This is a genomic window from Brachybacterium sp. J153, assembly GCF_036311905.1.
Taxonomy (GTDB): Bacteria; Actinomycetota; Actinomycetes; order Actinomycetales; family Dermabacteraceae; genus Brachybacterium.
Map to the genome: position 1 here is coordinate 1 of NZ_JAZDCH010000012.1, position 112,933 is coordinate 112,933.

Consider the following 112,933-nt stretch of genomic DNA (forward strand, 5'->3'; position numbering starts at 1 on the left):
TGTTTAAGCGGCCCCTTTTGACGGACGGGTGGGCTTTCGCCCCACTTGCTGGCCGGAGCCCCCGCCCCGCCCGGCGTCGGCATCAGCGGCGAGGCGAACGCCCGTCGAGCGGGGCCGACGGCAGGTTGCCCACGAGCGCCGGCACCGTCCGGCGCGGGGGAGGGGCCGGCGGTCTGCGATGTCGTCCGGCCCTACTTCACCGCGCCTTGGGTCAGGCCCGAGATCACCCACTTCTGCGTGAGGATGTACACCACGATCGCGGGTGCCATCGCCATCAGGTATGACGCGAACGCGATGTTGTAGTTGTTGCTGAACTGCGACTGGAACATCTGCTGGAGCACCGGCAGGGTCTGCAGCTCGGGGTTGGTCGTGATCAGGCTCGGCATCATGAAGTCGTTCCACGAGCCGAGGAAGGCGAAGATCCCCACCGTCGCCGACATCGGGGCCAGCAACGGGAAGATCAACCGGACGAAGACCTGCCATGTGGTCGCGCCGTCCACCCGCATCGACTCCTCCAGCGAGATCGGGATCGACCGCAGGAACGCGGTGAACAGCAGCGTGTTGAACGCCAGGGCGAACACGATGTGCAGGATCGCGACGCCGGCCGGGTTGTCGAGCCCGACGATGCCGGTGAGCTTCACCTGCGGCAGCGCGACCACCGGGAACGGGATGAACATCGCCGCCAGCAGGTAGTAGAACGACCAGCGGAACAGGCGACGATCCCAGTTCCGGACGATCGCGTACGCCGCGAGCGAGGAGACCACGATCTCTCCCGCCACGGCGACCGCCGTGATCAGGGCCGAGATGGCGAGGCCGCGCGGGAAGTTGGTCAGCTGCCATGCCTCGAGGTACCCGGAGATCGAGAACGGATCCGGCAGGGTGAAGGCCTGGCCGTCGACCGCCTGGGCCGTCGTCTTGAGGGACATGTTGATCGTGACCAGCAGCGGCACCAGGACGGCGAGCGAGCACACGATCAGCGTGATCGTGAGCGGCCAGCTCGGCCGGTCCGAGCCGATGCCGGTGCGGGTGCGGGAACCGCCGGAGGACCTGTCGGTCGAGGTGGCGGTCGGGGTCTGAGTCGCGGGGGACTGCCCGATGGTGCTCATGCTCCGAAGCTCGCTTTCCCGGCAGTGAGCCGCAGTTGGAACGCCGCGATGATCACGGTGATGACGAAGAAGACGGCGGCGTTGGCCATCTGGTACCCGTAGTCCCCGCCGTTGAAGCCCTTGAAGATCGTCATCGCGATCGAGCGGGTCGCCGTTCCGGGGCCGCCGTCGGTCAGGCCGACGATGATGTCGTAGGCGTTCAGGTACCCCTTGAAGCCGAGGATCGTGTTGATGAGGATGAAGCCGGAGACCATCGGCAGGGTGATCCGCAGCAGGCGCTGCCGGGCGGAGGCTCCGTCGATCGCCGCCGCCTCGTACAGCTCGCCGGGGATCGTCACGAGACCTGCGATGTAGATCAGCATCGTCCCGGGGATCGTCGACCAGGCCGTGACCAGCACGATCCCGAGCCAGGCGAGGTTCTCGTTCGCAAGGATCGACTCCGAGAGCCAGCCGATGCCCAGCGCCTGCCCGAGGGCCGGGACCGAGTTCGACAGCAGGAACTTGAAGACGAAGGCGATGATGATGCCGGAGATCACCATCGGGATCACGAAGATCGTGCGCAGCGCCGTGCGGAAGCGGATGCGGGAGGTCAGCCCGACCGCGAGCGCGAAGGCGATCACGTTCACCACGACCACCGTCACCAGTGCGAAGCCGAGCGTGAACAGGTACGAACTGAGGATGTTCGGGTCCTGGAAGAGGGCGATGTAGTTGCGCAGGCCGATGAACTCCCAGTCGCCGAAGCCGACCGAGTTCGTGAAGCTGTACACGAAGCCGATGACGGCGGGGAGCGTGATCGCGAGCGTGAAGATGATCAGCGCGGGGAAGAGGAACAGGTAGTAGGTCGGGTCCACCCGACGGCGGCCTGCCGCGCGGGGGCGGGTCGCCGCGTCGGGGCGGGATCCCTCCTGCGGGCGGGAGGCCACCCGCGGTCGTGGTGATGGATCGGAGTGTGTCGTCGTTGACATGTCACGTCCTCGGGATCGGGAACAGGGGAGTAGAGGCAGGGCAGCGGGAGCAGGGGGCAGGTGAGCGGCGAGGGAGAGCAGCGAGAGCGCGGCAGAAGCAGGTCAGCCCGCCGTCAGGCGCGATACGCGAGCCGCGACCACTCCGCGTCCACCCGGGCCAGGATCGGCTCGGGGTCCGCGCCCAGCACCATCTCCTGGAGGTAGTTGCCGAAGGGGATCGTCGGCGGGATGAACTGGGAGGCGCCCATGTAGAAGCGTCCGTCGTCGTAGTAGGGCTGCATCTCCGCGATCCGCGGATCGGTGACCGCGGGGCCGTCCTCGGTGGTGTTGAACGCGAGCGCCAGCTCGTTGTAGGGGTACTGGATCTCCGGGAGCATCAGGTGCTGCAGGAAGGCCCGCGCCCCGTCGGGCTGGTCCGCCTGCTCCGGCACCCACAGCGACAGGTCCACGTTCACCCGGATCATCCGGTCGTCCGGATCGTCGGTGACGGGCAGCGGGAAGGAGCCCAGCTCGATGTCGGTCTCGCCCTTCTCGATCTCGACCAGCGCCCACGGCCCCTGCAGGTACATCGCGGCGCGGCCCTGGGCGAAGGCGGTGTTCCCGTCGCCGTAGGTGCGGCTCGCGGCGTCCTCGTTGTGGAAGGGCAACAGCTCGAGCATCTGCCGGACAGGCTCGAGCAGGGTCCCCTGGAAGGAGACCTCCGAGTCCGGGCCGACCTCCTCGCCCAGCTCGCCGAGCCGGGTGAAGAAGTCCCGCACGTCCACGAGGCCGCCGATCGTGTAGTCGAACAGCCCCTGCGAGAGCGTCCACAGATCCGGGAACGTGCCGTAGATCGGGGTGACGCCCGCCCCGAGGAACGTCTCGCAGGCGGCGATCAGCTCGTCCCAGGTGGTGGGGACCTCGACGCCGTGCTCCTCGAAGAGGCGCTTGTTGTAGATGACGGAGGCCGCCGCCACCGAGTACGGGATGACGCTCGTGCGGTCCTCGTACCCGGGATACCAGTCGACCAGGTCGAGGACGTCCGCGCGGATCATGCCCGCCTCCGGGAGGTCGGAAAGGTCCGAGAGCGCGCCGCGCTCCATGAAGCGGGCCATCTCGAGGTTGTAGTTCAGCAGGGCGAGGTCCGGAGGGCTCGAGCGCACGAAGCCCGCCTGCAGGTTCGTGGCCATGTCGTGCACATAGGTGAACGCCGACTGCTCGGAGTTGTACGCGCTCACGAGCTCGCGGAAGTGGGGGACCACCTCGCGTTTAGCCTGGTGGAAGGTCACCTTCGGCCGACCGGAGCTGGAGCAGCCGGCGAGTCCTCCGGCGCTCAGCGCACCGACGGCGCCGAGGGCTCCGGCAGTGAGCAGGGAGCGCCGCGTGGGACGGGCGGCGGGGGTTCTGAGTGACATCTATGTCTCCTCGACGGCCTCGCGACTGATAAATTCAGTTGCTAGATCTAATGCGTGTCGAAAGTATGGTGCTCATCACAGGCCGCGTCAAGGAGGTGTGGATGGCCGTGCCGATGGGTCCCCAGCGTCGGCTCAGCGCCGACGAGCTGCTGCGCGTCGCCCTGGACGCCGAGAGCTTCACCGCCGCCGAGGCGATGGACGCCACCGGTCTGACCCGCGCGACCATCCTCGGCCTGTGCGATGAGCTCGCCGCCGCCGGCTGGCTCGAGGAGCTCGAGGACAGCCGACGCGCGGGGCAGAGCCGTCGCGGTCGGCCCGCCCGCCGGCTGCGGCTCCATCGCGGTGCCGGGGTGCTGGTCGGCGTCGACGCCGGCCGGCGCGGATACCGCGCGCGAGCCGTCGACCTCCGCGGCAGGGAACTCGCCGTGGCCGCGCGCGAGGTGGACCCGACCGACACCGCCCCGGACGACGCCGGTCGCAGCCGTCGGCGGGCGATCGTCCGCGAGATCGTCGACCAGGTGCTCCGTGCGGCCGCCGCCGAGATCGCCCCGACGTCCACCGAGCCCCTCGTCCCGCTGCTCACCGTGATCGGCATCCCCGCCCCGGTCGATCCGCACGGGGCCTCGCCGACGGGGACCAGCCCCTTCTGGTGGCTCATGAACGCGGACTTCCCCGAGCACCTGCCGGGCCGGGTCGTCGTGGAGAACGACGCGAACCTCGCCGCGCTCGCCGAGCATGCCCGGCACCCGACCGACAACCTCGTCACCCTGCTGCTCAGCGAGCGGATCGGCGCCGGGATCATCATCGACGGCCGCCTTCTGCACGGACGTCGCGGCGGCGCCGGCGAGATGCGCTTCCTCGACGCGGTGCTCCAGGACGACGTCGGCGCCGAGGGCGTCGCGCAGCTCGCGCGGCGCTGGGCCCTCGAGGCGCTGGACGCCGGCGACGGTCGGGACGCCGCCGCCGCGCGGGTCGCCGCCGACGGTCATGACGCCGCCGGCACGTCCGCCGACCCGGCCGCGGACGGGTCGACCCGGCCGTCCCCGCTCGCCGCGATCCCGCGTGACCGGCTCAGCGCCCCCGACGTCTTCGGCGCCGCGGCCGTCGGCGATCCGCTCGCCCGCGCGGTGCTCGAGCGGATCGGCGAGCGGATCGCGCGCCTCTCGACCATCCTCCTCAGCCTCCTCGACGTCGACCGGATCGTCGTCGCGGGCGGCGTCTCCGCGGCGATGGGCCCGGTCCTCGAGCATGCCCGCTCGCGGCTGCCGCACCTCGTCCGCGCCCCGTTCCCCGAGCTCGCCGCGTCCGAGCTCGGCAGCGACGTCGTCCTCAGCGGCGCCGTCGAGCACGCCCGGGCGCTGCTCCGGGCCTCCCCCCTGGACCTCCTCGACCCGTCGCCGCGACGGGGCGGGACGCACGACCCCCTCACGGAAGGACCACCATGACCCCTGACCCCACCGCCACCGCCGCCCCCGGACCCGCGTCGGCCGCGGCCCCGTCGGACACCTCGATCACCGCGCCCCGCCTGCGCGCCGGCGTGATCGGGCTCGGCTGGGCCGGGCAGCAGCACGTCGCCGCCTACGCCGCCCACCCCGATGTCGACCTCGTCGCCCTCTCCGCGATGGAGGAGCACCTGCTCACCCGCTTCGGCGACGAGCACGGCGTGGAGCTGCGCTACCCCGACTGGCGGCAGATGCTCGCCGAGGCCGAGCTCGACGTCGTCTCCATCGCGACCCCCACCTTCCTGCACTCCACCATGGCGATCGCCGCGCTCGAGGCCGGGATCCACGTCCTCACCGAGAAGCCGATGGCGGAGAATGCCGCGAACGCCGAAGCGATGGTCGAGGCCTCCCGGCGCGCCGGTCGCGTGCTCGACGTGTCCTTCAACCACCGCCGTCGCGGCGATGTCACCGCGCTCGCCGGCGTCGTCGCCTCCGGGGTGCTCGGCGACATCTACTACGCGAAGACCGGCTGGATCCGTCGCCAGGGCATCCCCGGGCTCGGCACCTGGTTCACCAAGGCCGAGTCCTCCGGCGGCGGCGCCCTCGTCGACATCGGCGTGCACATGCTCGACATGACCCTGCACCTCCTCGGCGAGCCCGAGGTGCTCACCGCCACCGCCTCGACCCACGCCGCCTTCGGCCCGCGCGGCCGCGGCGGCAGCGGCTTCGGCGTCTCCCAGCAGGAGGAGGGAGCGCCCTTCGAGGTCGAGGACCTCGCCACCGCCTTCCTCCGCCTCGAGGGCGGCTCGACGCTGCTCCTCGAGTCCAGCTGGGCGCAGTGGATCCCGCACGACCTCTGCTACGTCACCCTCTACGGCTCCGAGGGCGGCGCGACCCTCGAATGGGGCGGCGGCGAGGACCGCCTGATCATCCACACCGAGGTCGAGGGCATGCCCGCCGAGATCCGCCCGGCGATCGGGGCCGACGGGGGCCACGCCGCCGCGGTGGCGTCCTTCGTGGCCGACGTCCGCTCCGGCGACTGGGCCGGTCACGACGGCTCGCTCGCCCTGCGCCGGGCACAGGTGCTCGAGGCCTGCTACGCCTCCGCCCGCATGAGCGCCGAGGTGACGCTCCCCGCCTGACCGGCCGGGGTCTGATGGATCGGCCGACGCCACGGCGGGGCGGGGCGCTCACCCCGAGAGGTGCTCGCCCCGCCCCGCCGTGCGCGGTGCCCCGCCGTGCTCTGTGCAGAGCGTCGGGCTCGGCCCGCCTGGATCAGCCCGCCGGGTCCTCCCGCGGGCCGTTGTTCCCGACGAGCAGGCCGCGGTCGTTGTCGACGAAGTCGCCGGGCAGCACGCTGAGCGACCAGGCGCCGCCGTCGGTGGTCCGCGCCGTGCATTCGACCTGCTCGAACCGGGAGAAGTCCATCGAGTCGTCGCACTCGACCGACTCCCAGTCGGCGACGTCGACCCACGGCACGTACGCGTTGTCGGCCGTGATCACCTGGAAGGTGGTGTCGGCGAGGTCCTCGGCGGAGATCTCCTCCTGGCCGAAGCCGCTGCCCATCCCGAGCCCCGTCACGTTCGAGCGCAGGACCTGCAGCGCCCCCTCCGAGGGCGGCTCGTCCGTCTGCAGGAACATCAGCCCCCACGTCGTCCCGGACTCATAGCCCTCGGGGCTCATCACCGCAACGCCGACGGCGATCCAGGTCGCCGTCTCATCGCCCTCGAGGGCGGCAGGGGCCTCGCAGGTCTGCGTCTCGCCGCTCGTCAGGTCGAGGGAGCCGTCGCAAGCCGCGGTTGCGCCGAAGATCGCGCCGAGCTCGGTCGCGAGGTCGGCCTGGGAGATCTCGTCGGCGGTCGGCCCCGCGGGGTCCGGCGTGAACTGCACCCGCGGCGTCGCACCCGCGGTGCCCGTGCCCCCGCCCGACTCGTCGTCGGAGCCCGACTCGTCATCGCTGCCGGATCCGTCGTCGGAGCCCGATGCGCCGTCCGACGACTCCTCGTCGGTGGTCTCGCCACCGCCGTCGGAGGTGCCGGACTCGGCCGCGGGCGGGGCCGCGCCGGTGTCCTCCTCACCTCCCGCACTCCCGCCGCAGCCGGCGAGCAGAGCCGCCCCCGCGGCGAGCGCGAACAGGGTCCGAAGTCGTCTCATGGTGCATTCCCCCTGGTCAGGGTGCCGCCCCCTGCGGCGCCGCATCTCCACCGTCGCAGATCGTAGGACGCGCCACAACCCCGGCCTCAGCCGCGCGGCTCCTCCGGGGAGCCGTCCGCCGGGGGTGACGACGGGGCCTCCGCCGGCCCGTCGGCGCTGCCGTGGAGCTGGTCCTGGTAGGCGTCCTCGATCTCCTCCTCGCTGGGCCCGCCGCGGCGGCCGCGGAGGCCGAGCACCACGCCGAGCGCGATCCCGACCGCGAAGCCGATGCCGGCGCCCAGCAGCAGGTCGTCGACGATCATCAGGCCGAATCCCATCCCGACCACGAAGCCGATCATCATCCCGAAGGGAAGCCAGGTGGCGTCGAAGCGGCGGCGGGGCGAGGACTCCATGGGCCAGGAGCCTAGCCGTCCGAGCGGGGAGCTCCCCACCCTAGACTGCGGCCCATGGACTCCCCGGTGCGCCTGCACTCCGCCCTCGAGGACGCCGATGAGGTGCTACGGGAGCGCGTCGGCGAGCTGCTGGGCGTCCCGGCCGATGCGGTGCGGGTCGGGCGGCTGTGCCCGCTGTGCGGCTCATCCCGGCACGGACGGCCCTGGGCGCGCGCCGCGGGGCACGCCGACGACGTCGCCGTCAGCCTCTCCCGCAGCGGCGAGCACCTGGCCAGCGCCGTCGCCCGCGGCGGAGCGATCGGCGTCGACCTGGAGCAGATCGCGGCCGTCGAGCGCGGCTGGGACGCGGAGCTCGTGCTCCATCCCGACGAGACCGACCCCCGGGACCCCGCCCGGCGCGCCGCCGTCTGGGCCGCGAAGGAGGCGGTGCTGAAGCTGCTCGGCACCGGGCTCACCGTCCCGATGCCCCGCGTCCGCCTCGCCGACCACGACCTCCGCGAGCTGCCCGCCCCGCCGGGGAACATGCTGGTGCTGGCGCGGCGCGTCGGCTGAACCGCCCCGGCTGCCCGGCGGAACGGCGCCGTGTGCGCACGGCCGTGCCGGCCACACCGCCTCAGCGACGGCACACCCCGGGGATCCCGCCCCGCGCCGGCCCCGGCAGGGGCGGCAGCGGCAGCTCGTCGAGCCACGCCGTGAACAGCTCGGTGAGATCCTCGCCGCTGACCTGCTCGGCGTGGGCGATGAACATCTCCGTCGTCACCGAGCCGCCCGTGTGCGCCGCGACCCAGCTGCGGAGGATCTCGAAGAACGCGTCGTCGCCCACCCGGACCCGCAGCGCGTGCGCCGTCAGAGCGCCTCGCTTGTAGATCCGGTCGTCGAACATCAGCTTCGCGCCCGGATCCGACAGCAGCAGGTCCTGCGGCAGGCGCGACAGCTTGCCGTGGTGGTGCCGGGCCCACTGCTGCGCCGAGCGGGCCCCGCAGTGCTCCGACCACAACCACTCCGCGTAGCAGGCGAAGCCCTCGTGCAGCCAGATGTCCTTCCAGCTCGACGCCGTCACCGCGTTGCCGAACCACTGGTGCGCGAGCTCGTGCGCGACGAGCCGCACCGCGTCCCAGTCGGTGTCCACGAAGTTCGCACCGAACGTCGACAGGCCCTGCGACTCGAGCGGGATCTCGAGGTCGTCCTCGGTGATCACGGCCGTGTACGAGGAGAACGGGTACGGCCCGAACAGCTCCGCGAAGACGTCGACCATCTCCGCCTGCCGGCCGAAGCCCGCCGCGAAGTCCCGCGCGTTCCGCCGCGGCGGGGCGACCGTGCGCACCGGCACCGGGGCGCCGGGATGCTCGGTGACCGCGTAGCGTCCGATCTGCACCGTCGCGAGATAGGTCGCCATCGGCACCGTCTGCTCGTAGGTCCAGGTGGTGGTGGATCCGGAATGCCGCAGATCGGTGAGCTCCCCGGACGCGGCCACGTGGTAGTCCGAGCCGGTCGTGAGGACCATCGTGTAGGTGGCCTTGTCGTCGGGCCGGTCGTTGCACGGGAACCAGCTCGGCGCCCCGTGGGGCTGTGCCGCGACGATCACGCCGTCGGTCAGCTCCTCCCACCCGGCCGAGCCCAGCGTCTTCGAGGGCACCGGCCGCGGGGTGCCGTCGTAGCGGATCCGGACCGTCACCTCCTCGCCAGCGCGCAGCGGGCGGCGCACCGTGAGCCTCGAGCCGTTGTGGCTGAAGCGCGCCGACTCGTCGTCGACGACCACCTTCTTCGCGCGCAGCGCATGGAGGTCCAGGCCGAGGCTCGGCACGTCGGCGAGCGCGCGGCAGGTGAGCGTCGCCTCGCCGTCGAGCCGGTTGGAGACCATCCGGTACGTCAGGCGGAGGTCGTAGTGGAGGACCGCGAAACCGCGATCCCCGTGTCCGGGTACATAGGGATCGGTACCAGGTCTCATACGTCGTCGTCCTCCCACGGGCCGATCGGGTTCCCGATCCAGCGCGTGCGCGACGGTACACCCTCTCCCCGCATCACCAGCGACGCGGGGCCGACGGTGGAATGGTCGCCGATCGTCGCCGCGGGCAGGATCACGCCGTTCGGGCCGAGGGTCGCGCCCTCGCCGATCTCGACCGCGTCGATCGACAGCACCCGGTCGTGGAACAGGTGGGTCTGGACCACGCAGCCGCGGTTCACGGTCGCGCCGGCACCGAGGCGCACGAGGTCCGTCTCCGGAAGCCAGTAGCTCTCGACCCAGGCGCCGCGGCCGATCCGCGCCCCGAGCGCGCGCAGCCACCACACGAGCGCCGGGCTGCCGGTGGTCACGCCGGCGAACCAGGGCGCGGCGAGCACCTCGGTGAACGTGTCGGCCAGCTCGTTGCGCCACACGAAGGACGTCCACAGGGCGTGCTCGCCCTCGCGGTGCCGCCCCACGATCAGCCACTTCGCGAGCACGGCCACGAGCGCGGCCGCGATCGACCCGGCGAGCAGCACGGGGCCGCCGAGCAGCAGCGCGAGCACCAGGTCCCGCTCGAGCAGGGACCACAGCGCCGCGGCGACCGCGACGAGCAGCACGATAAGCGCCAGCATCGACACGACGCGGCCCGTCTCCACGATCCCGCGCAGCACCTGCAGGCGCCGGGGCGGATCGTAGGTGCGCGAGGCGTCCTGCTCGTCGGCCGTGCGGCGCAGGCTGCGCGGCGGGCTGCCCAGCCACGAGCCGCCGGCCTTCGCCCGCTTGCGCCGCGGCGCCGCCGACAGCACCGCGACGAGCGACCGCTTCGGCACCTTGCGGCCCGGGGCGAGCATGCCGGAGTTGCCGACGAACGCGCGCTTGCCGACCTTCACCCGCTCGACGCGGATCCAGCCGCCGCCCAGCTCGTACGGGCCGACGAGGGTGTCGTCGGCGAGGAAAGCGTGATCGCCGATGGTCACCAGGGAGGGGATCAGCAGCACCGTCGAGGCCTCCACGCCCGTCCCGACCTTCGCGCCCAGCAGGCGTAGCCAGAGCGGGGTCAGCGCCCCCGAGTACAGCGGGAACAGCCAAGTGCGGGCCTCGTCGAGAACCCGCAGCGTGCCCCAGATCCGCAGGCCCGCGGCGGAGCGCACCGGCACGTGCCCGGGACGCAGCCCGAGGCTTAGCAGCCGCACCAGGGCGAGCACGAGCAGCAGCAGCGCGAGATACCCGACGCCGGCCGCGAGCGGCAGCCACGGAAGGGCCGCGCGCAGCGCCTCCTGCGCCGACCCGGTGCCGCGCAGCGCGGGCAGCAGCACGCTCGCGCCGATCGCCGCGGCCACGGCCGGGAAGGCGGCGATCACCACGCCCAGCAGGCCGTAGAGCGGCAGCCAGAGCGGTGAGCGGCGCGGGGCGCCGTCCTCCCACGGACCGCGGGCCTCACCCTGCGGCGCCGCGGGGGATCCGGACCAGAACTCGGCCGCGCCCACCGGGCCGGAGACCGCGGAGCCGGGGGCCAGCTCCGCCTCGCGGCCGATCGAGGTGCCGGGGCCGAGGGTCGAGCGGGCGCCGATCCGGGCCTGCTTGCCGATCTTCACCGTGCCGATGATCAGCCGGTCCCCGTCGACCCAGTGCCCCGCGAGGTCCACCTCGGGCTCGATCGAGGCGCCCGCCCCGACGGTCAGCAGCCCGGTGACCGGCGGCAGCGAGTGCAGGTCCACGGACTTCCCGATCCGGGCGCCGAGCACGCGGGCGTACCAGATCATCCAGCCCGCGCCCGCGAGCGGGGTCGCCCGCAGCTCGTCCTGGCTGCGCTCGGCGAGCCACAGCCGCAGATGGGTGAAGCCGCCGCGCCGGTGCGTGCCGGGCCCGACGCCGAGCAGCAGCAGGCGTGCGAGCAGCGCCGCGAGGGTCATCCGCACGGGCGGGACGAGCAGCACCACCGCGGCGGGCAGCAGTACCGGCAGCGGAAAGGAGATCAGCCAGGGCAGGCCGGTGAGGGCCGCGCCGAGCGTCGAGCCGAGCATCAACCAGGTCAGCCAGCGCAGCGCGGCGAGGGCGCGCAGCGGCACGAGGGCGACCAGCTGCGCGAGCTGGAAGAGGGCCCCGACGGGGCGGACCGTGCGGTCGGTGTGCACGGTCCCGCCCTCGAGGGAGTCCAGCAGCTCGGCGAGCTCGCCGAGGGTGGGATGCGTGTAGACGTCGCCGACGGCGAGCTCCGGATGCTCGGTGCGCAGGCGCGAGACCACCTGCGCGGCGGTGAGGGAGCCGCCGCCGAGGTCGAAGAAGTCGTCCTGGGGCCGGGTCGCCGCGGCGCCGAGCACCTCCGCCCAGATCTCCGCGATCCAGGCGGCGGTGCCGGACAGCTCCGAGGCGCCGCCCGCCGCCGTGGGCAGCGGCCAGGGCAGGGCGTCGCGGTCGACCTTGCCGGAGGTGCGGGTGGGCAGTTCCTCGACCACGGCGAGGCGGGGCACGAGCGCTGCCGGCATCCGTTCGCGCAGCAGGGCGCGGGCGGCGTCGGCGTCGAAGCGCTCGTCGACCGTGAGGTAGCCGACGAGGAGCTTGTTGCCGGAGTCGGTGGAGCGGACCGCGGCCGCGGCGGAGACCACACCCGTCAGCCGCAGCAACTGGTCGTCGATCTCGCCGAGCTCGATGCGGCGCCCGCCGAGCTTGATCTGGTCGTCGGCCCGGCCGCCGAACAGCAGCCCGTCGGGATCGTTGACCACCCGGTCGCCGGAGCGATAGGCGCGCTCCCAGCCGAGGGACGGCATCGGGGCGTACTTCTCGGCGTCCTTGGCGGGATCGAGATAGCGGGCCAGGCCCACGCCGCCGATGATCAGCTCGCCCGTCTCGCCGACGCCGACGGGCCGGCCGGACTCGTCGACCACGGCGAGATCCCAGCCGTCCAGCGGGAGGCCGATCCGCACCGGGTCGGTGCCGTCGAGCAGCGCACCGCAGGCGACGACGGTCGCCTCGGTGGGGCCGTAGGTGTTCCACACCTCGCGGCCGGGGGCCTGGAGGCGGGCGGCGAGCTCGGGCGGGCACGCCTCGCCGCCCATGATCAGCAGGCGCACGTCCACGAGCGACGCGAGCGGCCACAGCGCGACGAGGGTGGGGACGGTCGAGACGATGGTGATCCCGTTGCTCAGCAGCCACGGGCCGACGTCGATCCCCGAGCGCACCAGGGAGCGCGGCGCCGGGACCAGGCACGCGCCGTACGCCCAGGCCAGCCACATCTCCTCGCAGCTCGCGTCGAAGGCGACCGAGAGGCCCGCCATCACCCGGTCGCCGGGTCCGATGGGGGCGTCCTGCAGGAACATCCGCGACTCGGCGTCGACGAAGGCCGCGGCGCTGCGGTGGCTGACGGCGACGCCCTTCGGGGTGCCGGTCGAGCCGGAGGTGAAGATGATCCACGCGTCGTCGGTCGGCTCGACCTCGCGCAGCGGGGGCAGCTCGCCGGTGCGGGCCGCGGCGGTGGGCGTGATCGCGAGGCCGTCGCCGAGGATCGCGACCGCTGCGGATTCGGAGAAGACCACGCGGGCCCGCTCGTCGGGGTCATCGGCGTCGACGGGGACGTAGGCGGCTCCCGCGTAGAGGATGCCGATGATCGCGACGTACAGGTCGACGGTCCCGGAGGCGATGCGTACGCCGACGGTGTCGCCGGGGCGCACGCCCGCGGCCGCGAGGCGGTCGGCCAGCTCGGTCGCGGCCTCGTCGAGCTCCGTGTAGGTGAGGGTGTCGCGGCCGCTGTCGACGGCGGGGGAGTCCCCGGCGCGCTCGACGGTCTCCCGCAGGATGTCCACGAGGGTGCGGGGAGCGGGGGCGCGCTCACCACCGAGCAGCGGGGGCAGGAGGGCGGGAGGCGAATCGTGCATCGGAGGATTCTCGTCCCCTTTTCTGGTTTACGCGACAAAAAGAGGTCTCTGTGTACCCGACTTCTCAGGGGTATCGGTCTCTGAGCAGGGCAGGAGTCTCCAGGAGGCGCCCCGGATTGGTCGCGACCCTACTCCGCGCGGGGGTCCGTGAGAGGGATGCCGGGCGGCGCCGAGGTGAACAGCGGGGACCGGGCGACCAGCGGCGGTCCCGAAATGCCCCGGCCTCTGATCGCGGCCGCGACGGGAACGCGGCTCACCAGAAGATCGCCTCGTCGGCGCTCGGACCGCCGAGCACGTGCTGCGCGCAGAAGGCGAGCACCGCCCGGTTCCACAGCATGGCGTTCGACGGGGTGAGCACCCAGTGGTTCTCGCTGGTGAGCTGCAGGAAACGGTGAGGCATGTGCTCCGGCTCGCCGTCCCAGCCGGAGACCAGGTCCCACCACAGACGTAGCGCCTCGGAGACCGGCACCCGGTAGTCGCGGTTGCCGTGGGTGACGAGCATCGGGGTAGTGATCGCCGCGGCCGCACGATGCGGGGAGGAGGCCGCGTACCACTCCGGGTCCTCGTCCTCGTGGCGGTGCACGCGCATCTTGGAGGCCGCGGCGTCGGTGGTGCGGTGCTGCTGCGGCAGCGCCCACAGCCCGGCATGGGAGACGATCGCGCCGAAGCGGTCGCTGTGCCCGGCGATCCAGTTCGCGAGGAACCCGCCGAAAGAGGCGCCGAGCATCGCCGTGCGCGTCCCGTCGAGCACCTCGCGCTCGAGCACCGCGTCGAGCAGCGCCTCGCACTCGCCGAAGACCACCTCGGGCCGGCGCGGCCAGCCCCGGTTCAGACCCGCGTCGCCGTAGCCGGTGGACATCGCCGGATCCGGCATCAGCACCGCCCAGCCGTGCGCTACCGCGATCCACGGGCACCAGCGCCAGCTCCAGGAGTTGTACGACGCGTGCGGGCCTCCATGGATCCACAGCATCACCGGGGCCGGATCCGCGGCGCTCGCACCCGTCGGCACGCACAGCCAGCCCGTCACCGTGACCCCGTCGACCTCGGTCTCGACCTGCTCGAGCGTTCCCGGCAGGACGTCGATCCCGCCCGGGGCCGGCAGCTCGGTCACCGCGCCGTCGGCCGCGATCCGCACGGGGCGCGGCGGGGTCGCCACGTCGCTGCGCAGGGCGAGGACCGCGCCGTCCTCGGCGACGGAGAGCGAGGAGAAGACCCCGCCGTCCGCGAAAGTCCGCACGGTGCCCGTCGCGGCGTCGACGGCGAGGATCGCGCCGGAGGAGTGCAGGTCCCCGGCGACCAAGAGCGTGCGGGGTCCCGCCCACGCGAGATCGGTGGGCGTGAGATCACCGAGATGGACGGGCACCACGACGGCCACGTCCTCGCCCTCGCCGCCGGTGCCGCGGATCTCGAGGCGGGGGAGGGATGTGGAGGCCGGGGTCGAGTGCGTCCAGCGGAGCACGGCGAGGCGGGTGCCGTCGGGCGAGAACAGCGCGGAGGAGACCTGCGACTCCTCGTCCGCCGCGAGGAGGGTGCGACGCTCGCCGGTGGCCACCTGGAGCAGCACCAGGTCGCTGCGGGTCTCCCCGCCCGGTACCCGCCGGGTCCAGGTGGTCGCGACGGTGCGCGCATCGGGGGAGAGGTCCGCGGAGGCCGAGGTGAGGGCGACGGTGCCGACGCCCGGCGTGAGGTCCGTGATCTCGCCACCCGGGGAGACGAGCAGCAGGTGCCGCTCCTGGTCGCCGATCTCGTGGTCCCACTGGCGGATCGGCATGCCCGTGTGCCAGATGGTGGTGCGCTTCGCGTCCTTCCGGGCGGTGCGGCGCTCGGCGTCGTCCTCGAGGGTGCCGCCGGGCAGCACCGAGGTCGCGGCGAGCATGGTGCCGTCGTCCGCGACGGCGAGGAGCTCGAGCCCGCCGGGCGCCGACGCGACCAGCCTCGCCTCGCCCGCGACCGGCAGGCGCCAGATCGCGGCCCCGTCCTCCACCGAGCCGCCCTCCGGATCGGGACGGGCGGAGGTGAACAGCACCGAGCCGTCCGGGGCGGGCCGCGGCCCGCCCTCGCCCTTCTCCGACGCGGTGAGGCGGCGGGCGGGCGCCTCCCCCGCGGGGTCCAGCTCCCACAGGGCCGACGGGGTCCGCGCGCCGTGCTCGTCGGCCTGCTGGATCGCCGCGATCACGCGGCCGCCCGGGACGGCGGTCACCGCTGCGAGGCGCGGCAGGCGCAGCACGGACTCGGGGTCGGCGAACTCGGGGGAGGGGACGTCGGGGTCGGGCGCGATGTCAGCATCGGTGTCGGTCACCCCCGCCACGCTACCGCCCGGTCACGGTACGGGGGACCGGACGGGCGATCGGATCGTGCCTCGTCCCGCTCCGCCAGCTCCCGCAGCGTGAGCAGCTGGCGCCGCATCATGAGCACGTCGCCCTAGGCCAACAGGTGGCGGTGCAGCCCTCCGGGCGGACCGCCCGGGCACGGCCACCACAGGCTCGCCCGGAGCGGCCGTCGTCCACCAGCCGTCTCGAGGACGTCGTACCGCAGGGCCAGCGCGCCGAAGAGCAGCGTCGGCAGCCCCGGCGCCATGCGCATGGTGAGCGAGCGGTCGGGTGTGAAGGCCGCGGGCGCGAAGATCGTCATCACCGCCTGGCCGCGCGCGAGCCGCAGCATCCGCGGGTCGGCCTCGCGGGGGCTGCGTCTGTCGAGGTTGTCGAGCAGGTCGTAGCTGTACGGCGCCCGACGCAGCTGGCACAGCCACAGGAACAGCGTCTCGACCGACGCGGTCGTCGTGCCGGCCCGCAGGGCGAGGCGCGCCCCGGCAGGCGCAGGGCCGTCCGCGGGCTCGGGAAAATCGAGGAGCACGGGCGCGACCCAGCGCCAGGGTCCGGCGCTCGGACGAGCGTTCGGCGTCCTGGTCACCTCATCGGGGTCGGTCTCGGACGCCGCCACCGTCATCGGGATCAAGCGACGGCGGCAGTGCCCGCGGAGCGCGGCTCGGCTGCCGTGCGGGGCGCCGACGGGGAGTCGTCGACCGGTGGTGTCGACCCCTCGGGCCGACGCCGGCGCAGGAGCCGCATCGCATTGGCGATCACCAGCAGCACCGAGGCCTCGTGCACGAGCATCCCGATCGCCATCGTCACCCCGCCCGCGAACACCCCCGCGAGCAGCAGCGCCACGGTCGCGACCGCGAGGACGATGTTCTGGCGCATCACCCGCACGGTGCGGCGGGCGAGTCCGAGGGCCTCGGGCAGCCTCAGCAGGTCGTCCTGCATGAGGGCGATGTCCGCGGTCTCGATCGCGACGCCGCTGCCGGCCGCGCCCATCGCCACGCCGATGTCGGCCGTCGCGAGCGCCGGGGCGTCGTTCACGCCGTCGCCGACCATCGCGACCGTGCGGCCCTCGCGCTGCAGAGCCGTGATCGCCGCGAGCTTGTCCTCGGGCAGGAGCCCCGCGCGGACCTCGTCGATGCCGACCTGCGCCGCGACCGCCCGGGCCACGCGCGGATCGTCGCCGGTGAGCATCAGGACGCGGTCCACGCCCTCGCGGTGGAGGCGGGTGATCAGGTCGGCCGCCTCGGGCCGCAGCCGGTCCGCGACGGCGAGCACGCCGATCACCGTGCCGTCGAGCGCGACGGCCATCGGGGTGCGGCCGAGCGCGGCCAGGCGCGCGACCTCCTCATGCACCCCCGCGGGGAGGAGGATCCCCTCGCGCTCCAGCAGCGGCAGGTTCCCGACGGCGACGCGCCGCCCTTCGATCGTGGCGACGATGCCCTGGCCGGGCACCGGCTCGGTGTGCTCGGGCAGGCTGCCGGGGACGACGCCCTCCGTCGCCGCGCCCTCGAGCACGGGACGGGCCAGCGGGTGCTCGGACCCAGCCTCCGCGCGGGCCGCCCAGCGCAGCACCGCGGTGCGGTCCAAGTCGGGGTCGAACACGGTGACGTCGGTGAGATGCGGCCGGCCCTCGGTGAGGGTGCCGGTCTTGTCCAGGGCGACGGCGTCGACCCGCGCACTGGCCTCGAGGAACTCGCCGCCCTTGATGAGCAGGCCGTCCTTCGCGCCGCGGCCGATGCCGGCGACGATCGCGACGGGGATCGAGATGACCAGCGCGCCGGGGCAGCCGATCACCAGCAGGGTCAGGGCGAGCACGACGTCCCCGGTGGCCAGACCCGCGACCAGGGCCAGCACCATGACGCCCGGGGTGTACCAGGTGGAGAAGCGCTCCAGGAATGTCTGGGTGCGGGCCTTCGCGTCCTGCGCCTCCTCGACGCGGTGGATGATCCGGGCGAGGGTTGTGTCGGCGCCGACGCCGGTGGCGCGCACCTGCAGGAACCCGCCGGCGGAGACGGTGCCGGCGAACACGGCATCCTCCTTCCCCTTCGCGGAGGGGATCGACTCGCCCGTGATCGCGGCCTCGTCGATCGCGCCGGTGCCGGCCAGCACCGTCCCGTCGACCGGGACCTTCGCGCCGTTCTTCACGAGCACCGTCTCGCCGAGGCGCACCTCGGCCGCCGGGACCTCCACCTGCTGCCCGTCGCGCAGCACCACGGCGATGTCCGGGGCGGCGGCGACGAGCTCGGCGAGCGCCGAGCGGGTGCGGTTCATGGTGCCCGCCTCGAGCGCGTGCCCGATCGCGAACAGGAAGGTCACCGCGGCGGCCTCCCAGTACTCGCCGATCACCAGCGCGCCGACGGCGGCTATCGTGACCAGCAGGTCGATGCCGATGTTCCGCACCTGGAGGGCGCGCACGGCGGCGATCAGGATCGGAGCGCCCGCGACGAGCGCGGCGAGCACCATCAGGGCGTCGGAGGCGAGGAGGAGGAGCGGGCGGTCGAGGTGCAGGCCGAGCTCGCCGTGCCCGGCGCCGAAGGGGTTCTCCCCGGCGCCGAGCGACAGCAGGGCGGACAGCACGATCAGCGCCCCGGCGAGCAGCGGCGTGCTCCACGGGCCGCGCCACCAGTGCTGCAGGGCGGTCATGACAGGTCCTCTCTGTGGGGTGGGTCGGGATCAGAACGCCGACGGCGCGGCCGTGTAGCCGGCCTTCGCGATCGCGGCGACGATCTGCTCGGTGGTGGCGACGGCGGGGTCGTGGTCGACCTCGACGCGGCTGGACGCGAACTTCACGGAGACGTCCTGGACGCCTGGGAGGCGGCCGACCTGCTTCTCGATCTTGGTGACGCACGAGGGGCAGCTGAAGCCCTCGGCGCGGAACACGGTGCGGGTGGTGGAACCGGTGGTGGCAGACATCGTGGGCGGTCCTTCCTGGGGTGGGGCGAGGGTCTCTCCTTCGCCGTCACCTCGACCGTAGGAAGGGATCCGCGACCCCACCATGACGCCGATCAATCAACCGGTAGAGGTTTCTGACCAGGACCGATGTCCCGTCGGACCGTGCTGCGGCGGGCTATCCTCGCACCATGACCACCCCCGACGGGCGGCGCACCATCCCGCTCGCGGGGGTGACGCTGCCGCACACCTGTCCGGCCCCCGTGCGCCTCGGCGTCCTCGCCCGCTCCGCCTACTTCCACGGCCTGAGCGAGGCCGCGCTCGAGCGGATCGACCGCCGCATGCGCACCCTCACGCTCCCGGCCGACGCGCCCGCCTTCCGCGCGGGCGAGCCCGCGGAGGCGCTGTACGTCGTCGCCGAGGGGCGCTTGCGGATCGCGGAGCCGACGCCGTCTGGCGCGCTCGCGGTCACCGACATCCTCGGGCCCGGCCAGATGTTCGGGGCGATGAGCAGCCTCGGCGAGCCGTTCCACCGCCGCACCGCGACCGCGCTCGTGGGCACCTGTCTGATGCGCATCGGGCAGGAAGCCTTCCGGGAGGTGATGGTCGAGAACCCCGTCGTGGGCCTGCGGGTGGTCGATGATCTCGCCGCGCGTCTCTCCCGTGCGCAGACCGACCTGGGGACGCAGAGCACCGACACCGTCGAGCAGCGCGTCGCCCGCGCCCTGCTGCGCCTCGCCGACTCCCTCGGCGAGGACCGCGGCGCGCAGGGCCTGCTGCTCGAGGTCCCGCTCTCCCGCGCCGACCTCGCCGGGCTGGCGCGCTCCACGCCCGAGTCGGTCTCCCGCGTGATGAGCGCGCTGCGCCGCGAGGGGATCATCGACTCCGGAAGGCGCTGGACCTCGATCCTGGACCGGGACGCTCTCGAGGTGCGGGCCGCGGACGGCGGAGGGGAGAGGTGATGGTGCCCCCGGCAGGATTCGAATCTGTGACACTCGGCTGAATATTGATTAGTCAGGCAGATTGGATGTTGGAACCGTGGTGAAGCTAGATTCTTGATCGCATTTTCGACGCTGGCATTCACGAGGAGCTATACTTTCGATCCGCTCCAACTCCCAGGCGGCACCGGGGTGTTCGATATCAACTACGCATTGTAGTTGTCAATCGGATCAAGATTAAAAATTCATTTGATGTGACGCTCGCCGAGCTATTTACATTCTGTCAAGCCTGGCGGACGCTCCTCGTAGTACCGTTTCTACGGTCGCTCGACTTGCGCGGGAACCATGATGTATCGCACTAATGGGTCGCCTAAAATATGACGTCATCGAGTGGGCGAGGCAATAGAGTGATTCATTCGTCATATCGGTAGCGGGTGTGCTCGATCGCAATCGAGTGACGACCCACGCCTACTATTTGAGGTCTTTCCACGTGTTCATGATCGTGATCGCGTCGGTAATTTTCGTTAGTCCTTCCCGGGCCGGACGGAGAGCCTTCCGTATTGCCGCAGACACTGATTCGGCGATGAGGAACGAGTCAAGAAGTCCATTAAGTTGACCCTTTACAGTTTCCAAGCCCGATAGCTTGTCGGTTATGTCCGAAATGTCATTCCCGCCGCTTGCAAGGGCAGGGACGTTGGCGTATATGCGTGCAAGGTGGCGAACCTCGATATCAAATTCTCTTGCAAGTTCGAGAACTGTGGTTCCAATTTCTCCGATCCTATTCGACGGCCCCTTGAAGCCCTCGGCTGCGCGGACGATCCACGCCTGAGCTTGCTTTGGATTCTCGGGCTTGTTGCCCGTGAAGTTGGTTGCTACCTCACCAAGCTTGCGAATCGACGGGTCCATGTCCGATAGTTCTGCCGTCATTCGAATTGATATACTCGAAATTGATTGTTGGATATCGAAGAGGCCCGGTTCTTCCGAGTCGTCGTCATCTTCCTCGGTAGAAGGAGTTGCAATCTCTACCTCTTGGCTTTGGGCGGCAAGTTGAGATTCGGCCTGTTGGTAGGCCGAAATGAACTTCTCTGATGTGTCCCATATTGCGGTTCGCCACTCGCGTGACCCAATGCCGGCGCGAAGACCATCTTTGATGGAAATGTGATTAATTCCCGCGCAAATTGCAGCGATTGAATCGGTGGATTCCGTACTGAAAAAGCCTTGCCCGCCAAAAAGCATTACGGGCATTATGAGTTCAGTCACGCCGAGAGACTTGGCACCTTGATAAAATTGTGTAAATTCCTTACGGCAATTGGGCCGCCGGAGATAGTTGGCACTCAGGAATGGCATGAAGATACTGGCCGCCTGCAGTCCTTCCTCAATCTTTCTGGGCCAATTATCCCCCCAATTCAAGTTGTGAACGTCTAGGAATATATCGAGATGGAAGTCGTCGGTCGATGAATTCACGAGGTATTTCAACTGCTTGGAAAAGTCTTCAATGAACTCGAGGTGTTCATCGTCGACCCTGGCGTAACTCAGGAATACTTTGACGGCGGCACCATTGGCCGGCATGTCGCTCGAAGTTGTGGTCAGGTGTTGGCTGTCATTATCGTCGTTCGACGCTTTGCCGGGCTTGTCGACAATATCTGACATTAGAGTGCCTCCTTGTGTGACTACGGCGATAATCGCTTGCGCGATGTGGCGGTAGTTCGATGTCGAGCGGCCGATCGGGCGGGACTGGTTACACGAGGTTAACTCGGCCGGCTGACGGTCGAGCGCCATCGTGTGACGGGGGCCAGGTGTCAACTGTGGAGCCCGTTGAATGTGGTGGTGCCCCCGGCAGGATTCGAACCTGCGACACCCGCTTTAGGAGAGCGGTGCTCTATCCCCTGAGCTACGGAGGCGCTGCGGTCGCGTCGCGGGATGTCGTCCCGTGACCGAAGGCCGCGGTCATCGTAGCGCTCCGTGACAGGATCGCCCCATGTCGAGCCGCGCACACGTGCCCACCGCCACCGTGATCCTCGCGGGCGGTGCGTCCGCCCGTCACGGCGGGGTCGACAAGACCCGCGCCGAGGTGGGCGGGGCGAGCACCCTCGAGCGGGTGCTGCGGGCCGCGCCCGTCGGCTCCCGGATCGTCGTCGGTCCCGAGCAGGCCGACGGGGCCCGCCTCGCCGAGCGCTTCGGCGCCCGCTTCGTGCGGGAGGATCCCGCCGGTTCCGGCCCGCTCGCCGCCCTCGCCCGCGGCGCCGCGGAGACGGGCGACGAGCACGTGGTTCTCGTCCTCGGCGGGGACCTGCCGCTGCTGCGCGCCGAGACCCTCGACCGGCTCGTCGCTGCCGCTGCCCGCACCGGCCGCGTCCACTGCCTCGATCTGCTGATCGCGGCCTGGCCCGTCGCCCGGCTCCGGGCGGCCCTCGAGGAGGTGCGGGGCGCCGACGGCACCTGGACGGACCTGCCCCTGCGCCGCCTCTATGCCGCGCTCGACGAGACCGAGCTCGTGCGCGAGGAGCCCGTCGGCGCCGAGGGGGAGGACATCGACACCCCCGCCGAGCTGGACCGGGCCCGGGCCGCCGCCGGGCCGCGGATCGCACTCGCCCAGATCATCGTCCACGATGACCCGGAGCGGACCCTCACGGGCGTGCGCTCCGCCGTCGGCCGCGCCGCCGAGGCGGGCGCCGACCTGGTGCTCCTGCCCGAGGCGACGCTCACCCCCTTCGGCACCGACCTGCGCGCGGCGGCCCTCGCCCGTCACGAGGAGTTCGAGGACGAGATCCGCCGCCTCGCCGCCGCGCATCGCCTCGTGGTCGTCGCCGGTTCTTTCACCCCCACCGCGGACGGTCGCGTCCACAACACGCTCATCGCCCGCGGCGACGGCGTGGACGTCGACTACCGCAAGATCCACCTCTACGACGCCTTCGGTGCCCGCGAGTCCGAGACCGTCGCCCCCGGCGACCAGCTCGTCACCCTCGAGCTGCGCGGCACCCTGCTGGGCCTCGCCACCTGCTACGACGTCCGCTTCCCCGAACAGTTCACCGCCCTCGCCCGGCGCGGCGCCCAGGCGATCCTGCTGCCGCTCGCCTGGGCCGAGGGGCCGGGGAAGGTCGAGCAGCTGCGCCTCCTGCTGCGCGCCCGGGCCCTCGACTCCACGAGTCTCCTGCTCGCCGCCGACCAGGCCCCCGACCCCGCCTACACCGGTCGGGCCGCTCGCGGGGTGGGGCACAGCGCCGTCATCAGCCCCCTCGGCGAGGTCCGCCAGGAGCTCGGCCGGGAGGAGGGGATGCTGGTCACAGACCTGGATCTGACCGAGGTCGCCGCAGCCCGGGCGGCCCTGCCGGTCCTGGAGCACAGCGGTAGCCTGCCGGGGTGAACACCGCCCTCCGTCGCCCCCGGGTCCTGTTGCCCCTGCTCATCGTGGTCCTGATCGCCGCGCTCTCGCTGCTGCCGGCTCCGGCCCGCGCCCACGACACGCTCATCTCCTCCGACCCGGCCGACGGCGCGGCGGTCGAGACCTCGCCCGAGCAGATCACCCTGACCTACTCGGCGGATCTGCTCGAGGTGAGTCCCGTGGTGCGGATCGTCGACGCCGACGGGGAGACGGTGCTCGAGGAGACGCCCACCATCGACGGCCCCACGGCCGTGCTCGATCTCGCCGAGCCGCTGCCCGCCGGGGAGTACGAGATCCAGTGGCGCGTGGTCTCCTCCGACGGCCATCCCATCGAGGGCACCCTCGCCCTCACCGTCGAGAACGACCCCGCCGCGGGCGACCTCGAGCCCGCCGGGGAAGAGACCGCCGGGGAGAAGACCACGGCTCCCGCCGCGAGCGATGCCGGATCCGATGCTCCGACCAGCGCGGAGACCACGTCCGAGGCGACCGCCGCGGAGGAGCAGCAGGGCTCCGGCGGCCTCCCGGCGCCGCTGCTGATCGGCATCGGCGTGGTCATCGTGATCGCGGCCGGCGTCGGCGTCGCCCTCGCCACCCGCAAGAAGTCCTGACCCGGCGCGGCACGACACCTCGATAGCTCGACACCCCGAGACCCCGAGACGGAGCGAGGGCCCCGACGCGTTCGCGTCGGGGCCCTCACGTGGTGCGGGTCCGGGGATCAGAGGCCGAACTTGTCCTTCGCGGCCTCCACGCCCTCGTCGACCTGACCGTCGACGTTGTCGGGAGTGCGCTCCTTGATCTGCTCGCCGGCAGCGTCGAGCGCCTGCTCGACCTGCTCCGGGTTCTCCTCGGCGAGACCCTTGGCCTTGTTCAGCGCGTCATCGAAACCCATGATGGACATCCTTTCGTTGAGCGGAAGCGCCCCGATTCGAGGCGACGCCGTCAACCTACGACGGCCCCGATCGTGACACAAACGAGACCCGGGAACTCGCCCTCTGAGTGATCGAACGTGCGCAACGGGCGGCGATCCGGGCGGAGTCCGCGCAATACTGACTGCGTGACCATGCGCAGCGCACCCGTCGGCAAAGACCGCTCCGCCCGCTGGGACCATGTCCTGGCCCGGCTCTCGGAGCTCAAGCGGCTCAGCGTCGCCGAGGTGGCGAGCGAGCTCGGCATCAGCGAGTCCACCGTGCGCCGCGACTTCGTGGAGATGGAGCGGGCCCAGCTCGCCCGCCGCACCCACGGCGGGATCGTCGCCGTGGACGTCGCCTACTCCCTCGCCACCGGTCCCCGGGCGACCGACACCTCCGGCGGTGACCGGGAGCGGATCGCGGAGCGGGCCGCGAGCCTCGTCGAGGCGGGGCAGACGATCGGCTTCAACGGTGGCCGCACCACCACCTCGACGGCGCGGCGCGTCGTCTCCCGGCCGGACATCGACTCCCGGGACGGCATGCCGGGCCTCACCGTCGTCTGCGCGGCGCTGAACATCGCGACCGAGGCGGTGCTGCGCCCGCACGTGCGCACCGTGGTCCTCGGCGGTGTCGCCGAGCCCTACTCCTTCGAGCTCACCGGTCCTCTCGCGACCGCCACCATGCGCGACCTGTGGCTGGACACCATGTTCGTCGGCACCATCGGACTGGACGTGCAGGCGGGGCTCACCTGCCACTCGGAGGCCGAGGCCGGTGTTACCCGGATCATGATCGGCCACTCCCGCCGCGTCGTGGGCCTCGCCACGGCCGACAAGATCGGTGAGCGCGCCCTCGCCGGGATCTGCCCCGTCTCCGTGCTGACCGACCTGGTCATCGCCGGGGAGGTCACCGAGGAGCTGCGCGAGCATCTCACCGAGCACTCGGTGCGGCTCCACGAGGTCTGAGCCGCGTCCCGGTAACCTCGGGACCCATGATGTGGAACCTCCTGCGCGGCAAGAAGCGCCTCCCCGACCCGGCCGCGGAGGTCGAGCAGCGCCCCGACCCGGAGCCCGCCGAGCGGGACGGCGCCGCCCGGGAGCAGGAGCCGGCGTCCCGGCCCGCCCCGCAGTCCCCGGCCTATGAGCTGGTCGTCGCCCGCCACCTCGAGGAGGTCGGCGCCGGCATCGCCCCCGAGCAGGACGAGGAGGACCTGCTCCAGCAGCGGCGCGAGCACCGCCCGCTGAGCCGGGAGGATCGCGTCGCCGACGCCCTGGACCGCTGGACCCAGGAGATCACCGGCGGCGGGACCGCCCCCTCCTTCCTCACCCAGATGCGGGCCGGGCCCACCGTCCTGGACCTCACCCACTCGCACCCCTCCGGCCTCGCCCAGCTCCTCGCCGGTCGCGGGCCGACGCGCCTGTCCTCCCTGGTGCGCGAGGTCGGCGCGCTCGCCGACGCCCGCGCCCACGCCCGCACGATCCGCGAGATCGCCGAGCGGCACGCGGAGGACGTGGGCCTGACCACCTGCCATCTCGGCATCGGCGAGGCGACCTGGCTGCCGGCCGACGGCTCGGCCCCGATCCATGCCCCCGTGCTGGTCCGCCCTCTCACGCTGCGCCTGCGCGGTAACGCCCGCGAGGACGTCGATCTCGAGGTCGACGCGACCGCGGACCTGAACCCCGTGCTGCTCCGCTCCCTGCGCGAGGCCGGGGTCGCGGTCGACGCCCGCGCGCTGCTCGCCACGACCGACGGCGCCCACGGTTTCGACCCGAACCCGGTCCTGGACGCCTTCCGCGCCCTCGGCCAGCCGCTGCCCGGTTTCCGCATCACCCACGCGCTCGTGGTCGGCAACCTCATGGACGCCGCCGGCTCCGTGGCCGAGGACCTCGCCGCGGATCGCACCGACTGGGCCGCCTCACCGCTGGTCGCCGCGCTCTCCGGCGACCTCGAGGCGCGGTCCGTCGTGCGCGGCGACGCGGAGAGCGACGTGCCCGCGGTCGACGAGCAGGAGCTCGTCGCCGCCGTCGACCCCGACCACCTCGCCGTCCTCGAGCGGGTCCTCGCCGGCCAGGACCTCGCGGTCGCTTCCCCGCCCGGCGCGGCCTCCCTCGACCTGGTCGTCGACCTCGCCGAGGAGCTCAACGCGCGCGGCCGCAGCGTGCTGATCGTCTCCGAACGTCGCCGCAACCTGACCCGCCTGCTCGAGCTCGCCCAGTCCCGGGGCCTCGAGGAGCTGGTCTTCGACCTCTCCCCGGACCCGTCCCTGCAGCGCAACGCCTCCGCGGCCCTGCTGCGCAGCCTGCGCCAGGCCGGCTCCCACGGCCTCGGCCCCGAGGCGGAGGCCCCCGCCGAGCTCGCCGAGACCCGCGAGATCCTCGCCGGGCACGTCGAGGCGATGCATCGCGTGCAGGAGCCGTGGCAGGCCTCCGCGCACGACGCGATCTCCGCCCTCGCCGCCCTCACCCGGCTGCGCCCCGCCCCCCGCACCGCGGTGCGGCTGCGCTCCGACGTCGCCGCGTCGATGGTCGGCGAGGAGCGGGAGCGGTTCACCACCCAGCTGCGCGAGGCCGCCGAGGTGGGCGTGCTCAGCACCGGGCCCGAGGAGACCGCCTGGTACGGGGCGCCGATCAGCTCCGACACCCAGGCGGAGCGGGCCCGCGAGCTGCTCGAGCAGTGGCGCGACGAGGTGCTGCCCCGGCTGCGCCGCGCGTGCGCCGCGTGCGGGGAGCAGCTGGGATTGCGCGAGCCGAGCACCCTCGAGCAGCTCCAGTCGCGCCTGGCCCTGCTGGACCGGGTGCGGGCCCTGCTGTCCGGCTTCCAGGCCGCCGTGTTCCGCGCACCGCTCGCCGATCTCGTCGCTGCGACCGCCGAGAAGTCCTGGCGGGTCGAGCACGGGGTGAGCATGGGCTTCGGCGTGCGCCGCCGCCTGCGCCGCGAGGCCGCGGCCCTGCAGCGCCCCGCCTCCGTGTCCCCGGACCTGCATCGCGACCTCGTCGAGGCGCGCGCCGTCGCCGATGCCTGGAGCCGTGACGCGCTGACCGGCAACGGCACCCCGGCCCTGCCCGCGGATCTCGACGCCGCCCATCGCGCCGCCCAGGACGCCCAGCGGGTGCTCGACGAGCTGGCCGTGCTCCTGGACGGCACGCCCGCGGGAGCGGACCTGCCGCGCGCCGACCTCGACGAGCTCGAGCGCCGCGCGGAGGCCCTGCACGCCGACCGCGGGGACCTCGAGTCGCTGCCGCGCCGCACCGAGCTGCTGCGCCGGCTGTCCTTCGACGGCCTCGGCGAGCTGGTCGAGGACCTCCGCGCCCGCCGCGTCCCAGCCGAGCAGGTCGGCGCCGAGCTGGAGCTCGCGTGGTGGCGCAGCGTCCTCGAGCTGATCGCCGGCGCCGAGCCCACCATCTCCCAGTACGACGGCACCTCGCTGTCGCAGGTCGCCGAGCGCTTCCGCCGCCTCGACGCCGCGTATCTGCGGGAGTCCGCCTCGCGCGTCCACGCCGCCGCCGATGAGGCGCGGGTGGCGACGATGAAGGCCTACCCGGACACCTCCCGGGCCGCGATCGCGGAGCTCGCCCGCTCCTCGACCGTCTCCATCCGGGACCTCGCCGCGAAGTACGAGGACATCCTCTTCCAGGCGCGTCCCGCCTGGCTCGCCTCGCCGTATCTCGTGCCGCAGGTGATCCCGCGCGGCCGCCACTTCGACGTGCTCATCGTCGCCGACGGCGGCCGGCTGCCGACCGCCGCTGCACTGCCCTCGATCGTCCGCGCCGAGCAGACCGTCGTGGTCGGCGACCCGCTCGAGTACGGCGAGGACTCCTCCTCGAGCCTGCTCGACGACATGCTGCGCATCGCCCCGCACGTCGAGCTGCGCCGCGATCCCCGGCCCGCCGCCGACGGGCTGCGCGCCTTCGCCCAGCGCCGCGCCCTGAGCGGCGAGGTGGTCGCCGTGCCGCGGCCGATCGCCCCCGAGCCCGACCGGCTGGTGCTGGTGGAGAACGGGCGCGGCCCGGTCACCGAGTCGATGGAGTACGTCGAGAGCACCGAGGCCGAGCTGCGCCGGGTCACCGATCTCGTCATCGAGCACGCCCGCACCCGTCCCGAGCGCTCCCTCGCCGTGCTCACCTTCACGGAGACCCATGCCCGCCGGCTCATGGAGCGGATCATGAACACCGTCTCGGTGATCCCGGCGCTGCGCGAGTACTTCGACCCGGGCGCCCGCGAGGTCTTCACGGTGCTGCCGGTCGCGCAGGCCACCTCGATCGTGCGCGACGACATCATCGTCTCCGTCGGCTTCGGCAAGACCCCGCACGGCCGTGTGCTGCACCGTTTCGGCCCGCTCTCGGAGCCCGGCGGCCGCAAGGCGCTCGCCACGGTGATCACCCGGGCCCGCGGCCGCACCACCGTCGTCTCCTCCCTCGACCTCGAGGACCTCGACCTCGGACGCCTGCGCAGTGACGGAGCGAGGGACCTCCGCGCCCTGCTCTGGGTGCTGCGCGGCGGGCCCGATGTGGAGGTGACCCCGCACGTCACCGCCCTGGCCGCCTCCGGTGAGGAGTCCGGCGCCGACGGGCAGGCGCGGGCCGACGGTCAGGCGCAGGCCACGGCGCTCTCGGCCGAGGACGACGACCTCGACGCCGCGATCGCCGCCGCCCTCGGGGAGGGGGCCGCCACGGCCGCCCCCGCAGGGGAGACCTCGCGCACGGCTGCGGGCGCGGGCAGCGGCCACGGTGCGGACCTGGCCGTCGCCGAGACGGAGCTCGACGACCCCGCGGCGGAGGCCGCAGTGCGCGGCTCCGATCCGATCGCGGACGCCGGTGCCACGACGGAACCCGGCGCCGCCACGGACCACGATCCGGCGCAGGCCCCGTCGGCCGGTGAGGGAGAGGACCCCGCGGAGTCGGCGTCGGCCGTCGAGGCGCCCGCTCCCGCGGAGCCCGCCGACGATGCGGAGCCCGCCGAGAAGCCCGCCGCCCCGAGGACCCTCGAGACCGACGCCCTGGTGCGGGATCTCGCCGACCGCCTGTGGCGTCTGGGTCTGCAGGTCGAGCGCGACTTCGGCCTCACCTCGGACCGGATCGAGCTGGCCCTCGGCCATCCCGACATGCCCGGCCGACTGCTGCTCGCCGTCGACACCGACGGCGCCCGCTATGTCGCCACCGAGGGACAGCGCGAGCGCGACCGGCTCCGCGCCGAGCGCCTCGAGGCCGCCGGCTGGGCGACCGAGCGGGTCTGGTCCTGGGCGCTGTTCATCGACCCCGACGGCGAGGCGGAGCGGATCCGCCGGGCCGTCGAGCGGGCGCTGCGCCACGTCCAGGAGGAGGAGCACACGGGGTCCCCGCAGGGTGTCGGCACGATCCGCCACCGTCTGCCGCGACCGCAGATCCCCGCCGGTCACCCGTTGTCCTTCTACTCGAGCGAGGACCTCGACGCGGTGGTCGAGTACATCTGCTCCGACGGCCGGGCCCGGCTCGAGGAGCACCTGGCCACCGAGGTGCGCAGCTTCCTCGGCTTCGAGCAGCGCTCGGTGCTGCTGGACGTCTCCGTCTCCAGCGCGATCCGCCGCTACCAGGAGCGGCAGTGAGCGGGAGGCGGGTCGTCATCTCCTCCGTGACCGGGAAGCCGATCGACTGGGAGGAGCAGAACGGACCCGCCCCCGCCGCCACGCGCGGCGAGGCACGGAAGATGCTGCCCGATCGCCTCGCCGAGGACGCCCCCGAACCCGGGGCCGACGAGTCCAACGACGCCCGTCTCGCGGGCGACGTGCCCCCGCACTGGGGCACCGGCGCCTGACCGTCCGCGGCGAGGCGCGGGTGGGCGCGCCCGCGAGGTCGACGCGCAGCCGGCGCGCTCTGCGGCCGGGACGCTCTGCAGCCGGGGAGTCCCGCGCCCGTACCCTGGACGGCATGACCGACCACAGCACCCCTTCCTCCACGTCCGACCTCTCTGCGGTCCGCGTCGCCCTCATCGGGGCCGGCAACATGGGCGGACCCGTCGGCCGCACCCTGCTCGACGCCGGAGTGCGCCCCGAGCACCTGCTGGTCGTGAACTCGAGCGCCGCGAGCAGCGAGCGCGCCGCCGAGGAGCTGGGCGCGACCCCCGCCGTCTCGCGCTCCGAGGCCGTGCGCGGGGCCGACGTCGTCGTGCTCGGCGTGAAGCCCTATCAGATCCTCGACCTCGTCGCCGAGCTGCGCGAGGACCTGCCGACGGGCGCGATCGTGCTCTCCCTCGCCGCGGGCGTGACCCTCGCGCAGATCGAGGAGGCACTCCCCGCCGGTGCCGCGGTGGTCCGCGCCATGCCGAACACCCCGATCTCGGTGGGGGAGGGGGCCGTGGGCCTCATGCGCGGCTGCGCCGTCACCGACGCGCAGCACGAGCTGCTCCATGCCCTGTTCTCCCGCGCCGGCGTCGCGGTCGACATCACGGAGGGCCAGGTTCACGCCTTCATCGGCGCGGCCGGTTCGCTGTCCGCCTTCGTCTTCGCGATCATCGAGGCGATGACCGACGAGGGCGTGCGCCTGGGCCTGAAGCGCGATCTCGCCGCCACCCTCGTGCAGCAGACGGTGCGCGGCGCCGCCACGATGCTGACGGAGAGCGGGATGCACCCGGCCGTCGCGAAGAACGGCGTCTCGAGCCCGGGCGGCACGACGGTGCAGGGCCTCGCCGCGCTCGAGCGGGAGGGCGTGCGTGCCGGGGTCGCGGCCGCGATGGCCGCCTCCGCCGAGGCCTCCCGGGCGATGACCGCCGGCTGAGTCCTGCGCGGCACCCCACACCCCACGCTCGCGTGGGTTACTGGCACGTCATGTGCGGCTGCGTTCCCTCGGTGGAACACAGCCGCACATGACGTAGCGGTCACCGCACGGGTGTGGGGGCATGGGGTCCGCGGGCACGGTCTGGGCACGCCAGCGTGCACGAGAGCGGGCCCGGGGCCGGAGCCGGGACGGACCCGAGGGCAGGACCCCGGGGGCGCCTCCCGTCAGCGTCCACCGGGCCACGACCCGTACCACCTAGGGCCGGTTGGAGAACCTCTCGATGAGGTGGGTGTCGCCCGAGACGATGATGACGTCGTGCGCGGCGACCATGGTCTCCGGCACCGCGTAGGTGAAGTCCTTGCCCGGGGACTTCACGCCCACCACGGTGACGCCGTGCTTGGCGCGGATGTCGGACTCGGCGAGGGTCATCCCCTGCACCTCGCGCGGGGGCCGCATCTTGACGATCGCGAAGCCGTCGTCGAACTCGATGAAGTCCATGAGCCGACCGTTGACGAGGTGGGCGACGCGCTTGCCGGCGTCGGCCTCGGGGTAGACCACGTGGTGCGCGCCGATGCGCTGCAGGATCCGACCGTGCGCGGCGGAGATCGCCTTCGCCCAGATCACGGGCTTGCCGAGGTCCACCAGGTTCGCGGCGATCAGGACGCTCGCCTCGATGGAGGTGCCCACCCCCACCACGGCGAGGGAGAAGTCGCCGGCACCCACTTGGTCGAGCACCTCGGGCTGGGTGGCGTCGGCGCGGACCACGTGCGTCAGCTGGCCGGAGTACTTCTGGACCAGCTCCTCGTTCTCGTCGATGGCGAGGACCTGCGTGCCGAGCTTCTCGAGGGTCAGCGCGATCGCGGCCCCGAAGCGTCCGAGCCCGATCACCAGGACGCCCTCGTCGCGGGCGGTGCGTGCCATGTCTCCTCCTCGATGCGGTGCTCGGTCCGCAGCGGACGGGACCGGGCGGGCACAGTCTAGGCCCGCTGCGGCGAGCACTGATCGGGCTCCGCCGACGCTGCGCCTCAGCCGACGATCGGGCGCTCGAGCGGGAGCTGCAGCATGCGGGTGCGGTGGCGCAGGGCGAGCGCCGCGCCGAGGGTCATCGGCCCGAGGCGTCCCACGTACATGCAGGCGATGATCACGACCTTGGCCTCGGTGGGCAGATGCGGGGTGATCCCCGTGGACAGGCCCACCGTGCCGAAGGCGGAGAGCGCCTCGAAGAGCGTCTGGTCGAGGGTGAAGGCCGTCATCCGCAGCAGCAGGAAGGTCGCGAGGAAGACCACCGCCGAGCTCATCACGAGCACGCCGATGGCCTGGCGGATGGTCTCCTGCGGGATGCGTCGGCCGAAGGCCTCGACGTCGGGGTTGCCGCGCACCTCCGCCCAGATCGACAGCACCAGCAGCGCGAAGGTGGTCACGCGGATGCCGCCCGCGGTCGATCCGGAGCCGCCGCCGATGAACATCAGCAGATCGGTGAGCAGGCGGGACTCGCCCGTCATCTGGCCCACGTCGATGTTCGCGAAACCGCCCGACCGAGGCATCACCGCGGTGAAGCCCGAGGCGAGGATCTTGGTGCCGATGCCGTGCGGGCCGAGCGTCGCCGGGTTCGCCCACTCGAGCGCGAGGTAGGCCGCCCAGGCGAGCACGAACAGCGCCGCGGTGGTGGTCAAGGTGAGCTTCGCGTGCAGGCTCCAGCGCCGCGGGGTTCGCAGCTTCTTGACCACCACCAGGATCACGGGGAAGCCGAGCGACCCCACGAGCACGGCGAGGCCGATCGGGATGGAGAAGAAGGGGTCGCCGAGGTACTGGGAGGTGCCTGCCGCCTCCGGCACGAAGCCGGCGTTGTTGAAGGCGCTGATCGCGTAGAACAGGCCGAGGAACAGCGACTCGCCGACCCCGTGCTCGGTGACGATCATGTACGGGGTCAGGGCGAGGAAGGTCGCGACCTCGAAGCTCGTCGAGGTGATGAGGATGACCCGGAGCACGCCGCCGACCTCGGCGAGACGCTCGGCGCGGGTCTCCTGCGCGGTGATCATCCGCTGTGCGAGCCCCAGGCGGTGCAGCACCGAGAGGCTCAGCAGGGACGCGAGGGTCAGCAGGCCGAGGCCGCCGAGCTTCACCGCGACCATGATCACGACGAGGCCGAAGCGCGACCAGTGCACGCCCGTGTCCACGGTGGTCAGGCCGGTCACGCAGATGGCGGAGACCGCCGTGAACAGGGCGTCGACGAAGGGGGTGCGGGTGCCGTCGGCCGTCGCGGCGGGCAGCGACAGCAGCACCGTGAACACCGCGATCATCAGCGTGAAGACGCCGAGCGCGATGCGCGCCGGGGTCGCCTTGGTGAGGGCCTGCAGGTAGACGCGCCACTTCGGGGTGGGGGCACGGCGGGACCAGTGCTTGTCCATCGTTCCCCTCCCTGCCCCGGCTCATCGTGTCCCCGGTCCTGTCCCCGGCTCGCGTCCGCGGCAGTCTACGACCCCGGCTACCCTTCGGGGCATGGTCGCCGACGCCGCCCACCCCGCCGCCCGCACCGGCATCGTGTGGTCCGAGGCGCTGCGCGAGTACGACTTCGGCCCCTACCACCCGATGTCCCCGATCCGTCTCGAGCTGACCCGGGAGCTGGCGCGCTGCGCGGGTCTGCTGGATCGTCCGGGCGTGATCGACCTGGACCCGCCCGTCGCGACCGATGCCCAGCTCACCGCCGTGCACGATCCCGAGTACGTCGCCGCGGTGCGCACCGCCTCCGAGCGCGATGGCCTCTCCGAGTTCACCGCAGAGGAGCTCGATGCGCTGATCGCCTTCGGGATCGGCGGGGACGACGTCCCGCCCTTCGCGGGCATGCACACCGCCTCCGCCCGCATCGCCGGCGGCTCCCTCGCCGCGATGGACGCGATCCTCACCGGCAGGGTGCGGCGCGCCGTGAACGTCGCGGGCGGTCTCCACCACGCCCGGCCCCGCAGCGCCTCCGGCTTCTGCGTCTACAACGACGCGGCGGTCGCGATCCGTCACGCTCTCGCCGCCGGCGCCGAGCGGGTCATGTACGTCGACCTCGACGTCCACCATGGCGACGGCGTGGAGCTCGCACTGTGGGACGAGCCGCGCGCGGTGACGCTCTCGGTGCACGAGACGGGGGAGCGGCTCTTCCCCGGCACCGGCTTCGTGCAGGACACGGGCGGTCCCGGGGCGGAGGGCTCCGCGATCAACGTCCCGCTCCCGCCGCGCACCACCGCCGACGGCTGGCTGCGCGCGATCCGCGCGACGGTCCCGGCGCTGGTGCGTGCGGTGCGGCCGACGGTGCTGGTCACCCAGCACGGCGCGGACACCCATCGGGCGGATCCGCTCGCCGACTTCTCCGTCACCCTCGAGGCGCACCGCGAGGCGATGCTGATCCTGCGCGAGCTGGCCGACGAGGTGTGCGACGGCCGCTGGCTCGCCTTCGGGGGCGGCGGGTACGCCGTGATCGACGTGGTGCCGCGCTCCTGGGCCCAGCTCATCGCGGTCGCGACGGGGGAGGCCCTCGACCCCGCCGAGTCCCTCCCGGCCTCCTACCTGACGACGGAGGGTCGGGCCCGCACGGCCCATGGCCTCTCCCCGGATCCCGTCATGTCCCGCTACGGCGACGGCCGGCCGCTCACGATCAAGGACTGGTCCGCCGGCTTCGACCCCGAGGACGACCTGGACCGGGCGGTGCAGGCCGCGCGACGCGTCGCCTTCCCCGAGTGGGGTCTGGATCCGTTCCTCGACTGACACACTGGGCCGCATGACCACCCCGCGTCCCGCCGCTCTCGAGGACCTCGCTGAGCACCTCCGCGCCCTCGAGCTGCCGTTGCCCCTCGAGGGCGCCGAGCAGGCCCGCGCCGAGGTCACCGCCGCCCTCACCCAGCTCGGCGACCACGTGGTCCCGCGCCTGGACTCCCTCGACGCCCCGCTGCTCGCCGTGATCGGCGGCTCGACCGGCGCGGGCAAGTCCACCCTGGTGAACTCCCTCGTCGGCGCCGTGGTGAGCCGCTCGGGCGCGATCCGCCCCACCACCCGTCGGCCGGTGCTGCTGCACCACCCGCAGGACCGCGCCTGGTTCACGGGCACCCGGATCCTGCCCGGCCTCGCCCGCGTCACCGGCGGGGAGGTCGAGTCCACGACCGGCGACCTCACCCCCTCCACCTCGCTCGAGCTGCGGGCCGAGGAGCGGATCCCCGCGGGCCTCGCGCTCCTGGACGCCCCTGACATCGACTCCGTCGCCGCCGGCAACCGGGAGCTCGCCCGGCAGCTGCTGCGCGCCGCGGACCTGTGGCTCTTCGTCACCACCGCCAACCGGTACGCGGACGCCGTGCCCTGGGAGGTGCTGCGCAGCGCCGCGGAACGCGATGTCACCGTGGACGTGGTGATGAACCGGATCCCCGACCGCCCCGGCGTCGCCGAGGAGCTCTCCGAGGATCTCCGCGCGATGCTCGAGCGGCAGGGTCTCGCCCCGGACCGCCTCTTCCTGGTCCCCGAGTCGGAGCTCGACGCGGACGGCCTGCTGGCCCCCGAGCGGATCGCCGAGCTGCGGGCGCACGTCCAGTCCCTCGCGGAGGACGGCGAGGCCCGCTCCCGCATTGCCCGCCGCACCCTCGCCGGCGCGATCACCTCCCTCGCCGGCTCCGCCCGCACCCTCGCCGAGCAGGCGCGCGCCCAGGACGCCGAGCGCCAGCGCCTGCGCGACGAGGCGATCGAGGCCTTCTCCGGCTCCCGGGAGCGGATCGACGCGGCCCTCGGCGACGGCTCCCTGCTCCGCGGCGAGGTGCTCGCCCGCTGGCAGGACGTGGTCGGCACCGGCGAACTGTTCCGCAGCCTGGAGAGCATGGTCTCCCGCGTGCGGGACCGCATCGGCCTCGCCCTCACCGGTCGTCCCGCCCCGGCGATCGCGGCCGAGCAGGCGCTCGGCACCGGGCTCGTGCACGTGGTGATCGACGAGACCGCGCGCGGCGCCGAACGGGCCGACGCCGCCTGGCGGGCCGGCCCCTCCGGCCGCCTCCTCGCCGAGGGCCGGGACCTCTCCCGGCTCCCCGAGGGCTATGTCGACGAGGTCACCGCCGAGATCCGCGCCTGGCAGGGCGAGGTGCTCGAGCTGGTGCGCACCGAGGGCGCGGATCGCCGCACGCGGGCGCGGCTGCTCTCCCTCGGCGTGAACGCCGTCGGCGTCGCCCTGATGATCGTGGTCTTCGCCTCGACCGCCTTCGTGCCCACGGGCCTCGAGGTGGGCGCCGGCGCCGCGACCGCGGTGGTCGGTCAGAAGCTGCTCGAGACGATCTTCGGCGACGAGGCCGTGCGCCGCATGGCGCGCATCGCCCGCGAGCGGCTCGGCCAGCGTCTCGACGTCCTCGTCGCCGGGCGCTCCGCCCCCTTCCTCGACCGCCTCGACGCCCTCGGCGAGGTCGGCACGGGGGAGCTCCTCGCGGCCGACGCCGACGCCCTCGACGCGCTCGCCGACGAGGTCAGGAGCGGCGCATGAGCCTCTTCTCCCGCTCCTCCGGCTCCGCCCGCTCCTCGCGCAGGTCCCGCCGCGACGGTGCCCCGCTCGCGGACCGCCTCGACGCCCTCGCCCGGGCCGCCGACGCCCTCGCCCCGGTCGCCCCGGGCGGGGACGTCTCCGCGGCCCAGGAGGTCGTGGGCCGCATCGACCGCCGCCGCGCCCTCTCCGCCGAGCACACCGTGGTGGGGCTCTTCGGGGCCACCGGCTCCGGGAAGTCCTCCCTGCTGAACGCGCTCGTCGGCCAGGAGGTGACGCGCGCCGCGGTGCGCCGCCCCACGACCTCCGCACCGGTCGCCGCGGTCTTCGGCGGTGCGGGCAGCGACCCGCTGCTGGACTGGCTCGAGGTCGAGGACCGCCACCACCTCCCCGGCGACTCGGGCCTCGTCCTCCTGGACCTGCCGGACCTCGACTCGGTCGAGCTCGGCAACCGGGCGATCGCCGAGCGGCTCACGGGCCTCGTGGACGTGCTGGTGTGGGTCACCGACCCGCAGAAGTACGCCGACGCCGTCCTCCATCAGGACTTCGTGCAGCCCTTCGCGGGGCACGACGCCGTCACCGTGTTGGTGCTGAACCAGATCGACCGGATCCGGTCCGCGGAGCGGGAGGGCGTGCTCGCCTCCCTCGAGCAGCTCGCGCGCCGCGACGGCCTCGAGCGGGCGCCCGTGCTCGGCGTCTCCGCGGAGACCGGGGAGGGCATCGAGCCGCTGCGGGACCTGCTGACCGAGGTGGCCCGCGGACGCGAGGCCGTCGCCTCCCGCCACCGCGCCGATGTGCGCGCGGCCGCCGAGTCCCTGCGCTCCGCCGCCGACCCGGCCGGGCTCCCCGCCCGCAGCGCGGAGGCCCAGGTCTCCGAGCTCGTCGACGACCTCGCGGTCGCCGCGCGGGTCGAGCCGGTGGCGAGCGCCGTCGGCGGCTCCTACCGGCACCGCGCGGCGGGCCGCGTCGGCTGGCCGCCCGTGCGCTGGCTGCGTCGCTTCCGCGCCGACCCCCTCGCCCGCCTCGGACTCGGCCGCGAGCGCGCCGACGAGCAGGTGCACCGATCGTCCCTGCCCGAGGCCGATCCGGCGACCCGGGCCCGTGCCGCCGGCGGCGTGCGCCGCTTCGCCGACGCCGCCTCGGCGGGCGGCACCGATCCCTGGCGCGCCGCGATCCGCGCCGCCGCCCGCTCCCGCGAGGAGGAGCTGCCGGATGCGCTCGACCAGGCCGTCGCGGGCGCGGACCTGCGCTCCCGGGAGACCTCCTGGTGGTGGCCCGTGCTCGACGTGCTCCAGTGGCTCGCGCTGCTGACGGCGGTGGTGGGCCTCGGCTGGCTCGCCGCCAACGCCGCCCTGGCCTTCGCCGGGATCCCGCCGCTGCCGCTGCCGATGCTCGAAGGCCTGTGGATCCCCGTGCCGCTGCCCACCGCGCTGATCGTGCTGGGCCTCGCGGCCGGCCTGCTGCTGGGCCTGCTCGGCACGGCGCTCGCCGCGCTCGCCGCCGCGGCCCGCACCCGACGGGCGCGCCGGTTGCTGCGCGAGCGGGTCGCGGAGGTCGCGGACTCGCTGGTGGTGCGGGAGGTCGACGAGGAGCTGCGCCTGGCGGCGGGGGCTGCGACGGATCTCGCACTCGCCCACGGGGAGTGACGTGTAGAATGGGGCGTCGATCGTGGCGCCGGCCCCGGGGTCTCCTCGAGGGAGCACTTCCGTGGGCCGCGCACTCATGAACCTTTCACCACCATGAAGATCTGAGGCCATCTATGGGTTCTGTCGTCAAGAAGCGACGCAAGCGCATGTCCAAGAAGAAGCACCGCAAGCTGCTTCGCAAGACGCGTCACCAGCGCCGCAACAAGAAGTGATCGCGGTCTGACCGCGAGAGAGGGCCCCTGTCCACGCGGACGGGGGCCCTCTCGCCGTCCGGGGGCGTCTCGGGCCGGGCGCGACCCGCGGGCCTCAGGCGCGGCCCGTGAGGCGCTTCCACCAGGGGCGTCGGGCGAGCGCGGAGCGGAGCTCCGCGGCGTCCACCCGGTATTTCGCGTGCACGGCGCCGTCGACGATGACGACCGGCACGTCGTAGGTCCAGTCGGCCCGCAGCGCCTCGTCCTCGTCGATGTCGCGCACCTCGACCGAGGTGCCGGCGCGATCGGCCTCGGCGCGCACCACCGGCAGGGCGTCGTCGCACAGATGGCAACCCTCACGGGTCAGGTACACGACGCGGGCGTTCGGATCGGAGGGGGAGGGGATGCGGGGCGTGCTCATGGGCGGCACTGTAGCGAGCACGACGACGGGCCGCCCGCGGTCTGCGGACGGCCCGTCGAGGGTGCGGGGGCGATCAGGCCGCGGTGGGAGCGGTGAACTCCGCCTCGATCGAGATCTTGACCTCGTCGGAGACCAGCACGCCGCCGGCCTCGAGCGCGGCGTTCCAGGTCAGGCCGAAGTCCTTGCGGGAGATCTTGGTCGCGGCGGTGAAGCCGGCGCGGTAGATGCCGAAGGGGTCGGTCGCGGCGCCCTCGTAGGTGAAGTCGAGCTCGACGGGCTTGGTCACGCCGCTGATGGTCAGCTCACCGGTGAGGGTGTCGCCCTGGTGGCCGGTGGAGCGGAAGGTGATCTCCGGGTGGGTCTCGGCGTCGAAGAAGTCGCCCGAGCGGAGGTGGTTGTCGCGGTCGGAGTTCGCGGTGTCGACCGACGCGGTCTTGAGGGACGCGGTGAAGGCGAGGTCGCCGCCCTCGGCGACGACGAGGGTGCCCTCGACGTCGGTGAACTGGCCGCGGACCTTGGAGATGCCCGCGTGACGGACGGTGAAGGATGCGGAGGTGTGGCTGGGGTCGAGGGTCCAGGTGCCGGGGGTGAGGTCGTTCATGAGGGTCTCCTTCTCGGGGTCGGTGCCGCAGGATCTCGTCGAGACCGATGCGCTTGCTTGAAAGATAAACTATGATCGATCCCGACACAACCGCGAGTCACGAGGAACAGGAGAACGTGATGCACGACACGGAGTCAAGCCCTGAGGGTCTCTGGCTGACGCACGAGGAGCAGCTGGCCTGGAGGCGCTTCCTCTACGCCACGACCCTGCTCACCGACCGCCTCACCGAGGCGCTGCAGTCCGATCCGGAGATCGACCTGACCCTCGGCGAATACGAGATCCTGGTGCGCCTCTCCGAGGAGGAGCACCGCTTCCTGCGCATGTCCGAGCTCGCGGACCGCGTCGTCCACTCGCGCTCGCGCCTGACCCACACCATCTCCCGGATGGAGAAGCGGGGCCTGGTCGAGCGGGTGCGCTGCAGCTCCGACGGCCGCGGGCGCCAGGCCCAGCTGACCGACGCCGGCATGGCCCTGCTCGAGCGCGCCGCGCCCCTGCACGTGCGCTCCGTGCGCGAGAACCTGCTCGACGTCGTGGGGCACGCGGACTTCCTCGAGCTCGGCCGGATCCTCGGCGGGACGCTGCCCGAGGACGCTCCGATCGCCGTACGCCCCGCGACCGCGGAGTGAGAACCGCGGGCGGTCGGCGGACGTGATGCCCGCCGCGCCCACCGCCTCGCGCGCGGGCTCGTCCCAGACGTGGTTGGTACCGTGAGGCGGCTCTGCCAGGAGCAGCGGGACGATCAGGGAAGGAGCCGGCGCCCATGAGCACGACCGCGGTCCACCTCGTCCGCCACGGCGAGGTGCACAACCCCGAACGGATCCTCTACGGCCGCCTGCCCGGCTACCGCCTCACCGAGCGCGGCGAGCAGATGGCGGCCCTCGTCGGCGCCCACCTCGCCGAGCACGACGTGGCCCTCGTGCGCGCCTCCCCGCTGCTGCGCGCCCAGCAGACCGCCGCGCCCATCGCCGCCGCCCACGGCCTCGAGATCACGACCGATCCGCGGCTGATCGAGTCCGGGAACCGCTTCGAGGGGCAGCGCATGGGCCACGGCGAGGCCCGCTTCACGGATCCCCGCAACTGGCGCTGGTTCGCGAACCCCTTCCGTCCCTCCTGGGGCGAGCCCTACCGGGCACAGGTCGCCCGCGTCGCCGCCGCCGTGCAGCAGGCCCGCGCCGAGGCGGAGGGCCGGGAGGCCGTGCTGGTCCTGCACCAGCTGCCCATCTGGCTCGCCCGGCGCAGCGCCGAGGGCCGACCCCTGATCCACGACCCGCGCCGTCGGCAGTGCGCGCTCTGCTCGGTCACGACCCTGCGTTTCGACGGGGACTGCCTCACGGGCGTCGACTACGCCGAGCCTGCGGCCTCGCTCACCGTGCACGCCGTCGACGCCACCGGAGGCAAGCTCACGTGACCACCCGCCGCACCCTGCTCGCCGCCGCCGGCGGGCTCTCGCTCACCGCCGTCCTCGCGGCCTGCGGGACCGACACCTCGGGCCGCTACTCCTCGGGCGACGCCGGCTACGTCTCCGGCGACGGCGTGACCACCGAGATCCCCGCGGAGCAGCGCGACGAGCCGCTGGACTTCTCCGGCACCACCTACGACGGCGAGGACCTCGCGAGCGCCGACCTCCGCGGCGAGGTGCTCGTGCTCAACGTCTGGTACGCCTCCTGCCCGCCCTGCCGCAAGGAGGCCCCCGACCTCCAGGCGATCTCCGAGGAGTACGCCGCACAGGGCGTCGCCTTCCTCGGGGTGAACGTCCGCGATGCGGCGGGACCCGCGCAGGCCTTCGAGCAGACCTACGGCATCACCTACCCGTCCCTGCCCGACACCGACGCGCAGATCATGTACGCCCTGCGCGGCCAGGTCGCCCCCAATGCCGTGCCCTCCACGCTCGTGCTCGACCGGGAGGGGCGGGTCGCCGCCCGCATCTCCGGCGCCGCGGACCCGTCCGTCCTGCGCGCGATGCTCGACACGGTCCTCGCCGAATGAACGGGGCCGACCTCGGCGCTGCCTTCCAGGCCACCGCCCTGAACGGATCGCTGCTGCTGGCCCTTGCGGTCTCCGCCGCCGCGGGCCTCGTCGCCTTCCTCTCCCCGTGCGTGCTGCCGGTGGTCCCCGGCTATCTCGGCTACGTCTCCGGGCTCGCCGGACAGCGGGAGAGCGGCAAGCCCGACACCCGGCGCATGCTGCTCGGGTCGCTCCTCTTCGTCGCCGGCTTCGCGGTGGTGTTCATGGTGCTGGGCGGCTTCGCCGGGGCGCTCGGCTACCTCCTGCAGGCCCACGCGGTGTGGATCAACCGGATCGCCGGCGCGATCGTGATCCTCATGGGTCTGGTCTTCCTCGGGGTGTTCCCGGGCGTCGGCGCCAACCGACCCGTCACCTCCAAGCGACCCGACGCCGGGCTCCTCGGCGCCCCGCTCATGGGCCTCATCTTCGGCCTGTCCTGGACCCCCTGCATCGGCCCCACCTACGCCGCGATCGCCGCACTGTCCCTCGACGGCGGCGGAGACGGCGCGGTGATGCGCGGCGCCATCCTGTCCCTCGCCTACTCCCTGGGCCTCGGGATCCCCTTCGTGCTCTTCGCCCTGCTGTTCGACCGCGCCCTCGGGCTGAGCCGTCGGCTCTCCCGGCATCGTCGGGTGATCGGACTCCTCTCCGGGGCGCTGCTGATCGCGATCGGGGTGCTGCTGATGACCGGGGTGTGGACCGCCTGGATGGGCTCCCTGCAGGGCCTGATCGCGACCTTCGAGCCGGTGGTGTGATGAACGAGCACGATTCCTGGAGCAGCAAGGTCGAGGCGACGAGCCGTCCCTCCCTCGGGCTGCGCGGCACGCTGCTGTTCCTGTGGCGGCAGCTGACCAGCATGCAGACCGCCCTGATCCTGCTGATGCTGCTCGCGATCGCCGCGGTGCCCGGCTCGCTGTACCCGCAGCGCAGCGTCAACCCGACCCTCACCGAGCAGTTCCTCGAGGAGAACGGGCGCTGGGGCGAGATCCTGGACACCCTGGGTTTCTTCGAGGTCTTCTCCTCGCCGTGGTTCTCGGCGATCTACCTGCTGCTGTTCATCTCCCTGATCGGGTGCATCGTGCCGCGCGTCGGCGTGCACCTACGCCAGCTGCGCTCGCGCCCGCCGCGCACCCCGTCCCGGCTCACCCGCTTCACCGGCTACACCCGCGTGGAGCTGCCGGAGGCCGACGCCGACGCGCTCCTCGAGACCGCGCAGCGCCGCCTGCGCCGGGGTCGCTACCGCGTCGAGCGCACGGGGGACTCGCTGAGCGCCGAGCGGGGTCTGCTGCGCGAGACCGGCAACCTGCTCTTCCACATCGCGCTCGTGGGCGTGCTGATCTGCGTCGCCGGCGGCCAGCTCACCCGCTACCACGGGCAGATCACCGTCGTCGAGGGCGGCGGCTTCTCCAACTCCCTCACCCAGTACGACTCCTTCCAGTCGGGGGCCTGGTTCGACCCCGCCGACCTGCCGTCCTTCCGCTTCACCCTCGAGGATTTCCGCGCCGAGTACGTGCTCGAGGGCGATCCCTCGAAGGTCGGCCAGCCGACGAGCTTCGAGGCGGACGTCGCGGTGACGGGCGAGGACGGCGCGGTGCAGGAGCGGACCGTGCAGGTCAACAAGCCTCTCCACGTCGACGGTGCCTCCATGTACCTGCTCGGCAACGGCTACGCCCCCGAGATCACGGTCACCGACCCGGAGGGAACCGTCGTCGCCGAGGGTCCCCTGATCACCGTGCCGCTCGGCGACGTCGGCTACACCTCGCAGGTGGTGCTCAAGGCGCCCGACGCGAGCCCCGAGCAGACCGCCGTGGTCGGCTACTTCCTGCCCACCGGCGTGATCGACGAGAACGGCCCCCACTCCCAGTACCCCGACCTCGTCGACCCGCAGCTCGCCCTCACCGTCTACCAGGGCGACCTCGGCCTCGACGACGGCGTGCCGCAGAACGCCTACGAGGTCGACCTCTCCACCCTCACCCCGGTCACCGACGAGAGCGGCAACCCCGTGCTGCTCCGCCTCTACCCGGGCCAGGAGTACGAGCTGCCCGACGGCACCACCATCAGCTTCGACGGCATCAAGCGCTACGCCGCCTTCGACGTCGCCTACGACCCCTTCGAGCGCTGGGTGCTGGTGAGCGCCCTGACGGCGGTGACCGGCCTGATCCTGTCGCTGTTCGTGCCCCGCCGACGGGTGTGGGTGCGCGTCGGATCCGGGGGAGTGCTCGAGGTCGCCGGTCTCGCACGCAGCGATGGCCCGGATCTGGAGGATGATGTGAGGACCCTCGCCCGCCGACTCGTCGAGTCCACCGAAGGAAGTGCCCCGTGATCGATCAGCAGCTGGCCGAGATCTCCTCCCTGGCGATCATGGTCACCATCATCCTGTACGTGCTGGCGCTGATCGGCTTCGCGGCCGACCTCGCCTCCACCTCCCAGCGCCGCAGCGACCAGAAGCTCGCGCAGAAGGAGCTGGTGGCCGCCGGCGGGGTTCCCGCCGAGGCAGCCGCGTCGGCCGTGGCGTCCGGCGCCGGTGCTCAGGACGCCGACGCGGAGGGGCCCGTCGGATCCCCGCGCGCTCCCGGCACGATGTCCGCGCAGACCTTCGCCTTCGTCCTCGCGGGCCTCGGCACGGCGCTGCACCTGTTCGGCGTCGCCACCCGCTCCGGCGCGACCAAGCAGGTGCCGTGGACGAACATGTACGAGTTCGCGACCACCAGCACCGCCGTCGTCATGCTCGCCTTCCTCGTGTTCTCGATCCGCCGCGCCGAGCTGCGGGTGCTCGGCACTTTCGTCCTCGGCCCCGTCCTGGTCGCGCTGATGCTCGCGCAGCTGGTGTGGATCGTGCCCGCCGCCGAGCTCACCCCGAGCCTGCAGAACTCCCACTGGATCTACATCCACATCGCCGTCGCCGTGCTCGCCACGTCCCTGTCGATCCTCGGCGCCGTCGTCGCGGCCCTGCAGCTCACGCAGGCCCATCACGAGCGGGCGGGCGAGGGGCACTGGGGCGCGATGGGCCGGGTGCTGGACCGCCTGCCCTCCTCGACCGTGCTCGAGGGGCTCAGCTTCCGCATCCACTCCGTCGGATTCGTGTGCTGGACCTTCACCCTCATCTTCGGCGCGATCTGGGCCCGCGAGGCCTGGGGCCGCTACTGGGGCTGGGACCCCAAGGAGGTGTGGACCTTCATCATCTGGGTGATCTACGCCGCCTACCTGCACGCCCGCACCACCGGCGGCTTCCGCGGCACCCGCGCGGCCTGGCTCGCGCTCGCCGGTTTCCTCGCCGTGGTCTTCAACTACACGATCGTCAACACGGTCATCAACGGCCTGCACTCGTACTCGGGGCTGTGAGCCGCGGGGCCTGATCGCTGATCGCTTGCTCCGTCGCCGGCGCCGGGAGACCCGGGGGAGCGGTCACTCGGAGGAGGAGCCGTCCTCGCCCCGCGAGCGCCCCTCGCGACGCTCCCGGCGGATGTCCTCGTCGAGCCGGCGCAGGAAGTCGGGGTCCTCGTCGGGCGCCAGCGGGCCGCTGCGCCGCGGCGGCTGGGTGTTCCACGGGCGCTCCTTGCCCACGAACAGCCAGGTGAGCGGTCCGACCCAGGGAATCAGCACGATGAGTACGATCCACGCCCACTTCGGGATGCCGCGGACCTTGTCGTCGGTGGTCTGCACGCAGTCCGCGAGGGCGAAGATCGTCAGCGCGATGGAGAGGACGACCGAGATTCCGCGGAGCATGCAGCGAGTCTAGGTTCTCGGGCTGGGAGCAATACCCTGGTCCCCATGCGCAACGTCCTCGGCTACGCCCTGATCCGCATCGCCCTGTGGCTGGTGCTGTGGTATCTGCTCGCCCTCGCGGGCGTGGGCGTGATGCTCGCCGGGGTCCTCGCCGTGCTCATCGCCATGATGATCTCGTTCCTGTTCCTCGGGAGGGTGCGGGAGAACGCCGCGGCGGGTCTGCAGGCCGCCGACGAGGCGCGGGTCGAACGCCGCGGCCCGGTCCGAGACGAGGACGCCGAGGCCGAGGATGCCGCCCTCGACGAGGCGGAGGACTCCCGCGACGACGAGCAGGACGCTCGCAAGGCCGGGGCGGGGGACTAGTCAGCGCAGGGGGCTCAGAGCACGAGACCCGCGAGCAGCAGCAGCGAGAACACCAGCTCGAGACGGCCGGCGGCGCCGAGCACGGGGATGAGCGACCTGCCCTCCGCCCCGGAGAGCGCCACGCGCGCGGGCAGCAGGGCGAGCGGCAGCGCCGGCAGGACGAGCAGCACCGGCCACTGCACGACCATCACCGGCACCATCAGCGCGAAGGGCAGGAGCACCGCCGCGGAGAAGGCCCAGCGGGTGCCGCGATCGCCGAGACGCACGGCGAGGGTGATCTTGCCGCTCTCGCGGTCGGTGGGGATGTCGCGCAGGTTGTTGGTGAGCATGATCGCGACGGCCAGCAGCCCGATCGCGATCGAGCACAGCAGCGCGACCCAGGTGAAGGACCCGGTCAGGGCGTAGGCGGTGCCGTTCACCGCGACCAGGCCGAAGAACACGAAGACGAACAGCTCGCCCAGCCCGAGGTAGCCGTAGGGTCGCTTCCCGCCGGTGTAGAACCAGGCCGCGGCGACCGCGGCGACGCCCACGGGCAGCGCCCACCAGAGTCGGGCGAGGATGATCAGCACGATTCCCGCGAGGGCGCCCAGGGCCAGCGCGCCGATGGCGGCCCGCTTCACGGCGGCCGGGGCGGCGGCGCGCGAGCCGGTCAGGCGGAAGGGGCCGACGCGCTCGTCGTCCGTGCCCCGGATCCCGTCGGAGTAGTCATTGGCGTAGTTCACGCCGACCTGCAGGGACACGGCGACGAGAAGGGCGAGCCCCGCGCGGAGCAGCAGGGTGGGCCAGTGGACGGTCTCCAGCTGCCAGATCGCGGCCCCGGTGCCGGCGGCGACGGGGGCGAGAGCGGCAGGGAGGGTGCGGGGGCGGGCGCCCTGCACCCATTGAGACCAGCTGGCCATCGTGCTCCTTCGGAGGTCCGCGGCCGACGGGACTCGGCCCCGTAGAGCTTACGCCGCCCTCCCGCGCGCTCGCCGTACCCCTCGCCTCGCCGCGGAAGCGATGCAGAGTAGGGCTTATGGGAGCCGGATTCCCCCCGGTGTGCAGCCGTTCTGGGCGTGCCGGGGGGAGGGGCGCGGCGGTGTGAGTCCTGGAGGGCGAGGGAGCGGATCCCCGAGGTCGCCGGCCCGGTCAGCCGCGGGCGATGCGCCGCGCAGCGGCGCGGTCGACCTTGCCGATGCCCAGCAGCGGCAGCTCGTCCACGGCGTGCACCCGCTTGGGGATCATGTGCGCGGGGACCTCGGAGGTGCGCAGCGCGGAGCGGACCAGGGCGGTGGCTTCCTCGGCGCGGGCGCCATCCTCCAAGGTCACGAGCGCCTCGATCCGCTCGCCCCACTCGGGATCGGGCACGCCCACCACCACCGCGGCGCGGACCAGTCCGTGGAGCATGAGGGAGCGGTCGATCGCGCGCTCGACGTCCTGGGGGAGGACCTTGCGGCCGCCGGTGACGATCACGTCGTCGGCGCGGCCGAGGACCCGCAGCGTGCCGTCGGCGGTGATCTCGGCGAGGTCGGAGGTGACCAGCCGCCGCGGCGAGGTCCCGGAGAACGCCGAGGAGTCGACCCCGCCGTCGGCCGTGAGATAGCCGAGCGCGAGCGTGGGGGAGGCGATCCGCAGCCGTCCCGCGACCGACGCCCCCGACGCCCCCGACGCCCCCGACGCCCCCGACGCCCCCGGCGCGACTGCCGCGACCGGCTCGTCCGCCCGGCCCGCCTCGCCCGATGCTCCCGACCCGCCCGCGGTGTCGAGGGACAGCTCGACGCCGGGCAGGGGGCGGCCGTCGTAGACGCAGCCTCCCGCCGTCTCGGAGGAGCCGTAGGTGGTGCGCACGGGCAGGCGCAGGCCGCGGGCCCGGGCGAGGACGTCGGGAGCGGTCGCGGCACCGCCGACGAGCACCGCCGCGAACCGCTTCAGCAGGGAGCGGGCCTCGGCGTCGGCGCCGGTAGCCCCGGTGACGAGCCGGGTCAGCTGGGTGGGGACGAGCGAGGTGAAGGCGGGGAGTCCCGCGTGCTCGGCCTGCGCGAGGGCGGGCTCGGCGAGCTGCACGAAGGCTTCCGCGTCGAAGTGGCCGCGCAGGTCGGGCAGCGGATCGGGGAGGGCAGGGGCCGACAGGCCGAGGACCTGCGCGGTGCGATGGGCGCGCGCGAGGACCTGCACGCCGGCGATATGGGTCGGCGGCAGCAGCGGCAACCAGAACCCGTGCCCACCTGCGGTCCCGGCCGAGCGCCCGGCGAGATGCTCCGCGGTCGCGTCCTGCGAGGCCTGCAGGGCCGCGAGGCTCAGGGCGACGGCCTTCTGCGCCCCCGTCGATCCCGAGGTGGGGACGACGAGCGCCGTCTCCTCGAAGCCCGCGGGCAGCTGCTCGGCTGCCGGGAACGGGCCGAGCCAGAGGCGGGCGCGGCCGGCCATCATCGCGCCGACCGCCGCGACGTGCTCCGTGAGAGAGGCGGCGAAGGCGTCGTACGGCGCGGGCGTGATCCAGGGCAGGGCGTCGCCCGGCGTCGGGGGCGCGCTCATCTCAGCCCTGCGGGTGGGGGAAGGGCGACCAGTCGGGGGCACGCTTGCCCAGGAAGGCGTCGCGGCCCTCGGCGGCCTCGTCGGTCATGTAGGCCAGGCGCGTCGCCTCCCCGGCGAAGACCTGCTGGCCCATGAGGCCGTCGTCGGCGAGGTTGAAGGCGAACTTGAGCATGCGGATCGCCTGCGGGGACTTCGTGGCGATGGTCGCCGCCATCGCGAGGGCCTCATCCTCGAGCCGCGCGTGGTCGACGACGCGGTTCACGGCGCCCCAGTCGTAGGCGTCCTGCGCGGAGTACTCCTCGGCGAGGAAGAAGATCTCCCGGGCCCGCTTCTGGCCGACCTGCTTGGCGAGGTAGGCGGAGCCGTAGCCGCCGTCGAAGGAGCCGACGTCGGCGTCGGTCTGCTTAAAGCGGGCGTGCTCGCGGGAGGCGATCGAGAGGTCCGCGACCACGTGCAGCGAGTGGCCGCCGCCCGCTGCCCAGCCGTTGACGACGGCGATGACGACCTTGCCCATGGTGCGGATCAGGCGCTGCACCTCGAGGATGTGCAGCCGCCCGGCGGAGCGGGTGCGCACCGCCGAGGTGTCCTCGAGCGCCTCCTCCTCGGCGTACTCGTAGCCGGAGCGGCCGCGGATCCGCTGGTCGCCGCCCGAGCAGAAGGCGTGCCCGCCGTCCTTGGGGGAGGGGCCGTTGCCGGTCAGCAGGATGACGCCGACGCCCGGGTCGAGGCGGGCGTGGTCGAGGGCGCGGTACAGCTCGTCGACGGTGCGCGGGCGGAAGGCGTTGCGCACCTCGGGCCGGTCGAAGGCGATCCGCACCGTGGGCAGGTCCGTGCCGGCGGGGTCGACGGCCCGGTGGTAGGTGAGGTCCGCCAGCTCCGGCCCGCCGAGCTCCGCGGCGCTCACCGCACGCCAGCGGGAGGGGTCGAAGAGGTCGGAGACCGGGCGGGGGGAGTCGGGCGCGGAGGTCATGAGGGTCAGGGTAGTCCGCGGCGGGAGGGCGGCCGACGGGCCTGCTGCGCAGGGACGCTCGTCACATCCGCCCCGCGCGGAGCACCGCGGGGCGCGGTCCGACGCCGAAGGTCCCGCTCGTCTGTCGCACCCCGTTCCTAGGGTCGTCCTCGACAGCTCGAACGGGTGCCGCACGGGTGCGGTTCCCGGTCGGGAGGTCCATCCCCCTTCGTGAACATCCAGGAGACGAGTTGACCACTGGTCCGACCTCGCCCCAGGGAGTCGATCCCCGTGACTCCCACGGCACCCCGTCCGCTCCGGGCGGGCAGAGCGTGCAGCACGGCGCTCCCCAGCAGCCCTTCGGGGCGCAGCAGTCCCCGTACGGCGCACCGCAGCAGCAGTCGCCGTACGCCGCCCAGCAGTCGCCGTACGGCGCTCCGCAGCCGGCACCCTACGGCACCCAGCCGTCCCCGTACGGCGCCTCGCCGTCGCCCTACGGCTCGCCGCAGCCGGCACCCTCCCCGCACCCCGCGCCGAGCCCGTACCCGGCTCCCGCAGCGGCCAGCCCGTACGTGGCACCCGCCGCCGCGCAGGCCACCTGGGCGGCGGTCCCGGGCGGGCAGCCCCTGCCGGGCCAGGCCCCGATCGGCGAGCCCCAGAAGTCCTTCCTGGTGACGTGGCTGCTCTCCTATTTCCTGGGCATCTTCGGTGTGGACCGCTTCTACCTCGGCCAGGTGGGTCTCGGTCTCGGCAAGCTGTTCACCCTGGGCGGCTGCGGCATCTGGGCGCTGATCGACGTGATCCTGCACCTCGCCGGAGCGAGCCGCGACAAGTACGGCCGCCCCCTCGCGGACCGCGACCGGTACAAGGTCATGGCGTGGATCGTGACCGGCGTGCTGGTCCTCCTCAGCCTCATCTTCCAGGGGACCGTCGTGGGCGCCGGATCCGACTCCGCGTCGCCCGAGCCGGATCCCGTCGTGGCCGAGGAGGTCGTGGAGCAGGAGGCGGCCGAGGAGGCTGCGGCCGAGGAGCCCGCCGCCGAGGAGGATGCCCCGGCCGAGGAGGCGCCCGTCGAGGACGCCGCCGCGACCGAGGACGCGCCCGCAGCGGAGGAGGCTCCGGCCGAAGAAGAGGCCCCGGCCGAGGAGGCGGCGCCCGCCGTCGCCGGCATCGGCGAGGTCGTCCAGGCCGATGACGTCCAGCTCACCGTCACCTCGGTCGAGCGAGGGGTGAACTCGGTCGGCGGCGAGTACTTCGGCGCGGAGCCGCAGGGAGAGTTCGTGCTGGTCACCGTCGAGATCCAGAACGCCGGATCCGACGAGATCACTGCCTTCTCGAACGATTTCGTGCTCGTCGGCGACGGAGTCGAGTACTCGACCTCCGACGACGCCTGGTATCACGACGACGCGCTGATTTTCGAGAGCGTCAACCCGGGCAACACCTACACCGGCGTGCTGGTGTTCGACATCCCCGAGGGCGCGGCCATCAGCACCCTCGAGATGACCCCCGGCTGGTTCGGTGACACCGCCGTGGTCTCCGTCGCCTGACGGACCCGCCCCGCCCGCACCCTCCGCCCCGGACCGGGACGGAGGGTGCGCGCCGTCCCGGAGGATGCGCGCCGTCCCGGAGGGTGCACCGCGTCCCGGACCCTCCGCGGGGCTAGCCTGGAGAGCCCGCCCTCGGACCCTGGAGAGCCCCCGCCCATGCAGATCCCCGCCCCGCTCCGCGACCTCGGCATCGATCGCGCCCACGCCTGGGCGATCCCGATGACCACGCGCTTCCGCCGGATCGAGGTGCGCGACGGACTGCTCCTGCACGGGCCCGCCGGCTGGGCCGAGTTCTCACCCTTCTGGGACTACGACGCCCCCGAGTCCTCTGCCTGGCTGCGTGCCGCGCTCGAGGACGCGACCCTCGAGCGGCCCGTGCCGCTGCGCGAGGAGATCGAGGTCAACGCCACGATCCCCGTCGTCCAGCCGGCTCTCGCCGCGCGCATCGCCCGCGTCGGCGGGGCCCGCACCGCCAAGGTCAAGGTCGCCGATCCGGGCAGCGATCTCGCCGCCGACGCCGCCCGCCTCGAGGCGGTGCGGGACTCCCTCGGCCCCTCCGCTCGGATCCGGATCGACGCGAACGCCGCCTGGACCCTCGACGAGGCCCGCGCGGCCCTGCCTCTCCTGGACCGGGCCGCCGGCGGGCTCGAGTACGCCGAGCAGCCCTGCGCGGCGCTCGAGGACCTCGCGACCCTCCGCCGCGAGCTGGACGTGCCGATCGCGGCCGACGAGTCGGTGCGCCGCGCCGAGGACCCGCTGCGCGTCGCCCGCGCCGAGGCCGCCGACCTGCTGGTGATGAAGGTCCAGCCCCTGGGCGGAGTGCGGCGCTGCCTCGAGCTCGCCGAGCAGGCCGGGCTGCCCGTCGTCGTCTCCTCGGCGATCGAATCGAGCCTCGGCCTCTCCGCCGGGCTCGCGCTCGCCGCCGCGCTCCCGCGCCTCGAGCACGCCTGCGGGCTCGGCACCGCGACCCTGCTCACCGGCGACCTCGTCGCCGACCCGCTCCGCGCCCGGGACGGCCGGATCCCCGTCGATAGGCCCGTCCCCGACGAGGACCTGCTCACCCGCCACGCGGCCCCGCCGGCGCTCGCCGCTGCCTGGGAGCAGCGCCTCGCGGACTGCGCGGACCTGCTCTGACCTACGCTCATCCCATGCCCGAGCCCCGCGTCCCCGATGCCGTGATCCCCGCCCCCGTCCCCACCGGCTCCGGGGCGGTGGATGCCGCGACGGCCCTGTGGACGGCGCTCGCGGAGCTCGGCGTGCGCGAGGCGGTGCTCGCCCCCGGCTCCCGCTCCGCCCCGCTCGTCTACGCGCTCGCCGCCGCCCCGATCGCCACCCGGATCCGGGCGCACGTGCGGATCGACGAGCGGGCCGCCGCCTTCACCGCCCTCGGCGTCGGCCGCCACGATGCGGCGCATCCCGCGGCCGTTTTCACCACTTCCGGCACCGCCGCCGCGCATCTCCTCGCCGCCGCGATGGAGGCTCACCACTCGCGCATCCCGCTGCTGCTGCTCACCGCCGACCGGCCCGCCGAGCTGCGCGGCACCGGCGCGAACCAGACCACGGTGCAGACCGGACTGTTCAGCCCCTTCGTGCGCTTCCGGGCCGATCTGCCCGCCCCCACGGCCGCGGCGGCCACCGACGCCGAGCTGCGCACCGTCGTCTCCACCCTCGCCCGTGCCCACGCCGCCGCGACCGGGGAGCATCCCGGGCCCGTGCACGTGAACCTCGGCTTCCGGGACCCGCTCACCCCGCGTCCCGAGCAGGCCCCCGCCCCGGGGAAGCGGCCGTCCCTCGTGCTCACTCGGCGCCTCCCCGCTCCCGCCCCCGCGCCGCAGCCGGTGCCGGTGTCCTCTCGCACCGTGGTCGTCGCGGGGGACGGCGCGGGCCCCGCCGCCCGCGCCCTCGCCGAGGAGCACGACCTCCCGCTGCTGGCCGAGCCCAGCTCCGGCGCCCGCGGCGGCGACAGCCTCGTCGTCGGCTATCCCGCCCTGCTCGCCGAGGTGATGGCCGATCCGCAGCATCCGCTGCGGCCCGAGCGGGCGATCGTCCTCGGCCACCCGACGCTCTCCCGGCCGGTGCTCGGGGGGCTGCTCGGCGCGGAGGATGTCGAGGTGATCGTCGTGGACCGGCACCCCGACTTCGCCGATGCCGCCCGGCGCGCCCGCCTCGTCGTCCCCGCCGCCCGGGGCGAGCGGGTCCCCGCCGACGGTCCCTCGCTCCGTGACGCCTGGCAGCGGGCCGCCGCGGAGCGGTTCCCGGCCGGTGGACCGACCTGGCAGGCACGTGCGGCGCTCACCGTGTGGGAGGCGAGCGGCGCCGAGGACGTGCTGGTGCTCGGCTCCTCGAGCCTGGTCCGCGACCTCGACCAGCACGCCGGCCCCACCGCGGCCAGGGTTCTCGCGAATCGCGGCCTCGCCGGGATCGACGGCACCGTGTCCCTCGCGGGCGGGCTGTCCCTCGCGCGCCGGGACACCCCCGGGAGGGTGCGCGTGCTCCTCGGCGACCTCACCGCCCTCCACGACCTCACCGGGCAGATCATCGGACCCGAGGAGGTGCGGCCCGACCTCGACGTGATCGTCGTCGACGACGACGGCGGCCGCATCTTCGGCGGCCTCGAGCATGCCGCCGCCCCGCCCGAGGTGCTGCGCCGCTTCTTCACCACCCCGCACGGCACGGACCTCGCCGCCGCGGCCCGTGCCCTCGGCGCCGAGGCGCACCGGGTCGACGTCGACAGCCTGCGCACAGCTCTGGTACAGCCCGCACAGGGTCTGCGGGTGTTGGTTGTCCGAGAAGGGTCCGCACCGGACCCGAGGAACACGTAGTCGAAGGTGAGCCGATGGACGACCTGACCCCGCCCGCCCCGCAGCCCCAGCCCAGGCCCGAGGCGCAGCCGGAGCCCACGCCGCCGCTGCAGCCGCAGCAGCCCGCCACGTGGCAGCAGCCCGTCGGCCCCGCGACCGAGCCGCTGAGCCCGGTCCCCACCCCGGGACCCGCCCCCGACACCGAGCCGCTGAGCCCGGTCCCGGCCGCTGCTTCTGCCGTTGCTTCTGCCCCCGCCCCGGCCCCCGCTCCGCGGCGCCGCGGTCCGGGATGGGGCGGCGTCGTGGGACTCGTCGCGGCGGGCATGATCCTCTCCAGCGGGGCGACGCTCGGCGGGGTCATCGCCTACGACGAGCTGTTCGCCGACGAACCGGCCCCGACCACCGCGTCCGCCCCGACCGACGGCGCCACGGCGAGCCCGGTCGCCTCCGCCTCGACCGCGCAGGACCCGGACTGGACCGCGATCGCCGAGCAGCTCTCCCCGAGCGCGGTCTCGATCCAGGTCGCGACCCAGGGCGGCACCAGCCAGGGCACCGGCATCGTGCTGGAGTCCGCCGGCACGATCCTCACCAACGAGCACGTCGTCTCCGGCGGCAGTCGGATCCAGGTCACCACGAGCGAGGGACTCAGCTACGAGGCGGAGCTGGTGGGCTCCGACACCTCCACCGATCTCGCCGTCATCCGCCTCCTCTCCCCGCCGGACGATCTCGTCCCGGCGACCTTCGCCGACTCCTCCACCGTCGAGGTGGGAGCGCCGGTGATGGCGCTCGGCACCCCGCTGGGGCTGGAGAACACCGTCACCACCGGCATCGTCTCCGCGGTGGACCGCCCGGTGACAGCGACCGGCGAGGACCCCTCCGGCGCCGACACCAGCTACACCTCGGCGATCCAGACCGACGCTGCGATCAACCCCGGCAACTCGGGCGGTCCCCTCGTCGACGCCTCCGGGCAGGTGATCGGGATCAACTCGGCGATCGCGGGGATCCCGAACAGCGAGGGGCAGGCCGGCTCGATCGGGCTCGGCTTCGCGATCCCCTCGAACACGGCGATGCTCATCGCCGAGCAGCTCGTCGAGAACGGTTCCGCCGATCACGCTTATCTCGGCGTGACTACGACCGACGGCAGCGCGACGGTGGGGGAGACCACCTATCGCGGTGCCGAGGTGGTGGCGCTCGAACCGGACGCCCCCGCCGCGGCCGGCGATCTGCGCGACGGGGACCTGATCACCCGGGTCGACGACACGCCCGTCGGCAGCGCCGCGGCGCTGACCGGGGTGGTCCGCGGCCTCGAGGTGGGCAGCACCCACACCCTCACCGTGCTGCGCGAGGACGAGCTTCAGACGCTCGAGGTCACGCTCGGATCCCGCTCGGCCTGATCCCCGCGCAGCGCGCGCAGCATCGGCCGGCACTTGGCGAGCACCTCCGCGTGCTCGGAGACCGGATCGGAAGCGGCGACGAGACCGCCGCCGGCCTGGAGCACCAGCTCGTGGGGGCCGCGCAGGTGCGCCATCCGCAGCGCGATCGCCCACTGCCCGTCCCCGTCGGCGTCCATCCAGCCGACGGGGGAGGCGTAGCCGCCGCGGTCGTGCGGCTCGAGGCGCTCGATGATCGCGTCGGCCTGCTCCCGCGGGGTGCCGGAGACGGCCGCCGAGGGATGCAGCCGGGCGGCCACATCGAGGCTGGTCACGCCGTTGCGCAACCGGGCGGTGACGTCCGAGGCGAGATGCTCCAGCCCCGGGAGGCGGAGCACGAACGGCTCGGGGGAGACCTCGACGTCCTCCGCGAGGTCGACGAGGCGCTCGACCACCGAATCCGCGGCGTAGGCGTGCTCGGAGAGCTCCTTGGCGTCGGCGCGGAAGGCGCGACGGTCCGCCTCGTCGAGCTCGCCGTCGTCGGCCACCGGGCGGGTGCCGGCGAGCACGCGGGAGAACACCCGGCCGTCCTCGGTCTGGGCGAGCATCTCGGGGCTGGCCCCGATCACGTCCTCGAGGTGGTAGACCCACGTGCTCGGATAGGCGCGCGCCAGGCGCGCGAGCAGCAGCGCGGGCTCGAGCGGGGTGGCCGAGCGCACGGTGGTCCGCTCGGAGAGCACGATCTTCCCGGCGCGGCCGGCCGCGATCTCCGCGACCGCCTCCTGCACCAGGGCCTGGTACTCGTCGGGCGTGTGGTCCGGCTCGAGCTCGAGGTCCTCGCCGTCGCCGAGTGGGCCGACGGGGGTCGAGGGGAACAGGTCCCGCCACGAGGTGGGCAGAGAGGGCTCCTCGCCCATCGCGGTGACCGTGAGGAACGCCTCGCCGTCGTGCACCCCGAGGACGGCCCGGGGGACGAGCAGCGTCGAGGGGCGGGGCGAGCCGGCGGCGTAGGAGAAGGAGCCGAGCGCGATCAGGCCCGAGGTGCGGGTGCGGACCTCGTCGTCGACGCGGGCCGTCGCCGCGAGCGCGCGGAAGGCCGAGCTGGCGGCGCCGAAGCGGTGGGGGCCGGTGGTCTGCACCGACCAGGTCGACCCGATCGCGACCACTCCCTGCCCGTGGCGCAGCCACGCCCCGGTGAGCCCGCGGGGGAGGTGGCCGAGCAGGTCGACGTCCTCCTCGAGGCGCACGGTGCGCACGAGGATCGTGGGGCTCGGGCTGTGGTCGGACATCCGTGTCATTATGCGGCACCCAGGGGTCGGGAGGTGCGACCATGGGGCGGCGGCGAAGGCCGCGGACCGTGTGCAGTGGGCGTTCGAGGAGCAGTGCGTGAGCAGTCAGACCGAGAGCATCGCGACACCCCTGGTCCGGGGAGCGCTCGCGGCGATCGTGTCCCTCGGCACGGCCCTCGCCCTCGTGGTCGTGCCGGCGCTCGCCGCGCAGGTCGTCGCCACCCGCTCGTCCGCGACCGCCCTCGATGCGATCCTCATCGCGTTGAATCTCCTCGTGCTCGGCCACGGCGGCGGCCTGGTGCTGACCACGGGTGCGATCGACGGCGCCGTCACCCTCACACCGCTCGGCCTGCTCCTGCTGCTCGTGGTGCTCTGCGCCGCCGGGATGCGGCGCGTGGGCCGCGCGCTGCTGCTCGTGCGCGAGGACGGGGTGCTGCGCGATCGGGCGCTGCGCGATGCGGGCGGCGCGCTCGGCCTCTACGTCCTCGTCTACGCGATCGGCCTGGCCCTGGTGGCGGCGATCTCTCGCAGCGCCCTGGTGAGCCCGGTCCTCCCTTCCGCCCTGGTGTCCGGGGCGATGGTCGCGATGCTCGGCGGGCTCGCGGGCCTGCTGTGGTCGCTGCGCCGCGAGGCGACGGCGACCGTGCCGGGGGTGCGGGTGCTCGAACTCCTGCCCCGCCCCTGGGGCTCGGTGGCGCGCGCCACGCTGTTCGCGGTGGCCGGCCTCCTCACCCTGGGACTCGCGACGGTGCTGGTGATGCTCCTGCTGTCCGTCCCGGCGCAGTCCGCGCTCTTCGCCCAGCTCGACCCGGGTCCCGTCGGCGGGCTCGTGCTGTCCCTGATCCAGCTCGCCCTGCTGCCGCTGCTCGCCGTGTGGGCGCTCGTGGTGCTCTCCGGCGGCACCGTCGAGCTCGGCACGTCCACGGGGATCTCGCTCGACGGCGCGGAGACCGGCGTGCTGCCCGCGCTCCCGATGCTCGGCGCCCTCCCGCAGCCCGGCGACTTCCCGGACGCCGTCTGGGGGCTGATCGTGCTGCCGGCCGTGCCGGTGGTCCTCGGCGCGGTGCGCCTCGTGCGCGACCTCGAGGACCTGCCCTGGCGCGAGCGCGTCACCGCGTGGATCGGCTACCCCGTGGCGGTGCTCGTGGGGACAGTGCTCATCGTGGGCCTGGCCACGGGAGGGATCGGCGAGGGCCGGTTGAGCCATCTCGGCCCGGTGCTCGACGAGCTGCTGCTGCCGCTCGCCCTGATCGTGCTGGTCCCGACGGTGCTCGTGATCGGGGTGCTCGGCAGTGGCCTGATCCCCTGGCTGCGTCAGCGCGTCGAGCGGGCCGAGACCGCCGAGCGCGCCGAGCTCACGGGGGAGGAGCGCCGCTCCGCGGGCGGAACCGCGGGGTCCGGGGCCGACGGCGGTGCCGCCTCCCGCCTGGAGCGGGTCCGCGGAGCCCTCGCCGCCCGCCTGCCGCGGCGGGCGGCGGCGAGTCCGGAGTCGCCGGCGTCGGCCGGATCGGCGCGGACCCCTGCCTCCGCAGGAACCGTCGCCTCGCCCGCGCCCCCGTCCCCGGCCTCCGCAGGAACCGTCGCCTCGCCCGCGTCCCCGTCCCCGGCCGCGGCGAGCCCGGACTCCCCGGGCGAGGACGAGCTCAGCCGCCCACCACGGAGCTGACCCAGCTGATCATCGCGTCCTGCCCCTCGGCGGTGCAGGCCGCGCGGGCCTGCTCGGTGATCGCCTCGGCCCGGCACGCCTCGAGCTCGGCCAGGGGCTGGTAGAAGAGCGCCGAGATCGCCGCGCCCGCGATGATCAGCAACGTCGCCGGCACGCCCACCACCAGGCCCAGCACGCCGAGGCCGATCCGGCGGCGGCGGAAGGCCTCGATCGACAGCAGCACCAGCAGCACGAGCGCCGCGAGCCCGGTCAGCCCCGACCCCAGCGCGAACGGGAGCGGCGCCATCATCAGCAGCCAGGAGGCGAGCATCGCCACGGTGAGGGCGGCGAGCAGTCGACGATGCCGCTCGAGGGGACGGTCCGGGGGGCGCGGGGGCTGCTCGCTCATCGCCCCATTCTGCCCGTCCGGTCCGGGAGTCGCCCGTCCCGGCGGCACGGCCGGCTCCCGGACTACCCTGGACGGGTGACCAGCACCCCCGTCGTCGTCCTCATCTCCGGCACCGGCTCGAACCTCGCCGCTCTGCTGCGCGCCGCGCGCGAGCCCGATGCACCGTTCCGCGTCGTCGGCGTTCTCGCCGACCGGGAGGCTGTCGGCCTCGAGCACGCCCGGGCCGCGGGGATCCCCACCGAGATCGTCGCGCTCGCCGACCATCCGGACCGGGACTCGTGGGACCGGGCGCTCGCCGCGGCCGTCGCCGCGCACGATCCGCAGCTGGTAGTCCTCGCGGGCTTCATGAAGCTCGTCGGCGCCCCCCTGCTCGACGCCTACGGCGGCCGTCTCCTGAACACCCACCCGGCGCTGCTGCCCTCCTTCCCCGGGGCGCACGGGGTCCGCGACGCCCTCGCGCACGGCGTGAAGATCACCGGCGCCACCGTGATCGAGGTCGATGCCGGGGTCGACACGGGGCGGATCCTCGCCCAGGTGGCGGTCCCGGTCCTCGAGGACGACACCGAGGAGACCCTCCATGAGCGCATCAAGGCCGCCGAGCAGCCGCTGCTCGTCGACGTGGTGCGCCGCCTGACCGCGATACCCTGAGCGCACACGACTGGCGCAGGTGGGAGACCACCGGGGAGTGATCACGTGGACATCGACCGCCTGGGTGTCCACCGCAACGACCGCAGCACACCTGACCGAGGAGCCCTCGTGACCGCCACCGACCGTCGCCCGATCCGCCGCGCCCTGCTCTCCGTCTACGACAAGGACGGCATCGTCGACCTGGCCCGCGCCCTCGCGGACGCCGGCGCCGAGATCGTCTCCACCGGCTCCACCGCCGCGACCGTCCGCGACGCCGGGATCGCGGTGACCGAGGTCGAGACCGTCACAGGCTTCCCGGAGATGCTCGACGGCCGCGTCAAGACCCTGCACCCGCGGGTCCACGGCGGGATCCTCGCCGACCAGCGCCTCGAGACGCACCGCGCCCAGCTCGCCGAGCACGACATCGCCCCCTTCGACCTCGTCGTCGTGAACCTGTACCCGTTCTCCGACACCGTCGCCGCGGGCGGCAGCTTCGACGAGATCATCGAGAAGATCGACATCGGCGGCCCCTCCATGGTGCGCGGTGCCGCGAAGAACTTCGCGAGCGTCGCCGTGGTGGTCGAGCCCGAGGGCTACGCCGACGCGGCCCGGGCCGCCGCGGCGGGCGGCTTCACCCTCGCAGAGCGCCAGGAGCTCTCCGCGATCGCCTTCACCGTCACCGCGGACTACGACACGGCCATCTCCGAGTGGATGACCGCGCGGCTCTCCGAGGACGAGGAGTCCGGCGAGGGCGAGGACGCCGAGCCGAACCTGCTGGACCTCTCCGACGAGGACGCCGCCGCTTACGGCTTCACCCAGACCCTCCGCTACGGCGAGAACCCGCACCAGCGCGCCCGCCTCGCGGTCTCCGACGCGGACACCCCCGGTCTCGCGGGCGCGGAGCTGCTCGGCGGCAAGCCGATGAGCTACAACAACTACGTCGACGCCGACGCCGCCCTGCGCGCCGCCTACGACTTCGACACCCCGGCCGTCGCCGTGGTCAAGCACAACAACCCCTGCGGCATCGCGACCGTCGCCGAGGGCACCGACATCGCCGCCGCCCACGCCGCCGCCCACGCGACCGACCCGGTCTCCGCCTACGGCGGCGTGATCGCCGCGAACCGGCCCGTCACCCTCGCCATGGCCGAGCAGGTCAAGCCTGTGTTCACCGAGGTCATCCTCGCCCCGGGCTACGAGGACGCCGCCCTCGAGCTGCTGCGCACCAAGAAGAACCTGCGCATCCTGCAGGTCGAGGACCGTCCCCGCACCGGTCTCGAGGTGCGCCACATCTGGGGCGGCACCCTGGTCCAGGACGCCGACGCGATCGATGCCGCGGGCGATGATCCCGCGCAGTGGACCCTCGCCGCCGGCGAGCCGGCCGACGCGGAGACCCTCGCCGACCTCGCCTTCGCCTGGCGCGCGGTGCGCGGCGCGAAGTCCAACGCGATCCTGCTCGCCGCGGGCGGCGCCGCCGTCGGCATCGGCATGGGCCAGGTCAACCGCCTGGACTCCTGCCGCCTGGCCGTCACCCGCGCCAACACCCTCGGCGGGGAGGGCATCGAGCGGGCTCGCGGCGCCGTCGCCGCCTCCGACGCCTTCTTCCCCTTCGCCGACGGTCCGCAGATCCTGCTCGACGCTGGCGTGCGCGCGATCGTGCAGCCCGGCGGCTCGATCCGCGACGAGGAGGTCGTCGAAGCCTGCCGCGCCGCGGGAGTCACGATGTATCTCACGGGCACCCGCCACTTCGCCCACTGACCGCAGCCCTGTTCACCCCCCGGCCACCGAAGGACCCTACGCTCGCGCCGACATCCCGCGACCCCATGGAGGAGAGACCGTGAAGATCCCCGACAACCAGTCCCTGCGCGAGTACATCGAGCACCTGCGCGAGGAGGGGTACACGGTCGCCGACGGGCACACCCCGGATCCGGATCTCATCGATCCCCAGGGCAACCCGGTCTACACCTGGCAGGAGGGCTACCCGTACGACACGCGCATGGACCGCGACGAGTACGAGCGGGAGAAGTACCACCTGCAGGTCGAGCTGCTGAAGTACCAGTACTGGCTCGAGGACAACGATCAGAAGGCGATCATCATCTTCGAGGGGCGGGACGCGGCCGGCAAGGGCGGCACCATCAAGCGCTTCACCGAGCACCTGAACCCGCGCACCGCCCGCACCGTCGCGCTCAACAAGCCCAGCGACCGCGAGCGCGGCCAGTGGTACTTCCAGCGCTACATCCAGTACCTGCCGACCGCGGGCGAGATGGTGCTCTTCGACCGCTCCTGGTACAACCGGGCCGGGGTCGAGCGGGTCATGGGCTTCGCGACGCCCGAACAGTACGAGACCTTCATGAACCAGGTCCCGCACTTCGAGCGGATGCTCGTCGACTCCGGCATCCACGTCACGAAGTTCTGGTTCTCCGTCTCCCAGAAGGAGCAGCGGACCCGCTTCGCGATCCGTCAGCTGGACCCGGTGCGCCGCTGGAAGCTCTCCCCGATGGACCTCGAGTCCCTCGACCGCTGGGAGGCGTACACGCAGGCCAAGGAGGAGATGTTCCGTCGCACGGACAAGCGCTACGCCCCGTGGACGATCATCCGCTCCAACGACAAGAAGCGCGCCCGCCTGAACGCCATGCGCTACTTCCTCTCGCAGTTCGAGTACGACGGCAAGGACCACGAGGTCGTCGGCCAGCCCGATCCGAAGCTCGTCATGCGCGGCAAGCAGGAGGCGGCCGACGAGTGAGGCCCTCCGCGCGTCGAGCCGCGCGCTGAACCGCCGACGGGCGGCACCCCCAGTGGGTGCCGCCCGTCGGCGTCTCCGGGGCGCGGCTCAGACGGTGCCGTGCTCCGCGTCGTGGGCAGACTCAGCGTCTTCAGCGTCCTGAGCGTTCTGCGCGGCCCCGGCGGTCCCGGCGCCCGACCCGGGCGGCGGGGCGACCTCGCCGGAGTCGAGCTCCTCGGCGAGGAGCGCGGGGATGGTGCCGGTCGCGGTGGGGCGCACGGGAGCGGTCATCGAGGCGGGGGAGAGCAGGCCCTCGAGGCGGCGCTCGTCCAGCAGACCCCGCTCGATGACCAGCTCCCGCACGGGGCGCCCGGTGCGCAGCGCGGTGGAGGCGATGTCGGTCGCCGCGGCATAGCCGATCACCGGCACGAGCGCGGTGACCACCCCGATCGAGCGGTGCAGGTAGTCCTCCAGGACGTCCTCGTTCACGGTGATCCCGGCGATGCAGCGATCGGCGAGGGTGTTCATCGCGCGGGTCATGATCCGGGTCGACTCGAGGATGTTGTAGCAGATCACGGGCTCGAAGGCGTTGAGCTGCAACTGCCCGCCCTCGGCCGCGAAGGTGACGGTGAGGTCGTTGCCGATCACCTCGAAGGCGACCTGGTTGACGACCTCGGGGATCACCGGGTTCACCTTCCCCGGCATGATCGAGGAGCCCGGCTGGACCGCGGGCAGGGTGATCTCCGCGAGGCCGGCTCGCGGGCCCGAGGAGAGCAGCCGCAGGTCGTTGCAGATCTTCGAGATCTTCACCGCGATGCGCTTGAGCACCCCGGAGAAGGTCACGAAGGCCCCGGTGTCGCTCGTGGCCTCCACCAGGTCGGCGGCGACCACGAAGGGCTGGCCCGTGATCTCCGAGAGTTCTTTCGCGGCGAGCTGCGCATAGCGGGGGTCGGTGGTGATGCCGGTGCCGATCGCGGTCGCGCCCAGGTTGATCTCCCGGAACAGCCGCGCCGTGCGGGTCAGCCGCTCGACGTCCTCGCTGATGGTGGTGGCCCAGGCGTTGAACTCCTGGCCGACCGTCATCGGGACCGCATCCTGCATCTGGGTGCGGCCCATCTTGAGCACCTGCGAGAACTCCTCGCCCTTCGCGCGCAGGGTCCCGATGAGATGGTCCATCGCGTCGGCCAGCGCGGGGAAGGACAGCATCATCGCGAGGCGCACCGCGGTCGGGTACACGTCGTTGGTGGACTGGGCCAGGTTCACGTGGTTGTTGGGGTGCAGGTGGGCGTAGTCGCCCTTCTCCCGCCCCAGGATCTCGAGCGCGCGGTTGGCGATCACCTCGTTGGCGTTCATGTTCGTCGAGGTCCCGGCCCCGCCCTGGATCATGTCGACCACGAAGTGCTCGTGCAGCGCGCCGTCCGCGATCTCGGCGCAGGCCTGCTCGATCGCGGCGGCGCGCTCGCCGTCGAGGGCGCCGAGGGCGTGGTTCGCGCGCGCGGCGGCGCGCTTGACCTGGGCGAGGGCCTCGATGAGCCGGGGGAAGTGCGCCAGCGGCACCCCGGTGATGTGGAAGTTCTCCTGGGCGCGCAGGGTCTGCACCCCGTAGTACGCGTCGGCGGGCACTTCGCGATCGCCGAGCAGGTCGTGCTCGAGGCGGGTCGCTCCGGGGGTGGTCATGGGGCTCCTCCAGATCGGGGCGGGGGCCGACGGCGCTGCCGGCCGCGGCCAGCGTAGCCGCCCCTGCCCGTAGCATGGGCCCGTGCCGACTGATCGCTCCCCGTTCACCCTGCGCGCTGCGTTCCGGCGCCAGACGGTCCTCGCGATCGCGTTGCCCGCCCTCGCGGTGATCGTCGCGGTCGGCGCGCTGTGGTCCGTGCCGATCGCCGGGGCGATGCTGTCCGCCCTGCTGGTGGGTCTCGCGGCCGCGCGGGCGCTGCTGCCGGTGCGGGCCGTGGGGGCGCTCGCGGTGCGGCACCGGGCGGTGGACGTGGGCGTGCTGCTGCTGCTCGCCGTGGGCGTGGGCGTGCTCTCGCTGTCCCCGAACCTCTGAGCCCTCGCGGGTGTGGCACGATCGATCCGTGCCCACCTCCTCCACCCGGCTCCATGCCGTGTTCGACCTCGCCATGCGGATCGGGGAGGGGCTGCTGACCAACGGTGCGGCCGCCTCCGAGGTGACCGCGACCGTCCTGCGGATCACCAGCTCCTCCGGTCTGCGCAACGTCTCCGTCCAGGTCACCTTCGACGAGATCACCATCTCGTACCTGACCGACGAGACCTCGACACCCTTCACCCGGGTGCGCTCGGCGAGCGCGCGCGTGCAGGACTTCGCGCGCCTGGCCGCCTTCGAGGACGTCACCCACGGGTACATCACCGGCGCGATCGGCCTCGAGGAGGCGCGACGGCAGGTCGAGGCGATCCCGCAGTCGCCGCCCGCCTACCGGTTGCCGCTCGTGGTCGCCGGCTTCGCGATGATGGGCGGTGCGGCCGCGCTCAGCTTCGGCGCCGGCACCCTGGTGGTGATCACCGCGACCCTCGCCGCCGGCCTGCTGATCGCGGCGATGGAGGTCCTCGCCCGCCGGCACATCCCGCTGTTCTACGCGCAGGCCCTCGGCGGCTTCGTCGCGGTCTTCGCGGCGGTGCTGGTGAGCCTCGTGAACCCGAGCGTGAACTCCTCGATCGTGGTGGTCTCGTGCATCATCGTGCAGCTCGCGGGGCTCACCTCGATCGGTGCCGTGCAGGACGCCGTCACCGGCTGGTACGTGACCGCGGCGGGCCGGATCCTCGAGACGCTGATGCTCACCGTCGGCATCGTCGCCGGGGTCCGGGCCGGGATGCTCCTCGCCGATCTGATCGGGGCGGACATCTCGGTGAGCGCCTCGATGCCGCTGTCGCTCACCACCGTGCTGGTGGTGATCGTCTCCGGGGTCGGGATGGGCCTGGGGTACGGCGTCGGCACCCAGGTTCCGTGGCGGGTGCTGCCCTGGATCTCGGTCGTCGCGGCGGTCTCCGGGCTCGTCGCCCACCTGCTCACCTCCCTCGCGCTCGAGCGCGTGTACGTGGTCGCGATCGTCGCCTTCGGGGCGGGCGCCCTCGCCGCCGTGCTCGGCGACCGGCTGCGCGCCCCCGCGCTCCTGTTCGTGATGGGCGGGATCATCCCGCTGGTGCCCGGCAGCCTCATCTACCGCGGATTGCTCGCCCTCGGGGACGACGTCATGGGCGGCATCGGCGAGCTCTTCGGTGCGGGGGAGATCGCCGTCGGGATCGCCGCGGGCGCCGTGTTGGGCCAGCTCCTCGCCTCCCGGGCGCTGCCGCTGTTCCGCCGCTCGGGCATCGCCTACACCCCCAGCATCTCCTCCCCGTTCACGACCCTGCGCCGTCGGCGGCTGACGCTCGGCTCGCGACGCTCCCGCCGCCGCGGCACCCCGGTGATCGAGCCGTCGACGATGACGGGGGAGATGACGGCCCTGAACCCGGCCCTGTTCGAGGACGAGGGCGAGGGCCGCTGACGGCTACACTGGCCGACGCCCTCTCACACCCTCGGAAGGACCACCATGACCTCGACCGCCGTCGCGCTGTCCGCAGCCCCCGCCCGCGAGGAGGCCGCAGCCCGCGCAGAGGCTCGGTTCGTCGAGTCCTTCGGGTATGCGCCCGACGGCGTATGGTCCGCCCCGGGCCGCGTCAACATCATCGGCGAGCACGTCGACTACCAGGACGGGCTCTGCCTCCCGATGGCGATCTCGCACCGCTGCTTCGCCGCCGCGGCCCGTACCCCCACCGACCGGGTGCGTCTGCGCTCGGTGCAGGACGACGTGGTGCTCGACCTCGACGCCCAGCAGCTCGAGCCCGGCGCCGTCGAGGGCTGGCCCGCCTACGTGGCCGGCGTGCTGTGGGCGCTGCGCCCCTACATCTCCGGCGCCGTCACCCAGGGCATGGACATCCTCATCGACGGCCAGGTGCCGCTCGGCGCGGGCCTGTCCAGCTCCGCCGCCCTCGAGTGCGCCGCCGCCGAGGCGATCGAGGCGCTGCTCGGCCTCGGCACCACGCGCCTGCAGCGGGTGCGCGCCGCGATCACCGCCGAGACCGACTTCGCCGGGGCCTCGACCGGTGGCCTGGACCAGTCCGCCTCGGTGCTCTCCCGCGCCGGACACGCCCTGTTCCTGGACTGCCGTGACTTCTCCACCCGGCCCGTGCCGTGGGACCTCGCCTCCCAGGGGTTGGCCCTGCTGATCACCGACACCCGCGCCGAGCACTCCCACGTCGACGGCGAGTACACCGCGCGCCGTGCCGACAGCGAGCGGGCCGCCGCCGAGCTGGGCGTCGCGACCCTGCGCGACGCCGCCGTGGCGGACGTCGAGAGGATCGCGGATCCGCTGGTGCGCCGCCGCGCCCACCATGTCGTCACCGAGATCCAGCGCGTGCGCGAGTTCGACGAGCTCCTCGCCGCCGGGACCGTCCGCGAGAACGTCGCGGCCCTCGGCACACTGTTGAACGCCTCCCACGACTCGCTGCGCGACGACTACGAGGTGACCGTCCCCCAGCTCGACGTGGCCGTCGATGCCGCCCGCGACGCGGGCGCCCACGGGGCGCGCATGACCGGCGGCGGCTTCGGCGGCTCCACCATCGCCCTGATCGAGGCCGACGCCGCCGAGCAGGTCGCGAGCACCATCGCCGCGGCCTTCGCCGAGCAGGGCTTCACCGCTCCGCAGTTCTTCCTGGCCCTCCCGGAGGAAGGGGCGGGACAGGACCGCTGAGCCACTCCCGCACCCCGGCGAGCAGGCGCTCCTGCACGGCGGCCGGGGCGGCGGAGAGCCGGATCGAGGAGGCCGCGAGGGCGGCCAGACCCGCGTCGTCGATGCCCATCGCCCGGGCGGTGCGGTACTGGTCCACAAGGCGCGAGCCGAACAGCAGCGGGTCGTCGGCGCCGAGCGCCACCTGAGCGCCCGCGTCGAGGAGGGCCCGCAGGGGGACCAGCTCCGGTGCGGCGACCACGCCGAGTGCGGCATTCGAGGCGGGGCACACCTCGAGGCCGATGCCGGCCGCGACGATCCGCTCGAGCAGCGCCGGGTCCTCCGCCGAGCGCACCCCGTGGCCGAGCCGGTGCGGCCCGAGGTGGTCGACCACCTGGGCCACGTGCATCGGTCCCAGCAACTCCCCGCCGTGCGGGACCGACAGCAGTCCCGCCTCGCGGGCGATCCGGAAGGCTCCGGCGAACTCGGCGGTCGCGCCGCGACGCTCGTCGTTGGACAGGCCGAAGCCGACCACACGCCCCGCATGGCGCACGGCGAGGCGGGCGAGGGTGCGGGCGTCCAGCGGGTGGCGGGTGCGGGAGGCGGCGACGACGATGCCGAGGCTCACGCCCGTGGCGCGCTCGGCCCGCTCCGCCTCGTCCAGGACGATCTCGAGGGCCGGGGTGATGCCGCCGACGAAAGGGGCGTAGCTCGTCGGGTCGACCTGCAGCTCGAGCCGCCCGGAGCCCTCCGCGGCATCGTCCTCCGCAGCCTCCCGCACGATGCGCCGCATCGCCGCCTCGGAGTCGACGACGGCGCGGGCCGTGTCGTACTGCCGCTGGAAGCGGAACCAGCCGCGACGGGTGGGCTCGACCGAGAGCGCCTCGTCGTCCGTGAGGGAGCGGGGCAGCCGGATCGAGCGCTCGGCGGCGAGCTCGCGCAGGGTCCGAAGGCGCATCGACCCGGTGAAGTGCAGGTGCAGATGCGCCTTCGGCAGCGCCGCGAGATCCCGGCCGGTCACTGGACCCGCGGCGTCACTCGGAGAGCAGGGCGATGACCCGGTCGATGCCCGCGGCGAGATCCTCGTCGTTGAGCGCGTAGGAGAAGCGCAGATGACCGGGGGCGCCGAAGGCCTCGCCCGGCACGGCCGCGACCTCCGCCTCCTCGAGGATCACGGTCGCGAGCTCGGCCGAGGTGGTCACCTCGCGGCCGCGCACGGTGCGACCGAGCGCCCCGGAGACGTCCGGGAAGGCGTAGAAGGCACCGGTGGGCGTGGGGACCGTGAAGCCGGGCACCGCGGAGAGCTTCTCGACGATGGCGCGGCGCCGACGGTCGAAGGCGGTGCGCATCTCATCGACCGGCTCCATCGGCCCGGTGAGCGCCGCGAGCGCCGCCCGCTGCGCGATGTTGTTGACGTTCGAGGTGAGGTGCGACTGCAGGTTCGCCGCGGCCTTGATGACGTCCGCCGGACCGATCATCCACCCGACCCGCCAGCCGGTCATCGCGAAGGTCTTCGCGACGCCGCCGAGGATCACGGTGGTGTCGGCGAGCTCGGGGACCGCGCGCAGGATCGAGGTGAACTCGACGCCGTCGTAGGTGAGGTGCTGGTAGATCTCGTCGGTGATCACCCAGATCCCGTGCTCGAGCGCCCAGCGGCCGATCTCGGCGAGCTGCTCCGCGCTGAGCACGGCCCCGGTGGGGTTGGACGGCGAGCAGACCAGGACAGCGCGGGTGCGCTCGGTGCGAGCCGCCTCGAGCTGCTCGAGGGTGGGGACGTACCCCTGGTCCACGCCGGCGAGCACCGGGACCTCGACGCCACCTGCGAGGCGGATCGCCTCGGGGTAGGTGGTCCAGTACGGGGCGGGCAGGATGACCTCGTCACCCGGGTCGAGCAGGGTCGCGAAGGCCTGGTAGACGGCCTGCTTTCCGCCGTTGGTGACGAGGGTCTGCGCCGCGTCGAAGGGGACCGAGGTGGAGGCGGTGGCGGCCTCGGCGAGAGCCTGGCGCAGCGCTGGCAGCCCGGCGGCGGGGGAGTAGCGGTGGGAGGCCGGGTCCTGCGCGGCCTCGATCGCGGCATCCACGATGTGCTGCGGCGTGGGGAAGTCCGGCTCGCCCGCGCCGAAGCCGATCACCGGGCGGCCTGCGGCCTTGAGGGCCTTCGCCGTCGCGTCCACCGCGAGGGTGGCGGAGGGGGCGATGGCGCCGACGCGCCGCGAGATACGGCGCGGGGCGGCGGATGTCTCGGTGCTGAGCGGGGAGCTGGGGGAGCCGGTGGGGCTGGCGGGGTGCGCGTCGTCGGTGGTCACCGGGCCATCGTGGCAGAGGACGGCCCGGCGTGCCAGGCGATCACGAGGAGTGGGCGGGAGCGCGCCCCGAGCGCGCTCAGAGCGTCCCGGAGCGCGGTGGGACATCCCGCGATGTGATCTGCTTCCAGGCGATTCGCCCGCAAGCCGCTGGACTTGTATGCTGATCGCTGGTCAGAAACGCCGCCCCTCCTCGGAGGGTCGCGATCCTGGCTCGCGAGGGGTCTCCCCCGCGAAGGGCAGTGGCGCAATTGGTAGCGCAGCGGTCTCCAAAACCGCAGGTTGCAGGTTCGAGCCCTGTCTGCCCTGCCGGTCCGGCCGGGGTCACCCCCGGCCGGGCGCGGATGACCTCGACCAGATGGGACAGCCCCCTGTGAACTCCAGCCAGAACGCTCCGTCGACGCCCACCACGGGTGACGCGCAGGGCTCCGGGTCCTCGAACCCGTTCCTGGCCATCGGACTGTTCATCCGGCAGATCCTCGCGGAGCTGCGGAAGGTCGTCGTGCCGACCCGGCGCGAGCTGCTGGTCTACTCGGTCACCGTCCTGGCCTTCGTCATCGTGATGATCGTGCTGATCTTCGGCCTCGACGCCGCGTTCAGCTGGCTGTCCCGGGTCGCGTTCACGGTCCCCGACGCGGGGCTCTGAGCCCCCTTCGTCCCCTACGCCGTCTGGAAGGCAGAAACCCGCTGATGAGCGAGCAGACCTCGACCCCCGATGAGTCCTACCAGGACGCCGACGACTCCCTGTCGTTCTCGGCGTCCGCGCCCGAGCAGTCGGCCGATGACGCGCTGGTCGACCTGGAGCCGTCGGACGAGGACCTGGCCGGCGCGGAGGATCCCTTCGCCGCCGAGCAGGACGAGGCCTACGACGCCGAGCAGCCCGCCGAGTCGGAGGAGCCCGCCGCGGACGAGGCCGACGTCGACTCGGACCTGGCCGATGAGCCCGTCGACGCCGATGAGTCGTCCGACGTCGACGAGTCCGACGATGAGCCGTTCGACGTCGACGAGTCCGTCGATGAGCCGTCCGACGCCGACGAGTCCGACGAGGAGGACGAGGAGGCCGAGGAGGCCGAGGCTGATCCGCTGCTCGAGCTGAAGATGCACCTCCGTGCCGCCCCCGGCGAGTGGTACGTCATCCACTCCTACTCCGGTCACGAGAACCGGGTGAAGACCCAGCTGGCCACGCGCACCGAGACCCAGGACATGGAGGAGTACATCTTCGAGGTCCAGGTCCCGATGGAGGACGCGACCGAGGTCAAGAACGGCCAGAAGAAGATGGTCCGCCGTGTGCGCATCCCCGGCTACGTGCTGGTGCGCATGGACCTGACCACCGAGTCCTGGCGCGTCGTCCGCGACACCCCGGGCGTTACCGGCTTCGTCGGCGACGCGACCGACCCGACGCCGCTGACCTTCGACGAGATCTACTCGATGCTCGCACCGTCCGTCGGCCTGCCCGAGAAGAAGCGCTCCGCCGGTGGTTCCGCCCCGAAGGCCGCCGCCGCGCAGAAGGTGCCCGACTTCCAGATCGGCGAGTCCGTCACGGTCATGGACGGCCCCTTCGAGACCATGCCCGCGACCATCAACGAGATCCACGCCGAGGCGCAGAAGCTGCAGGTGCTGGTCTCCATCTTCGGCCGCGAGACGCCGGTCGAGCTCGCCTTCGACCAGGTCGCCAAGATCTGACCGGTCTGCCGGTCCGCGGAGTACGACCAGGATCACGCCAGATTCCGGTCGACTCCCGCGCGGCGCGCTAGTAGCGTCGCACCCTGGGCCCTCCGTGCGCGCACGGGGGTCCGCAGTGGGAGGAGCCGTGATGAGCTCCGCCCGTACCACGTCCCAGAAGAGGAGGAGTCGATGGCTCCCAAGAAGAAGATCGCGAGCATCATCAAGCTCCAGATCCAGGCCGGCCAGGCCACTCCTGCGCCGCCCGTGGGTCCCGCGCTCGGCGCTGCCGGCGTGAACATGATGGAGTTCGTGAAGGCGTACAACGATCGCACCGCGGACATGCGCGGCAACATCGTGCCCGTGGAGATCACGGTCTACGAGGATCGTTCGTTCACCTTCATCACCAAGACCCCGCCGGCCGCCGAGCTCATCAAGAAGGCCGCTGGCCTGCAGAAGGGCTCCGCGACCCCGCACACGGTCAAGGTCGGCAAGCTGACCCAGGCTCAGGTCCGCGAGATCGCGGAGACCAAGATGCCTGATCTGAACGCGAACGACATCGAGGCCGCGGCGAAAATCGTCGAGGGCACCGCTCGTTCCATGGGCATCACGGTGGAGGGCTGATCCAGATGGCATTCCGTAGCAAGGCATACCGGGACGGTGCCGCCAAGATCGAGGCCGGCCGTCAGTACTCGCCGCTGGACGCGCTGCGTCTGGCCCGCGCGACCTCCCCGTCGAAGTTCGACGGCTCCGTCGAGGTCGCCATGCGTCTGGGCGTCGACCCGCGCAAGGCCGACCAGATGGTCCGCGGCACCGTCAACCTGCCCAACGGCACCGGCAAGACCGCCCGCGTCATCGTCTTCGCGACCGGTGCGCAGGCCGATGCCGCTCGTGAGGCCGGCGCCGACGAGGTCGGCGACGACGAGCTGATCGAGAAGGTCGCTGGCGGCTGGACCGACTTCGACGCCGCAGTGGCGACCCCGAACCTGATGGGCAAGGTCGGCAAGCTCGGCCGCGTCCTCGGCCCGCGTGGTCTCATGCCGAACCCGAAGACCGGCACCGTGACCATGGACGTCACCAAGGCCGTGAACGACATCAAGGGCGGCAAGATCGAGTTCCGCACCGACCGTGCCGCGAACCTGCACTACATCGTGGGCAAGGTGTCCTTCACTGAGCAGCAGCTCGTGGAGAACTACGTTGCCGCCCTCGACGAGATCCTGCGTCTGAAGCCGTCCTCCTCCAAGGGCCGCTACATCACCAAGATCACCGTGTCCACCACCATGGGCCCGGGCATCCCGGTCGATGTGAACCGCACGCGCAACCTCCTCGAGGACACCGACGAGGCCTGATCGACGTTCTGCGAGGAACGAGCGGTAGGAGATCAGGCAGTGCAGTAGGGCCTGATCGACGTTCTGCGAGGAACGAGCGGTAGGAGATCAGGCAGTGCAGTAGGGCCTGATCGACGTTCTGCGAGGAACGAGCGGTAGGAGATCAGGCAGTGCAGTAGGGCCTGATCGACGTCTCGCACGATGCCCCGTCCACCATCACGGTGGGCGGGGCATCGTGCTGTCCGGGTCCGCTACCGGACGAGCGGAATTGCCCGCTGTGCTTCCAGATCGGGAAGCACAGCGGGCAATACCGTCGGAGGGGTCGAGCGGTCAGCCCTCCCAGGCGGCCTCGATGATCTCCTTCAGCTCGCTGAGCAGCGGCTGCCGGGGGTTTGCCGGGGTGCACTGGTCCTCGTAGGCCCGGTAGGCGAGGTCGTCGATCGTGCGGTCCAGGTGCTCCCGGGTCACGCCGTTCGCCTCGAGGCTGAGCTGGATCCCCAGGTCCTCGGCGAGCTCGCGCACCGCCGCGATCAGGGACTCGACACCCTCCTCGGTCGTGGACGCCGGCAGCCCCGCGGCCCGCGCGAGGTCCGAGAAGTCCCGATCGGCACGGAAGGACTCGTACTTCGGGAAGATCGCGCGCTTCACGGGCCGGGACGCGTTGTACCGGATCACGTGCGGCAGGAAGATCGCGTTGGTCCGCCCGTGGGCGAGGCCGAACTCGGCGCCGCACTTGTGCGACAGCGAGTGCACGATCCCCAGGAAGGCGTTGGCGAACGCCATGCCTGCGAGCGCCGAGGCGTTGTGGACCCGCTCCTTGGCGACCGGGTCGTCCTCGAGCACGGCGGGCCGCAGGTTCGCCAGCAGCAGCTGCAGCGCCTGCACCGACAGGCCGCGGCTGAAGTCGCTGGCCATCGTGGACACGTAGCTCTCGATCGCGTGGGTGAGAGCGTCCATGCCGGAGTCGGCGGCGGTGCGCCGCGGCACCGTGTCCACGAACTGCGCGTCGACGATCGCGACCGACGGCGTGAGCGCGTAGTCCGCGAGCGGGTACTTCACGTGCGTCTCGGCGTCGGTGATCACCGCGAACGGCGTGCACTCGGAGCCGGTGCCCGCGGTCGTCGGCACCGCGACCAGCTGCGCCTTCGCCCCCATCGTGGGGAAGCGGTAGGTGCGCTTGCGGATGTCCATGAACTTCTGCTTCATCCCGAAGTAGCTCGCCTCGGGGTGCTCGTAGAACAGCCACATGCCCTTCGCGGCATCCATCGCCGAGCCGCCGCCGAGGGCGATCACGCAGTCGGGGCGGAAGCGCTCCATCTGCTGGGCGCCCTCGAAGACGGTGGTCGAGGAGGGGTTCGGCTCGACGTCGGAGAACACGGTCCACTCCACGTCGCCGCGCCGGCGCAGCTGGTCCAGCACGATGTCGACGTAGCCGAACTGCACCATGCCCGGGTCGGTCACCACGAACACCCGCGAGATGTCGGTCATGTCCTGGAGGTACTGGATCGAGTACCGCTCGAAGTAGGTCTTCGGCGGGACCTTGAACCACTGCATGTTGTTCCTCCGCTCGGCGATGCGCTTGATGTTCAGCAGGTCGGCGGCGCCGACGTTGTGCGAGACCGAGTTGTGGCCGTAGCTGCCGCAGCCGAGGGTCAGCGAGGGCAGGAGCCCGTTGTAGACGTCGCCGATGCCGCCGAGGGCGCTCGGCGAGTTGACGATGATGCGGCAGGCCCTCATCCGCAGCCCGAACTCGCGCTCCAGCTCCGGATCGGTGGCGTGGAGGACCGCGGTGTGGCCGAGCCCGCCGAACTCGAGCATCTCCTCGCAGCGGTCGAGGCCCTCGGCCCGGTCCTTCACGGTCGCGACCGCGAGGACGGGGCAGAGCTTCTCGCGGGAGAACGGGTCCTGCTCGCCGACTCCGTCGATCGGGACGAGCAGCAGCGTCGTCCCGTCGGGGATCGTGAAGCCGGCCAGCTCCGCGATGGCGGCGGCACTCATGCCGACCACGCCGGGCGCGATCATGCCCCCCTCGGTGACCATGACCTCCTGCAGCTTCTTCTTCTGCGCGGCAGTGACGAGGTGCGCGCCCTGGGCGGCGAACTCGTCGAGCACCGCGGTGCGCACGTCCCGGTGCAGGAAGATCGCCTGCTCGGACGCGCAGATCATGCCGTTGTCGAACGTCTTGGAGAGGATCAGGTCGTTGACGGTGCGGGCGATCGGCGCGGTGCGGTCGACGTACACGGGCACGTTGCCGGGGCCGACGCCGAGGGCCGGCTTCCCGGTGGAGTACGCGGCGCGCACCATGCCCGCGCCACCGGTCGCGAGGGTCAGCGCGACGCCCGGGTGGTTCAAGAGCTCGGTGGTCGCGCCGAGCGACGGCTCCTCTATCCACTGGATGCAGTCGGCGGGGGCGCCGGCGGCGACGGCCGCGTCCCGCACCACGCGGGCGGCCTCCGCCGAGCAGCGCTGGGCCGACGGGTGGAAGGCGAAGATGATCGGGTTGCGGGTCATCACGGCGATGAGCGCCTTGAACATGACCGTCGAGGTGGGGTTCGTGACGGGGGTGACCCCGGCGACGACGCCCACGGGCTCGGCGATCTCGGTGATGCCGCGCTGGGTGTCCTGGGAGATGACGCCGACGGTCCGGTCGTCCTTCATCGAGTTCCAGACGTACTCGGTGGCGAAGAGGTTCTTCGTGCACTTGTCCTCGAAGAGGCCGCGGCCGGTCTCCTCGACCGCGAGCCGGGCGAGCGGCATGTGCTGGTCGACGCCGGCGAGGGCCATGGCGTGGACGATGGAGCGGATCTGCTCCTGGGTGTACGAGGCATATGCGGCCAGCGCGTGGCGTCCGCGCTGAGCGAGCTCGTCGATCATGGCGGCGACGGTGTCCTCGGTGGTGGGTTCCGTGGGGGTCGATGTGGTGCTCATGTCCCTGTCCTGTCCGCGGGACCGGTCGATCCCGTCACCTCGACAGTAAGTGGGCTGGATCACGGCGTCCAGCACCCGCTCGCAGCAGAAAGTCTGCAGGTCAGAGCGTTCTTCGAGCTCTCCCGCGGCGATCGCGGGAGCTGGTGCCGACAGGGCTCGCGGGACCTCGTACCCCTTGCTGATCTGCGGGTTAGGCGGTGCACTGGAGGCTGGGGGAGGAGGCGGCGCAGCCGCCCCGTCGGCCGCGCGCGGAGGCCCGGAGGACCGAGGTCCCCCGATCTCGGGTGCGGGGCGACGGTGAGGGGATGCGGGCGGACCGCGACTTTCGTCGCCGGCCTGTGTCCGGCATGTTGCCGCCATCCTGAGTTCACGTGCTTGCTCGGTGCACCACGTAGATTCGCGACATGACCTTCGTGGGACTTGACCTTGGGAGCTGGGCTGAGTGGATCGCGGCCATCGCCGCGGGGATCGGGACCCTGCTCAGCATCTTCGCTCTTCGTCGTGCAGGGGAGGCGAACCGGACCGCCGAGAGGACGCGTCAGGAAGCTCTCGCTGCAGCGCAGGCGGCGGAGAGTCGAGAATCCGACCGGGACCGCCGTGCCGAGGAGCAGCGTCAACGGGTCGAGGAGGCCGAGGCGGCCCGCGACCGTCGGGAGAATCAGCGGGCATCGCGTGAGGCGGAGCGGGAGCATCGTCAGCTCGCCGGGAGCGTGCAGTCGTGGTGGGCGAAGAACGATGCCGGGGAATGGGGAGTGCTCGTCTCGAACGAGATCGGTCCCGGCTCGGTCTTCCATGACGTCGAGATCTCGACAGTGGGCAACAAGTTCAGTCGGACGGTCACGATAGAAACCCTGCCGCCGGGACGGTTCTGGGTGACGAGCGGAACCGCGGCCACCCCATGGGGGCTCCCCAAGCCGATCGACGAGACCGCGCGCCTCGACCCGCTGATGCGCAGTCAGAACCACGGCGTGACGACGATCTCCTTCACCGATCCGCTCGGGAAACGGTGGTGCTGGACGCCGCAGGACGGCTTCGCCTCCTGAGGGCGGGAGCATCTCGAACCGATCTCCCGCGATGTGACCGAGACCGCCGAGCGCGACATGGCGCCGCCGCGGAGGCTGGTCTAGAGTTGTGCCTACCGAAGACCGCCGGTCGTCGCCCTCCCCCTGGAGAGCGACCGAAGCGCTCCCTCATGGGGCGGCCTGCGCAGGTGACCTGAAGCGATCCGCACGGATCCCGCCCTCGTGGCGACATCGTGCGCCTGGCCTCGACACCTGCGTGTCGAGGCCTTTCCTGTGTCCGGGGTGGTTCAGGCAGGCGGCGAGAGACCTCTGGAAGGAGGGCCATGGCGAAGCCCGAGAAGGTGGACGCCGTCGCCGAGATCGCGGAGCTGTTCCGTGCATCCGACGCCGCTGTCATCACCGAGTACCGAGGCCTCAGCGTGGGGGAGCTCAAGGAGCTCCGTCGCTCGCTGGGCTCCGAGACGACCTACGCCGTGGTGAAGAACACGCTCACGGAGATCGCCGCCCGCGAGGCCGGCATCACCGCTCTCGATGGCACGCTCAGCGGTCCGACCGCTATCGCCTTCATCAAGGGCGAGCCGGTGGAGCCTGCGAAGGCTCTGCGTGACTTCGCCAAGACCCACGACAAGCTCGTGGTCAAGTCCGGCTACTTCGAGGGCAAGCTGCTCTCGGAGGAGGACGTCACCAAGCTCGCGGACCTCGAGTCCCGCGAGGTCCTGCTGGCCAAGGCCGCCGGCGCCATGAAGGCGTCGATGTCCAAGGCCGCCGCCGTGTTCAACGCGCCGCTGTCCAAGGCAGTGCGCACCGTGGACGCGCTGCGGGCCAAGCAGGAGGCCTGAGGGGCCCCTGCCTCCCTCCCGGATCGGCTGCCTGAGGCCGACCGGACTGTTCGACCTGGCGCGTGAGCGCCGCACAACACCGCAGGGACCCCGGTCCCGCCAACAGGAAGGAACGCCACCATGGCGAAGCTCAGCAACGACGAGCTCATCGAGGCTTTCAAGGAGATGACTCTCATCGAGCTCTCCGAGTTCGTGAAGCAGTTCGAGGACGTCTTCGAGGTCACCGCTGCCGCGGCCGCCCCCGTGGCCGTCGCCGCTGCCGGCGGTGCCGGCGCGGATGCCGCCGCCGAGGAGGAGAAGACCGAGTTCGACGTCATCCTCGAGTCGGCCGGTTCCGCCAAGATCGCCGTCATCAAGGAGGTGCGCGGCATCACCTCGCTCGGCCTCAAGGAGGCCAAGGCTCTCGTCGACGAGGCTCCCAAGCCCGTCCTCGAGGGTGTCAAGAAGGAGGACGCCGAGGCTGCCAAGGCGAAGCTCGAGGAGGCCGGCGCGACCATCACCATCAAGTGATCCCGTGCGCGCGCTCCGGCGCGCGCCGCACCTGATGGCAGTCGCACTGCTCCGGAAGGGCCGTCCCGCTGATGCGGGACGGCCCTTCTGCACGTCCGGGGTCCGCGAGTCCGGAGCCCGCGCCGCGCGTTCTGTCTTGCTGTTAAGAGAATTCCGGCCATTCTGTCTGCCGTACGGAGCCGTCCCTGCCGCATGTGCGCGGCGGTCGATCCCTTCGGGATCCCGCCCAGCCGGTCGAGCCAGACGGGCAGGGGGCGCCGACAGAACCTCCGCGCCAGGCATATGGCGGTCGACGCGGATGGACCGGTCGTTGCTGCGCCCTTGTGTCCATCCGTGTTCTTCGCTATGCTCGGTCCTTGCGCCATGCGACGCCCTGGGTTCTGCCGCTCCGGTACCTGCTCCACCGCCCTGACGGGTGTTCGCCGCGCCTGGGATTCCGTCATCGGCCTGTGGAAGGACCCCCCTTGGCTGCCTCGAGCACCGATCGCACCACTGACATCGCACTTCGCACCGCCTCTCCTCGCGTCACCTTCGCGAAGCTCGGCGACCCCATCGACGTTCCGGATCTGCTGAGTCTGCAGACCACCTCGTTCGACTGGTTGCTGGGCAACGAGCGCTGGCAGGAGCGTGCGGCCGAGGCCGCCGCCGCCGGCCGCGAGGACGTCCCGCAGACCTCGGGTCTGGCCGACATCCTCGAAGAGATCTCCCCGATCGAGGACTTCGCCGGCAACATGTCGCTGTCCTTCCGCGACCACACCTTCGACGACCCGAAGTACACGGTCGACGAGTGCAAGGAGAAGGACCTCACCTACGCCGCTCCGCTGTACGTCATCGCGGAGTTCATGAACAACGAGACCGGTGAGATCAAGACCCAGACGGTCTTCATGGGCGAGTTCCCGCTCATGACCGACAAGGGCACCTTCATCATCAACGGCACCGAGCGCGTCGTCGTCTCGCAGCTGGTCCGCTCCCCGGGCGTGTACTTCGAGGAGTCGATCGACAAGACCTCCGACAAGCACATCTTCTCGGCGAAGGTCATCCCCTCGCGCGGCGCCTGGCTCGAGTTCGAGGTCGACAAGCGCGACCAGGTCGGCGTGCGCATCGACCGCAAGCGCAAGCAGTCCGTCACCACCCTGCTGCAGGCCCTCGGCATGTCCCACAGCGACATCCTCGAGGAGTTCGGCGAGTTCGAGTCGATGCGCTCCACGCTCGAGAAGGACCGCATCACCTCGCAGGACGAGGCGCTCATGGACATCTACCGCAAGCAGCGCCCGGGCGAGCCGCCCACGCGCGATGCGGGCGAGGCCATGCTGAACAACCTGTACTTCAACGCCAAGCGCTATGACCTGGCGAAGGTCGGCCGCTACAAGATCGGCAAGAAGCTCGGCCTCGAGGGCAGCCTCTCCGAGTCGACCCTGCGCCTGCAGGACATCGTCTCGACCATCAAGTACATCGTCGCCCTGCACGACGGCGTCACCGAGTACACGAGCGTCGACGACCGGCCGGTCCGTGTCGAGACCGACGACATCGACCACTTCGGCAACCGTCGCATCCGCGCGGTCGGCGAGCTGATCCAGAACCAGGTCCGCACGGGTCTGTCCCGCATGGAGCGCGTCGTCCGCGAGCGCATGACCACGCAGGACGTCGAGGCGATCACCCCGCTGACGCTGATCAACATCCGTCCGGTCACCGCGGCGATCAAGGAGTTCTTCGGAACCTCCCAGCTGTCGCAGTTCATGGACCAGAACAACCCGCTCTCGGGCCTGACCCACAAGCGCCGTCTCTCGGCGCTGGGCCCGGGCGGCCTCTCCCGCGACCGTGCGGGCATGGAGGTCCGCGACGTCCACCCGAGCCACTACGGCCGCATGTGCCCGATCGAGACCCCTGAGGGTCCGAACATCGGCCTGATCGGCTCGCTCGCGACCTTCGCGCGGATCAACCCGTTCGGCTTCGTCGAGACCCCGTACCGCAAGGTCGAGAACGGCGTCGTCACCGACGAGATCGTCTACCTCACCGCCGACGACGAGGACCGCAAGGTCATCGCCCAGGCCAACGCGAAGATCGACGAGAGCGGCCGCTTCCTCGAGGAGGCCGTCCTCTCGCGCACCACCGGCGGCGAGCCCGAGCTGGTGCCGCCGACCGAGGTCGACTACATGGACGTCTCCGCGCGTCAGATGGTCTCCGTCGCGACCGCGATGATCCCCTTCCTCGAGCACGACGACGCGAACCGCGCGCTCATGGGCTCGAACATGCAGCGCCAGGCCGTGCCGCTGCTCCGCGCCGAGATGCCGCTGGTCGGCACCGGCATGGAGCGTCGCGCTGCGGTCGACGCCGGCGACGTGGTCGTGGCCCGCAAGGGCGGCGTCATCGAGGAGCTCTCCGCGGACCTGATCGTCGTGATGGCCGACGACGGCACCCGCCAGACCTACCCGATCGGGAAGTTCCAGCGCTCCAACGCCGGCAACTCCTACAACCAGCGCGTGCTCTTCGACGAGGGCGACCGCGTCGAGGCCGGCTCGATCCTGGCCGACGGTCCCTCGACCGACCAGGGCGAGCTCTCCATGGGCAAGAACCTGCTGGTCGCGTTCATGTCGTGGGAGGGCCACAACTACGAGGACGGCATCATCCTGTCCCAGCGCCTGGTCCAGGACGACGTCCTCACCTCGATCCACATCGAGGAGCACGAGGTCGACGCCCGCGACACCAAGCTGGGCAAGGAGGAGATCACCCGGGACATCCCGAACGTCGGCGACGACGTGCTCGCCGATCTCGACGAGCGCGGCATCATCCGCATCGGCGCCGAGGTCGAGCCGGGCGACATCCTCGTTGGCAAGGTCACCCCGAAGGGCGAGACCGAGCTGACCCCGGAGGAGCGCCTGCTGCGCGCCATCTTCGGTGAGAAGGCCCGCGAGGTGCGCGACACCTCGCTGCGCGTCCCCCACGGCGAGTCCGGCACCGTCATCGCGGTGCAGGTCTTCAACGACGACGAGGACGGCGACATCCTGCCGACCGGCGTCAACGAGATGGTCCGCGTGTACGTGGCCCAGAAGCGCAAGATCACCGACGGCGACAAGCTCGCGGGACGCCACGGCAACAAGGGCGTCATCGCGAAGATCCTGCCCGTCGAGGACATGCCCTTCCTCGAGGACGGCACCCCGGTCGACATCATCCTGAACCCGATGGGTGTGCCCGGTCGTATGAACATCGGCCAGGTCATGGAGACCCACCTCGGGTGGGTCGCCAAGTCCGGCTGGGACGTCGACTCGGACGATCCGATCGCCGAGGCGCTCCCGGACTCCGCCCTGCACGGCGAGCCGGGCACTCCGGTCGCTGTCCCGGTCTTCGACGGCCTCACCGCCGACGAGGTCACCGGCCTGATCAAGAACCACCGCCCCAACCGGGACGGCGTGCGCATGATCAAGGAGAACGGCAAGGCGCAGCTGTTCGACGGCCGCTCCGGCGAGCCGATCCCGGACTCGATCTCCGTCGGCTACATGTACATCCTCAAGCTCCACCACCTGGTCGACGACAAGCTGCACGCCCGTTCGACCGGCCCCTACTCGATGATCACGCAGCAGCCGCTGGGCGGTAAGGCCCAGTTCGGCGGCCAGCGCTTCGGCGAGATGGAGGTGTGGGCCCTCGAGGCGTACGGCGCGGCCTACGCGCTCCAGGAGCTGCTGACCATCAAGTCCGACGACATCTCGGGCCGCGTGAAGGTCTACGAGGCGATCGTCAAGGGCGAGAACATCCCCGAGCCCGGCATCCCGGAGTCCTTCCGCGTGCTGCTCAAGGAGATGCAGTCGCTGTGCCTGAACGTCGAGGTCCTCTCGTCCGACGGCACCGCCCAGGAGGTCCGCGAGAGCGATGAGGAGGTCTTCCGCGCGGCGGAGGAGCTCGGCATCGACCTGTCCCGCCGCCCGCACGAGGGCGTCGGCTCCATCGAAGAGGTCTGAGCGACGGGGGCGCTCGCGGCGCTGACCGCCGCGGGCCCCCGCCCCAGGCCCCGTTCCCTCAGACACCACCTCTTTTCCGATCGAGAGAAGGACACCTGTGCTCGACGTCAACACCTTCGATGAGCTGCGCATCGGTCTGGCTACCGCCGACGACATCCGCGGCTGGTCCCACGGCGAGGTCAAGAAGCCGGAGACCATCAACTACCGCACCCTGAAGCCCGAGATGGACGGCCTGTTCTGCGAGCGCATCTTCGGTCCCACCCGGGACTGGGAGTGCTACTGCGGCAAGTACAAGCGCGTCCGCTTCAAGGGCATCGTCTGCGAGCGCTGCGGCGTGGAGGTCACCAAGTCCTCCGTCCGCCGTGAGCGCATGGGCCACGTGGAGCTCGCCGCTCCCGTCACCCACATCTGGTACTTCAAGGGCGTGCCGAGCCGTCTCGGCTACCTGCTGGACCTCGCGCCGAAGGATCTCGAGAAGATCATCTACTTCGCCGCGTACATGATCACCGCGGTCGACGTGGACGCCCGTCACGAGGACCTCCCCGACCTCCAGGCGCGTTTCGACCTCGAGATCAAAGAGCTCGAGAACGAGCGCGACGCCGCCGTGAACCAGCGCGCCGTCTCCGCCGAGAAGGACCTCGCCCAGCTCGAGCAGGAGGGGGCCAAGGCCGACGCCAAGCGCAAGGTCCGCGACTCCGCCGAGCGCGAGCAGGCGCAGATCCGCAAGAAGTACGACGCGGAGATCGACCGCATCACCCGCGTGTGGGACCGCTTCAAGGGCCTCAAGGTCGCCGACCTCGAGGGCGACGAGCAGCTCTACCGCGCCATGAAGCTGCGCTACGGCACCTACTTCGAGGGCGGCATGGGCGCCGAGGCGATCCAGCGTCGTCTGCAGGACTTCGACCTGGACGCCGAGGCGGAGCTGCTGCGCGAGATCATCGCGACCGGCAAGGGGCAGAAGAAGGCCCGCGCCCTCAAGCGCCTCAAGGTCGTTTCGGCCTTCCGCACCACCACCAACTCGCCCGTCGGCATGGTGCTGGACGCCGTCCCGGTCATCCCCCCGGACCTGCGCCCGATGGTGCAGCTGGACGGCGGCCGCTTCGCGACCTCGGATCTCAACGATCTGTACCGTCGCGTGATCAATCGCAACAACCGCCTCAAGCGGCTGCTCGATCTCGGAGCCCCCGAGATCATCGTGAACAACGAGAAGCGCATGCTGCAGGAGTCGGTCGACTCGCTGTTCGACAACGGCCGTCGCGGCCGTCCGGTCACCGGCCCGGGCAACCGTCCGCTGAAGTCGCTCTCCGACATGCTCAAGGGCAAGCAGGGCCGCTTCCGCCAGAACCTGCTGGGCAAGCGCGTGGACTACTCCGCCCGCTCCGTCATCGTGAACGGCCCGCAGCTGAAGCTGCACCAGTGCGGTCTGCCCAAGGGCATGGCGCTCGAGCTGTTCAAGCCCTTCGTCATGAAGCGCCTGGTCGAGCTGAGCCACGCTCAGAACGTCAAGGCCGCCAAGCGCATGGTCGAGCGCGCCCGCCCCGAGGTCTGGGACGTGCTCGAGGAGGTCATCACCGAGCACCCGGTGCTGCTGAACCGTGCGCCGACCCTGCACCGCCTGGGCATCCAGGCCTTCGAGCCGCAGCTCGTCGAGGGCAAGGCCATCCACCTGCACCCGCTCGTCTGCGCCGCCTTCAACGCGGACTTCGACGGTGACCAGATGGCCGTGCACCTGCCCCTGTCGGCGGAGGCCCAGGCCGAGGCCCGCATCCTGATGCTGTCCTCGAACAACATCCTCAAGCCGTCGGACGGCCGTCCGGTGACCATGCCCGCACAGGACATGATCATCGGTCTGTACCACCTGACCACCGTGCGCGAGCAGGCGGCCGGCGCGGGCCGGGCGTTCGCCTCCGAGTCGGAGGCCATCATGGCCCACGACCGCGGCGAGCTGCACCTGAATGCCCCCGTCCGGATCCGCTTCACCGATGTGGTGCCGCCGAGCGACTGGGAGGCCCCCGAGGGATGGAGCGAGGGCGACCCGATCACCCTCGAGACCACCCTGGGCACCGTCTACTTCAACGAGACGCTGCCGGAGGACTACCCCTTCGTGCAGGGCCAGGTCGGCAAGAAGCGCCTCGGCTCGATCGTCAACGCTCTCGCCGAGCGCTACGACAAGGGCCAGGTCGCCGCGTCCCTCGACGCGCTGAAGTCCTACGGCTTCTCGTGGTCGACCCGCTCCGGCGTGTCCTTCGCCCTCTCGGACGTCGTGACCCCGCCGAGCAAGGCGGAGATCATCGCGAAGTACGAGGCGAAGGCCGCCCAGGTGGAGGAGAACCGCGATCTGGGCCTGGTCTCCGAGGCTGAGCGCAACATGGAGCTCATCGACATCTGGACCGAGGCGACCAACGAGGTCGACAACGCCATGCGGGAGAACTTCGAGCGCTCCAACACCATCTTCCGGATGGTCGACTCGGGCGCCCGAGGCAACTGGATGCAGATCCGCCAGATCGCCGGTATGCGCGGCCTGGTGAACAACCCGAAGGGCGAGATCATCCCGCGCCCGATCCTCTCCAACTACAAGGAGGGGCTCTCGGTCCTGGAGTACTTCATCGCCTCGCACGGCTCCCGCAAGGGCCTCGCGGACACCGCGCTGAAGACCGCGCAGTCGGGCTACCTGACCCGTCGTCTGGTGGACGTCTCGCAGGACGTCATCGTCCGCGAGGACAACTGCGGCACCACCAAGGGTCTGACCCTGCCGGTGACCGTCGAGGAGGGCGGCGCCCTGGTGCCGGCCCCCAACGTCGACACCACGGTGCACGGCCGGATCCTGGCCACCGCCGTGATCGGCGAGGACGGCGCCGAGGTGTTCCCCGCGGGCACCGAGATCGGTGACGTGCAGCTCGAGGCGATGGTGGCCGCCAACGTGCGGACCGCCAAGATCCGCTCGGTGCTCACCTGCGACTCGGCCGTGGGCACCTGCGCCCGCTGCTACGGCCGTTCGCTGGCCACCGGCCAGCTGGTCGACATCGGCGAGGCCGTCGGCATCGTCGCGGCCCAGTCCATCGGCGAGCCCGGCACCCAGCTGACCATGCGTACCTTCCACTCCGGTGGTGTGGCGAGCGCGGACGGCGACATCACCCACGGTCTGCCCCGTGTCCAGGAGCTCTTCGAGGCCCGTACCCCGGCCGGCTTCGCGCCGATCTCCGAGGTCGCCGGTCGCGTCGAGATCGAGGAGAACGACAAGCAGCGCAAGATCACCGTGACCCCGGACGACGGCACCGAACCGGTCGCGTACACCGTCTCCAAGCGCGTGACCCTGCGGATCTCCGACGGCGAGTCGATCGAGGTCGGTCAGCAGCTCACCCAGGGCTCGGTCGATCCGAAGCAGGTGCTGCGCATCCTCGGCCCCCGTGCGGTGCAGCAGCACCTCGTGGACGAGGTCCAGAAGGTGTACGTCTCGCAGGGCGTGGAGATCCACGCGAAGCACATCGAGGTCATCGTGCGCCAGATGCTGCGTCGCGTGACGATCATCGAGTCCGGCGACACCGACCTGCTGCCCGGCGACTTCGCCGAGCGGGTCTCCTTCGAGCGCGAGAACCGTCGGGTGCTCTCCGAGCAGGGTCAGCCGGCGTCCGGCCGTCCCGAGCTCATGGGCATCACCAAGGCGTCGCTCGCGACCGAGTCGTGGCTCTCGGCGGCCTCCTTCCAGGAGACCACCCGCGTGCTCACCGAGGCGGCGCTGAACCGCAAGAGCGATCAGCTCATGGGGCTCAAGGAGAACGTCATCATCGGCAAGCTCATCCCCGCGGGGACCGGCCTGTCGCGGTTCCGCCACATCGCGGTGGAGCCGACCGACGAGGCCAAGGCGCAGATGTACCAGGTGCCCGGCTACGACGAGCTGGACTTCTCCGGCTTCGGCGGGACCGGCGCGGTCAACCTCGACGACATCGACTACTCGGATCCGTTCCGCACGGACTTCCGCTGAGCCGATGAGCGCGTGAGCGCCTGAGCCTCCCCGCCTGCGGGCGGGGGAGCGAGACGGACGCCGCGGTGCCTCCTTCCGGGGAGTGCGCCGCGGCGTCCGTCGTCGTATCCGTCAGTGGGCGGGTCGGCCGACGGCACGGCCGGCGGCGTGCGGGTCGGCCGACGGCAGGCGGGTCGGCCGACGGCAGGCGGGACGGCCGACGGCAGGCGGGACGGCCGACGGCGGCCTGGCCGGCGGGGGAGGGGCGGCGTGGTCCGCACCACGGGGCGCGGTGTCCGTTCCACCCGTTCCGTGAGCTGGCCGACCCGGAGGTTCACGAGAGGGTAAAGGCCTCGTGGCCGCTTGTCCAAGGTCGCGCCAGAGGCCTTACCTCCGCGCGCGGGGGACGCGAGCATGGACATCGGCAGTTCCCCGCGGTCTTCCCCTGCGCCCCTCCGGGCGGCGCCCGCGCCAAGGAGCTGCAGATCCCCCTTCGGACCGGGATCCCAGCTCAGGAACGACATGACGACCGACGCGCCCGCGCGGCACAGGGAACAGGTGGAACAGTGAAGAAGACTCCGTGGATCATCGGCGCGGCGACCGTGGCCGTGCTCGCCGTCGGCGGTGGCGGCACCGCGTACGCGGTCTCCAACGAGGTCGCGGTCACCGTGTACGGCGAGCAGTCCTCCGTGCGCAGCTTCAGCCCGACCGTGGCCGAGCTCCTCGAGGCGCAGGGCATCACGGTGCAGTCCACGGACCTGGTCATGCCGGGGCTCGAGGAGACCGTCACCGACGGCATGGAGATCCAGGTCATCCAGCGCCACCCGGTCACCGTGACGGTGGACGGCGAGTCGCAGGAGCTGCTCACCACCGGCGACACCGTCGAGGACGCGCTGGCTGAGGTCGACTACAAGGCCGAGGGCGCTGCCGTCACCCCGGAGCCGACCACCGAGCTGAGCGCCGAGGGCACTGACATCTCGGTCGTCACCCGCAAGACCGTCACCTTCGTCGGCCAGTACGGTGAGGACACCTTCGAGGTCACCGCGCTGACCGTCGACGAGGCGATGAAGAAGGTCCTCGGCGACATCCAGGACTCCGACACCGCGTCCGTGCCGCGCGAGTCCCTCCTCGAGGACGGCGCCACCATCGAGGTGCACCGCACCCGCGTCGTCGAGCGCACCGAGACCGAGGAGATCGGCTTCGAATCCTCCACCGTCGAGGACGACGAGCTGCTCGAGGGCAAGACCAAGACCACCACCGAGGGCAAGAAGGGTTCCAAGGAGGTCGTCTACCAGGACACCGTCGTCAACGGCGAGGTCACCGAGACCGAGAAGGTCTCCGAGGAGATCACCGCCGAGCCGGTGGACGAGGTCGTCGCCAAGGGCACCAAGAAGGCGCCGGAGCCGGAGCAGCGCTCCTCGAGCTCCACGAAGTCCACCCGCAGCTCGGAGCGCGACTCCAGCGAGGACGAGTCCGATGACAGCGGCTCGAGCGACGACTCCGATGACAGCGGCTCGAGCGACGACTCCGGCTCCTCGTCGGCGCCGACCGCCCCGTCCGGGTCCGTGTGGGATCGCCTCGCCCAGTGCGAGTCGGGTGGCAACTGGTCCATCAACACCGGCAACGGCTACTACGGCGGCCTGCAGTTCAGCGCCTCCACCTGGCGGGCGTACGGCGGCGGTCAGTACGCCTCCACGGCCGACAAGGCCTCCCGCTCCGAGCAGATCGCGATCGCCAAGAAGGTCCAGGCCGGCCAGGGCTGGGGCGCCTGGCCCGCGTGCACCAAGAAGCTCGGTATCCGCTGATCGACGTGCTGCGAGGCACGAGCGCGCCGTCCCCTCGGGGGCGGCGCGCTCGTCGCGTCTCGGGGGCGTACACGCCCCGTTCACCGAGGCGCAAATCGGCGGACACGGGGCGTCATGTGATCTGCGTCGGATGCCGGGGGAGGCTTTGACCGCGTACCACGGCCCTCAGTAGACTGTCGGGTGCGTCCGGAGTGCCCTCTGGTCGTGACCCGGGACGAGAGTCGCCGGCCCCTCGGGGCAGGCGGAGGGTGTCCCCCGCGAGGAGCGGATCCTCGCGGCGTGCCCGAATGTCGGAAGGCGGCCATGTCCGGCCCCTCTCGGCGGGCACCGATCACGGTTCTCCAGACGCCCGGCGGACGCCATCGTCCGACGGGCGGGTCGGAGCGCAGCGGTCCTCGGACATGGGGACGGCGCCTCGGGTCGCCGGCCGCGCGAGCGGTCGAAGAAGGTGATCCCCCGGTGCGAACAGCATCGAGGGTCGAAACAGGAAGAAGAGCTGTGCCCACTATTCAGCAGTTGGTGCGCAAGGGGCGGGACGTCAAGTCCTCCGCCTCGAAGACGCCCGCGCTCAAGGGTTCGCCCCAGCGCCGCGGTGTCTGCACGCGCGTCTACACCCAGACCCCCAAGAAGCCGAACTCGGCGCTGCGCAAGATCGCGCGTGTCCGTCTGTCGACCGGCATCGAGGTCACCGCCTACATCCCCGGTGTGGGCCACAACCTGCAGGAGCACTCCATCGTGCTCGTCCGCGGCGGTCGTGTGAAGGACCTCCCCGGTGTGCGCTACAAGATCGTGCGCGGCTCCCTCGACACGCAGGGCGTGAAGGGCCGCCAGCAGGCGCGCTCCCGCTACGGCGCGAAGAAGGAGAAGAAGTAATGCCTCGTAAGGGCCCCGCTCCCAAGCGCCAGCTCGTGGTCGATCCCGTCTACGGCTCGCCGATCGTCACCCAGCTCATCAACAAGATCCTCCTCGACGGCAAGAAGACCGTCGCCGAGAGCATCGTCTACGGCGCCCTCGAGGGTGCTCGTGAGAAGAACGGCCAGGATCCGGTCGTCACCCTGAAGAAGGCGCTGGACAACATCCGTCCGTCGCTCGAGGTCCGCTCCCGCCGCGTCGGCGGTGCGACCTACCAGGTGCCGATCGAGGTCAAGCCGAACCGTGCGACCACCCTCGCGCTGCGTTGGCTGGTCAGCTACTCCCGCGCTCGTCGCGAGAACACCATGACCGAGCGTCTGATGAACGAGATCCTCGACGCCAGCAATGGCCTCGGCGCCGCTGTGAAGCGACGCGAGGACACCCACAAGATGGCTGAGTCCAACCGGGCTTTCGCGCACTACCGCTGGTGAGGTCGAGCGGGGCCCTCCTCGCGGACGGGCCCCGCTCCCGCCTCCCTGGCACGTCGACCAGACTCCGTCCTTCAGAAAGGCACAAGCCCGTGGCACTCGCAGTGCTCAGCGACCTGAACAAGGTCCGCAACATCGGCATCATGGCCCACATCGATGCCGGCAAGACCACCACGACCGAGCGCATCCTCTTCTACACCGGCGTGAACTACAAGATGGGCGAGACCCACGACGGCGCCGGCACGATGGACTGGATGGAGCAGGAGAAGGAGCGCGGCATCACTATCACGTCGGCCGCGACGACCTGCTACTGGCACGACAACCAGATCAACATCATCGACACCCCGGGCCACGTGGACTTCACCGTCGAGGTGGAGCGCTCGCTGCGCGTGCTCGACGGCGCGGTCGCCGTGTTCGACGGCAAGGAGGGCGTGGAGCCCCAGTCGGAGACCGTCTGGCGCCAGGCGGACAAGTACGACGTGCCCCGCATCTGCTTCGTCAACAAGATGGACAAGCTGGGCGCTGACTTCTTCTTCACCGTCAAGACCATCATCGAGCGCCTCGGCGCGAAGCCGCTGGTCATGCAGGTCCCGATCGGTGCGGAGAACGACTTCGCCGGTGTCGTCGACCTCGTCGAGATGAAGGCCTACGACTGGCCCGAGACCCTCGAGGAGGATCTCCCCGCGATCAACGCGAAGAAGGGCGATGCCGCCCTCGGTCAGTGGCAGCGCGAGATCCCGATCCCCGAGGATCTCGCCGAGCTCGTCGAGGAGTACCGCTCCAAGCTCGTCGAGGACGTGGCCGAGAGCTCCGAGGAGCTCATGGACAAGTACCTCGAGGAGGGCGACCTCTCGATCGAGGACCTCAAGGCCGGCATCCGCGCGATGACCGTGTCCTCGCAGGCCTACCCCGTGTTCTGCGGCTCCGCCTTCAAGAACAAGGGCGTCCAGCCCATGCTCAACGGCGTCATCGACTACCTCCCCTCGCCGCTCGACGTGCCCGCCATGGTCGGTCACAAGCCGAACGACGAAGAGGTCGAGCTGACCCGTAAGCCCGACTGGAACGAGCCCTTCTCGGCGCTCGCGTTCAAGGTCGCCGCTCACCCGTTCTTCGGTGCGCTCACCTACGTGCGCGTGTACTCCGGCCAGGTCAAGACCGGCGAGCAGCTGCTCAACGCGACCACCGGCAAGAAGGAGCGCGTCGGCAAGCTGTTCCAGATGCACTCCAACAAGGAGAACCCGGTGGACGAGGCCTTCGCGGGCCACATCTATGCGTTCATCGGCCTCAAGGACACCACCACCGGTGACACCCTGGCCGATCCCAGCTCCCCGATCCAGCTGGAGTCCATGTCCTTCCCCGAGCCCGTGATCTCCGTGGCCATCGAGCCCAAGACCAAGGGCGACCAGGAGAAGCTCGGCGTCGCCATCCAGAAGCTCGCCAAGGAGGACCCGACCTTCCAGGTCGAGCTCGACGAGGAGACCGGGCAGACCGTCATCAAGGGCATGGGCGAGCTGCATCTCGACATCCTCGTGGACCGCATGCGCCGCGAGTTCAAGGTCGAGGCCAACATCGGCAAGCCCCAGGTGGCCTACCGCGAGACCATCAAGCGGACCGTGGAGAAGTACGACTTCACCCACAAGAAGCAGACCGGTGGCTCCGGCCAGTTCGCGAAGGTCCAGATCACCTTCGGCCCCCTCACCGACGCCGAGGAGGGTGTGTTCTACGAGTTCGAGAACAAGGTCACCGGCGGCCGCATCCCGCGCGAGTACATCCCGAGCGTGGACGCGGGCATCCAGGACGCCCTGCAGTCGGGCATCCTCGCCGGCTACCCGGTCGTGAACGTCAAGGCCGAGCTGATCGACGGCGCGTACCACGACGTCGACTCCTCGGAGATGGCGTTCAAGATCGCCGGCTCCATGGCGGCCAAGGAGGCCCTGCGCAAGGCGCAGCCCGTTCTCCTCGAGCCGCTCATGGACGTCGAGGTCCGTACTCCGGAGGAGTACATGGGAGATGTCATCGGCGACCTGAACTCGCGTCGCGGGCAGGTTCAGTCGATGGAGGACGCGAGCGGGGTCAAGATCGTCCGTGCTCTCGTCCCGCTGTCGGAGATGTTCGGGTACGTCGGCGACCTGCGGTCCAAGACCCAGGGTCGCGCGATGTACACGATGCAGTTCCACAGCTACGCGGAGGTCCCGTCCAACATCGCGGACGAGGTCATCGCGAAGACCCGGGGCGAGTGAGTCGTCGGGGAGCAGGTAGAGTCCTTCTCCTGCTCCCCCCGCTTCCGTCGGACCGTCGCCCCTCGGGGCGGCGCCCGATCCCGATCCAGAAGTACCACGAGAAGAAGTCCTAGGAGGACACCACCATGGCTAAGGCCAAGTTCGAGCGGACCAAGCCGCACGTCAACATCGGCACCATCGGTCACGTCGACCACGGCAAGACCACGCTGAGCGCCGCCATCTCGAAGGTTCTGTACGACAAGTACCCGGACGTCAACGAGAAGCGTGACTTCGACACGATCGACAACGCGCCCGAGGAGAAGCAGCGCGGCATCACGATCAACGTCTCGCACATCGAGTACGAGACCGAGAAGCGCCACTACGCGCACGTCGACGCCCCCGGCCACGCCGACTACGTCAAGAACATGATCACCGGCGCCGCTCAGATGGACGGCGCGATCCTCGTGGTCGCCGCCACCGACGGCCCGATGGCTCAGACCCGTGAGCACGTCCTCCTCGCCAAGCAGGTCGGCGTCCCCTACCTGCTCGCCGCTCTCAACAAGTCCGACATGGTCGACGACGAGGAGATCCTCGAGCTCGTCGAGATGGAGGTCCGCGAGATGCTCGGAGCCCAGGGCTTCGACGAGGACGCTCCCGTCATCCAGGTCTCCGCTCTCAAGGCCCTCGAGGGCGATGAGAAGTGGGTCAAGTCCGTGGAGGAGCTCATGGAGGCTGTGGACGAGAACATCCCGGACCCGGTCCGCGATCTCGACCAGCCCTTCCTCATGCCCATCGAGGACGTCTTCACCATCCAGGGCCGCGGCACCGTGGTCACCGGCAAGGTCGACCGTGGAAAGCTCGCGATCAACTCCGAGGTCGAGATCCTCGGCATCCGCGAGCCGCAGAAGACCACGGTCACCGGTATCGAGATGTTCCACAAGCAGATGGACGAGGCGTGGGCCGGCGAGAACTGCGGTCTGCTGCTGCGTGGCACCAAGCGTGAGGACGTCGAGCGCGGCCAGGTCGTGGCCAAGCCCGGCACCATCACCCCGCACACCAACTTCGAGGCGCAGGTCTACATCCTGTCCAAGGACGAGGGCGGCCGTCACAACCCGTTCTACTCGAACTACCGTCCGCAGTTCTACTTCCGGACCACCGACGTCACCGGCGTCATCACGCTGCCCGAGGGCACCGAGATGGTCATGCCCGGCGACAACACCGAGATGACGGTCGAGCTGATCCAGCCGATCGCCATGGAGGAGGGCCTCGGCTTCGCCATCCGTGAGGGTGGCCGCACCGTGGGCTCCGGCCGCGTCACCAAGATCACCAAGTGATCGCGGCGGGGGAGACCCCGCGACGCTGACTGACAGCAGGACCCCGACCCGGGAGACCGGGTCGGGGTCCTCTGTCATTCCCCGGCTGTCCCGCCTCGGCCCCCGCGCCCCCCGCCCGCGCGCCACCGCCCCGTCCACCCCACGCTCCCGACGGCCGCGCCCACGTCGCCACGCGCCACCGCCCCCGTCCACCCCAGGCTCCCGACGGGCGCCCCAACGTCGCCACGCGCCAACGCCCCCGTCCACCCCACGCTCCCCACGGGCGCCCCCACGTCGCCACGGGACGCCGGTGATGCGAGCTGCAGATATCTGCAGCTCGCATCACGGAGCGCCGGTTGAGGACGCCGTGCCTACGCTGAGCGGCGGGAAGCGGCGGGAGAGGGGCGGGAGAGGGGCGAGAGAGGGGGCGGGAGAGATTGGCGGCGGGCGCGGCGGAAGCGGCCGGAGCGCCAGAGGCATGACGACGCCCCGCCACCCGGGCCGAACGGGTCGGCGGGGGTGACGGGGCGTCGGCAGAGCTCAGCGGCGGCGGAGGAGCCTGCTCAGCGCGGCGAGTCGGGATCCTCGCCCGAGGCCGTGCCCGTATCGGGCGTCTCGGTGCTCGATGCCCGGCGGGTGCCGTCGGTTGGCCGGTCAGCCGGTGCGGTGCTCTCGCGCAGCGGCGTTCCGGCGGGCTGCCCGAACTGGGGGCGGCTCGGTGCCGGCGCGGCGGGGGCCGACGGCGCAGCAGTCGGTGCGGGCTGGCCGTACGACGGCGCGGTGCGCTGGGGCGCCGAGGGGTGAATGGGAGCTGCCGGCCCGCCCTGACCGAACGGGGTGTCCGACGTGACCGGGTAGCTCGCCTGCGGGGGAGTCGCATGCTGGTGTCCGGTCTGCGGGTCCGCACCGTAGGGGCCGGCCACGCCACGGGCGGAAGCGGGCGCGCCGCCGATCGAACCGGCCGCCCCGGCACCGGGCGCCGCCGGTACGCCGACGGTGCCGCGCTGCGGGGCCGCCACGCCCTGCTCGGCGAGGATGCGGCGGGCCTCCCCGGAGTGCTTGTGCTCGACGAGCAGCTCGTACTGCATCGGGATGGTCGCGGTCATCGAGGTGAAGTCCCGCTTCCCGCCACTCATCGCGTAGCCGATCACCGACCACACGGTGAAGAAGACGATGCCCATGAGCACCGCCGAGATCACGACGCCGATGTTGCCGGGGCTGAGGAACATGAGGATGAGTCCGACGAACAAGCCCATCCACACACCCGAGAGCACGCCCTGGCCGATCACCCTGCCCCAGGTGCGCCGTCCGGTGACGCGCTCCATCAGTCGCAGATCGGTCCCGACGATGAGTGTGGACTGCACGGGGAACTGCCGGTCCGCGAGCGTGTCGACGACCGACTGCACCTCGGAGTAGGTGGAGTACACGCCGAGCGAGTGGGGGTACTCGAGGTTGAACAGTCGGGCTGTGTGCGGGGAGACGGATCCGGAGGGCTGGCTCATGGGGCCAGGGTAGACCGCGGCGTTCCGCGTGACCTGCACGGGCGCCGGGCGTCGCCGGGGGATCCGCTGATCGGAGGCTGGACGCGCGACGACGAGGTTCTCCGGATGCTCGGTAGGGGGCTCGTGGCGGGCTGCTCGCGTATATCGAACCGTGATCTTCGGCTGCATGAAGACGACCGTTTAGGGGTCCGCACGAGCGTAATGTGGCGGCCACCAACGGCGAGGGCGCCGACCACGGGGCCCAGCCATGCCATCTCGAAGGAGTGCTGGAGCCATGGAAGAGCCCACGAAACTCACCGTACCGGAGACCCCGGCGGATCGTCTCGGCGCCTCGCGTCGCCTGTTCCTCGGCCTCGCCGGCGCCTCCGCCGGTGCCGCGGCCCTGAGCGCCTGCGCCGCCGGAGGGGGCGGCGGAGGTGAGGAAGGCGGCGGCGCCGTCTCCGAAGGAGGGGGAGAGGTCAGCGACGACAACCCCTTCGGCATCGATACGGCGGGCACCGTCGACGTCGTCATCTTCAACGGCGGCTACGGCGATCAGTACGCGAAGGACGCCGGGACGAAGTACAAGGAGCTCTACCCCGACTCCGACCCGCAGGTCTCCTCGACCGTCAACATCCAGCCGGACCTGCAGCCGCGATTCATCGACGGCACCCCTCCGGATCTCTTCGACAACTCGGGCGCGCAGTCGATGAACGCCGGGGCGCTGATCTCCGAGGGCTCCCTCGCCGATATCACCGCGCTGCTCGAGGCGCCGTCCCTGGACGGGGAGGGCACCGTGGGCGACACCCTGCTGCCGGGGGCGCTGGACCCGGGCACCTACTCGGGCACGGTCTACGCCCTGAACTACGTCTACACCGTTTACGCCCTCTGGTACTCGGGAGCCCAGTTCGAGGAGAAGGGCTGGGCGCCGCCCACCACCTGGGACGAGCTGATGACCATCGGCGAGGCCGCGAAGGGGGAGGGGCTCGCGCTCTTACCGTGGGGCGGCCAGAACGCGTCGAACTACTACCAGGAGCTCGCCATCTCCATGGCGATCAAGGAGGGCGGCGACGAGATCCGGACGAAGATCGACTCCCTGGCGGAGGACGCCTTCTCCCAGGACGCCGTGGTCGCCGCCTATGCCGCGATCGAGGAGGCGGTGACGGCCGGCTACTTCCTCTCGGGCGGTGCGAGCATCAAGCACACCGAGGCGCAGACCCAGTGGGTGACCGGCAAGGCGGTGATGTACCCGTCGGGCTCCTGGATCGAGAACGAGCAGCGGGACACCACTCCCGAGGGCTACCAGATGATGGCGTGCCCGGTGCCGCTGCTCTCCTCGGGCGCAGCCATGCCGCTCGAGGCGATCCACGGCACCGCCGGCGAGCCGTTCTTCATCCCGTCCCAGGCGGCGCACGGTGCCGGTGGGCTGGAGTTCCTGCGGGTCATGCTCTCCAAGGAGCAGGCGGAGAACTTCTCCTCGATGACCTCCTCGCCCACCATCGTCAAGGACACCATCCCGGACGACGCCTTCGGGTCCACGGCACTGGCCTCCACCAACGAGATGATCAAAGCCGCCGGAGAGAACACCTTCCACTTCAACTTCCGCGACTGGTACGGGCTCGGCCCCGACTCCGTCACGCTGTGGACGGAGTTCCTCAACGGCGACATCACCGCCGATCAGGCACGCGAGCGGGAGCAGGGCCTGATCGATGCCGTGCGCGAGGACGACAGCATCGACAAGTTCGACGTCGTCTGATGGCAGCTGTCCCCGTCGCCGGCCCGTCGGGTGCCACCTCCGACACTCGACGGGCCCGCGCCCGTCTTACCCCGTCCCGCCTGCTCTTCTTCGCTCTCTTCCTCGGTCTGCCGCTGCTGCTGTACGGCCTCTTCGTGGTGTGGCCGGTGCTGCAGGCCGTCGTCTTCTCCTTCACGAACTGGCGCGGCTACGCGGCTGCCCCGGAGTTCATCGGCCTGGACAACTACATCCGCCTCTTCCAGGACGACACCTTCCTGCGAGCCCTGCGCAACAACCTGATCCTGCTGGTCGCGCTGCCCACCGTGGTCATCTCCCTGGCCTTCGCCCTGGCGGTGCTGGTCACCGTCGGCGGCGATTCGAAGGGCGAGATCCGCGGAGTCCGCGGCGCGAGCATCTATCGCGTCGTGAGCTTCTTCCCGTACGTGATCCCCGCGGTGGTCGTCGGCATCCTCTTCGCCTTCGTCTACTCGCCCAACGGCGGACTGCTCAACGGCATGCTCGGACTGATCGGCCTCGACCACGGGATCGGCTGGCTCGGCGACCGACGCTTCGCCCTCGCGGCGATCGTCGCCGCCGTGGTCTGGTCGCTCGTCGGCTTCTACATGGTGCTCTTCGTCGCCGCGATCAAGGCGATCCCGTCCGAGGTGGTCGAGGCGGCGCGCCTCGACGGCTGCGGCCGGGTCCGCCTCGCGGTGCAGATCATCCTGCCGATGGTGCGGGAGAACGTCTCCACGGCCGTGGTCTACATGGGCATCATGGCGCTGGATATGTTCGTCTACATCAACGTCATGACTCCGAACGGCGGCACCGGCAAGTCGACCGAGGTCATCTCCCGCTATCTCTACGAGACCGCCTTCCAGAAGTCTCAGTTCGGGTTGGCCTCCGCGATGGGCGTGGTCCTGGCCCTGGTCACGATGCTGATGGCCGTGATCGTGCTCTTCGGCGTCGGACGGAAGGGGGACGTATGAGCACCGCCCTCGAACGCCGCCCTCCCCACCGCACGGCCGGCGACCGGATCTTCGGCACGGTCGCCCACGTGGTCCTCACGGTCTGGGCGCTGCTGGTGATCCTGCCGCTGATCTGGACCGTGTACAGCTCCTTCAAGGGCTCCCGGGAGATCCTCACCTCGCCCTTCGCCCTGCCGGAGCGGTGGCGGCTGGACAACTTCGTCACCGCCTGGCAGGAGGCCGGCATCGGCCGGTTCTTCGGCAACACGCTGATAGTCGTGGGCTCGGCGCTGTTCCTGGTGATGCTGCTGGGTTCGATGTGCGCCTATGTGCTGGCGCGCTTCGAGTTCCCGGGCCGACGGGCGATCTACTACGCGCTCATCGCCGGGCTCACCTTCCCGTTGTTCCTCGCGGTGGTGCCGCTGTTCTTCGTGCTGCAGTCGATGGGGCTGCGGGGCACCTACGTGGGGCTGATCCTGTCCTATGCGGGCTTCGCGCTGCCGTTCACGGTGTTCTTCCTCTACGCGTTCTTCCGGCAGCTGCCCGAGGAGATCGCCGAGGCGGCCGCGATCGACGGCGCCGGGGACTTCCGCACCTTCTTCCAGGTGATGATCCCGATGGCGGGGCCCGGCCTCGCGAGCGTCACGATCTTCAACTTCCTGGGGCTGTGGAACCAGTTCCTCCTCCCGGTGGTGCTGAACTCCGACGAGGACAAGTACGTGCTCGCCCAGGGCCTGGTGAACCTCCAGGCCCAGCAGGGGTACCAGTCGGACTGGGGCGCGATGTTCGCCTCCGTCACGATCACGATCCTGCCGGTGCTGATCGTCTACGTGATCTTCCAGCGCCAGCTGCAGGGCGGGATCGGGCCGTCGACGAACAAGTAGGCACAAGCAGGGGCACGGACACGTCGGGGCAGCTACGTTCCAGTGCGGACCGGCCGACGGGGCGCCCCGGGAGCATCCTGTGACGGGGTGCACCCGGGGTCCCCTTGTGAGTACCTTCCGATCTCTGGCAGACTGTTGGAGTTGTCTGCGCGGGCCGACATGCCCGGTTCCGTTCTCCGAGGGTCTTCCTCGGCGAATGATCACCGGATGAGGTCCGACCCGAGGATGCGAACGATGCCCATGCATCGAGCGCGCATCGTCAGAGGGATATGCGCAGTACGCAGCCGGTCCTCGGCGGCCTCCTGCTGGGCTCATGCGCCCCGCGGAGGGCGACACGCCCGTCCTCGGGTGTCGGGGGAGCGGCTGTATTCATGCCAGACGAAGAAGAGAGACAGGACGCCATGGCGGGACAGAAGATCCGCATCCGGCTCAAGTCGTACGACCACGAGGTGATCGACAGCTCGGCGCGCAAGATCGTCGACACGGTGACCTCCGCGGGCGCGACTGTGGTGGGCCCGGTGCCGCTGCCGACCGAGAAGAACGTGTTCGTCGTGATCCGGTCGCCCCACAAGTACAAGGACTCCCGTGAGCACTTCGAGATGCGCACGCACAAGCGACTGATCGACATCGTCGATCCCACGCCGAAGGCCGTGGACTCGCTCATGCGTCTCGACCTGCCGGCGGACGTCAACATCGAGATCAAGCTCTGAGGGTGGTGGAGATGAGCAACGAACTGACGGGCCAGAGCGCCCGACCCGTGTCCGGCGTGCTCGGCACCAAGCTCGGCATGACCCAGGTCTGGGACGAGAACGGCAAGCTCGTGCCGGTGACCGTCGTGCAGGCGGCCGGCAACGTCGTCACCCAGATCCGCTCCGTCGAGACCGACGGCTACGACGCGGTCCAGATCGCCTACGGGCAGATCGACCCCCGCAAGGTCTCGCAGCCGCTCAAGGGCCACTTCGAGAAGGCCGGCGTGACCCCGCGCCGTCACCTCGTCGAGCTGCGCACCCCGAACGCCGCGGAGTTCACCCTCGGCCAGGAGATCGACGCCTCGATCTTCGAGGCCGGCCAGAAGGTCGACGTCGTCGGCACCTCCAAGGGCAAGGGCACCGCCGGTGTCATGAAGCGTCACGGCTTCGCCGGCGTCTCCGCCTCCCACGGTGCGCACCGCAACCACCGCAAGCCGGGCTCCATCGGCGGCGCGTCCACCCCGGGCCGCGTCTTCAAGGGCCTGCGCATGGCGGGTCGTATGGGCAACGCCCGTACCTCTGTCCAGAACCTGACCGTCCACGCGGTCGACGTCGAGAAGGGCCTCGTGCTCGTCAAGGGCGCCGTTCCCGGCCCCAAGGGCGGCCTCGTGCTCGTCCGCTCGGCGGTCAAGAGCCCCGTGAAGGAGGCCTGAGCCCGATGGCAGCCAACCTGACCGTCGACGTGCTCGATCCGGCCGGCAAGAAGTCCGGCTCCGTCGAGCTGCCCGCGTCGATCTTCGACGTGCAGACCAACGTCCCCCTGATCCACCAGGTCGTCGTCGCCCAGCAGGCGGCGGCCCGTCAGGGCACCCACCAGGCCAAGACCCGCGGCGAGGTCCGCGGCGGCGGCAAGAAGCCCTGGAAGCAGAAGGGCACCGGTCGTGCCCGTCAGGGCTCGCTGCGCGCCCCGCAGTTCACCGGCGGCGGCACGGTCCACGGCCCGGTGCCGCGCGACTACAGCCAGCGCACCCCCAAGAAGATGAAGGCTGCCGCGCTGCGCGGTGCCCTCTCCGATCGCGCCCGCAACGGTCGCGTGCACGTGGTCTCCTCGCTCCTCGCGGGCGACGCCCCGTCCACCAAGGCCGTCCGCGTGACCCTGTCCCACGTCTCCGACCGCCGGCACCTGCTGGTCGTCGTGTCGCGTGACGACGATCTGGGCGCGCTGAGCTCGCGCAACCTGCCGACCACCCACGTCCTGTACGCGGACCAGGTGAACACCTACGACGTCATGCTCTCCGACGACGTCGTGTTCACCGCCGGTGCGCTCGAGGACTTCGTGGCTCAGGCGACCCTGGCCCTGCCCACCTCGTCCTTCGCCGCCGCTCGCGCGGCGTCCGCCGCCCCGGCCCCGGCCGCTGCGGTGGAGGAGGGCCCCCACGGCGCGGGTTCCGCGGCCCCCCTGGCCGACGGCTCCGCTCCCGAGGGCTTCGACATCAAGGGCAACCAGGGCTCGATGAAGTTCCACACCCCGGACTCCCCGTGGTACGGCCGCACCAAGGCCGAGGTCTGGTTCGCGACCGAGGGGGCCGCCAAGGCCGCCGGATTCGTGAACGCTGTCAAGGAGTCCGCCTCGTCCGATGAGGAGGCCGCCAAGTGAGCGCGCTGAACAAGGATCCCCGCGACATCCTGCTGGCCCCGGTCGTCTCCGAGAAGAGCTACGGCCTGATGGACGAGGGCAAGTACACCTTCGTCGTCGCCGGCGATGCGAACAAGACCGAGATCAAGATCGCCGTCGAGAAGATCTTCGACGTCAAGGTGGCCTCGGTGAACACGATCAACCGTCAGGGCAAGGCGCGTCGCACGCGCTTCGGGATGGGCAAGCGCAAGGACACCAAGCGCGCCATCGTGACCCTGAACGACGGAGCCATCGACATCTTCGGAGGGTCGGTCGCCTGAGGCGGCCGACATCCGAAGAGCCGAAGAGAGTCTGAGGGAAACCCACATGGCAATTCGTAAGAGCAAGCCGACCACTCCCGGTCGTCGCGGCTCGAGTGGCTCCGACTTCGTCGAGGTCACCCGGTCCACGCCGGAGAAGTCCCTGGTGCGTCCGCTGTCCAAGAGCGGCGGCCGCAACAACAACGGCCGCATCACGTCCCGTCACCGGGGCGGCGGTCACAAGCGCGCCTACCGCGTGATCGACTTCCGTCGTCACGACAAGGACGGCGTGAACGCCAAGGTCGCGCACATCGAGTACGACCCCAACCGCACCGCGCGCATCGCGCTGCTGCACTACGCCGACGGCGAGAAGCGTTACATCCTCGCCCCGGCCAAGCTGCGTCAGGGCGACTGGATCGAGAACGGTCCTGCCGCGGACATCAAGCCCGGCAACAACCTGCCCTTGCGCAACATCCCGCTGGGCACCGTGATCCACGCGATCGAGCTCCGCCCCGGCGGCGGCGCGAAGATCGCGCGCTCGGCCGGCGCCTCCGTGCAGCTCGTCGCCAAGGAGGGCCCGTACGCCCAGCTGCGTATGCCCTCCGGCGAGATCCGCAACGTCGACGCCCGCTGCCGCGCCACCATCGGCGAGGTCGGCAACGCCGAGCAGTCCAACATCAACTGGGGCAAGGCCGGCCGCATGCGCTGGAAGGGCAAGCGCCCCCACGTCCGTGGCGTGGTCATGAACCCGGTCGACCACCCGCACGGTGGTGGCGAGGGCCGCACCTCCGGTGGTCGTCATCCGGTGTCGCCCTGGGGTCAGCCCGAGGGCCGTACCCGAAAGCCGGGCAAGGAGAGCGACAAGCTCATCGTGCGCCGTCGTCGGACCGGCAAGAAGCGCTGATAGGGAGAATCACCAATGCCTCGCAGTATCGCCAAGGGCCCGTTCGTCGACGATCACCTTCAGAAGAAGGTGGACGCTCAGAACGAAAAGGGCACCAAGAACCTGATCAAGACCTGGTCGCGTCGTTCGGTCATCACCCCGGACTTCCTCGGCCACACCTTCGCAGTGCACGACGGTCGGAAGCACGTCACGGTGTTCGTCACCGAGTCGATGGTCGGCCACAAGCTCGGCGAGTTCGCCCCCACGCGGACTTTCAAGGGCCACGAGAAGGACGACAAGAAGGGCCGTCGTCGCTGACCTCCGGTCAGCAGCGACTGCGCTTCTCGAATTCGAGAGAAAGCAGGAAGCAATGGAAGCCAAGGCGCAGGTGCGGTACCTCCGCATGTCGCCCATGAAGGCTCGCCGCGTTGTCGACCTGATTCGTGGCAAGAGCACGGCCGAGGCCCTGGACACCCTGCGGTTCGCTCCGCAGGCAGCCAGCGAGCCCGTCCTCAAGCTCGTCGAGTCCGCGATCGCCAACGCGCGGGTGAAGGCAGACCAGGCGGGGGAGCGCTTCGACGAGCGCGAGCTCGTCGTGTCCGCCGCCTATGTCGATGAGGGTCCGACCATGAAGCGGTTCCAGCCGCGAGCTCAGGGTCGTGCCTTCCAGATCAAGAAGCGCACCAGCCACGTCACCGTGGTGGTCGCTCCCGTGAACAAGTAAGGAGCCAAGCGAATGGGCCAGAAGGTCAATCCGAACGGGTTCCGCCTCGGGATCACCACGGAGCACAGCAGCCGGTGGTTCGCCGATTCCACCAAGGAGGGGCAGCGGTACCGCGATTACGTGAAGGAAGACGTCGCGATCCGCAAGCTCATGTCCGAGGGTCTCGAGCGGGCCGGCATCTCCAAGGTCGAGATCGAGCGCACCCGTGATCGTGTCCGCGTGGACCTGCACACCGCCCGCCCGGGCATCGTGATCGGTCGCCGCGGCGCGGAGGCCGAGCGCCTCCGCGGTGAGCTCGAGAAGCTCACCGGCAAGCAGATCCAGCTGAACATCCTCGAGGTCAAGAACCCCGAGGCCGACGCCCAGCTCGTGGCGCAGGGCATCGCCGAGCAGCTCGCTGCTCGCGTGTCCTTCCGCCGCGCGATGCGCAAGAGCATGCAGTCCGCTCAGCGCGCCGGCGCCAAGGGCATCCGCGTGGCGGTCTCCGGCCGCCTCGGCGGCGCCGAGATGAGCCGTAACGAGTTCTACCGCGAGGGGCGCGTGCCGCTGCACACCCTCCGCGCGAACATCGACTACGGCTTCCACGAGGCCCGCACCGCCTTCGGCCGCATCGGCGTGAAGGTGTGGATCTACAACGGCGACGTCACCGCCAAGGAGCTCGCGGCCCAGGCCGCAGCGTCGCAGGGTCAGGGTCCGCGCGGCGGACGCGGTCCCCGCGCCGAGCGCCCCCGCGGCCGTCGTAACGAGCGCAACGCCGGCGCCCGTCGGGAGACCACGGAGGCTGCAGCGCAGTCCACCGCTCCCGCCGAGCAGGCGGAGGCTCCCGCACAGCAGTCCGGAACGGAGGCCTGAGCGACATGCTGATCCCTCGCAGGACCAAGCACCGCAAGCAGCACCACCCGACCCGCAGCGGCATGGCCAAGGGCGGCACCGATCTCGCGTTCGGCGACTACGGCATCCAGGCGCTCGCGCCGGCCTACGTCACCAACCGCCAGATCGAGGCGGCTCGTATCGCCATGACCCGCTACATGAAGCGTGGCGGCAAGGTGTACATCAACATCTACCCCGATCGTCCGCTCACCAAGAAGCCTGCCGAGGTCCGCATGGGCTCCGGTAAGGGTTCGGTCGAGTGGTGGATCGCCAACATCAAGCCGGGACGGGTCATGTTCGAGATCGCCGGCGTCGACGAGGAGGTTGCTCGCGAGGCCCTGCGCCTGGCGATGCACAAGCTCCCCATGAAGTGCCGCATTCTGAGCCGAGAGGGTGGTGACATCTGATGGCAGCGACCAAGCTCACCGCCGATGAACTGGACAAGCTGGACGACGCCAAGCTGGCCGACGAGCTGGCGAAGGCCAAGGACGAGCTGTTCAAGCTTCGTTTCCAGTCCGCCACCGGTCAGCTCGAGAGCTCCGGCCGCCTGCGGTCCGTCAAGAAGGACATCGCGCGGATCTACACGATCCTGCGCGAGCGCGAGCTGGGCATCCGCCAGGCCCCCGGCTCCGCCGAGTGACCGCGAAGCGAGGAACAGAGATGACTGAGAACACCCCTGAGGTCGAGGAGCTCCAGAAGGACGGCGCCCACGCCTCCTCCCACGAGCGCCCCTACCGCAAGACGATCCGCGGCTACGTGGTCTCCGACAAGATGGACAAGACCATCGTCGTCGAGGTCGAGGAGCGTGTGAAGCACGCTCGCTACGGCAAGGTCACGACCAAGACCAACAAGTTCAAGGCTCACGACGAGGAGAACTCGGCCGGCATCGGCGACCGCGTGCTCCTCATGGAGACCCGCCCGCTCTCCGCTTCGAAGCGGTGGCGCCTGGTGGAGATCATCGAGAAGGCCAAGTGATCCGACGGTCGTCCTGACGACCGACTGATCGCCACGACGGGCCGGTCCGTCCCCTGCGGGGGAGGGACCGGCCCGTCGGCGTCTCCGGGATGTCCTGCGTCGTCCGGGACGTCCTGCGTCGCGGGCTGCGCTCAGGCGGAGAGCGTCACCAGCAGCGCCCCAGCCAGGGCGTCCTCCGCGCTGGGAGCCGGGATCGTCCGCTCCTCCCCACCGGGCAGGAGCACATCGACCGCGAAGCCGCCGTCGTCGGTCCGGCGCAGGGCGCGGAAGGCGGTCCCGAGGGCGGAGCGCAGCTGGTCCTCGCGGGGGAGCCACACCGCCTCGTGCTGCTCGACCGAGTCGAGAGCCCATTCGGTGGTGCCGTTGAACCGGAGCACCGCGGTGCCGGTGCGCCCGCGGGCTCGCTCGACCACCATCGAGGCGAGGAGGAAGGACTCCTCGCGGAGATCCTCGGTATCCAGGGCGAAGCGGTCCCCGTCCTCGGGGTCCCAGGGCAGGCCCGCCGCGCGCAGGCGGAGGGCGACGTCGATGTCGATCATGCGGTGAGTCTAGGCGCCCGGCCCGTCGGGGCAGTGGGCGCCCTCACTCCGCCGGCCTTCCTCCTCTACGCCCTGAAGATGGTCCAGGGCTTCTCGACCGGCGGTGAGTACGCCGGCGCGTCGACCTACGTCGCCGAGTTCTCCTCCGACCGCCGTCGCGGCTACTTCTCCTCCTGGTTGGACGTCGGCTCGTACCTCGGCTTCGCCGCCGGTGCCGCGACCGTCGCCCTGACCCACTTCGCGGTGGGCAGCGGCTGGGGCGAGACCGCCTTCGCCGACTGGGGCTGGCGCATCCCGTTCCTCGTCGCGGTGCCCCTCGGCGCGATCGCGATCTACTTCCGCGCGCGGATCCCCGAGACCCCGGCCTTCGAGGCCGCCGAGGAGTCCGCCCAGCAGGACGACGTCGACGAGTCCCTCACCCGCACCGGCCTGCGCGGACTGTTGCGGGACCACCGTCAGGCGCTGCTGGTCGCCATCGTGCTGGTCGCCGCGGGCAACACGGTCGGCTACACCCTCACCAGCTACATGCCCACCTTCCTCGGCAGTCAGCTGGGCCTGGACGAGATGGAGTCCGCGATCGCGACGATTCCCGCGATGGTCGTCGTCGCGCTCAGCCTGCCGCTGATCGGCCGGCTCTCGGACCGGATCGGGCGCAAGAAGGTTCTGATGCTCGCCGTGATCTCGACCCTCGTCCTCTCGGTGCCGTCCTTCGCGATCATGCTCACCGGGCACTACTGGCTGATCCAGCTCGCGATGTTCCTCTTCGCGATCCCCACGGCGCTGTACCTCGCGATCTTCGCCTCGACCCTCCCGGCCATGTTCCCGACCGCCGTGCGCTACGCCGCGATGGGCCTGTCCTTCAACGTCGCGGTCTCCGCCTTCGGCGGCACAACCCCGCTCATCGCGCAGGCGCTCATCGACCTCACCGGCGTGCAGCTCATGCCCGCCTACTGGGTCATGTTCTTCTCCGTGATCATGCTGGTGGCCATGCGCTGGATGACCGAGACGGCGCAGACCCCGCTGATCGGCTCCTTCCCGACGGTCGAGGACGGGGCCGAGGCCGAGGAGCTCGTCGCCACCCAGGATGACAACCCGCTGCTGCACCTCGAGGAGATGCCCTTGCCCCACGAGGAGGTCGCCATGGCGGTCGACGCCGCGGGCGAGCCGCTGCCGGGGACCGCCGCCATCCCCGTCGTCGACCTCGATGACGAGCAGCGCGGCCAGCTGGCCGGGAGCGTCTGAGCCGCCGCAGCAGCGGCAGCGGTTATCGTCCCGAGGGCGGCCGACGGGGTGACGGGTAAGCAAGCCCACACCCGTCGGCCGCCCTCGACGGGGTGACACGCCGCCGCCCGCAGGCGTACGCTTGGACGGTTGCCGGACGGCTGCGTCCGCTCGCCCCGCGAGCGCCCGTGTCCGTCCGCGACAGGATCCGGTGCCACCAGATCCGTCCTCGTCGGAGACCTCGCACCTACGGCGAACGCCCCGCGTTCATCCTGCCAGTGCCTGAGTCCGGCCGAGGGTTTTTTGGTGCCCGGGACCGGTCGACGGCGACGTCGCCGATCGGATCCCGATCGGGACGGCATCGGGCACAGTCCACATTCCGTTCCGCCAGGCTCGGCCGGCCCGCTCCGCGGGTGGGAAGAGAACCGGTGAGACGATAGGAGATCGAGTGATTCAGCAGGAGTCGCGACTGAAGGTCGCCGACAACACCGGTGCCAAGGAAATCCTGTGCATCCGTGTTCTCGGTGGCTCCGGTCGCCGTTACGCCAGCATCGGCGACACCATCGTGGCGACCGTCAAGGACGCCATCCCCGGTGGCAACGTCAAGAAGGGCGACGTCGTCAAGGCGGTCGTCGTCCGCACGTCCAAGGAGCGTCGCCGTGCCGACGGTTCCTACATCCGCTTCGACGAGAACGCGGCGGTGATCCTCAAGGCCGACGGCGAGCCGCGCGGGACGCGCATCTTCGGCCCGGTCGGCCGCGAGCTGCGCGACAAGCGCTTCATGAAGATCATCTCGCTGGCACCGGAGGTGCTGTGACATGGCAAAGATGAAGATCAAGAAGGGCGACCTGGTCCAGGTCATCAGCGGCCGCACCAGCGACGCCGACAAGGCCGCCAAGCGCGGCCTCGACGCCGGTGACAAGGGCAAGCAGGGCCGTGTCCTGCAGGTGTTCCCCGACACCCAGCGCGTGCTGGTCGAGGGCGTCAACCGTCGTACCCACCACGTCAAGCCCAACCAGGCCGGCGGCGCGGGCGGCATCGAGCAGCGCGAGGCGCCGCTCCACGTCTCCAACGTGGCGCTCGTCGACCCCGAGGACAACAAGCCCACCAAGATCGGCTACCGCGTCGAGACGGTGGAGCTCGAGAACGGCCGCACCAAGCAGGTCCGCGTCCGCTTCGCCAAGCGCTCCGGGAAGGACATCTGATGTCTGAGACCACCATCACCGAGGTGCCCACCCCGCGCCTCAAGACGAAGTACAACGAGACCATCAAGGCGCAGCTGACCGAGCAGTTCAGCTACTCCAACGTCATGCTGGTCCCCGGTCTGACCAAGATCGTCGTGAACATGGGCGTCGGCGACGCCGCTCGCGACTCGAAGGTCATCGACGGTGCGATCAAGGATCTCACCGCCATCACCGGTCAGAAGCCGCAGGTCACCAAGGCCCGCAAGTCCATCGCGCAGTTCAAGCTGCGCGAGGGCATGCCGATCGGCGCGCACGTCACGCTGCGCGGCGCCCGCATGTGGGAGTTCCTGGACCGCCTGCTGTCCACCGCGCTCCCGCGCATCCGCGACTTCCGCGGCATGTCGCCGAACCACTTCGATGGCAACGGGAACTACACCTTCGGTCTGACCGAGCAGGTCATGTTCCACGAGATCGATCAGGACAAGATCGACCGCGTCCGCGGTATGGACATCACGGTCGTGACCACCGCGAAGACCGACGACGAGGGACGCGCGCTGCTGAAGCTGCTCGGCTTCCCCTTCAAGGAGAACTGATATGGCCAAGACAGCCCTGATCAAGAAGTCGGAGCGCAAGCCGAAGTTCGCGGTGCGCGCCTACACCCGGTGCCAGAAGTGCGGTCGCCCGCACTCGGTGTACCGCAAGTTCGGTCTCTGCCGTGTCTGCCTGCGCGAGATGGCCCATCGCGGCGAGCTCCCCGGCGTCACCAAGAGCAGCTGGTAAGGACTATCGCCACAGGTCCCAGGGAGCCGCGAGGCCCTGAGGGAAACCAGGTGAGGAAGAAGCAACTGACATGACCATGACCGACCCGATCGCGGACATGCTGACGCGGATCCGGAACGCCTCCGGGGCGTACCACGAGACCGCGTCCATGCCGTACTCGAAGCTGAAGAGCCGTATCGCGGACATCCTGAAGGCCGAGGGCTACATCCTGGGCTGGCGCGAGGAGGAGGCCGAGGTGGGCAAGAACCTCGTCCTCGAGCTCAAGTACTCGGACAGCCGTGAGCGCGCCATCTCCGGGGTGCGCCGCATCTCGAAGCCCGGCCTGCGCGTGTACGCGAAGTCCACCAACCTGCCCAAGGTCCTCGGCGGCCTGGGCGTGGCGATCCTGTCCACGTCCTCCGGCCTCCTGACCGACAAGCAGGCTGCCAAGAAGGGTGTGGGTGGGGAAGTCCTCGCCTACATCTGGTGAGCGGGAGAGGAGACCACTAGCTATGTCCCGCATCGGACGCCTGCCGGTCGCAGTGCCGGCCTCTGTCCAGAACGTCACCATCGAGGGCTCCACCGTCACGGTGACGGGCCCCAAGGGCGAGCTCTCGCACGACGTGCCCGCGCCCATCACGGTCACCCGTGGTGAGGACGGCAGCATCGTCGTCGACCGCCCCGACGAGGAGCGCACCAGCCGTGCCCTGCACGGCCTGACCCGCACCCTCATCAACAACATGGTCCTCGGTGTCACCGAGGGCTACACGAAGAAGCTCGAGATCGTGGGCACCGGTTACCGCGTGGTCGCGAAGGGCTCGGACCTCGAGTTCGCCCTCGGCTTCTCCCACCCCGTCGTCGTGAAGGCCCCCGCGGGGATCACCTTCGCCGTCGAGTCGCCCACCAAGTTCTCGGTGAGCGGCATCAGCAAGCAGCAGGTGGGCGAGGTCGCCGCGAACATCCGCAAGATCCGCAAGCCCGAGCCCTACAAGGGCAAGGGCGTGCGCTACGCGGACGAGACCGTGGTCCGCAAGGCCGGAAAGGCTGGTAAGTGATCATGGGGTACGCACTCAAGCACACCAAGGGCAAGGCCGGCTCCCGCCTGCGTTCCCGCGGGCGTCGCCACCTGCGCGTGCGTCGCCGTGTCGTCGGCACGGCCCAGCGTCCGCGCCTGGTCGTCACCCGTTCGGCCCGTCACGTGTTCGTCCAGGTCGTCGACGATGCGCTGGGGAAGACCATCGCGTCGGCCTCGACCATGGAGAAGGACCTGCGCGGCACCGAGGCGTCGAAGTCCGACAAGGCCCGCACCGTCGGCACCCTCGTCGCCGAGCGCGCCAAGGCCGCCGGGATCGACTCCGTCGTGTTCGACCGCGGCGGCAACAAGTACCACGGCCGTGTGGCCGCCGTCGCTGACGGCGCCCGCGAGGCCGGCCTGGCGCTGTGATCGCCGCCCGGACCCAGGACGAGAAGAGGATCTGAACATGGCTGCACAGCAGCGAAGCAACGGTCCCGCGGCCTCCGGCCGACGGGGCGAGAACTCCACGAGCAACGACGATCGCGGCGGCCGCCAGGGCGGCGACCGCGGGGGTCGTCAGGGCCGCGGCCGCGGCGCGCAGCAGGAGGCCGAGAAGTCGGCGTTCCTCGAGCGCGTCGTGAGCATCAACCGCGTGTCCAAGGTCGTCAAGGGCGGCCGTCGTTTCTCCTTCACCGCCCTCGTGGTGGTGGGTGACGGCGACGGCACCGTCGGTGTCGGCTACGGCAAGGCCAAGGAGGTGCCGGCGGCGATCTCCAAGGGTGTCGAGGAGGCGAAGAAGAACTTCTTCCGCGTCCCCCGCATCCAGGGCACCGTCGTCCACCCCGTCCAGGGTGAGGATGCGGCGGGCGTCGTCCTGCTGCGCCCGGCCGCTCCGGGTACCGGCGTGATCGCCGGCGGTCCGGTGCGTGCGGTCCTCGAGTGCGCCGGCGTGCACGACGTGCTCTCCAAGTCGCTCGGCTCGACCAACGCGATCAACATCGTGCGGGCGACCGTCGACGCCCTCAAGCGGCTCGAGGAGCCGGAGGCCGTGGCCGCGCGCCGTGGCCTCGCGGTCGAGGACGTCGCCCCGGCGGCGCTCCTGCGCGCCCAGGCCGAGGGTCGCGCCGCGGCCCGCGCCGAGAAGGTGGGTGCCTGATGCAGATCAAGGTGACCCAGATCCGTTCCGAGATCGGCGGCACCCAGAGCCAGCGAGCCACCCTGCGAGGCCTCGGCCTCAAGCGCATCGGTGACTCGGTGGTGAAGGAGGACCGCCCTGAGATCCGCGGCATGATCCGCGCCGTCACCCACCTGGTGACGTTCGAAGAGGTGGAGTGATCTCTATGGCAGACCAGTCCGATAACCAGAACCCGCTGAAGCTGCACGACTTGCGCCCGGCGCCCGGCTCCAAGACCGCACGCACCCGCGTCGGCCGTGGTGAGGCGTCCAAGGGTAAGACCGCCGGTCGTGGCACCAAGGGCACCAAGGCCCGCTACCAGGTGCCCGTCGGCTTCGAGGGCGGCCAGATGCCGATGCATATGCGCCTCCCGAAGCTGCGCGGCTTCACCAACCCGTTCCGCGTCGAGTACCAGGTCGTGAACCTGTCGACCCTGCAGGAGCTGTTCCCCGAGGGCGGCACCGTCACGGTCGAGGACCTCGTCGCGAAGGGCGCCGTGCGCAAGAACCAGCCCGTCAAGGTGCTGGGCACCGGTGAGGTGAGCGTCAAGCTCGACATCACCGCGCAGAAGTTCTCCGCGTCGGCGGAGCAGAAGATCGCGGCGGCCGGCGGGTCCGTCACCACCGCGTGACTCGTTTTTGACGGGGCATCGCGGCGCAGAATATTCTGTGCCGCGGTGCCCCGTCGTCGTATGCGGGGCCGGTCCGAGAGCCGCGGCGCAGCCGCAGGCGCCGGGACGGACCGGGACGCCTATGGTCCTGTCCCCGGACCTCCAGGAGGGAAAACTCGTGAACTCGTTCGTGCGCGTCCTGCGCACTCCCGAGCTGAGGGCGAAGATCCTCTTCACCCTGGGGATGATCGCGATCTATCGGATCGGCGTCTTCATCCCCACCCCGGGCTTCGATGCCACCAACGTCATGGTGTGCGCGGACCAGGCGCTCGGCGCCGGGGGCGGCGGCGCGCTGGGCATGGTCAACATGTTCTCCGGCGGCGCGCTGCTCCAGCTGTCCATCTTCTCGCTGGGCGTGATGCCGTACATCACCGCCTCGATCATCGTGCAGCTGCTGCGCGTGGTGATCCCGCGGTTCGAGGCGCTCCACAAGGAAGGCGCGGCCGGGACCCAGAAGCTCACGCAGTACACCCGCTACCTGACGATCGGTCTCGCGATCCTCCAGGCCACCACGATCATCACCCTGGTCCGCTCGGGCCAGTTCTTCGTGGGCTGCAACCTGACGCTGGTCCCCGACCAGTCGATCCCGGCGCAGCTGCTGATGGTCCTCACCATGACCGTCGGCACCGTGCTGATCATGTTCATGGGCGAGATGATCACCGAGCGCGGCATCGGCAACGGCATGTCCCTGCTGATCTTCACCTCGATCGCCGCATCCTTCCCGGGCGCCATGGGCCAGGTCTGGCAGCTGCAGGGCTGGATGACCTTCTCCCTCGTGATCCTCGTGGCCCTGCTGGTCATGATCGGCATCGTCTTCGTCGAGCAGTCCCAGCGCCGCATCCCCGTGCAGTACGCCAAGCGCATGGTGGGCCGCCGCATGTACGGCGGGACCTCCACCTACATCCCGATCAAGGTCAACCAGGCCGGCGTCATCCCCGTCATCTTCGCCAGCTCGATCCTCGCGCTGCCGCAGATGGCCGCGAGCTTCGGCGACCCCTCGGCTGGCTGGGTCCAGTGGGTCAACGCCCACCTGGTCATGGGCATCTCGTTCTCGTGGATCTACGCCGCGGTCTACATCGCCCTGATCGTCTTCTTCGCCTTCTTCTACACGTCGATCACCTTCAACGCGGAGGAGATCGCCGACAACATGAAGAAGTACGGCGGCTTCGTGCCCAACGTGCGCGCGGGCCGACCGACCGAGCGCTACCTGCGCTACGTGATCAACCGGATCCAGACCCCCGGTGCGATCTACCTCGCGGTGATCTCCGTGATCCCGCTCCTCGCCCTCGTCTACCTGGGGGCCTCGCAGAACTTCCCGCTGGGCGGAGTGTCCGTGCTGATCATCATCGGCGTCGGCCTCGACACCGTGAAGCAGATCGACGCGAAGCTCCAGCAGCACCACTACGAAGGGATCCTCCGGTGACCACCCCCGACACCTCCGCCGAGACCACCGCCCGCCGCCTGCTCATCGTGGGCCCGCCCGGGGCCGGCAAGGGCACCCAGGCCGCGCGCCTCGCTGCCGAGGCGGGGATCCCCGCGATCTCCACCGGCGACATCTTCCGCGCGAACGTCGCGGGCGAGACGGAGCTGGGCGTCCTCGCGAAGTCCTACATGGACAAAGGCGAGTACGTGCCGGACTCGGTCACCAACGACATGGTCCGCTCCCGCCTCGCCGAGGCGGACGCCGCGGACGGCTTCCTGCTGGACGGCTACCCGCGCACTCTCGACCAGGTCGACGCGCTCGACGGGATCCTCGCCGACCTCGGCGCCGCCCTCGACGCGGTGCTGCTGCTCGAGGCCGACGACGACACGGTCGTCGAGCGCCTCATCGAGCGCGGCCGCGAGTCCGGTCGCAGCGACGACACCGAGGAGACCATCCGCCACCGGCTCTCGGTGTACGCGGCGCAGACCACCCCGCTGATCGACGTGTACGAGGCGCGCGGGCTGGTCCGCCGCGTCGACGGCATGGCGTCGATCGACGAGGTCACCGCCGCTCTGCGCGAGGCGCTGCGCACCCGATGAGCATCCTCCCGGAGCGCGTGGAGCTGAAGACCCCCGAGCAGATCGCGGTCATGCGCCGCAGCGGTCATCTGCTGCACCGGGTCCACGACATGCTCGCCGAGCACGTGCGGCCGGGAGTGACCACGAAGCGTCTGGACGAGCTCGCCCACACGATGATCCGCGACGAGGGCGCCGTGCCGAACTTCCTCGGCTACCAGGGCTACCCCGCGACGCTGTGCATCAGCGTCAACGAAGTCGTCGTGCACGGCATCCCCGACGACACCGTCCTCGCCGAGGGCGACGTCGTCTCCATCGACGGCGGACTGATCATCGACGGCTGGCACTCCGATGCCGCGCGCACGCACATCGTCGGGGAGCCGCGCTCCACGGCCGACGAGGACCTCGTGCGGATCGCCCGCGAGGCCCTGTGGGCCGGCATCGCCGCGCTCGCCACCGCGCAGCGGGTCGGCGACGTCGGCGCCGCGATCGAGGACCTCGTCGAGGCCGAGGCGGGGGAGACGCTCTCCCACCTCGAGGGCTTCGGCGGCCACGGCATCGGCACCGCCATGCACCAGGCCCCCGACGTCATGAACTACCGCACCCGCACCCGCGGCCCGAAGATCCGCCCCGGCCTCTGCGTCGCGATCGAGCCGATGCTCATCCAGGGCGACGGCGCCTGGGAGATGGACGAGGACGAGTGGACCGTCCGCGCCCTCTCCGGCGGCCGCGCCGCGCACTGGGAGCACTCCGTCGCGGTCACCGAACAGGGACTGGTGGTGCTCACCGAAGGCGACGGCGGCGCCGAGGAGCTCGGCCGGCGCGGGATCCGGGCGGCCCCCGACCCGCTCACGGCCCCCGGAGCGTGACGGGCATCATCGCCCTGCACTCTCGCCCCTGCGGCGAGCCGCGTGTACGCTGGACGACTGGGTGTGCTCCGCGCGCGTTCCTCGCATGCGGTCGCGCAGACCCGTCGCCACGACCCCCGTTCCGGCCCGTCCGGTCCGGGGACCGACGTCGACGCTGCGCCTCGGCCCGCCCGTGACCTCGACCTGCGCCATCCGGCGGGGGAGGGTCAGGACCAGGAATGCGGAACTCGGTCCCCGGTGCGCCGGGGACGAGAGATTGGGGAGGCATGGCCAAGAAGGACGGCGTGATCGAGGTCGAGGGCACGGTCACGGAGGCGCTCGCGAATGCGCGTTTCCGCGTCGAGCTCGACAACGGGCACAAGGTGCTCGCGCACATCTCCGGGAAGATGCGCCAGCACTACATCCGCATCCTTCCCGAGGACCGCGTGGTCGTCGAGCTGAGCCCCTATGACCTCGACCGAGGCCGCATCGTCTACCGCTACAAGTGATCGTCCCGGGAGAAGGAAGCTATGAAGGTCAAGCCGAGCGTCAAGCCGATCTGTGACAACTGCAAGGTGATCCGTCGCCACTCGCGCGTCATGGTCATCTGCTCGAACCCCCGTCACAAGCAGCGCCAGGGCTGAGTCCAGCCGCGGCACCGCCGTGACCGCCCCTCACGAGGGGCACCGCCCGCCCAGCGGGCACCACACAACAGAAGAGACGACACCACCGGCACGGCCGGTCACCCGCAGTCGGAGGCTGCGGCGCCACGGGAGCAGCCCGCGGCGAGGTGTCGGATCAGGCCTCCGAGACAAGTAGGAGAGAACTGCTATGGCACGTCTGGTGGGAGTGGATCTTCCGCGCGAGAAGCGGGTCGAGATCGCCCTGACGTACATCTTCGGCGTGGGTCGTACCCGTGCCCTGGAGACCCTGGCCGCCACCGGGGTGTCCGGCGACAAGCGTGTGAAGGAGCTGACCGACGAGGAGCTCGTCCAGCTGCGTGATCACATCGAGGCGAACTACATGGTCGAGGGTGACCTCCGCCGCGAGGTGGCCGCCGACATCCGCCGCAAGGTGGAGATCGGCAGCTACCAGGGCCTGCGTCACCGCCGTGGTCTGCCCGTGCGCGGCCAGCGCACCAAGACCAACGCGCGTACCCGCAAGGGCCCCAAGCGCACCGTCGCCGGCAAGAAGAAGGCCCGCTGATCCACGGCTCCTGCCGTCGGAGCGCGTCTTCGCACCCCGTTAGCACCTCGCGCCGCTGAGGGATCCGGCGCCCCACACACCCACCAGAGGAGTTCTGCCGCATGGCAACCAAGACCCGTCAGGCCGCAGCGCGCAAGCCGCGTCGCAAGGACAAGAAGAACGTCGTCAACGGCCAGGCCTACATCAAGAGCACGTTCAACAACACGATCGTGTCGATCACCGACCCCACCGGCGCCGTCATCTCCTGGGCCTCCGCCGGCCAGGTCGGCTTCAAGGGCTCGCGCAAGTCAACCCCCTACGCCGCGCAGATGGCCGCCGAGGCCGCTGCCCGCCGCGCGCAGGAGCACGGCATGAAGAAGGTCGACGTCTTCGTGAAGGGCCCGGGCTCGGGCCGCGAGACCGCGATCCGCTCGCTCACCGCGACCGGCCTCGAGGTCGGCTCCATCCAGGACGTCACCCCGCAGCCGCACAACGGCACCCGCCCGGCCAAGCGCCGCC

107 protein-coding genes, 2 tRNA genes and 1 riboswitch (1 of these 110 cut by a window edge) are annotated in these 112,933 nt (G+C 71.3%); of the genes, 79 read left to right on the forward strand and 30 right to left on the reverse strand.

Annotation, left to right across the window (positions count from 1 at the left end; translation table 11 throughout):
* Positions 1–191: 191 nt before the first annotated feature.
* From V1258_RS06795 to V1258_RS06805, 3 genes are all read right to left on the reverse strand, one after another.
* Complete coding sequence (locus V1258_RS06795) at positions 192–1,106, reverse strand: carbohydrate ABC transporter permease (protein ID WP_329748944.1); 915 nt, start codon at positions 1,104–1,106, stop codon at positions 192–194.
* A complete protein-coding gene (locus tag V1258_RS06800; RefSeq protein ID WP_442878585.1) occupies positions 1,103–2,071 on the reverse strand; it encodes a carbohydrate ABC transporter permease in 969 nt (322 codons plus the stop codon). The genes V1258_RS06795 and V1258_RS06800 overlap by 4 nt, the downstream gene beginning before the upstream one ends.
* A gap of 113 nt (positions 2,072–2,184) precedes the next feature.
* Positions 2,185–3,465, reverse strand: coding sequence for an ABC transporter substrate-binding protein (locus tag V1258_RS06805; protein WP_329748946.1), 1,281 nt, complete (start codon positions 3,463–3,465; stop codon positions 2,185–2,187).
* Between the two features lie 101 nt (positions 3,466–3,566).
* Here V1258_RS06805 and V1258_RS06810 point away from each other — a divergent pair, with 101 nt between their 5' ends.
* Both V1258_RS06810 and V1258_RS06815 read left to right on the forward strand, forming a co-directional pair.
* The gene (locus V1258_RS06810; protein WP_329748947.1) at positions 3,567–4,910 is read left to right on the forward strand and encodes an ROK family protein; all 1,344 of its coding nucleotides are present in this window, start codon (positions 3,567–3,569) and stop codon (positions 4,908–4,910) included.
* Positions 4,907–6,049: a Gfo/Idh/MocA family protein gene (locus tag V1258_RS06815; protein WP_329748948.1), complete on the forward strand. Its 1,143-nt coding sequence runs from the start codon at positions 4,907–4,909 to the stop codon at positions 6,047–6,049. The genes V1258_RS06810 and V1258_RS06815 overlap by 4 nt, the downstream gene beginning before the upstream one ends.
* A 133-nt stretch (positions 6,050–6,182) precedes the next feature.
* Here V1258_RS06815 and V1258_RS06820 read toward each other — a convergent pair whose 3' ends face one another.
* Both V1258_RS06820 and V1258_RS06825 read right to left on the reverse strand, forming a co-directional pair.
* On the reverse strand, positions 6,183–7,061 hold the full coding sequence (locus V1258_RS06820) for a hypothetical protein (RefSeq protein ID WP_329748949.1): 879 nt from the start codon (positions 7,059–7,061) through the stop codon (positions 6,183–6,185).
* Positions 7,062–7,147: 86 nt separating this feature from the next.
* Positions 7,148–7,453: a hypothetical protein gene (locus tag V1258_RS06825; protein ID WP_329748950.1), complete on the reverse strand. Its 306-nt coding sequence runs from the start codon at positions 7,451–7,453 to the stop codon at positions 7,148–7,150.
* A 54-nt stretch (positions 7,454–7,507) separates the two neighbouring features.
* On the opposite strand from V1258_RS06825, the gene V1258_RS06830 reads away from it, so the two are divergent.
* The gene (locus V1258_RS06830; protein WP_329748951.1) at positions 7,508–8,005 is read left to right on the forward strand and encodes a 4'-phosphopantetheinyl transferase family protein; all 498 of its coding nucleotides are present in this window, start codon (positions 7,508–7,510) and stop codon (positions 8,003–8,005) included.
* A 61-nt stretch (positions 8,006–8,066) separates the two neighbouring features.
* On the opposite strand, the gene V1258_RS06835 is transcribed toward V1258_RS06830, so the two are convergent.
* The 6 genes from V1258_RS06835 to V1258_RS06860 all read right to left on the reverse strand — a co-directional run bounded on the left by V1258_RS06835 (position 8,067) and on the right by V1258_RS06860 (position 18,504).
* Positions 8,067–9,401 (reverse strand): M1 family metallopeptidase, encoded by a 1,335-nt coding sequence (locus V1258_RS06835; RefSeq protein WP_329748952.1) that lies wholly within the window; start codon positions 9,399–9,401, stop codon positions 8,067–8,069.
* The gene (locus V1258_RS06840) at positions 9,398–13,270 is read right to left on the reverse strand and encodes a Pls/PosA family non-ribosomal peptide synthetase (protein WP_329748953.1); all 3,873 of its coding nucleotides are present in this window, start codon (positions 13,268–13,270) and stop codon (positions 9,398–9,400) included. Before V1258_RS06840 ends, V1258_RS06835 begins: the two co-directional genes overlap by 4 nt.
* A gap of 253 nt (positions 13,271–13,523) precedes the next feature.
* The gene (locus V1258_RS06845; protein WP_329748954.1) at positions 13,524–15,569 is read right to left on the reverse strand and encodes a S9 family peptidase; all 2,046 of its coding nucleotides are present in this window, start codon (positions 15,567–15,569) and stop codon (positions 13,524–13,526) included.
* Between the two features lie 122 nt (positions 15,570–15,691).
* Positions 15,692–16,180 (reverse strand): hypothetical protein, encoded by a 489-nt coding sequence (locus tag V1258_RS06850; RefSeq protein WP_329748955.1) that lies wholly within the window; start codon positions 16,178–16,180, stop codon positions 15,692–15,694.
* A 41-nt stretch (positions 16,181–16,221) separates the two neighbouring features.
* Positions 16,222–18,234 (reverse strand): heavy metal translocating P-type ATPase, encoded by a 2,013-nt coding sequence (locus V1258_RS06855; RefSeq protein WP_329748956.1) that lies wholly within the window; start codon positions 18,232–18,234, stop codon positions 16,222–16,224.
* 30 nt (positions 18,235–18,264) lie between these two features.
* Positions 18,265–18,504 (reverse strand): heavy-metal-associated domain-containing protein, encoded by a 240-nt coding sequence (locus V1258_RS06860; protein WP_329748957.1) that lies wholly within the window; start codon positions 18,502–18,504, stop codon positions 18,265–18,267.
* Positions 18,505–18,671: 167 nt separating this feature from the next.
* On the opposite strand from V1258_RS06860, the gene V1258_RS06865 reads away from it, so the two are divergent.
* Positions 18,672–19,442, forward strand: a complete 771-nt coding sequence (locus V1258_RS06865) for a Crp/Fnr family transcriptional regulator (RefSeq protein ID WP_329748958.1) — start codon at positions 18,672–18,674, stop codon at positions 19,440–19,442.
* Positions 19,443–19,889: 447 nt separating this feature from the next.
* Here the strand turns inward: V1258_RS06865 and V1258_RS06870 are convergent, their stop codons facing one another.
* Both V1258_RS06870 and V1258_RS06875 read right to left on the reverse strand, forming a co-directional pair.
* Complete coding sequence (locus V1258_RS06870) at positions 19,890–21,197, reverse strand: toll/interleukin-1 receptor domain-containing protein (RefSeq protein WP_329748959.1); 1,308 nt, start codon at positions 21,195–21,197, stop codon at positions 19,890–19,892.
* Positions 21,198–21,243: 46 nt separating this feature from the next.
* Positions 21,244–21,319 (reverse strand) — tRNA-Arg (locus V1258_RS06875).
* A gap of 77 nt (positions 21,320–21,396) precedes the next feature.
* On the opposite strand from V1258_RS06875, the gene V1258_RS06880 reads away from it, so the two are divergent.
* The gene (locus V1258_RS06880; protein ID WP_329748960.1) at positions 21,397–22,782 is read left to right on the forward strand and encodes a nitrilase-related carbon-nitrogen hydrolase; all 1,386 of its coding nucleotides are present in this window, start codon (positions 21,397–21,399) and stop codon (positions 22,780–22,782) included.
* Entirely contained in the window at positions 22,779–23,408 is a 630-nt protein-coding gene (locus V1258_RS06885; protein ID WP_329748961.1) for a copper resistance CopC family protein, read from the forward strand. The genes V1258_RS06880 and V1258_RS06885 overlap by 4 nt, the downstream gene beginning before the upstream one ends.
* 107 nt (positions 23,409–23,515) lie before the next feature.
* On the opposite strand, the gene V1258_RS06890 is transcribed toward V1258_RS06885, so the two are convergent.
* A complete protein-coding gene (locus tag V1258_RS06890; protein WP_329747406.1) occupies positions 23,516–23,689 on the reverse strand; it encodes an antitoxin in 174 nt (57 codons plus the stop codon).
* 171 nt (positions 23,690–23,860) lie between these two features.
* Between V1258_RS06890 and V1258_RS06895 the strand changes: the two genes are divergently transcribed.
* From V1258_RS06895 to proC, 4 genes are all read left to right on the forward strand, one after another.
* Positions 23,861–24,670, forward strand: coding sequence for a DeoR/GlpR family DNA-binding transcription regulator (locus tag V1258_RS06895; RefSeq protein WP_329749032.1), 810 nt, complete (start codon positions 23,861–23,863; stop codon positions 24,668–24,670).
* Between the two features lie 26 nt (positions 24,671–24,696).
* Entirely contained in the window at positions 24,697–29,286 is a 4,590-nt protein-coding gene (locus V1258_RS06900) for a hypothetical protein (RefSeq protein WP_329748962.1), read from the forward strand.
* On the forward strand, positions 29,283–29,495 hold the full coding sequence (locus V1258_RS06905) for a hypothetical protein (RefSeq protein WP_329748963.1): 213 nt from the start codon (positions 29,283–29,285) through the stop codon (positions 29,493–29,495). The genes V1258_RS06900 and V1258_RS06905 overlap by 4 nt, the downstream gene beginning before the upstream one ends.
* A 113-nt stretch (positions 29,496–29,608) precedes the next feature.
* Positions 29,609–30,454, forward strand: coding sequence for a pyrroline-5-carboxylate reductase (proC, locus tag V1258_RS06910; protein WP_329748964.1), 846 nt, complete (start codon positions 29,609–29,611; stop codon positions 30,452–30,454).
* A gap of 255 nt (positions 30,455–30,709) precedes the next feature.
* Here proC and V1258_RS06915 read toward each other — a convergent pair whose 3' ends face one another.
* Both V1258_RS06915 and V1258_RS06920 read right to left on the reverse strand, forming a co-directional pair.
* Positions 30,710–31,375 carry a potassium channel family protein gene (locus tag V1258_RS06915; protein ID WP_329747411.1) on the reverse strand — a complete coding sequence of 222 codons (666 nt, stop codon included), beginning with the start codon at positions 31,373–31,375 and terminating at the stop codon, positions 30,710–30,712.
* A gap of 104 nt (positions 31,376–31,479) precedes the next feature.
* A complete protein-coding gene (locus V1258_RS06920) occupies positions 31,480–32,862 on the reverse strand; it encodes a TrkH family potassium uptake protein (protein ID WP_329747412.1) in 1,383 nt (460 codons plus the stop codon).
* 91 nt (positions 32,863–32,953) lie between these two features.
* On the opposite strand from V1258_RS06920, the gene V1258_RS06925 reads away from it, so the two are divergent.
* The 4 genes from V1258_RS06925 to V1258_RS06940 all read left to right on the forward strand — a co-directional run bounded on the left by V1258_RS06925 (position 32,954) and on the right by V1258_RS06940 (position 37,803).
* Complete coding sequence (locus V1258_RS06925; protein ID WP_329748965.1) at positions 32,954–34,204, forward strand: acetoin utilization protein AcuC; 1,251 nt, start codon at positions 32,954–32,956, stop codon at positions 34,202–34,204.
* 13 nt (positions 34,205–34,217) lie between these two features.
* Positions 34,218–35,948, forward strand: coding sequence for a dynamin family protein (locus V1258_RS06930; protein ID WP_329748966.1), 1,731 nt, complete (start codon positions 34,218–34,220; stop codon positions 35,946–35,948).
* The gene (locus tag V1258_RS06935) at positions 35,945–37,591 is read left to right on the forward strand and encodes a GTPase (RefSeq protein ID WP_329748967.1); all 1,647 of its coding nucleotides are present in this window, start codon (positions 35,945–35,947) and stop codon (positions 37,589–37,591) included. The genes V1258_RS06930 and V1258_RS06935 overlap by 4 nt, the downstream gene beginning before the upstream one ends.
* Positions 37,592–37,704: 113 nt before the next feature.
* Positions 37,705–37,803, forward strand: a complete 99-nt coding sequence (locus V1258_RS06940; RefSeq protein WP_019174583.1) for a 30S ribosomal protein bS22 — start codon at positions 37,705–37,707, stop codon at positions 37,801–37,803.
* Positions 37,804–37,897: 94 nt separating this feature from the next.
* Here V1258_RS06940 and V1258_RS06945 read toward each other — a convergent pair whose 3' ends face one another.
* Together V1258_RS06945 and V1258_RS06950 are read right to left on the reverse strand one after the other, a co-directional pair.
* Complete coding sequence (locus tag V1258_RS06945; protein ID WP_329748968.1) at positions 37,898–38,203, reverse strand: glutaredoxin family protein; 306 nt, start codon at positions 38,201–38,203, stop codon at positions 37,898–37,900.
* Between the two features lie 73 nt (positions 38,204–38,276).
* Positions 38,277–38,804, reverse strand: coding sequence for a YceI family protein (locus tag V1258_RS06950; protein ID WP_329748969.1), 528 nt, complete (start codon positions 38,802–38,804; stop codon positions 38,277–38,279).
* A gap of 119 nt (positions 38,805–38,923) precedes the next feature.
* Between V1258_RS06950 and V1258_RS06955 the strand changes: the two genes are divergently transcribed.
* From V1258_RS06955 to ccsB, 6 genes are all read left to right on the forward strand, one after another.
* Positions 38,924–39,430 carry a MarR family winged helix-turn-helix transcriptional regulator gene (locus tag V1258_RS06955; RefSeq protein ID WP_329748970.1) on the forward strand — a complete coding sequence of 169 codons (507 nt, stop codon included), beginning with the start codon at positions 38,924–38,926 and terminating at the stop codon, positions 39,428–39,430.
* A 134-nt stretch (positions 39,431–39,564) separates the two neighbouring features.
* Positions 39,565–40,212, forward strand: coding sequence for a histidine phosphatase family protein (locus V1258_RS06960; protein WP_329748971.1), 648 nt, complete (start codon positions 39,565–39,567; stop codon positions 40,210–40,212).
* A complete protein-coding gene (locus V1258_RS06965) occupies positions 40,209–40,790 on the forward strand; it encodes a TlpA family protein disulfide reductase (protein WP_329748972.1) in 582 nt (193 codons plus the stop codon). Before V1258_RS06960 ends, V1258_RS06965 begins: the two co-directional genes overlap by 4 nt.
* Positions 40,787–41,563, forward strand: a complete 777-nt coding sequence (locus V1258_RS06970; protein ID WP_329748973.1) for a cytochrome c biogenesis CcdA family protein — start codon at positions 40,787–40,789, stop codon at positions 41,561–41,563. Before V1258_RS06965 ends, V1258_RS06970 begins: the two co-directional genes overlap by 4 nt.
* Complete coding sequence (resB, locus tag V1258_RS06975) at positions 41,563–43,131, forward strand: cytochrome c biogenesis protein ResB (RefSeq protein WP_329748974.1); 1,569 nt, start codon at positions 41,563–41,565, stop codon at positions 43,129–43,131. The genes V1258_RS06970 and resB overlap by 1 nt, the downstream gene beginning before the upstream one ends.
* Positions 43,128–44,150 (forward strand): c-type cytochrome biogenesis protein CcsB, encoded by a 1,023-nt coding sequence (gene ccsB / locus V1258_RS06980; protein WP_329748975.1) that lies wholly within the window; start codon positions 43,128–43,130, stop codon positions 44,148–44,150. Before resB ends, ccsB begins: the two co-directional genes overlap by 4 nt.
* A gap of 63 nt (positions 44,151–44,213) precedes the next feature.
* On the opposite strand, the gene V1258_RS06985 is transcribed toward ccsB, so the two are convergent.
* Positions 44,214–44,534 (reverse strand): PLD nuclease N-terminal domain-containing protein, encoded by a 321-nt coding sequence (locus tag V1258_RS06985; RefSeq protein WP_329747424.1) that lies wholly within the window; start codon positions 44,532–44,534, stop codon positions 44,214–44,216.
* Between the two features lie 45 nt (positions 44,535–44,579).
* Between V1258_RS06985 and V1258_RS06990 the strand changes: the two genes are divergently transcribed.
* Complete coding sequence (locus V1258_RS06990) at positions 44,580–44,897, forward strand: DUF4229 domain-containing protein (protein ID WP_329748976.1); 318 nt, start codon at positions 44,580–44,582, stop codon at positions 44,895–44,897.
* A 14-nt stretch (positions 44,898–44,911) separates the two neighbouring features.
* Here V1258_RS06990 and V1258_RS06995 read toward each other — a convergent pair whose 3' ends face one another.
* From V1258_RS06995 to V1258_RS07005, 3 genes are all read right to left on the reverse strand, one after another.
* Positions 44,912–45,796, reverse strand: a complete 885-nt coding sequence (locus V1258_RS06995; RefSeq protein WP_329748977.1) for a 1,4-dihydroxy-2-naphthoate polyprenyltransferase — start codon at positions 45,794–45,796, stop codon at positions 44,912–44,914.
* Positions 45,797–46,025: 229 nt separating this feature from the next.
* Positions 46,026–47,411: an AMP-binding enzyme gene (locus V1258_RS07000; RefSeq protein WP_329748978.1), complete on the reverse strand. Its 1,386-nt coding sequence runs from the start codon at positions 47,409–47,411 to the stop codon at positions 46,026–46,028.
* A gap of 1 nt (position 47,412) precedes the next feature.
* Positions 47,413–48,381 carry a 1,4-dihydroxy-2-naphthoyl-CoA synthase gene (locus V1258_RS07005; protein WP_329748979.1) on the reverse strand — a complete coding sequence of 323 codons (969 nt, stop codon included), beginning with the start codon at positions 48,379–48,381 and terminating at the stop codon, positions 47,413–47,415.
* A gap of 230 nt (positions 48,382–48,611) precedes the next feature.
* Here V1258_RS07005 and V1258_RS07010 point away from each other — a divergent pair, with 230 nt between their 5' ends.
* The 4 genes from V1258_RS07010 to V1258_RS07025 all read left to right on the forward strand — a co-directional run bounded on the left by V1258_RS07010 (position 48,612) and on the right by V1258_RS07025 (position 54,102).
* Complete coding sequence (locus tag V1258_RS07010; RefSeq protein WP_329748980.1) at positions 48,612–49,907, forward strand: DUF4352 domain-containing protein; 1,296 nt, start codon at positions 48,612–48,614, stop codon at positions 49,905–49,907.
* Positions 49,908–50,063: 156 nt separating this feature from the next.
* Positions 50,064–51,041 carry an o-succinylbenzoate synthase gene (locus V1258_RS07015; protein ID WP_329748981.1) on the forward strand — a complete coding sequence of 326 codons (978 nt, stop codon included), beginning with the start codon at positions 50,064–50,066 and terminating at the stop codon, positions 51,039–51,041.
* 14 nt (positions 51,042–51,055) lie between these two features.
* Positions 51,056–52,729 carry a 2-succinyl-5-enolpyruvyl-6-hydroxy-3-cyclohexene-1-carboxylic-acid synthase gene (gene menD / locus V1258_RS07020; RefSeq protein WP_329748982.1) on the forward strand — a complete coding sequence of 558 codons (1,674 nt, stop codon included), beginning with the start codon at positions 51,056–51,058 and terminating at the stop codon, positions 52,727–52,729.
* A 14-nt stretch (positions 52,730–52,743) separates the two neighbouring features.
* Positions 52,744–54,102 carry a S1C family serine protease gene (locus tag V1258_RS07025; protein WP_329748983.1) on the forward strand — a complete coding sequence of 453 codons (1,359 nt, stop codon included), beginning with the start codon at positions 52,744–52,746 and terminating at the stop codon, positions 54,100–54,102.
* Here the strand turns inward: V1258_RS07025 and V1258_RS07030 are convergent.
* Entirely contained in the window at positions 54,063–55,367 is a 1,305-nt protein-coding gene (locus V1258_RS07030; protein WP_329748984.1) for an isochorismate synthase, read from the reverse strand. The two genes, V1258_RS07025 and V1258_RS07030, sit on opposite strands and share 40 nt — an antisense overlap.
* Positions 55,368–55,464: 97 nt before the next feature.
* On the opposite strand from V1258_RS07030, the gene V1258_RS07035 reads away from it, so the two are divergent.
* Positions 55,465–57,033, forward strand: a complete 1,569-nt coding sequence (locus tag V1258_RS07035) for a cell division protein PerM (protein WP_329748985.1) — start codon at positions 55,465–55,467, stop codon at positions 57,031–57,033.
* On the opposite strand, the gene V1258_RS07040 is transcribed toward V1258_RS07035, so the two are convergent.
* A complete protein-coding gene (locus tag V1258_RS07040; protein WP_329748986.1) occupies positions 57,011–57,421 on the reverse strand; it encodes a hypothetical protein in 411 nt (136 codons plus the stop codon). The genes V1258_RS07035 and V1258_RS07040 overlap by 23 nt on opposite strands.
* 75 nt (positions 57,422–57,496) lie before the next feature.
* On the opposite strand from V1258_RS07040, the gene purN reads away from it, so the two are divergent.
* The 3 genes from purN (at position 57,497) to ppk2 (ending at position 60,788) form a co-directional block, all read left to right on the forward strand.
* Complete coding sequence (gene purN / locus V1258_RS07045; protein ID WP_329748987.1) at positions 57,497–58,069, forward strand: phosphoribosylglycinamide formyltransferase; 573 nt, start codon at positions 57,497–57,499, stop codon at positions 58,067–58,069.
* Positions 58,066–58,142: riboswitch (ZMP/ZTP riboswitch) on the forward strand. Its footprint overlaps the gene before it by 4 nt.
* Positions 58,143–58,177: 35 nt before the next feature.
* Positions 58,178–59,803, forward strand: coding sequence for a bifunctional phosphoribosylaminoimidazolecarboxamide formyltransferase/IMP cyclohydrolase (gene purH / locus V1258_RS07050; RefSeq protein ID WP_329748988.1), 1,626 nt, complete (start codon positions 58,178–58,180; stop codon positions 59,801–59,803).
* A gap of 79 nt (positions 59,804–59,882) precedes the next feature.
* Positions 59,883–60,788 (forward strand): polyphosphate kinase 2, encoded by a 906-nt coding sequence (ppk2, locus tag V1258_RS07055; protein WP_329748989.1) that lies wholly within the window; start codon positions 59,883–59,885, stop codon positions 60,786–60,788.
* Between the two features lie 87 nt (positions 60,789–60,875).
* Here the strand turns inward: ppk2 and aspA are convergent, their stop codons facing one another.
* The gene (aspA, locus tag V1258_RS07060; protein WP_329748990.1) at positions 60,876–62,444 is read right to left on the reverse strand and encodes an aspartate ammonia-lyase; all 1,569 of its coding nucleotides are present in this window, start codon (positions 62,442–62,444) and stop codon (positions 60,876–60,878) included.
* A gap of 82 nt (positions 62,445–62,526) precedes the next feature.
* On the opposite strand from aspA, the gene V1258_RS07065 reads away from it, so the two are divergent.
* From V1258_RS07065 to galK, 3 genes are read left to right on the forward strand one after another with little or no spacing between them, the layout of a single operon-like run.
* Positions 62,527–62,817 (forward strand): DUF3017 domain-containing protein, encoded by a 291-nt coding sequence (locus V1258_RS07065; RefSeq protein ID WP_329747440.1) that lies wholly within the window; start codon positions 62,527–62,529, stop codon positions 62,815–62,817.
* Positions 62,818–62,845: 28 nt separating this feature from the next.
* Entirely contained in the window at positions 62,846–64,273 is a 1,428-nt protein-coding gene (locus V1258_RS07070; RefSeq protein ID WP_329747441.1) for a threonine/serine ThrE exporter family protein, read from the forward strand.
* 45 nt (positions 64,274–64,318) lie between these two features.
* Positions 64,319–65,518: a galactokinase gene (galK, locus tag V1258_RS07075; protein WP_329748991.1), complete on the forward strand. Its 1,200-nt coding sequence runs from the start codon at positions 64,319–64,321 to the stop codon at positions 65,516–65,518.
* Here galK and V1258_RS07080 read toward each other — a convergent pair.
* Together V1258_RS07080 and V1258_RS07085 are read right to left on the reverse strand one after the other, a co-directional pair.
* Complete coding sequence (locus V1258_RS07080; protein WP_329748992.1) at positions 65,460–66,515, reverse strand: adenosine deaminase; 1,056 nt, start codon at positions 66,513–66,515, stop codon at positions 65,460–65,462. The genes galK and V1258_RS07080 overlap by 59 nt on opposite strands.
* A gap of 13 nt (positions 66,516–66,528) precedes the next feature.
* Positions 66,529–67,800, reverse strand: a complete 1,272-nt coding sequence (locus tag V1258_RS07085; protein ID WP_442878586.1) for a pyridoxal phosphate-dependent aminotransferase — start codon at positions 67,798–67,800, stop codon at positions 66,529–66,531.
* A 233-nt stretch (positions 67,801–68,033) separates the two neighbouring features.
* Between V1258_RS07085 and V1258_RS07090 the strand changes: the two genes are divergently transcribed.
* The 5 genes from V1258_RS07090 to rplA all read left to right on the forward strand — a co-directional run bounded on the left by V1258_RS07090 (position 68,034) and on the right by rplA (position 70,808).
* Positions 68,034–68,106 (forward strand) — tRNA-Trp (locus V1258_RS07090).
* A 49-nt stretch (positions 68,107–68,155) separates the two neighbouring features.
* A complete protein-coding gene (gene secE / locus V1258_RS07095) occupies positions 68,156–68,443 on the forward strand; it encodes a preprotein translocase subunit SecE (protein WP_329748993.1) in 288 nt (95 codons plus the stop codon).
* Positions 68,444–68,487: 44 nt separating this feature from the next.
* The gene (gene nusG / locus V1258_RS07100; protein ID WP_329748994.1) at positions 68,488–69,480 is read left to right on the forward strand and encodes a transcription termination/antitermination protein NusG; all 993 of its coding nucleotides are present in this window, start codon (positions 68,488–68,490) and stop codon (positions 69,478–69,480) included.
* 171 nt (positions 69,481–69,651) lie between these two features.
* Complete coding sequence (rplK, locus tag V1258_RS07105; RefSeq protein ID WP_329747446.1) at positions 69,652–70,083, forward strand: 50S ribosomal protein L11; 432 nt, start codon at positions 69,652–69,654, stop codon at positions 70,081–70,083.
* 5 nt (positions 70,084–70,088) lie between these two features.
* Entirely contained in the window at positions 70,089–70,808 is a 720-nt protein-coding gene (rplA, locus tag V1258_RS07110) for a 50S ribosomal protein L1 (RefSeq protein WP_329748995.1), read from the forward strand.
* 309 nt (positions 70,809–71,117) lie between these two features.
* On the opposite strand, the gene adhE is transcribed toward rplA, so the two are convergent.
* Positions 71,118–73,715 (reverse strand): bifunctional acetaldehyde-CoA/alcohol dehydrogenase, encoded by a 2,598-nt coding sequence (adhE, locus tag V1258_RS07115; RefSeq protein ID WP_329748996.1) that lies wholly within the window; start codon positions 73,713–73,715, stop codon positions 71,118–71,120.
* Positions 73,716–74,119: 404 nt separating this feature from the next.
* Here adhE and V1258_RS07120 point away from each other — a divergent pair, with 404 nt between their 5' ends.
* The 10 genes from V1258_RS07120 to tuf all read left to right on the forward strand — a co-directional run bounded on the left by V1258_RS07120 (position 74,120) and on the right by tuf (position 90,698).
* Positions 74,120–74,758, forward strand: a complete 639-nt coding sequence (locus V1258_RS07120) for a hypothetical protein (protein WP_329748997.1) — start codon at positions 74,120–74,122, stop codon at positions 74,756–74,758.
* 302 nt (positions 74,759–75,060) lie between these two features.
* Entirely contained in the window at positions 75,061–75,576 is a 516-nt protein-coding gene (rplJ, locus tag V1258_RS07125) for a 50S ribosomal protein L10 (RefSeq protein ID WP_329747450.1), read from the forward strand.
* Positions 75,577–75,696: 120 nt separating this feature from the next.
* On the forward strand, positions 75,697–76,086 hold the full coding sequence (gene rplL, locus V1258_RS07130; protein WP_329747451.1) for a 50S ribosomal protein L7/L12: 390 nt from the start codon (positions 75,697–75,699) through the stop codon (positions 76,084–76,086).
* Between the two features lie 464 nt (positions 76,087–76,550).
* On the forward strand, positions 76,551–80,039 hold the full coding sequence (gene rpoB, locus V1258_RS07135) for a DNA-directed RNA polymerase subunit beta (protein WP_329747452.1): 3,489 nt from the start codon (positions 76,551–76,553) through the stop codon (positions 80,037–80,039).
* A gap of 97 nt (positions 80,040–80,136) precedes the next feature.
* Complete coding sequence (locus V1258_RS07140; protein ID WP_329748998.1) at positions 80,137–84,021, forward strand: DNA-directed RNA polymerase subunit beta'; 3,885 nt, start codon at positions 80,137–80,139, stop codon at positions 84,019–84,021.
* A 545-nt stretch (positions 84,022–84,566) separates the two neighbouring features.
* Positions 84,567–85,805 carry a transglycosylase family protein gene (locus V1258_RS07145; protein ID WP_329748999.1) on the forward strand — a complete coding sequence of 413 codons (1,239 nt, stop codon included), beginning with the start codon at positions 84,567–84,569 and terminating at the stop codon, positions 85,803–85,805.
* Positions 85,806–86,303: 498 nt separating this feature from the next.
* Positions 86,304–86,678, forward strand: a complete 375-nt coding sequence (gene rpsL, locus V1258_RS07150) for a 30S ribosomal protein S12 (protein ID WP_329749000.1) — start codon at positions 86,304–86,306, stop codon at positions 86,676–86,678.
* Positions 86,678–87,148 (forward strand): 30S ribosomal protein S7, encoded by a 471-nt coding sequence (rpsG, locus tag V1258_RS07155; protein WP_329747456.1) that lies wholly within the window; start codon positions 86,678–86,680, stop codon positions 87,146–87,148. Before rpsL ends, rpsG begins: the two co-directional genes overlap by 1 nt.
* Positions 87,149–87,237: 89 nt before the next feature.
* Positions 87,238–89,385, forward strand: coding sequence for an elongation factor G (gene fusA / locus V1258_RS07160; RefSeq protein WP_329747457.1), 2,148 nt, complete (start codon positions 87,238–87,240; stop codon positions 89,383–89,385).
* Positions 89,386–89,510: 125 nt separating this feature from the next.
* The gene (gene tuf, locus V1258_RS07165; protein ID WP_329747458.1) at positions 89,511–90,698 is read left to right on the forward strand and encodes an elongation factor Tu; all 1,188 of its coding nucleotides are present in this window, start codon (positions 89,511–89,513) and stop codon (positions 90,696–90,698) included.
* 542 nt (positions 90,699–91,240) lie between these two features.
* On the opposite strand, the gene V1258_RS07170 is transcribed toward tuf, so the two are convergent.
* Positions 91,241–92,179, reverse strand: a complete 939-nt coding sequence (locus V1258_RS07170) for a general stress protein (protein WP_329749001.1) — start codon at positions 92,177–92,179, stop codon at positions 91,241–91,243.
* 274 nt (positions 92,180–92,453) lie between these two features.
* Here V1258_RS07170 and ngcE point away from each other — a divergent pair, with 274 nt between their 5' ends.
* The 14 genes from ngcE (at position 92,454) to rpsQ (ending at position 101,821) form a co-directional block, all read left to right on the forward strand.
* Positions 92,454–93,914 (forward strand): N-acetylglucosamine/diacetylchitobiose ABC transporter substrate-binding protein, encoded by a 1,461-nt coding sequence (gene ngcE, locus V1258_RS07175; protein ID WP_329749002.1) that lies wholly within the window; start codon positions 92,454–92,456, stop codon positions 93,912–93,914.
* Positions 93,914–94,882, forward strand: coding sequence for a carbohydrate ABC transporter permease (locus V1258_RS07180; RefSeq protein WP_329749003.1), 969 nt, complete (start codon positions 93,914–93,916; stop codon positions 94,880–94,882). The genes ngcE and V1258_RS07180 overlap by 1 nt, the downstream gene beginning before the upstream one ends.
* Positions 94,879–95,745, forward strand: coding sequence for a carbohydrate ABC transporter permease (locus V1258_RS07185; protein ID WP_329749004.1), 867 nt, complete (start codon positions 94,879–94,881; stop codon positions 95,743–95,745). The genes V1258_RS07180 and V1258_RS07185 overlap by 4 nt, the downstream gene beginning before the upstream one ends.
* A gap of 401 nt (positions 95,746–96,146) precedes the next feature.
* On the forward strand, positions 96,147–96,455 hold the full coding sequence (gene rpsJ / locus V1258_RS07190) for a 30S ribosomal protein S10 (RefSeq protein WP_010550334.1): 309 nt from the start codon (positions 96,147–96,149) through the stop codon (positions 96,453–96,455).
* Positions 96,456–96,466: 11 nt separating this feature from the next.
* The gene (gene rplC, locus V1258_RS07195) at positions 96,467–97,147 is read left to right on the forward strand and encodes a 50S ribosomal protein L3 (protein WP_329749005.1); all 681 of its coding nucleotides are present in this window, start codon (positions 96,467–96,469) and stop codon (positions 97,145–97,147) included.
* A gap of 5 nt (positions 97,148–97,152) precedes the next feature.
* Entirely contained in the window at positions 97,153–98,091 is a 939-nt protein-coding gene (rplD, locus tag V1258_RS07200) for a 50S ribosomal protein L4, sunset domain variant (RefSeq protein WP_329749006.1), read from the forward strand.
* Entirely contained in the window at positions 98,088–98,390 is a 303-nt protein-coding gene (gene rplW, locus V1258_RS07205) for a 50S ribosomal protein L23 (protein ID WP_329747465.1), read from the forward strand. Before rplD ends, rplW begins: the two co-directional genes overlap by 4 nt.
* A 46-nt stretch (positions 98,391–98,436) precedes the next feature.
* Positions 98,437–99,273, forward strand: a complete 837-nt coding sequence (gene rplB / locus V1258_RS07210; protein ID WP_329747466.1) for a 50S ribosomal protein L2 — start codon at positions 98,437–98,439, stop codon at positions 99,271–99,273.
* Between the two features lie 15 nt (positions 99,274–99,288).
* Positions 99,289–99,570, forward strand: a complete 282-nt coding sequence (rpsS, locus tag V1258_RS07215; RefSeq protein ID WP_010532528.1) for a 30S ribosomal protein S19 — start codon at positions 99,289–99,291, stop codon at positions 99,568–99,570.
* Between the two features lie 52 nt (positions 99,571–99,622).
* Positions 99,623–99,976, forward strand: a complete 354-nt coding sequence (gene rplV, locus V1258_RS07220; RefSeq protein ID WP_184324232.1) for a 50S ribosomal protein L22 — start codon at positions 99,623–99,625, stop codon at positions 99,974–99,976.
* 12 nt (positions 99,977–99,988) lie between these two features.
* On the forward strand, positions 99,989–100,828 hold the full coding sequence (gene rpsC / locus V1258_RS07225) for a 30S ribosomal protein S3 (RefSeq protein ID WP_329747467.1): 840 nt from the start codon (positions 99,989–99,991) through the stop codon (positions 100,826–100,828).
* A 5-nt stretch (positions 100,829–100,833) separates the two neighbouring features.
* Positions 100,834–101,253 (forward strand): 50S ribosomal protein L16, encoded by a 420-nt coding sequence (rplP, locus tag V1258_RS07230; RefSeq protein ID WP_329747468.1) that lies wholly within the window; start codon positions 100,834–100,836, stop codon positions 101,251–101,253.
* Complete coding sequence (gene rpmC, locus V1258_RS07235) at positions 101,253–101,486, forward strand: 50S ribosomal protein L29 (protein ID WP_329749007.1); 234 nt, start codon at positions 101,253–101,255, stop codon at positions 101,484–101,486. The genes rplP and rpmC overlap by 1 nt, the downstream gene beginning before the upstream one ends.
* A 20-nt stretch (positions 101,487–101,506) precedes the next feature.
* Entirely contained in the window at positions 101,507–101,821 is a 315-nt protein-coding gene (rpsQ, locus tag V1258_RS07240) for a 30S ribosomal protein S17 (RefSeq protein ID WP_329747470.1), read from the forward strand.
* 131 nt (positions 101,822–101,952) lie between these two features.
* Here the strand turns inward: rpsQ and V1258_RS07245 are convergent, their stop codons facing one another.
* Complete coding sequence (locus V1258_RS07245) at positions 101,953–102,360, reverse strand: hypothetical protein (RefSeq protein WP_329749008.1); 408 nt, start codon at positions 102,358–102,360, stop codon at positions 101,953–101,955.
* 33 nt (positions 102,361–102,393) lie between these two features.
* On the opposite strand from V1258_RS07245, the gene V1258_RS07250 reads away from it, so the two are divergent.
* The 18 genes from V1258_RS07250 to rpsK all read left to right on the forward strand — a co-directional run.
* Entirely contained in the window at positions 102,394–103,602 is a 1,209-nt protein-coding gene (locus V1258_RS07250) for an MFS transporter (protein WP_329749009.1), read from the forward strand.
* Between the two features lie 427 nt (positions 103,603–104,029).
* Entirely contained in the window at positions 104,030–104,398 is a 369-nt protein-coding gene (gene rplN / locus V1258_RS07255) for a 50S ribosomal protein L14 (protein ID WP_329747472.1), read from the forward strand.
* Position 104,399: 1 nt separating this feature from the next.
* Positions 104,400–104,786: a 50S ribosomal protein L24 gene (gene rplX / locus V1258_RS07260; protein WP_329747473.1), complete on the forward strand. Its 387-nt coding sequence runs from the start codon at positions 104,400–104,402 to the stop codon at positions 104,784–104,786.
* Positions 104,786–105,358: a 50S ribosomal protein L5 gene (gene rplE, locus V1258_RS07265; RefSeq protein WP_329747474.1), complete on the forward strand. Its 573-nt coding sequence runs from the start codon at positions 104,786–104,788 to the stop codon at positions 105,356–105,358. The genes rplX and rplE overlap by 1 nt, the downstream gene beginning before the upstream one ends.
* A gap of 1 nt (position 105,359) precedes the next feature.
* Positions 105,360–105,545 (forward strand): type Z 30S ribosomal protein S14, encoded by a 186-nt coding sequence (locus V1258_RS07270; RefSeq protein WP_329747475.1) that lies wholly within the window; start codon positions 105,360–105,362, stop codon positions 105,543–105,545.
* A gap of 70 nt (positions 105,546–105,615) precedes the next feature.
* On the forward strand, positions 105,616–106,014 hold the full coding sequence (gene rpsH, locus V1258_RS07275; RefSeq protein WP_329747476.1) for a 30S ribosomal protein S8: 399 nt from the start codon (positions 105,616–105,618) through the stop codon (positions 106,012–106,014).
* Positions 106,015–106,036: 22 nt separating this feature from the next.
* On the forward strand, positions 106,037–106,579 hold the full coding sequence (gene rplF / locus V1258_RS07280; RefSeq protein WP_329747477.1) for a 50S ribosomal protein L6: 543 nt from the start codon (positions 106,037–106,039) through the stop codon (positions 106,577–106,579).
* Between the two features lie 2 nt (positions 106,580–106,581).
* On the forward strand, positions 106,582–106,968 hold the full coding sequence (gene rplR / locus V1258_RS07285) for a 50S ribosomal protein L18 (protein ID WP_329747478.1): 387 nt from the start codon (positions 106,582–106,584) through the stop codon (positions 106,966–106,968).
* Positions 106,969–107,005: 37 nt separating this feature from the next.
* Positions 107,006–107,695: a 30S ribosomal protein S5 gene (gene rpsE, locus V1258_RS07290; RefSeq protein ID WP_329747479.1), complete on the forward strand. Its 690-nt coding sequence runs from the start codon at positions 107,006–107,008 to the stop codon at positions 107,693–107,695.
* Complete coding sequence (rpmD, locus tag V1258_RS07295; RefSeq protein ID WP_329747525.1) at positions 107,692–107,874, forward strand: 50S ribosomal protein L30; 183 nt, start codon at positions 107,692–107,694, stop codon at positions 107,872–107,874. The genes rpsE and rpmD overlap by 4 nt, the downstream gene beginning before the upstream one ends.
* Positions 107,875–107,879: 5 nt before the next feature.
* Positions 107,880–108,344: a 50S ribosomal protein L15 gene (gene rplO / locus V1258_RS07300; protein WP_329747480.1), complete on the forward strand. Its 465-nt coding sequence runs from the start codon at positions 107,880–107,882 to the stop codon at positions 108,342–108,344.
* A 157-nt stretch (positions 108,345–108,501) separates the two neighbouring features.
* Positions 108,502–109,806 carry a preprotein translocase subunit SecY gene (gene secY / locus V1258_RS07305; protein WP_329749010.1) on the forward strand — a complete coding sequence of 435 codons (1,305 nt, stop codon included), beginning with the start codon at positions 108,502–108,504 and terminating at the stop codon, positions 109,804–109,806.
* A complete protein-coding gene (locus V1258_RS07310) occupies positions 109,803–110,405 on the forward strand; it encodes an adenylate kinase (RefSeq protein WP_329749011.1) in 603 nt (200 codons plus the stop codon). The genes secY and V1258_RS07310 overlap by 4 nt, the downstream gene beginning before the upstream one ends.
* Positions 110,402–111,250, forward strand: a complete 849-nt coding sequence (map, locus tag V1258_RS07315; protein WP_329749012.1) for a type I methionyl aminopeptidase — start codon at positions 110,402–110,404, stop codon at positions 111,248–111,250. The genes V1258_RS07310 and map overlap by 4 nt, the downstream gene beginning before the upstream one ends.
* A 266-nt stretch (positions 111,251–111,516) precedes the next feature.
* Positions 111,517–111,738 carry a translation initiation factor IF-1 gene (infA, locus tag V1258_RS07320; RefSeq protein ID WP_010532507.1) on the forward strand — a complete coding sequence of 74 codons (222 nt, stop codon included), beginning with the start codon at positions 111,517–111,519 and terminating at the stop codon, positions 111,736–111,738.
* A gap of 21 nt (positions 111,739–111,759) precedes the next feature.
* Entirely contained in the window at positions 111,760–111,873 is a 114-nt protein-coding gene (gene rpmJ / locus V1258_RS07325; protein ID WP_010532506.1) for a 50S ribosomal protein L36, read from the forward strand.
* 187 nt (positions 111,874–112,060) lie between these two features.
* Positions 112,061–112,435, forward strand: coding sequence for a 30S ribosomal protein S13 (gene rpsM / locus V1258_RS07330; RefSeq protein ID WP_329747484.1), 375 nt, complete (start codon positions 112,061–112,063; stop codon positions 112,433–112,435).
* Between the two features lie 101 nt (positions 112,436–112,536).
* Positions 112,537–112,933, forward strand: partial view of a 30S ribosomal protein S11 gene (gene rpsK, locus V1258_RS07335; protein WP_329747485.1) — the 5' portion only. The gene runs 8 nt beyond the window's last position; only the first 397 of its 405 coding nucleotides appear in the window; it begins with the start codon at positions 112,537–112,539; its stop codon lies off the right edge, out of view.

Bases quoted from the DNA above. Each gene is read 5' to 3' on its own strand.
- menD (WP_329748982.1), top strand. From the start codon at position 51,056: ATGCCCGAGCCCCGCGTCCCCGATGCCGTGATCCCCGCCCCCGTCCCC.
- V1258_RS06985 (WP_329747424.1), bottom strand. From the start codon at position 44,534: ATGCTCCGCGGAATCTCGGTCGTCCTCTCCATCGCGCTGACGATCTTC.
- resB (WP_329748974.1), top strand. From the start codon at position 41,563: ATGAACGAGCACGATTCCTGGAGCAGCAAGGTCGAGGCGACGAGCCGT.
- V1258_RS06950 (WP_329748969.1), bottom strand. From the start codon at position 38,804: ATGAACGACCTCACCCCCGGCACCTGGACCCTCGACCCCAGCCACACC.
- rpsJ (WP_010550334.1), top strand. From the start codon at position 96,147: ATGGCGGGACAGAAGATCCGCATCCGGCTCAAGTCGTACGACCACGAG.
- rpsH (WP_329747476.1), top strand. From the start codon at position 105,616: ATGACCATGACCGACCCGATCGCGGACATGCTGACGCGGATCCGGAAC.
- V1258_RS06860 (WP_329748957.1), bottom strand. From the start codon at position 18,504: ATGTCTGCCACCACCGGTTCCACCACCCGCACCGTGTTCCGCGCCGAG.
- V1258_RS07025 (WP_329748983.1), top strand. From the start codon at position 52,744: ATGGACGACCTGACCCCGCCCGCCCCGCAGCCCCAGCCCAGGCCCGAG.
- V1258_RS07000 (WP_329748978.1), bottom strand. From the start codon at position 47,411: ATGAGCGCGCCCCCGACGCCGGGCGACGCCCTGCCCTGGATCACGCCC.
- rplK (WP_329747446.1), top strand. From the start codon at position 69,652: ATGGCTCCCAAGAAGAAGATCGCGAGCATCATCAAGCTCCAGATCCAG.
- adhE (WP_329748996.1), bottom strand. From the start codon at position 73,715: ATGAGCACCACATCGACCCCCACGGAACCCACCACCGAGGACACCGTC.
- V1258_RS06805 (WP_329748946.1), bottom strand. From the start codon at position 3,465: ATGTCACTCAGAACCCCCGCCGCCCGTCCCACGCGGCGCTCCCTGCTC.
- V1258_RS07245 (WP_329749008.1), bottom strand. From the start codon at position 102,360: ATGATCGACATCGACGTCGCCCTCCGCCTGCGCGCGGCGGGCCTGCCC.
- rplD (WP_329749006.1), top strand. From the start codon at position 97,153: ATGGCAGCCAACCTGACCGTCGACGTGCTCGATCCGGCCGGCAAGAAG.
- V1258_RS06825 (WP_329748950.1), bottom strand. From the start codon at position 7,453: ATGGAGTCCTCGCCCCGCCGCCGCTTCGACGCCACCTGGCTTCCCTTC.
- rplB (WP_329747466.1), top strand. From the start codon at position 98,437: ATGGCAATTCGTAAGAGCAAGCCGACCACTCCCGGTCGTCGCGGCTCG.
- V1258_RS06935 (WP_329748967.1), top strand. From the start codon at position 35,945: ATGAGCCTCTTCTCCCGCTCCTCCGGCTCCGCCCGCTCCTCGCGCAGG.
- V1258_RS06880 (WP_329748960.1), top strand. From the start codon at position 21,397: ATGTCGAGCCGCGCACACGTGCCCACCGCCACCGTGATCCTCGCGGGC.
- V1258_RS06890 (WP_329747406.1), bottom strand. From the start codon at position 23,689: ATGGGTTTCGATGACGCGCTGAACAAGGCCAAGGGTCTCGCCGAGGAG.
- tuf (WP_329747458.1), top strand. From the start codon at position 89,511: ATGGCTAAGGCCAAGTTCGAGCGGACCAAGCCGCACGTCAACATCGGC.
- rplL (WP_329747451.1), top strand. From the start codon at position 75,697: ATGGCGAAGCTCAGCAACGACGAGCTCATCGAGGCTTTCAAGGAGATG.
- V1258_RS06960 (WP_329748971.1), top strand. From the start codon at position 39,565: ATGAGCACGACCGCGGTCCACCTCGTCCGCCACGGCGAGGTGCACAAC.
- V1258_RS06800 (WP_442878585.1), bottom strand. From the start codon at position 2,071: ATGTCAACGACGACACACTCCGATCCATCACCACGACCGCGGGTGGCC.
- rplJ (WP_329747450.1), top strand. From the start codon at position 75,061: ATGGCGAAGCCCGAGAAGGTGGACGCCGTCGCCGAGATCGCGGAGCTG.
- V1258_RS06995 (WP_329748977.1), bottom strand. From the start codon at position 45,796: ATGGCCAGCTGGTCTCAATGGGTGCAGGGCGCCCGCCCCCGCACCCTC.
- rplR (WP_329747478.1), top strand. From the start codon at position 106,582: ATGGGGTACGCACTCAAGCACACCAAGGGCAAGGCCGGCTCCCGCCTG.
- V1258_RS07040 (WP_329748986.1), bottom strand. From the start codon at position 57,421: ATGAGCGAGCAGCCCCCGCGCCCCCCGGACCGTCCCCTCGAGCGGCAT.
- V1258_RS07170 (WP_329749001.1), bottom strand. From the start codon at position 92,179: ATGAGCCAGCCCTCCGGATCCGTCTCCCCGCACACAGCCCGACTGTTC.
- V1258_RS06925 (WP_329748965.1), top strand. From the start codon at position 32,954: ATGGTCGCCGACGCCGCCCACCCCGCCGCCCGCACCGGCATCGTGTGG.
- rplA (WP_329748995.1), top strand. From the start codon at position 70,089: ATGGCATTCCGTAGCAAGGCATACCGGGACGGTGCCGCCAAGATCGAG.
- V1258_RS06865 (WP_329748958.1), top strand. From the start codon at position 18,672: ATGACCACCCCCGACGGGCGGCGCACCATCCCGCTCGCGGGGGTGACG.
- V1258_RS06900 (WP_329748962.1), top strand. From the start codon at position 24,697: ATGATGTGGAACCTCCTGCGCGGCAAGAAGCGCCTCCCCGACCCGGCC.
- V1258_RS06945 (WP_329748968.1), bottom strand. From the start codon at position 38,203: ATGAGCACGCCCCGCATCCCCTCCCCCTCCGATCCGAACGCCCGCGTC.
- rplX (WP_329747473.1), top strand. From the start codon at position 104,400: ATGGCAAAGATGAAGATCAAGAAGGGCGACCTGGTCCAGGTCATCAGC.
- V1258_RS06830 (WP_329748951.1), top strand. From the start codon at position 7,508: ATGGACTCCCCGGTGCGCCTGCACTCCGCCCTCGAGGACGCCGATGAG.
- V1258_RS07015 (WP_329748981.1), top strand. From the start codon at position 50,064: ATGCAGATCCCCGCCCCGCTCCGCGACCTCGGCATCGATCGCGCCCAC.
- rpsG (WP_329747456.1), top strand. From the start codon at position 86,678: ATGCCTCGTAAGGGCCCCGCTCCCAAGCGCCAGCTCGTGGTCGATCCC.
- V1258_RS06930 (WP_329748966.1), top strand. From the start codon at position 34,218: ATGACCACCCCGCGTCCCGCCGCTCTCGAGGACCTCGCTGAGCACCTC.
- V1258_RS07185 (WP_329749004.1), top strand. From the start codon at position 94,879: ATGAGCACCGCCCTCGAACGCCGCCCTCCCCACCGCACGGCCGGCGAC.
- V1258_RS06955 (WP_329748970.1), top strand. From the start codon at position 38,924: ATGCACGACACGGAGTCAAGCCCTGAGGGTCTCTGGCTGACGCACGAG.
- V1258_RS06870 (WP_329748959.1), bottom strand. From the start codon at position 21,197: ATGGCGCTCGACCGTCAGCCGGCCGAGTTAACCTCGTGTAACCAGTCC.
- ngcE (WP_329749002.1), top strand. From the start codon at position 92,454: ATGGAAGAGCCCACGAAACTCACCGTACCGGAGACCCCGGCGGATCGT.
- galK (WP_329748991.1), top strand. From the start codon at position 64,319: ATGACCTCGACCGCCGTCGCGCTGTCCGCAGCCCCCGCCCGCGAGGAG.
- aspA (WP_329748990.1), bottom strand. From the start codon at position 62,444: ATGACCACCCCCGGAGCGACCCGCCTCGAGCACGACCTGCTCGGCGAT.
- rplO (WP_329747480.1), top strand. From the start codon at position 107,880: ATGGCAGACCAGTCCGATAACCAGAACCCGCTGAAGCTGCACGACTTG.
- rplP (WP_329747468.1), top strand. From the start codon at position 100,834: ATGCTGATCCCTCGCAGGACCAAGCACCGCAAGCAGCACCACCCGACC.
- rpsC (WP_329747467.1), top strand. From the start codon at position 99,989: ATGGGCCAGAAGGTCAATCCGAACGGGTTCCGCCTCGGGATCACCACG.
- V1258_RS06840 (WP_329748953.1), bottom strand. From the start codon at position 13,270: ATGCACGATTCGCCTCCCGCCCTCCTGCCCCCGCTGCTCGGTGGTGAG.
- rpsQ (WP_329747470.1), top strand. From the start codon at position 101,507: ATGACTGAGAACACCCCTGAGGTCGAGGAGCTCCAGAAGGACGGCGCC.
- nusG (WP_329748994.1), top strand. From the start codon at position 68,488: ATGAGCGAGCAGACCTCGACCCCCGATGAGTCCTACCAGGACGCCGAC.
- rplV (WP_184324232.1), top strand. From the start codon at position 99,623: ATGGAAGCCAAGGCGCAGGTGCGGTACCTCCGCATGTCGCCCATGAAG.
- map (WP_329749012.1), top strand. From the start codon at position 110,402: ATGAGCATCCTCCCGGAGCGCGTGGAGCTGAAGACCCCCGAGCAGATC.
- V1258_RS07005 (WP_329748979.1), bottom strand. From the start codon at position 48,381: ATGACCTCCGCGCCCGACTCCCCCCGCCCGGTCTCCGACCTCTTCGAC.
- rpsM (WP_329747484.1), top strand. From the start codon at position 112,061: ATGGCACGTCTGGTGGGAGTGGATCTTCCGCGCGAGAAGCGGGTCGAG.
- V1258_RS07270 (WP_329747475.1), top strand. From the start codon at position 105,360: ATGGCCAAGACAGCCCTGATCAAGAAGTCGGAGCGCAAGCCGAAGTTC.
- V1258_RS06795 (WP_329748944.1), bottom strand. From the start codon at position 1,106: ATGAGCACCATCGGGCAGTCCCCCGCGACTCAGACCCCGACCGCCACC.
- V1258_RS06990 (WP_329748976.1), top strand. From the start codon at position 44,580: ATGCGCAACGTCCTCGGCTACGCCCTGATCCGCATCGCCCTGTGGCTG.
- V1258_RS06820 (WP_329748949.1), bottom strand. From the start codon at position 7,061: ATGAGACGACTTCGGACCCTGTTCGCGCTCGCCGCGGGGGCGGCTCTG.
- rpsS (WP_010532528.1), top strand. From the start codon at position 99,289: ATGCCTCGCAGTATCGCCAAGGGCCCGTTCGTCGACGATCACCTTCAG.
- rplF (WP_329747477.1), top strand. From the start codon at position 106,037: ATGTCCCGCATCGGACGCCTGCCGGTCGCAGTGCCGGCCTCTGTCCAG.
- secE (WP_329748993.1), top strand. From the start codon at position 68,156: ATGGGACAGCCCCCTGTGAACTCCAGCCAGAACGCTCCGTCGACGCCC.
- rplE (WP_329747474.1), top strand. From the start codon at position 104,786: ATGTCTGAGACCACCATCACCGAGGTGCCCACCCCGCGCCTCAAGACG.
- V1258_RS06920 (WP_329747412.1), bottom strand. From the start codon at position 32,862: ATGGACAAGCACTGGTCCCGCCGTGCCCCCACCCCGAAGTGGCGCGTC.
- V1258_RS06835 (WP_329748952.1), bottom strand. From the start codon at position 9,401: ATGAGACCTGGTACCGATCCCTATGTACCCGGACACGGGGATCGCGGT.
- infA (WP_010532507.1), top strand. From the start codon at position 111,517: ATGGCCAAGAAGGACGGCGTGATCGAGGTCGAGGGCACGGTCACGGAG.
- V1258_RS07120 (WP_329748997.1), top strand. From the start codon at position 74,120: ATGACCTTCGTGGGACTTGACCTTGGGAGCTGGGCTGAGTGGATCGCG.
- V1258_RS06855 (WP_329748956.1), bottom strand. From the start codon at position 18,234: ATGACCGCCCTGCAGCACTGGTGGCGCGGCCCGTGGAGCACGCCGCTG.
- proC (WP_329748964.1), top strand. From the start codon at position 29,609: ATGACCGACCACAGCACCCCTTCCTCCACGTCCGACCTCTCTGCGGTC.
- V1258_RS06895 (WP_329749032.1), top strand. From the start codon at position 23,861: ATGCGCAGCGCACCCGTCGGCAAAGACCGCTCCGCCCGCTGGGACCAT.
- rplC (WP_329749005.1), top strand. From the start codon at position 96,467: ATGAGCAACGAACTGACGGGCCAGAGCGCCCGACCCGTGTCCGGCGTG.
- rpsE (WP_329747479.1), top strand. From the start codon at position 107,006: ATGGCTGCACAGCAGCGAAGCAACGGTCCCGCGGCCTCCGGCCGACGG.
- V1258_RS06915 (WP_329747411.1), bottom strand. From the start codon at position 31,375: ATGGCACGCACCGCCCGCGACGAGGGCGTCCTGGTGATCGGGCTCGGA.
- rpmC (WP_329749007.1), top strand. From the start codon at position 101,253: ATGGCAGCGACCAAGCTCACCGCCGATGAACTGGACAAGCTGGACGAC.
- V1258_RS06810 (WP_329748947.1), top strand. From the start codon at position 3,567: ATGGCCGTGCCGATGGGTCCCCAGCGTCGGCTCAGCGCCGACGAGCTG.
- V1258_RS06970 (WP_329748973.1), top strand. From the start codon at position 40,787: ATGAACGGGGCCGACCTCGGCGCTGCCTTCCAGGCCACCGCCCTGAAC.
- V1258_RS06940 (WP_019174583.1), top strand. From the start codon at position 37,705: ATGGGTTCTGTCGTCAAGAAGCGACGCAAGCGCATGTCCAAGAAGAAG.
- V1258_RS07180 (WP_329749003.1), top strand. From the start codon at position 93,914: ATGGCAGCTGTCCCCGTCGCCGGCCCGTCGGGTGCCACCTCCGACACT.
- rpmJ (WP_010532506.1), top strand. From the start codon at position 111,760: ATGAAGGTCAAGCCGAGCGTCAAGCCGATCTGTGACAACTGCAAGGTG.
- V1258_RS06815 (WP_329748948.1), top strand. From the start codon at position 4,907: ATGACCCCTGACCCCACCGCCACCGCCGCCCCCGGACCCGCGTCGGCC.
- V1258_RS07030 (WP_329748984.1), bottom strand. From the start codon at position 55,367: ATGTCCGACCACAGCCCGAGCCCCACGATCCTCGTGCGCACCGTGCGC.